The sequence below is a fragment of the Promicromonospora sukumoe genome (assembly GCF_014137995.1).
Taxonomy (GTDB): Bacteria; Actinomycetota; Actinomycetes; order Actinomycetales; family Cellulomonadaceae; genus Promicromonospora; species Promicromonospora sukumoe.
In genome coordinates this window covers 514,560-629,902 of sequence record NZ_JACGWV010000002.1, presented here as the reverse complement: position 1 = coordinate 629,902, position 115,343 = coordinate 514,560, and the positions used below count along the sequence as shown (strand labels likewise).

The 115,343-nt window shown below is 73.3% G+C and carries 86 protein-coding genes and 1 pseudogene (2 of these 87 cut by a window edge); 48 read left to right on the top strand and 39 right to left on the bottom strand.

Going from position 1 to position 115,343, the window contains the following annotated elements; all coding sequences use genetic code 11:
- The 4 genes from FHX71_RS19860 to FHX71_RS19845 all read left to right on the top strand — a co-directional run.
- Window positions 1-131, top strand: the 3' end of a protein-coding gene (locus FHX71_RS19860) for an acyltransferase family protein (protein WP_182619189.1). 1,936 nt of this gene lie to the left of the window's left edge; the window shows 131 of its 2,067 coding nt (coding positions 1,937-2,067); its start codon lies off the left edge, out of view; the stop codon is at window positions 129-131.
- A gap of 99 nt (window positions 132-230) precedes the next feature.
- Window positions 231-2,813 carry a glycosyltransferase family protein gene (locus FHX71_RS19855; protein ID WP_182619188.1) on the top strand — a complete coding sequence of 861 codons (2,583 nt, stop codon included), beginning with the start codon at window positions 231-233 and terminating at the stop codon, window positions 2,811-2,813.
- A gap of 24 nt (window positions 2,814-2,837) precedes the next feature.
- On the top strand, window positions 2,838-4,325 hold the full coding sequence (locus FHX71_RS19850; RefSeq protein ID WP_182619187.1) for a phosphomannomutase/phosphoglucomutase: 1,488 nt from the start codon (window positions 2,838-2,840) through the stop codon (window positions 4,323-4,325).
- The gene (locus FHX71_RS19845) at window positions 4,322-4,510 is read left to right on the top strand and encodes a Trm112 family protein (RefSeq protein ID WP_182619186.1); all 189 of its coding nucleotides are present in this window, start codon (window positions 4,322-4,324) and stop codon (window positions 4,508-4,510) included. The genes FHX71_RS19850 and FHX71_RS19845 overlap by 4 nt, the downstream gene beginning before the upstream one ends.
- A gap of 121 nt (window positions 4,511-4,631) precedes the next feature.
- On the opposite strand, the gene FHX71_RS19840 is transcribed toward FHX71_RS19845, so the two are convergent.
- Entirely contained in the window at window positions 4,632-6,731 is a 2,100-nt protein-coding gene (locus FHX71_RS19840; protein WP_182619185.1) for an acyltransferase family protein, read from the bottom strand.
- Window positions 6,732-6,910: 179 nt separating this feature from the next.
- Between FHX71_RS19840 and FHX71_RS19835 the strand changes: the two genes are divergently transcribed.
- Window positions 6,911-9,292, top strand: a complete 2,382-nt coding sequence (locus FHX71_RS19835; protein ID WP_182619184.1) for a glycosyltransferase family A protein — start codon at window positions 6,911-6,913, stop codon at window positions 9,290-9,292.
- Between the two features lie 102 nt (window positions 9,293-9,394).
- Here FHX71_RS19835 and FHX71_RS19830 read toward each other — a convergent pair whose 3' ends face one another.
- Window positions 9,395-9,832: a hypothetical protein gene (locus FHX71_RS19830; protein WP_182619183.1), complete on the bottom strand. Its 438-nt coding sequence runs from the start codon at window positions 9,830-9,832 to the stop codon at window positions 9,395-9,397.
- 124 nt (window positions 9,833-9,956) lie between these two features.
- Complete coding sequence (locus FHX71_RS19825) at window positions 9,957-11,309, bottom strand: SpoIID/LytB domain-containing protein (RefSeq protein WP_182619182.1); 1,353 nt, start codon at window positions 11,307-11,309, stop codon at window positions 9,957-9,959.
- A gap of 166 nt (window positions 11,310-11,475) precedes the next feature.
- On the opposite strand from FHX71_RS19825, the gene FHX71_RS19820 reads away from it, so the two are divergent.
- The 4 genes from FHX71_RS19820 (at window position 11,476) to FHX71_RS19805 (ending at window position 18,181) form a co-directional block, all read left to right on the top strand.
- Window positions 11,476-13,458 carry an N-acetylmuramoyl-L-alanine amidase gene (locus FHX71_RS19820; protein ID WP_182619181.1) on the top strand — a complete coding sequence of 661 codons (1,983 nt, stop codon included), beginning with the start codon at window positions 11,476-11,478 and terminating at the stop codon, window positions 13,456-13,458.
- Between the two features lie 97 nt (window positions 13,459-13,555).
- Complete coding sequence (locus FHX71_RS29790; protein WP_182619180.1) at window positions 13,556-15,703, top strand: acyltransferase family protein; 2,148 nt, start codon at window positions 13,556-13,558, stop codon at window positions 15,701-15,703.
- 114 nt (window positions 15,704-15,817) lie between these two features.
- A complete protein-coding gene (locus FHX71_RS19810) occupies window positions 15,818-16,780 on the top strand; it encodes a glycosyltransferase (protein ID WP_182619179.1) in 963 nt (320 codons plus the stop codon).
- Window positions 16,781-18,181 (top strand): polysialyltransferase family glycosyltransferase, encoded by a 1,401-nt coding sequence (locus FHX71_RS19805; protein ID WP_182619178.1) that lies wholly within the window; start codon window positions 16,781-16,783, stop codon window positions 18,179-18,181. It abuts the gene before it with no gap.
- Window positions 18,182-18,287: 106 nt separating this feature from the next.
- On the opposite strand, the gene FHX71_RS19800 is transcribed toward FHX71_RS19805, so the two are convergent.
- The 3 genes from FHX71_RS19800 to FHX71_RS19790 form a co-directional block, all read right to left on the bottom strand.
- Window positions 18,288-19,454 carry a nucleotide sugar dehydrogenase gene (locus FHX71_RS19800; RefSeq protein WP_182619177.1) on the bottom strand — a complete coding sequence of 389 codons (1,167 nt, stop codon included), beginning with the start codon at window positions 19,452-19,454 and terminating at the stop codon, window positions 18,288-18,290.
- Window positions 19,455-19,573: 119 nt separating this feature from the next.
- Window positions 19,574-21,637: an acyltransferase family protein gene (locus FHX71_RS19795; RefSeq protein ID WP_182619176.1), complete on the bottom strand. Its 2,064-nt coding sequence runs from the start codon at window positions 21,635-21,637 to the stop codon at window positions 19,574-19,576.
- A 182-nt stretch (window positions 21,638-21,819) separates the two neighbouring features.
- A complete protein-coding gene (locus tag FHX71_RS19790) occupies window positions 21,820-24,096 on the bottom strand; it encodes a polysaccharide pyruvyl transferase family protein (protein WP_182619175.1) in 2,277 nt (758 codons plus the stop codon).
- A gap of 146 nt (window positions 24,097-24,242) precedes the next feature.
- On the opposite strand from FHX71_RS19790, the gene FHX71_RS28860 reads away from it, so the two are divergent.
- The 3 genes from FHX71_RS28860 (at window position 24,243) to FHX71_RS19780 (ending at window position 27,685) form a co-directional block, all read left to right on the top strand.
- On the top strand, window positions 24,243-25,484 hold the full coding sequence (locus FHX71_RS28860) for an acylneuraminate cytidylyltransferase (RefSeq protein WP_220490214.1): 1,242 nt from the start codon (window positions 24,243-24,245) through the stop codon (window positions 25,482-25,484).
- A 57-nt stretch (window positions 25,485-25,541) separates the two neighbouring features.
- On the top strand, window positions 25,542-26,435 hold the full coding sequence (locus FHX71_RS28855; protein ID WP_220490213.1) for an N-acetylneuraminate synthase family protein: 894 nt from the start codon (window positions 25,542-25,544) through the stop codon (window positions 26,433-26,435).
- A gap of 206 nt (window positions 26,436-26,641) precedes the next feature.
- Window positions 26,642-27,685, top strand: a complete 1,044-nt coding sequence (locus FHX71_RS19780) for a glycosyltransferase family 2 protein (RefSeq protein ID WP_312877145.1) — start codon at window positions 26,642-26,644, stop codon at window positions 27,683-27,685.
- Between the two features lie 92 nt (window positions 27,686-27,777).
- Here the strand turns inward: FHX71_RS19780 and FHX71_RS19775 are convergent, their stop codons facing one another.
- The 3 genes from FHX71_RS19775 to FHX71_RS19765 form a co-directional block, all read right to left on the bottom strand.
- Complete coding sequence (locus tag FHX71_RS19775; protein ID WP_182619174.1) at window positions 27,778-28,779, bottom strand: LAVTG motif-containing sortase-dependent surface protein; 1,002 nt, start codon at window positions 28,777-28,779, stop codon at window positions 27,778-27,780.
- A 208-nt stretch (window positions 28,780-28,987) separates the two neighbouring features.
- The gene (locus FHX71_RS19770) at window positions 28,988-30,220 is read right to left on the bottom strand and encodes a DUF6716 putative glycosyltransferase (protein ID WP_182619173.1); all 1,233 of its coding nucleotides are present in this window, start codon (window positions 30,218-30,220) and stop codon (window positions 28,988-28,990) included.
- The gene (locus FHX71_RS19765) at window positions 30,217-31,272 is read right to left on the bottom strand and encodes a hypothetical protein (RefSeq protein ID WP_182619172.1); all 1,056 of its coding nucleotides are present in this window, start codon (window positions 31,270-31,272) and stop codon (window positions 30,217-30,219) included. The genes FHX71_RS19770 and FHX71_RS19765 overlap by 4 nt, the downstream gene beginning before the upstream one ends.
- 155 nt (window positions 31,273-31,427) lie before the next feature.
- Here FHX71_RS19765 and FHX71_RS19760 point away from each other — a divergent pair, with 155 nt between their 5' ends.
- Both FHX71_RS19760 and FHX71_RS19755 read left to right on the top strand, forming a co-directional pair.
- Window positions 31,428-32,432 (top strand): ABC transporter permease, encoded by a 1,005-nt coding sequence (locus FHX71_RS19760; protein ID WP_182619171.1) that lies wholly within the window; start codon window positions 31,428-31,430, stop codon window positions 32,430-32,432.
- Window positions 32,425-33,381 carry an ABC transporter ATP-binding protein gene (locus tag FHX71_RS19755; protein WP_312877144.1) on the top strand — a complete coding sequence of 319 codons (957 nt, stop codon included), beginning with the start codon at window positions 32,425-32,427 and terminating at the stop codon, window positions 33,379-33,381. Before FHX71_RS19760 ends, FHX71_RS19755 begins: the two co-directional genes overlap by 8 nt.
- Window positions 33,382-33,471: 90 nt before the next feature.
- Here FHX71_RS19755 and FHX71_RS19750 read toward each other — a convergent pair whose 3' ends face one another.
- The 3 genes from FHX71_RS19750 to FHX71_RS19740 all read right to left on the bottom strand — a co-directional run bounded on the left by FHX71_RS19750 (window position 33,472) and on the right by FHX71_RS19740 (window position 37,125).
- Window positions 33,472-34,848 (bottom strand): hypothetical protein, encoded by a 1,377-nt coding sequence (locus FHX71_RS19750; RefSeq protein WP_182619170.1) that lies wholly within the window; start codon window positions 34,846-34,848, stop codon window positions 33,472-33,474.
- A 79-nt stretch (window positions 34,849-34,927) separates the two neighbouring features.
- Window positions 34,928-36,178, bottom strand: coding sequence for an adenylyl-sulfate kinase (cysC, locus tag FHX71_RS19745; protein WP_182619169.1), 1,251 nt, complete (start codon window positions 36,176-36,178; stop codon window positions 34,928-34,930).
- Window positions 36,175-37,125: a sulfite exporter TauE/SafE family protein gene (locus FHX71_RS19740; protein ID WP_182619168.1), complete on the bottom strand. Its 951-nt coding sequence runs from the start codon at window positions 37,123-37,125 to the stop codon at window positions 36,175-36,177. The genes cysC and FHX71_RS19740 overlap by 4 nt, the downstream gene beginning before the upstream one ends.
- Before the next feature lie 240 nt (window positions 37,126-37,365).
- Here FHX71_RS19740 and FHX71_RS19735 point away from each other — a divergent pair, with 240 nt between their 5' ends.
- The 4 genes from FHX71_RS19735 to FHX71_RS19720 all read left to right on the top strand — a co-directional run bounded on the left by FHX71_RS19735 (window position 37,366) and on the right by FHX71_RS19720 (window position 42,881).
- The gene (locus tag FHX71_RS19735; RefSeq protein ID WP_182619167.1) at window positions 37,366-38,241 is read left to right on the top strand and encodes a 3'(2'),5'-bisphosphate nucleotidase CysQ; all 876 of its coding nucleotides are present in this window, start codon (window positions 37,366-37,368) and stop codon (window positions 38,239-38,241) included.
- Window positions 38,242-38,244: 3 nt separating this feature from the next.
- Window positions 38,245-39,147 (top strand): sulfate adenylyltransferase subunit CysD, encoded by a 903-nt coding sequence (gene cysD / locus FHX71_RS19730; RefSeq protein WP_182619166.1) that lies wholly within the window; start codon window positions 38,245-38,247, stop codon window positions 39,145-39,147.
- A complete protein-coding gene (gene cysN / locus FHX71_RS19725; protein WP_182619165.1) occupies window positions 39,147-40,460 on the top strand; it encodes a sulfate adenylyltransferase subunit CysN in 1,314 nt (437 codons plus the stop codon). The genes cysD and cysN overlap by 1 nt, the downstream gene beginning before the upstream one ends.
- A gap of 207 nt (window positions 40,461-40,667) precedes the next feature.
- On the top strand, window positions 40,668-42,881 hold the full coding sequence (locus tag FHX71_RS19720; protein WP_182619164.1) for an acyltransferase family protein: 2,214 nt from the start codon (window positions 40,668-40,670) through the stop codon (window positions 42,879-42,881).
- Window positions 42,882-42,909: 28 nt separating this feature from the next.
- On the opposite strand, the gene FHX71_RS19715 is transcribed toward FHX71_RS19720, so the two are convergent.
- Window positions 42,910-44,412, bottom strand: a complete 1,503-nt coding sequence (locus FHX71_RS19715) for a S8 family peptidase (protein ID WP_182619163.1) — start codon at window positions 44,410-44,412, stop codon at window positions 42,910-42,912.
- Between the two features lie 205 nt (window positions 44,413-44,617).
- Between FHX71_RS19715 and FHX71_RS19710 the strand changes: the two genes are divergently transcribed.
- The 3 genes from FHX71_RS19710 to FHX71_RS19700 all read left to right on the top strand — a co-directional run bounded on the left by FHX71_RS19710 (window position 44,618) and on the right by FHX71_RS19700 (window position 50,550).
- On the top strand, window positions 44,618-46,735 hold the full coding sequence (locus tag FHX71_RS19710; protein ID WP_182619162.1) for an acyltransferase family protein: 2,118 nt from the start codon (window positions 44,618-44,620) through the stop codon (window positions 46,733-46,735).
- Between the two features lie 205 nt (window positions 46,736-46,940).
- Window positions 46,941-49,058 (top strand): acyltransferase family protein, encoded by a 2,118-nt coding sequence (locus tag FHX71_RS19705; protein ID WP_182619161.1) that lies wholly within the window; start codon window positions 46,941-46,943, stop codon window positions 49,056-49,058.
- Between the two features lie 64 nt (window positions 49,059-49,122).
- Window positions 49,123-50,550, top strand: a complete 1,428-nt coding sequence (locus FHX71_RS19700) for a capsular polysaccharide synthesis protein (RefSeq protein ID WP_182619160.1) — start codon at window positions 49,123-49,125, stop codon at window positions 50,548-50,550.
- Window positions 50,551-50,559: 9 nt separating this feature from the next.
- On the opposite strand, the gene FHX71_RS19695 is transcribed toward FHX71_RS19700, so the two are convergent.
- From FHX71_RS19695 to FHX71_RS19670, 6 genes are read right to left on the bottom strand one after another with little or no spacing between them, the layout of a single operon-like run.
- Window positions 50,560-52,314: a dipeptide ABC transporter ATP-binding protein gene (locus tag FHX71_RS19695; RefSeq protein ID WP_312877143.1), complete on the bottom strand. Its 1,755-nt coding sequence runs from the start codon at window positions 52,312-52,314 to the stop codon at window positions 50,560-50,562.
- Complete coding sequence (locus FHX71_RS19690) at window positions 52,311-52,883, bottom strand: GbsR/MarR family transcriptional regulator (protein WP_182619159.1); 573 nt, start codon at window positions 52,881-52,883, stop codon at window positions 52,311-52,313. The genes FHX71_RS19695 and FHX71_RS19690 overlap by 4 nt, the downstream gene beginning before the upstream one ends.
- 22 nt (window positions 52,884-52,905) lie before the next feature.
- Entirely contained in the window at window positions 52,906-53,835 is a 930-nt protein-coding gene (locus FHX71_RS19685; protein ID WP_182619158.1) for an ABC transporter permease, read from the bottom strand.
- Window positions 53,828-54,754 carry an ABC transporter permease gene (locus tag FHX71_RS19680; RefSeq protein WP_182619157.1) on the bottom strand — a complete coding sequence of 309 codons (927 nt, stop codon included), beginning with the start codon at window positions 54,752-54,754 and terminating at the stop codon, window positions 53,828-53,830. Before FHX71_RS19680 ends, FHX71_RS19685 begins: the two co-directional genes overlap by 8 nt.
- Entirely contained in the window at window positions 54,751-56,142 is a 1,392-nt protein-coding gene (locus FHX71_RS19675; RefSeq protein ID WP_182619156.1) for a M14 family zinc carboxypeptidase, read from the bottom strand. The genes FHX71_RS19680 and FHX71_RS19675 overlap by 4 nt, the downstream gene beginning before the upstream one ends.
- Entirely contained in the window at window positions 56,139-57,767 is a 1,629-nt protein-coding gene (locus FHX71_RS19670; RefSeq protein WP_182619155.1) for a peptide ABC transporter substrate-binding protein, read from the bottom strand. The genes FHX71_RS19675 and FHX71_RS19670 overlap by 4 nt, the downstream gene beginning before the upstream one ends.
- A 172-nt stretch (window positions 57,768-57,939) precedes the next feature.
- Here FHX71_RS19670 and FHX71_RS19665 point away from each other — a divergent pair, with 172 nt between their 5' ends.
- From FHX71_RS19665 to FHX71_RS19655, 3 genes are all read left to right on the top strand, one after another.
- Window positions 57,940-58,584 carry an FMN-binding negative transcriptional regulator gene (locus FHX71_RS19665; RefSeq protein ID WP_182619154.1) on the top strand — a complete coding sequence of 215 codons (645 nt, stop codon included), beginning with the start codon at window positions 57,940-57,942 and terminating at the stop codon, window positions 58,582-58,584.
- Complete coding sequence (locus FHX71_RS19660; protein ID WP_182619153.1) at window positions 58,581-60,212, top strand: amidohydrolase; 1,632 nt, start codon at window positions 58,581-58,583, stop codon at window positions 60,210-60,212. Before FHX71_RS19665 ends, FHX71_RS19660 begins: the two co-directional genes overlap by 4 nt.
- Before the next feature lie 129 nt (window positions 60,213-60,341).
- Entirely contained in the window at window positions 60,342-60,605 is a 264-nt protein-coding gene (locus tag FHX71_RS19655; protein ID WP_182619152.1) for a ribbon-helix-helix domain-containing protein, read from the top strand.
- Between the two features lie 82 nt (window positions 60,606-60,687).
- Here FHX71_RS19655 and FHX71_RS19650 read toward each other — a convergent pair whose 3' ends face one another.
- Window positions 60,688-61,698, bottom strand: a complete 1,011-nt coding sequence (locus FHX71_RS19650) for a formylglycine-generating enzyme family protein (RefSeq protein WP_182619151.1) — start codon at window positions 61,696-61,698, stop codon at window positions 60,688-60,690.
- Window positions 61,699-61,837: 139 nt separating this feature from the next.
- On the opposite strand from FHX71_RS19650, the gene FHX71_RS19645 reads away from it, so the two are divergent.
- Complete coding sequence (locus FHX71_RS19645) at window positions 61,838-63,727, top strand: glycosyltransferase family 61 protein (protein WP_182619150.1); 1,890 nt, start codon at window positions 61,838-61,840, stop codon at window positions 63,725-63,727.
- Between the two features lie 73 nt (window positions 63,728-63,800).
- Here FHX71_RS19645 and FHX71_RS19640 read toward each other — a convergent pair whose 3' ends face one another.
- Genes FHX71_RS19640 through FHX71_RS19615 form a run of 6 tightly spaced genes read right to left on the bottom strand, consistent with a single transcriptional unit; the run spans window position 63,801 to window position 71,554 of the window.
- Window positions 63,801-64,556, bottom strand: coding sequence for a GntR family transcriptional regulator (locus tag FHX71_RS19640; RefSeq protein WP_312877142.1), 756 nt, complete (start codon window positions 64,554-64,556; stop codon window positions 63,801-63,803).
- Window positions 64,537-66,198: a dipeptide ABC transporter ATP-binding protein gene (locus FHX71_RS19635; RefSeq protein ID WP_182619149.1), complete on the bottom strand. Its 1,662-nt coding sequence runs from the start codon at window positions 66,196-66,198 to the stop codon at window positions 64,537-64,539. Before FHX71_RS19635 ends, FHX71_RS19640 begins: the two co-directional genes overlap by 20 nt.
- On the bottom strand, window positions 66,182-68,047 hold the full coding sequence (locus FHX71_RS19630; protein ID WP_182619988.1) for a gamma-glutamyltransferase family protein: 1,866 nt from the start codon (window positions 68,045-68,047) through the stop codon (window positions 66,182-66,184). The genes FHX71_RS19635 and FHX71_RS19630 overlap by 17 nt, the downstream gene beginning before the upstream one ends.
- Window positions 68,048-68,052: 5 nt before the next feature.
- Window positions 68,053-68,940 carry an ABC transporter permease gene (locus FHX71_RS19625; RefSeq protein ID WP_182619148.1) on the bottom strand — a complete coding sequence of 296 codons (888 nt, stop codon included), beginning with the start codon at window positions 68,938-68,940 and terminating at the stop codon, window positions 68,053-68,055.
- Window positions 68,937-69,890, bottom strand: coding sequence for an ABC transporter permease (locus tag FHX71_RS19620; protein ID WP_182619147.1), 954 nt, complete (start codon window positions 69,888-69,890; stop codon window positions 68,937-68,939). Before FHX71_RS19620 ends, FHX71_RS19625 begins: the two co-directional genes overlap by 4 nt.
- A gap of 11 nt (window positions 69,891-69,901) precedes the next feature.
- On the bottom strand, window positions 69,902-71,554 hold the full coding sequence (locus FHX71_RS19615; RefSeq protein WP_182619146.1) for an ABC transporter substrate-binding protein: 1,653 nt from the start codon (window positions 71,552-71,554) through the stop codon (window positions 69,902-69,904).
- A gap of 162 nt (window positions 71,555-71,716) precedes the next feature.
- On the opposite strand from FHX71_RS19615, the gene FHX71_RS19610 reads away from it, so the two are divergent.
- On the top strand, window positions 71,717-73,030 hold the full coding sequence (locus FHX71_RS19610; RefSeq protein WP_220490211.1) for an Nramp family divalent metal transporter: 1,314 nt from the start codon (window positions 71,717-71,719) through the stop codon (window positions 73,028-73,030).
- A gap of 81 nt (window positions 73,031-73,111) precedes the next feature.
- Here FHX71_RS19610 and FHX71_RS19605 read toward each other — a convergent pair whose 3' ends face one another.
- Window positions 73,112-74,296, bottom strand: a complete 1,185-nt coding sequence (locus tag FHX71_RS19605; RefSeq protein WP_312877141.1) for a glycosyltransferase — start codon at window positions 74,294-74,296, stop codon at window positions 73,112-73,114.
- The gene (locus FHX71_RS19600; RefSeq protein ID WP_182619145.1) at window positions 74,293-75,225 is read right to left on the bottom strand and encodes a DMT family transporter; all 933 of its coding nucleotides are present in this window, start codon (window positions 75,223-75,225) and stop codon (window positions 74,293-74,295) included. Before FHX71_RS19600 ends, FHX71_RS19605 begins: the two co-directional genes overlap by 4 nt.
- A 127-nt stretch (window positions 75,226-75,352) precedes the next feature.
- Between FHX71_RS19600 and FHX71_RS19595 the strand changes: the two genes are divergently transcribed.
- The 3 genes from FHX71_RS19595 to FHX71_RS19585 are packed head-to-tail and all read left to right on the top strand — an operon-like array spanning window position 75,353 to window position 78,685.
- Window positions 75,353-76,393, top strand: coding sequence for an alpha/beta fold hydrolase (locus FHX71_RS19595; RefSeq protein WP_182619144.1), 1,041 nt, complete (start codon window positions 75,353-75,355; stop codon window positions 76,391-76,393).
- Between the two features lie 11 nt (window positions 76,394-76,404).
- The gene (locus FHX71_RS19590; RefSeq protein ID WP_182619143.1) at window positions 76,405-77,454 is read left to right on the top strand and encodes a glycosyltransferase family 4 protein; all 1,050 of its coding nucleotides are present in this window, start codon (window positions 76,405-76,407) and stop codon (window positions 77,452-77,454) included.
- A 40-nt stretch (window positions 77,455-77,494) separates the two neighbouring features.
- Window positions 77,495-78,685 (top strand): acyltransferase family protein, encoded by a 1,191-nt coding sequence (locus FHX71_RS19585; RefSeq protein ID WP_182619142.1) that lies wholly within the window; start codon window positions 77,495-77,497, stop codon window positions 78,683-78,685.
- A 67-nt stretch (window positions 78,686-78,752) separates the two neighbouring features.
- Here FHX71_RS19585 and FHX71_RS19580 read toward each other — a convergent pair whose 3' ends face one another.
- The gene (locus FHX71_RS19580) at window positions 78,753-79,580 is read right to left on the bottom strand and encodes an RDD family protein (RefSeq protein ID WP_182619141.1); all 828 of its coding nucleotides are present in this window, start codon (window positions 79,578-79,580) and stop codon (window positions 78,753-78,755) included.
- Between the two features lie 75 nt (window positions 79,581-79,655).
- Here FHX71_RS19580 and FHX71_RS19575 point away from each other — a divergent pair, with 75 nt between their 5' ends.
- The 6 genes from FHX71_RS19575 (at window position 79,656) to FHX71_RS19550 (ending at window position 86,553) form a co-directional block, all read left to right on the top strand.
- Window positions 79,656-80,645: a stage II sporulation protein M gene (locus tag FHX71_RS19575; protein WP_182619140.1), complete on the top strand. Its 990-nt coding sequence runs from the start codon at window positions 79,656-79,658 to the stop codon at window positions 80,643-80,645.
- A 112-nt stretch (window positions 80,646-80,757) separates the two neighbouring features.
- On the top strand, window positions 80,758-82,023 hold the full coding sequence (locus tag FHX71_RS19570) for a DUF7544 domain-containing protein (RefSeq protein ID WP_182619139.1): 1,266 nt from the start codon (window positions 80,758-80,760) through the stop codon (window positions 82,021-82,023).
- A 1-nt stretch (window position 82,024) separates the two neighbouring features.
- On the top strand, window positions 82,025-82,756 hold the full coding sequence (locus FHX71_RS19565) for a DUF4129 domain-containing protein (RefSeq protein ID WP_182619138.1): 732 nt from the start codon (window positions 82,025-82,027) through the stop codon (window positions 82,754-82,756).
- On the top strand, window positions 82,753-84,054 hold the full coding sequence (locus FHX71_RS19560) for a DUF4350 domain-containing protein (protein ID WP_182619137.1): 1,302 nt from the start codon (window positions 82,753-82,755) through the stop codon (window positions 84,052-84,054). Before FHX71_RS19565 ends, FHX71_RS19560 begins: the two co-directional genes overlap by 4 nt.
- Entirely contained in the window at window positions 84,051-85,193 is a 1,143-nt protein-coding gene (locus tag FHX71_RS19555) for an AAA family ATPase (RefSeq protein ID WP_182619136.1), read from the top strand. The genes FHX71_RS19560 and FHX71_RS19555 overlap by 4 nt, the downstream gene beginning before the upstream one ends.
- Window positions 85,194-85,200: 7 nt before the next feature.
- Complete coding sequence (locus tag FHX71_RS19550) at window positions 85,201-86,553, top strand: DUF58 domain-containing protein (RefSeq protein WP_182619135.1); 1,353 nt, start codon at window positions 85,201-85,203, stop codon at window positions 86,551-86,553.
- 43 nt (window positions 86,554-86,596) lie between these two features.
- Here the strand turns inward: FHX71_RS19550 and FHX71_RS19545 are convergent, their stop codons facing one another.
- Entirely contained in the window at window positions 86,597-87,253 is a 657-nt protein-coding gene (locus FHX71_RS19545) for a response regulator (RefSeq protein WP_182619985.1), read from the bottom strand.
- Window positions 87,254-87,294: 41 nt separating this feature from the next.
- On the bottom strand, window positions 87,295-88,743 hold the full coding sequence (locus FHX71_RS19540) for a sensor histidine kinase (protein WP_246403342.1): 1,449 nt from the start codon (window positions 88,741-88,743) through the stop codon (window positions 87,295-87,297).
- 195 nt (window positions 88,744-88,938) lie between these two features.
- Here FHX71_RS19540 and mtrA point away from each other — a divergent pair, with 195 nt between their 5' ends.
- The 3 genes from mtrA to FHX71_RS19525 are packed head-to-tail and all read left to right on the top strand — an operon-like array spanning window position 88,939 to window position 93,073.
- Window positions 88,939-89,619, top strand: coding sequence for an MtrAB system response regulator MtrA (gene mtrA, locus FHX71_RS19535; RefSeq protein ID WP_182619134.1), 681 nt, complete (start codon window positions 88,939-88,941; stop codon window positions 89,617-89,619).
- Window positions 89,620-89,651: 32 nt separating this feature from the next.
- Window positions 89,652-91,343 (top strand): MtrAB system histidine kinase MtrB, encoded by a 1,692-nt coding sequence (gene mtrB, locus FHX71_RS19530; protein ID WP_312877140.1) that lies wholly within the window; start codon window positions 89,652-89,654, stop codon window positions 91,341-91,343.
- Window positions 91,343-93,073 carry an LpqB family beta-propeller domain-containing protein gene (locus tag FHX71_RS19525; protein ID WP_182619133.1) on the top strand — a complete coding sequence of 577 codons (1,731 nt, stop codon included), beginning with the start codon at window positions 91,343-91,345 and terminating at the stop codon, window positions 93,071-93,073. The genes mtrB and FHX71_RS19525 overlap by 1 nt, the downstream gene beginning before the upstream one ends.
- Before the next feature lie 104 nt (window positions 93,074-93,177).
- Here FHX71_RS19525 and hpf read toward each other — a convergent pair whose 3' ends face one another.
- Both hpf and FHX71_RS19515 read right to left on the bottom strand, forming a co-directional pair.
- On the bottom strand, window positions 93,178-93,846 hold the full coding sequence (gene hpf / locus FHX71_RS19520) for a ribosome hibernation-promoting factor, HPF/YfiA family (RefSeq protein ID WP_182619132.1): 669 nt from the start codon (window positions 93,844-93,846) through the stop codon (window positions 93,178-93,180).
- A gap of 200 nt (window positions 93,847-94,046) precedes the next feature.
- Window positions 94,047-94,877, bottom strand: a complete 831-nt coding sequence (locus FHX71_RS19515; RefSeq protein WP_312877139.1) for a ComF family protein — start codon at window positions 94,875-94,877, stop codon at window positions 94,047-94,049.
- 169 nt (window positions 94,878-95,046) lie between these two features.
- Between FHX71_RS19515 and FHX71_RS19510 the strand changes: the two genes are divergently transcribed.
- The gene (locus FHX71_RS19510; RefSeq protein ID WP_182619131.1) at window positions 95,047-96,309 is read left to right on the top strand and encodes a winged helix-turn-helix domain-containing protein; all 1,263 of its coding nucleotides are present in this window, start codon (window positions 95,047-95,049) and stop codon (window positions 96,307-96,309) included.
- 25 nt (window positions 96,310-96,334) lie between these two features.
- The gene (locus FHX71_RS19505) at window positions 96,335-98,074 is read left to right on the top strand and encodes a cation:proton antiporter domain-containing protein (RefSeq protein WP_246403340.1); all 1,740 of its coding nucleotides are present in this window, start codon (window positions 96,335-96,337) and stop codon (window positions 98,072-98,074) included.
- Window positions 98,075-98,091: 17 nt separating this feature from the next.
- On the opposite strand, the gene mnhG is transcribed toward FHX71_RS19505, so the two are convergent.
- Genes mnhG through FHX71_RS19475 form a run of 6 tightly spaced genes read right to left on the bottom strand, consistent with a single transcriptional unit; the run spans window position 98,092 to window position 104,728 of the window.
- The gene (mnhG, locus tag FHX71_RS19500; RefSeq protein WP_182619130.1) at window positions 98,092-98,439 is read right to left on the bottom strand and encodes a monovalent cation/H(+) antiporter subunit G; all 348 of its coding nucleotides are present in this window, start codon (window positions 98,437-98,439) and stop codon (window positions 98,092-98,094) included.
- A 2-nt stretch (window positions 98,440-98,441) separates the two neighbouring features.
- Entirely contained in the window at window positions 98,442-98,846 is a 405-nt protein-coding gene (locus tag FHX71_RS19495; RefSeq protein ID WP_246403339.1) for an MrpF/PhaF family protein, read from the bottom strand.
- Window positions 98,843-99,487 (bottom strand): Na+/H+ antiporter subunit E, encoded by a 645-nt coding sequence (locus FHX71_RS19490; protein ID WP_312877138.1) that lies wholly within the window; start codon window positions 99,485-99,487, stop codon window positions 98,843-98,845. The genes FHX71_RS19495 and FHX71_RS19490 overlap by 4 nt, the downstream gene beginning before the upstream one ends.
- A 14-nt stretch (window positions 99,488-99,501) precedes the next feature.
- Window positions 99,502-101,166, bottom strand: coding sequence for a Na+/H+ antiporter subunit D (locus tag FHX71_RS19485; protein WP_182619129.1), 1,665 nt, complete (start codon window positions 101,164-101,166; stop codon window positions 99,502-99,504).
- Window positions 101,163-101,681, bottom strand: coding sequence for a Na(+)/H(+) antiporter subunit C (locus FHX71_RS19480; protein ID WP_182619128.1), 519 nt, complete (start codon window positions 101,679-101,681; stop codon window positions 101,163-101,165). Before FHX71_RS19480 ends, FHX71_RS19485 begins: the two co-directional genes overlap by 4 nt.
- The gene (locus FHX71_RS19475; protein ID WP_312877137.1) at window positions 101,678-104,728 is read right to left on the bottom strand and encodes a Na+/H+ antiporter subunit A; all 3,051 of its coding nucleotides are present in this window, start codon (window positions 104,726-104,728) and stop codon (window positions 101,678-101,680) included. Before FHX71_RS19475 ends, FHX71_RS19480 begins: the two co-directional genes overlap by 4 nt.
- Window positions 104,729-105,038: 310 nt before the next feature.
- On the opposite strand from FHX71_RS19475, the pseudogene secA reads away from it, so the two are divergent.
- The 8 genes and pseudogenes from secA to prfA all read left to right on the top strand — a co-directional run.
- Window positions 105,039-107,532: pseudogene (gene secA, locus FHX71_RS19470) on the top strand (preprotein translocase subunit SecA); the annotation flags it as partial.
- A gap of 299 nt (window positions 107,533-107,831) precedes the next feature.
- Complete coding sequence (locus FHX71_RS30345) at window positions 107,832-107,993, top strand: SEC-C metal-binding domain-containing protein (protein WP_425566319.1); 162 nt, start codon at window positions 107,832-107,834, stop codon at window positions 107,991-107,993.
- A 254-nt stretch (window positions 107,994-108,247) separates the two neighbouring features.
- On the top strand, window positions 108,248-109,540 hold the full coding sequence (locus FHX71_RS19465; RefSeq protein WP_182619126.1) for a homoserine dehydrogenase: 1,293 nt from the start codon (window positions 108,248-108,250) through the stop codon (window positions 109,538-109,540).
- A gap of 69 nt (window positions 109,541-109,609) precedes the next feature.
- Entirely contained in the window at window positions 109,610-110,668 is a 1,059-nt protein-coding gene (gene thrC / locus FHX71_RS19460) for a threonine synthase (RefSeq protein ID WP_182619980.1), read from the top strand.
- Window positions 110,668-111,684, top strand: coding sequence for a homoserine kinase (gene thrB, locus FHX71_RS19455; protein ID WP_182619125.1), 1,017 nt, complete (start codon window positions 110,668-110,670; stop codon window positions 111,682-111,684). Before thrC ends, thrB begins: the two co-directional genes overlap by 1 nt.
- A gap of 352 nt (window positions 111,685-112,036) precedes the next feature.
- Window positions 112,037-113,890, top strand: a complete 1,854-nt coding sequence (gene rho, locus FHX71_RS19450; RefSeq protein WP_220490329.1) for a transcription termination factor Rho — start codon at window positions 112,037-112,039, stop codon at window positions 113,888-113,890.
- A gap of 124 nt (window positions 113,891-114,014) precedes the next feature.
- Window positions 114,015-114,233, top strand: a complete 219-nt coding sequence (gene rpmE, locus FHX71_RS19445; RefSeq protein WP_119142620.1) for a 50S ribosomal protein L31 — start codon at window positions 114,015-114,017, stop codon at window positions 114,231-114,233.
- A 199-nt stretch (window positions 114,234-114,432) separates the two neighbouring features.
- Window positions 114,433-115,343: the 5' portion of a peptide chain release factor 1 gene (gene prfA / locus FHX71_RS19440; RefSeq protein WP_182619123.1), read on the top strand. Its footprint extends 178 nt past the window's final position; the window shows 911 of its 1,089 coding nt (coding positions 1-911); it begins with the start codon at window positions 114,433-114,435; the stop codon falls past the right edge of the window.

Here is a 115,343-nt window from a genome sequence, read left to right as displayed (position 1 = left end):
GCCCGGAGACCTGCCCGCCGGTGATCGGGTACCTGCCCGTGTACGCGGACGGCTTCCACGTGTCCCGGCCCTACCTGGTGACCCTGGCGCCGTTCCTGGGCGACCGCATCGCCGCCGCGCTCGGCGACTGACCCGGCCCCGGCCGGAGCCCGCGGAGCCACCCGGCCGTCCCCGCCCGGCGCCCCTGCCGGGCGGTCCTGAGGCGGCCCGGTGATCGCTACGCTGTCGCTGTGGCTCTTGACCCCAGCAAGATCATCAGGGCGCTCGTGGACGGACGCGGCCGGCAGGCCCGGGGCGGGCAGGACGAAGCGACGGAGGTTCCCGGTCCGGCCGCCGAACCGGCGCCGTCGTCCGCCGGGCCCGCCGAGCCCGCCGGGCATGCAGAGCCTGCCAGGCCCGCCGAGCCTGCCGGGCCCGCCGAGCCGGAGGCCGGACCCGCGGAGCCCGACGTGTCGGACGCCGAGCGGGTGCTCGGCTCAGGTGTCTTCGACGTCGAGTGGTACGAGGCCCAGGCGGGCACCACGTTCCCGGACCCCGCGCGCGCCGTCGAGCACTACCTGGCGCGCGGCCGGCGGGCGGGGTGGTCGCCGCACCCGCTCTTCGTCCCGGCGCGCTTCCGGACCCACCGGTGGGAGCGCGAGGAGACGGACCCGCTGATCACCTACCTCGACGGCGTCGAGGACGCCTGGCGGTCGGTCACGTCGCCGCTCTTCGACCCGGCAGGGCTCGACGGACCGTCCGACGCCGGCCGCAGTCCGCTGGTGGCCTTTCTCGAGGAGAACGGGCCGGACGTGGCCCTTCCGCTCGCGCCGGAGTCGGGCTGGCTGCGCGCCGGGCTGACGCTGACCGACGTGCGCGAGGCCCTGCGCGCGGAGCTGCGCGAGGCCGGCGAGCCCGCGACGACGTCCTGGCAGGACCAGCCCCCGGCCGACACCGTGCCGGGCCTGGTGACCGTCGTCGTCGTGGACTGCGGCAGCACGAGCGACGTGACCTCCACCCTCCGCGCGATCGACGGTGCCGCCCGGCCGGAGGACGCCCCGCAGGGCCAGCCCGTCGACGCCGTCCTTCTCGTCCCGGGCGAGCGGCGCCGGGCCGTCGTCGGCCTGACCCTGGCCCGGCTCGCCCGGTGCGCGGTGCGGGTCCTGCCGGTGCCGGCCGACCGGGGGACCTCCTCCGTCGTCGACGAGGCGGCGCACGGGGCCCGGGGCGAGCACGTGCTGCTGATGTCGTCGCGGCAGGGCTTCCGGGAGGGCGCGCTCGCCGACTGGCCGGCGGCCCTCGCGGAGTCCGGCGCCGCCGTCGTGCACCCCCTGGTGCTGGGCGGCACCCTGCTGGTCCGGGACGCCGGCGTCGTCTACCCGCCGCACGGGAAGGACCCGGTGCCGTTCCTCAAGGGCGTGCACCCCGACAGCGTCCCGTGGCCGCGGCCGTGGTTCGCGGTCCCGGGCGCACCGGTGCCGCTGCTCGCGCGCACGGAGTCCGTCCGGGCCGTGCGGGGCCCGTCCCGGCCCCGCGCGCTGTGGGCCGACGTCGACCTCTCGCAGCGGCTGGCCGCGCACGAGGAGCGCCCCGTCGTCGTGGTCCGCGACCTGGTCGTGACCCGTTCCGCGGGCGGAGCGTTCGACGACACCACGGAGCCGGAGCAGGACCTCTCGGCCTTCCGGGCGACCTGGCGGGAGGTGCCGCCGGGCTCCGCGGACCTCTTCGGGACGTTCGGCCTCGCCCCGGTCTTCCAGGGGCTGACGGCGCTCAGCGCGCCCGACAAGGCGAAGTCCTGGACGCGCGCGCTCTGGCTCTCCGCTCCCGAGCCCTCCGCCCCTGAGCCCTCGGCCCCCGGGGCGCCCGGGCGGGCCGAGGTGCGGGAGGCGCCGCCCGCCCTGCGGTGGGCGATCAAGACGGCCATGCCGGCCGCCGACCGCGCGCGCCAGTGGGGCGACTTCCACTTCGCCCACTCGCTGGCGGACGCCCTGCGCGGCCTCGGTCAGCGGGTCGTGGTCGACTACGGGCCCAACGACGCCCGTGAGACGTCGTACCGGGACGACGTCGTGCTGATGCTCCGGGGGCTGCGCCCGGCCCGCGTGCCCGCCCACGTGACGAGCGCCGTGTGGGTGATCAGCCACCCGGAGGACGTCACGGCCCGCGAGCTCGCCACCTACGACCTGCGGTACGCCGCCAGCCTCACCTGGCCGCGCGACGTCTCGGCCCGGTGGGGCCTGCCGGTGCGGCCGCTGCTCCAGTGCACCGACCCGAGCCGGTTCTACGTCGACGACGAGACCGTCGACGAGGTGGTCGGCAAGGCCGTGCTGGTGGGCAACTCCCGGAACCAGGCCCGGCCCGTGGCCGTGCAGTCGGTGCGGTCGGGCACGCCGGTCGCCGTCTACGGCGCGCACTGGGAGAAGTTCCTGCCGCCCGAGGTGATCGCCGGCACGTACGTCCCCAACGAGATCGTGCGCCGCTACTACCGTTCGGCGGCCTGGGCGCTGAACGACCACTGGCCCGACATGCGCGACCTCGGGTTCGTCGCGAACCGCGTCTTCGACATCCTCGCGTCCGGGGGCCGCCTGCTGACCGACGACGTCCACGGCCTCGCGGAGCTGTTCCGCCCGGTGCTCCCGGAGCGGGGCCTCGCGACCTTCACCACGCCCGAGGAGCTGCACGCGCTGCTCGCGGAGGGCAGCGACGCCTGGTACGACGAGGCGGCGCTGCGCACCCTCTCCGAGCACGTCCGGACGGAGCACAGCTTCGCCGCGCGCGCCGCGGTGCTGCTGGAGGACGTGCTCGCCCAGCGCGCCGGAACGGTCGCCGGCACCTGAGCCGGGCTCGCGTACGCTGACGACGTGGCACTCGACCTCAGCAGGATCATCAAGGCGTACGACGTACGGGGACTGGTACCCGAGGAGCTCTCGCCCCAGGTGGCGCGGGCCGTCGGGGCGGCGTTCGCCCGGGTGGTGGTGCTGCCGGAGGCGACGGGTGACACCCGCCCGGCCGCCGTCGTCGGGCGCGACATGCGCGACTCCGGGCCCGAGCTGGTGGACGCCTTCGCCGCCGGCCTGACGGCGGAGGGCGTGGACGTCGTCCGGATCGGCCTCTGCTCGACCGACGGGCTGTACCACGCCTCCGGGTCGCTCGGCCTGCCGGGCGCCATGTTCACCGCCAGCCACAACCCGGCCGCCTACAACGGGATCAAGCTGTGCCGGACGGGCGCCCGCCCGGTCGGCGAGGCCACGGGCCTGGTCGCGATCCGCGAGGCGGCCCAGGCGATCCTGGACGGCGACGACGCCGCGGGCACGCCGGCCGGCGGCGCGGGGGAGGTGACCGACCGGGAGTCGCTGGGCGAGTACGCCGAGTTCCTGCGGGGCCTGGTGGACCTGTCGGGCATCCGGCCGCTCAAGGTCGTGGTGGACGCCGGCAACGGCATGGCGGGCCTGACGGCGCCCGCCGTCCTCGGCACCGCCACGGGCCTGACCGAGCTGCCGCTCGACCTGGTGCCCATGTACTTCGAGCTGGACGGCACGTTCCCGAACCACGAGGCCAACCCGCTGGAGCCGGCCAACCTGATCGACCTGCAGGCGGCGGTCGTCGCGAACGGCGCCGACATCGGGCTCGCGTTCGACGGCGACGCCGACCGCTGCTTCGTGGTCGACGAGAAGGGCGTGCCGGTGTCACCGTCGGCGATCACCGCGCTCGTCGGGCTGCGCGAGGTCGAGAAGGAGAAGGCCGCCGGGCGCGTGCCCACGGTGATCCACAACCTCATCACGTCGCGTGCCGTGCCCGACCTCCTGTCGGCCGCCGGGGCGCGGACGGTGCGCACGCGCGTGGGGCACTCGTTCATCAAGGCCGAGATGGCGCAGCACGAGGCCGTGTTCGGCGGCGAGCACAGCGCCCACTACTACTTCCGCGACTTCTTCTTCGCCGACACCGGGATGCTCGCCGCCCTGCACGTGCTCGCGGCCCTCGGCACCCAGCCGCACCCGCTGTCCGAGGTCGCGGAGATGTACGAGCCCTACGTGGCGTCCGGCGAGATCAACTCGCGGGTGCCGGACGCGGCCGAGGCCACGGCCCGGGTGCTGGACGCCTACCGCGTCGCGTACCCCGGGATCGAGGTCGACACCCTCGACGGCGTCACGGTGTCCTACTGGGACGGCCACCCGCAGTGGTGGTTCAACCTCCGGGCGTCCAACACGGAGCCCCTGCTGCGGCTCAACGTCGAGGCCGCCGACCACGACATCATGGAGAAGGTGCGCGACGACGTGCTGTCGCTCGTGCGTGCCGCGACCGAGGAGCCGGGCGCGTCCGGGCTGCCCGAGACAGGAGAGACGGAATGAGCGCCGAGCTGGAACCGTGGGTGCGCGAGATCCTGCGCTGCCCCGTGACGGGAGCGGTCCTGGTGGACGGGACGGGGCCCGGCGGCGAGCCGGAGCTGCACTCCACCGACCCGGACCGGCCGCTCGCCTATCCGGTGCGCGACGGCATCCCCGTGCTGCTGGAGTCGGACGCGCGGGAGCTCTGAACGACCCAGGACGAACGAGACCGGCCCGGACCCGAGGTGCTCGGGTCCGGGCCGGTCTTCTGGTCGGCGCTCCGGCCGACGACGTGCGGCCGGCGGCGCGCGGCGTGCGGCCGACGGCGCGCTAGCGCGACAGCAGCGGGACCAGCCGGTCGGTCAGCACCGGCACCGCCGAGAGCGCGTACGTGTTCGTGATGTGCGAACCCTGGCGGTACACGAGCACCCCGCCGATCACCGGCGGGCAGACCTGCTCGTCGCAGAAGAGGTCGGTCAGGTCGAGGACGTCGACCGCCGGCACCTTCTCTGCCGCGGCCACGAGCGCGGGCGTGCCGCTCGCGGCGATGCCGTCCGCCCGGCCGAAGGCGCAGTCGGAGAGCTGGTCGAGCCGCTCGGCCACGCACTTGTAGACCTCGCCGTCACCGACCTCGACGTTCGCGGGCGACGGGTTGTCCAGCAGCGCCACGACGTGGATGCCCGCCTGCCCCAGCCGGTCCCAGACCCGCACGAGCCCGTCGGTCATCGCCGCCTCGGTGGTCTCCCCGGTGGTGGGGTCGATCGCGGTGTCGTGACGCTGCGAGACCACCACGACGTCGGGCTTCATCTCGATCAGGGCGTCCGTGAGGGCGCGGTTGTGCTCCAGGCACTCCGTGTAGTCCTGGCCGCCCTCGTTGCGCAGCACGTCGTACAGGCCGCAGGACGACTTGGTCGCGGTGACCAGCCGCCATCCCTCCTGCCGCGCGAGCTCGTCGAACGCGCCCGACCACTGCAGCGCCTTCGAGTCGCCCGCCAGGACCATCGTCCGCTCGCCGTCCGGGTCACCGAACTCGCAGAACTTCGGGGTCGTGGCCTCCTGGTCCGCCTGGCAGTCCTTGCCGTAGGCGGCGGGCACGTCGTCGACGGCGTCGACCGGCCCCGGGACCATCGAGTCGACGGAGTCGGGGTTCTCGATCCCGCTCGCCCGGCCGTCCGTGACGGTCAGGCTCCGTGCGCCCTCGGCGTCCCCGGCTCCGGCCGGCGGCCCCTGCGGCACCGCCAGCATGACGACCAGGCCGGCCAGGATGCCGACGGCGGTGAGGTTGGCACCCACCGAGAGCGTCGTGCGGTTGGACCGGGCGAGGGTCCCCGAGAAGCGGACGGGGTTCTCGACGAGCTTGAGCGAGAGCCACGCGGGGATGAACGACGCCGCCATCAGCAGCGTGCCCTCGAGAGGGCTCGGCGTGCCGTAGAGGTTCTCGTAGCCGATGAGCAGCGGCCAGTGCCACAGGTAGAGCGAGTAGGACAGCCCGCCGATCCATACCGCCGGCTTCGCGGAGAGCAGTCGCTGCACGGTGGAGGGGCTGCTGCCGGCGCCGGCGATGATGATCGCCGCCGTCGCCAGGGTGGGGACCAGGGCCCAGGAGCCCGGCCACGCGTAGGAGCCGTCGAGCAGCAGCGCCGCGCCCACCAGCGTGGCGAGACCCGCCCAGCCGAGGATCCGGGTCGCCACGGCGGGCAGCCGCGGCCACAGGCCGGCACCCACGGCGACGAGCGCGCCGATGCCCAGCTCCCAGAGGCGGGTGGTGGTCACGAAGAAGGCCGTGGCCTGGTTGGAGTTGGTCAGCAGCACCGACCAGACGAAGGACGGGACGACGATGACGGCGAGCCCGATCCCCATGAGCGGACGCACCTTGAAGCCGGTGCGGCGTACCAGGAGCGTGACGAGGACGAGCAGGAGCGGCCAGACGATGTAGAACTGCTCCTCGACCGCGAGCGACCAGAAGTGCTGCACCGGGGACGCCGTCGTGCCCTCGGCCAGGTAGTCGACCGAACGGTCGGCGAGGCGCCAGTTCACGACGTACGCCGCGGCGGCCACGATGTCGCCGCCGAAGGTGCGCCACTCCGTGACGGAGCTCGTGAACCAGACGATGGCCGCCGTGGCCGTCAGGACCAGCGCCGTCGCGGGCAGCAGGCGCTTCGCGCGGCGGGCGTAGAACTGGGTCAGGGACACCCGGCCGGTCCGCTCGACCTCACGGACCAGCAGGCCCGTGATGAGGAAGCCGGAGATCACGAAGAAGATGTCGACGCCGATGAAGCCACCGGGGAGGAAAGGAAGGCCCGCGTGGTAGATCAGTACCGCGCCGATGGCGACCGCACGAAGCCCCTCGATGTCCGGGCGGAACCCGCTCTGGCGGGCCGGCTTGTGCTCCTCGCGCGGTGTTGCGGGTGAAGTTGCAAGTGTCGTCACGTCGCTCCAGGGAAACGTTGGGCACGCTGCCCGGCCGCAAACTTTATCAGCGAGCGGTCGGCCACCCGCGCACGTCGCGCCGCCCGGTTTCACCCGGGAGGTGTTCGTCGCAGGGCCGTCGCTCTGCCACAATCAGGCCGATGCGGCGCGGACGAGCGCCGCCAGAGCCGAGCAGGAACATGACGAACGATCGGTCCGACCTTCCCGTGATCGCCGCCGAGCTCCAGCGCATGCGGGTGAATGCCTTCATCGTCTCGGATATCGCGCGACGCACCGATTCCCAGTCCCACCGGGACCTGATGGCGCTCATGCGTGACGCGACCGAGGGGCTCCAGCAGTCCCGGTGGTCGATGGCGCGCGCCCACGCCATCGGCGTCGCGCCGGGGGACGACGACGAGCTCGACGAAGCGCTCGAGGTGCTGCTCAAGGCCGCTGCCCGCGGATCTCGCAGCGTCGGCCCGCAGCAGGCCTTCCTGCTGGGGCACCTCCTTGTCGAGCGCCGCCGCGTCGACGACCTCAAGCGGGTGCTGCCCAAGCTCTCGCTGCTCCCGCAGCAGGCCGACATGCTGCGGATCGACCTCGCCAACCCGGCGGTCGACCCGACCTCGGACGAGCAGACCTGGACCGACACCTTCAACGAGGTGATCCTCGGTGGTGCCGCCCCGATCCGGCTGACGCCCCCCGAGGGTGAGGCGAGCCCGTTCGACCGGCTGGCGAGCGACGTGCCGGCCGGTACGACGGGCGGCGACCTCGTCACCGTGATCATCAGCTCGTTCCGCCCCGGTGCGGAGCTGCTGACCTCGGTGCGGTCCGTCCTGGCACAGACGTGGCGCGACCTCGAGATCCTCGTCATCGACGACGAGTCGGGTCCTGAGTTCGCACCGGTCTACCGCGAGGTGGAGGCGCTCGACCCGCGCGTCCGGGTGCTGTCCCAGGCCGAGAACGCCGGCACCTACGCGGCGCGCAACCGGGCGATCGACGAGGCCAGGGGCGTCTACGTGACGTTCCAGGACGCCGACGACTGGGCCCACCCGCAACGGATCGAGCTGTCGGTCGCGGCCCTCGCGGCGAACAGCCTCGTCAGCGGCGTGCGCACCAACGCGGTCAAGCTCTCGGACGACCTGGTGCTCGCCCGCCGGCAGAACACGATCCGCCAGGCGGTCGCGCCGACCCTGATGTTCCGCCGCGAGCAGGTGTGGCCGCACTTCGGCTCGTTCGACCCCGTGCGCAAGGCCGCGGACACGGAGTTCCACTTCCGCCTGGACGCCGCCCTGCCCGGCCGGACCATCGACCTCCAGCCGACGCTCCAGTTCATGCGCATGAGCGCCGGCTCCCTGTCGCGGGACGAGTTCCGCAGCGGCTGGCGCCACCCGGCGCGCATGCTCTACCGCTCCGCGATGCTCACCTGGCACGACGAGCTGCGCCGCGGCGCCTCGCCGTACCTCGGGCGCGAGCAGCGCGCGTTCCCCACGCCGCGGCGGTTCGAGATCACGCAGCGGCCGCACCCCGTCTACGACCTGGTGGTGCTCGGCGACTGGCGGTCCGACGAGCCCCGCGAGCGCGACGCCGCGCAGTGGGTCGAGATGCTCGCCGCGGCCGACCCGGCACGACGGATCGCGCTCGTCCACCTCGAGGGCTTCTCGCTCGAGCCGCGCCGCAAGCTGCACTTCATCGAGCCGGTGCGGCGGATGATCGCCGCGGGCGTCGTCGAGGGCCTCGCCTACGACGACGACGTCCAGGCGGAGCGCATCGTGTGCATCGACCCGACGGCGCTGTCCTACCTGCCGAGGCTCCGGTCAGGGCTGCGCGCGCCGGAGGTCGTGGTCGTCGTCGACCGGCCCGAGCAGGTCGCGCGGGCCCCCTTCGCCACCTACGACGCCGACTTCATCGAGCGGACGGCGAAGAGCGCGTTCGGGGGAGCGACCGTCTGGAGCCCGCGCGGCGTCGACGCCGAGCACGTCGTCGCGGTCGACCGGAACATCACCGGCGTGTCCCTGCCCACGGCGTTCGTGCCCGGACCGCGAGCCACGATCGCCTCGCACCCCGGCGTCGTCACGGTCGCCCTCGGGACGCTGGCCGAGGAGCCGCTGCGTGAGGCGTCCGCGATGGTCCGCGCGCTCGCCGGCGCGGGCCTGGACGTCCGGATGCGGACCAACGGCCACGCCCGCCGCGTGATCGACGGCGAGCTCCAGGCGGCGCTCGGCCGGGGCGAGGTCGACGTCACCCACCGGCCGATGCTCTTCTTCCCGCACGAGGTGGCCGACGGCGTGGTCCTGGCCGCGGCCCGCGACCTGGTCGTGGTCGCTCCCGGGTCCCGGACCCTGCTGAGCAGGGTCGTCGCCGAGGGGCTCGCGTCCGGCGCGCGCGTCCACGTGCCCTCCTCCGCATGGTTCGAGGGGCTTCCGGCCGCTCCGTACGAGAGCCCCGAGCAGCTCGCGCGGACTCTCGTCGAGGGCCCGGTGCCGGCGGTGACCGAGGACCTGCACCGTCGTCGGGCGGTGGAGGCCGCCGGCCTCGAGGCCTGGTACGCGGGTCTGCGCCAGCCGGTCGGCGCCGGCTGACGGTACCTGGCGGCCACTACCTGGCGACCACAGAGCCCGAGGGCCCCGGAGCGTTCTGCTCCGGGGCCCTCGGGCTCTGTGCTGCTGCTCTGCTCGTCCGGCTCAGTTGGTCCGGGTCGCCTCGGCACGCGTGCTCGCGGCCTCGAGGCGGGCGGCGTCGACGGAGGCGAGGAGCCGCCGCTCGGCGCTGTCCACCTGACGCCACGACCGCTCCGACGTCTCCGAGAGGCTGTCGCTCAGGGCGGCGGACCGGGTGTTGAGCAGCGCCAGCTCGTCGCTGAAGGCGCCGGACTTCTTGCGGAGCTCGGCCAGGTCGTCGTTGATCGACCCGAAGCTGCTGCGGATCTCACCCAGCACGACGCGGCCGGCCTTGGTCGCTCGACGGTCGGCGAGCAGGTGGACCACGGCGACGAGCGCGAGGGTCACGCCGGTGACGGCGAGGGACGTCGTCGTGTCCCCGGTCAGCGCCAGGGCGGCGGCAGTGCCACCGGCGAGGACCGTGACTGCCGTCGCAACATGGAAAATGGACAACCGCGGCACGGGCGATCTCCGTTCGGTCAGATGGGGCCGGGACGAGTGCTCCGGTCTGTGCTCGCAGGGTACCGGGCGCACGGCACGACGAAGAAGCGGCCCCGCCCGGGAACCGTCGCGCGACACCCGGGTCTCAGCGCGCGACGACCTTCCCGATCCACGCCGCGGGGACGTTCCCGGCGGTCGTGCGTGCCCCGACCACGCTGCGGATGCGGTCGGCCTTGCCGGTGACCCGGCTCGTGGCGCCGCCCGCCGACGTCGCCTCGAGCGTGCGGGCCTGCCCGCTGGACCAGCGCGCGACCACGCGGATCGACCGGACGTTGCCCAGGTCGAAGAGCTTCCGGGCCTGCGACTGGGTGATCACCCGCGTCCACGAGGTCATCGAGTTGCCGGGCGCCCGGGAGCTGTAGGGGTCGGACACGGAGCGCTCGTACGGCAGCACGGTCGACCACACGTCCTCGGAGCGTGCCGTCCGCCCGCCGCTGGAGGAGAAGTAGTGGGCCTCGACGGGCGATCCCTGGTAGGTCAGCACCCGGGCCGAGCGGGCCGAGGTCCGCGTGGCGTGGACGGCGGCCCGCCAGTACGAGCCGTACGTGGGCTCGGCCTCGCGCTTCCACCCGGTGAACTGCTGGTCACGGATGTCGTCCACGAGGTGGCAGCGGCAGCGTGACTTCCAGTCGCGGGCCTTGAGCACGGCGTACGAGCGGGCCACGACGGCCTGTGCGCGCAGGGCCTGGGCGCCGCCGCCCGCACCCCAGGAGGCCGGCATCTCGGCGACGCCGTACAGGTAGTCGGTGTTCAGGCGGAGCTGGTTGACGACGTTCGGCACCCCCGAGACCGCCGCGAGCAGCATCCGGCCGTGCCGGTAGGTGCCCTGGGCGCCGCGGACCGAGACGGTCGCGGACGCGGCCCGGGGCTTGTAGTACTCGGTGCCCGACCACTCCAGCGCCAGGGACCGGCCGCGCATCGTCCGGCCGTCGGCCCTGACCACGACCCGCGAACCCGAGGTGGAAACCCGCAGGGTCCCGGGCGGGCCGGACTCGATCTGCCGGCCGCCGGACAGCAGGCTCCACCAGCCGCCCTTGACCGTGATCCTGGTGCTGCCCCGGCTGTCGCCGTAGCCGGAGTACCCGTACGGGTCCGGGCCGTGCACCTGGACCTGGACCCGGGCCGGGGTCGAGATGTTCCCGGCGCGTGTGCCGGTGTAGTAGTGCCCCAGGATCTGCGCGGCCGACTTGCCCTGGCGCGCCATCTGGTAGGCGCCGTACTGCGACATCCCCACGCCGTGGCCGAAGCCGGAGCCCTTGACGACGAAGGAGTCGGGCACCGCGGCCGCCGCCGGGGCGGCGTGCACCAGCATCGAGCCGATCAGGACCAGCGCCCCGACCGCCGCGCCGACCGCGGTGCCGAGCGGCGTCAGGACGCCCCGTCGGGCCGGGTCTCGTCGGGTCGAGACACGTCGTGCGACCGCTCGTTCGGTACGCATGGTCATCACCTCCACCGGCGCCGTCACCACTTTCACTGTGCAGCACGGGGCGGGAGGCGGCATCCGGGGCCGACGGCGTCGCCGCGGATTTTCGCCCACCGGAAGGTGACTCGCACCGTGAGACCCCCTCCGCGCGGGCCCGGAGACCCGTGGTTACTGTCGACTGATGCGATCGACTGTGCGCTACGTCACAACGCCCGCCCTGGTGCTCGTTCTGACGACGGCGGGGGTGATCGCCACGGTCACCTCGCTGCCCACCCCTCAGGCGGTCGCTGTGCCACCGGAGCTCGACCAGGTGAAGCTGACGGGGATCGATCCGGCGGCGCGGCGCGACCCCTCGGCGCTGGCCGAGACGGCGGGCCACGCCGAGACGGCGGGCCACGCCGAGGCCGACCAGGCCGACGAAGCCGACCAGGCCCGGCCCGGAGGCACGACCAGCACCGACGGTGCGGAAGAGGCCGGCGACGCCGACACGGGGGACGACCACACCGCGCCCGGCCGGCTCGCGGCCCTGAGCCCCCGGACCGAGACGCTCACGTTCCTCGTCGCCGGCGCGACGTGGGACGCCGGCACCGCCGAGCAGGTCCGCGAGGTGGCGCTCCGGGTCCGTGAGGACGGCGCCTGGGGCGCCTGGCAGGACGTGGGCTTCGACGACGCCGACGAGGCGGGCGGCCGGGCCGGTACGGAGCCCTTCGTCTCCACGGGCGCCGACGCCGTCCAGGCGCGGGTGCGCACCGCCAGCGGGAGGCCGCCGTCGGGCCTGCGCGTCGACGTCGTCGACCCCGGCCGGGCCGCCGCCGACGCGACCGCGGGCGTCGCGCCCGGGCCGGCCGCGACGGCGGACGCGGCCACGGGGTACGAGATCCGGCCGGCGACGGTGAGCCGGTCGGCCTGGGGCGCCGACGAGTCGCTGTCGAGCCCGTGGCCCGAGGTCTCCGGCGACCTGGAGGCGATGTACGTGCACCACACCGCCGGGACCAACTCGTACGGCAGGGGCCAGTCGGCCGCGATCGTGCGGGGCATCTACGCGTACCACACTCGCTCCCGCGACTGGCCGGACATCGGCTACCAGTTCCTGGTCGACCGGTTCGGCACCGTCTTCCAGGGCCGCACGGGGGCCGTGTACGACAACCCCGTCGGGGCGCAGGCCGGCGGCTTCAACACCGGCACCATCGGCGTCTCGGCGATGGGGAGCTACGACACCGCTCGGCCGTCGTCGGCCCTGATCACGGGGATCACCCGGGTCCTCGCGTGGAAGGCGTACCAGTACCGCGTCAACCCGTGGGGCACCGCGACGCTGACCGACCGCGGTGTCGCGGGCGACACGTCGCGGACGTCGCCCGGGCAGCAGGTCCGGGTGCCGCGCATCCTCGGGCACCGGCTCACCAACAACACCGCCTGCCCTGGTACGTATCTGAACCAGCGGCTGGACGACATCCGGCGTGCCGTCGACACACGGGTCGACTCCGCGGTGGCCCGGTACGGAAAGCCCACGATGCGGCGCGCGCCGGTGGTGCACGCGCCCACGCGGCTCCAGGCCCCCGTCCAGTGGAGCGCGAAGCAGCGCTACAGCTGGGACCGGGTACCCGGCGCGAACAGGTACCAGATCCTCGCCCGGACGGCGCGCTACTCGTCGGACATGCCGACCAAGCCCTACTGGTACGCAGTGCGCACCGTCACCGGCACGTCGGCCGTGCTGGAGACGGAGCCGGGCCGGTCCGCCTGGTACGCCGTGCGGGCGCTCGACGGCAACCACCACCGGGGCGAGATGCGCACCCTGGTGCGCACGTCGCGGGAGACGACCCCCGCGCAGTGGGAGATCGGCTCCGGCTGGCGCAAGGTCACCGACGCGGGCTATCACGCGGGATACGCCTACCGGACGGCGCGGGACGGGGCCCGGATCAAGGTCGGCGGCGTCCGGCAGGCGTCACAGGTGCGAGTGGTGGCACCCACCGGCCCGGGCTACGGTCGAGTACGGGTGATCCATGCGGGTTCCAGCGTCGGCGTCATCGACCTCTCCGGAGCGTCGAGCGACCACACGGTTTTCACAGTTCACCTGGCGAGTCGTCGCAGTGGGGGTGTTGCACTGGAGACCATCGGATCGGGAGAAGTCCGCGTGAGCGGGATCGCCCTGGTGCGTGACTTCTGACTCGAGCGCGACAGCATCCGCGGTCGCCGGGTCCCTGTAAACTCCGCTGGCTCCGTCTGCGCAGCCCTATGCGATGTCCGTGGTGAAAGGCTTTTCCATGCACGCTTCGACCACGGTCGGTACGGCTGACGCGCCGGCACCACCGGCGCACATGAAGGGGCACGAGGACCAGCGCCGCCGCTTCCTGCCGGAGGTCCAGGCCCTCCGGGCCCTCGCGGTCGCCCTCGTGGTGATCTACCACCTGGAGCCGAACCTGCTGCCCGGCGGGTACATCGGGGTCGACGTCTTCTTCGTGATCTCCGGGTTCCTCATCACCGGGCACATGATCCGCGAGGTGGAGCAGACCGGCCGGCTGTCCCTCGCGAAGTTCTGGGCCGCCCGCGCGCGCCGCATCCTGCCCGCGGGGCTCGTCGTGATCGGCGTGACCGCGGCGCTGGCGCCGCTGGTGGTGCCGGTCACGGAGTGGGCCGACCTGCAGCGGCAGGCGCTCGCCTCCGTCTTCTACGTGCAGAACTGGGTGCTCGCCGCGGACTCGGTCGACTACCTCGCGGCGGACAACGCCCCGACGGCGTTCCAGCACTTCTGGTCCCTCGCCGTCGAGGAGCAGTTCTACCTGTTCTGGCCGCTCGTCGTGGTGGTGGCCGCGTTCCTGGTGCGCCGCGTCACGCGCAACCACGGCCCGGCGCTGCGCGGCGTCCTGCTCGTCCTGTTCGGCCTGATCGTGGCCGCGTCGTTCGTCTGGAGCGTGCTGGAGGTCCGCGCGGGGGACGCGTCGGCGTACTTCGCGACGACCACCCGGCTCTGGGAGCTCGGCGCGGGCGGACTGCTCGCCGTCGTGCTGCGGCACACCCCGCGGCTCGCCGTCGGCCGGTCCCTGCTGGCCCTGGCCGGCGTGGCGACCATCATGGCCGGGGCGTTCGTCCTGACGGCGGCCACACCGTTCCCGGGCTTCGCCGCCCTGGTGCCCGTGCTCGGCGCCGCGGCGGTCGTCGCCGCGGGCCGGACGTCGGGACCCGGCTCGCTGACCTGGCTGGTCGACCGGCCGTGGGTGCAGTGGCTCGGCAACGTCTCGTACTCGGTCTACCTGTGGCACTTCCCGGTGATCATCGGCTTCGAGGCCTGGGCCAACCGCCAGCCGCACGTCCTGGAGTCGCTCGGGCTCCTGGCGGTCTCCCTGATCCTGGCGCAGCTCAGCTACGTCTGGGTGGAACGGCCCGTCCGCCGGGCGCGCTGGGCCGGCCGGGGGAACACCCGGGTGCTGCTGGCCGCCGCGACGGCGATGGCCGTGACCGCCGGCGTGGCCGTGACCCCCATGGTCCGGGCCCAGGTCCAGGAGCAGGAGTGGCAGCAGGAGGCGGAGGGCGTCGTGGTCGGCATGGGGTCCGGCTACGGGGCCGAGGCCGTCGACGGCACGAACGTGCCGGCCTTCGTCGACAAGGCGGGGCCGGTGATCGTGCCCAACCTCCAGGACGTGCACAAGGAGCTGAGCCGGACCTACGCGGCCTGCGCCGCCAAGGCCACCGCCGGCACCACCCCGCGGTGCGAGTTCGGGGACCCGGCGGGGCAGCGCACCCTCGCGCTGGTCGGCGACTCGCACGTGCGGATGTTCGCCTCCCCGGTGGTCGACGCCGCTCGCGAGCGGGGCTGGAAGGTCGTCACCTACCTGCACAACTCGTGCCCGTTCTCGCTCGACGCGCGGAAGATGTCGTTCTCCAAGGCCTGTCTCATGTCCAACCAGGAGACGCTGGACGCGCTCGTCGAGGAGGCACCGGACCTCGTGGTGACCGGCATCTACGCCGACTCGCTGTTCAAGGGCACGGTGCCCGGCTACGAGCCGGGGGTCGGCGGGCTCGTCGAGGCCTGGGACGCGCTGCAGGAGGCGGGCTCCCGGGTGGTCGTGATCAAGGACGCGCCCCGGCCGCGCGCCGACGTGCTGGAGTGCGTCGCGGACCACGAGGAGGAACCCGGGGTCTGCGCGGTGTCGCGTGAGGACGCCTTCGACTACCCGGGCCACGCCACGCTGGAGAAGGCCGCCGGCATCGCGGACGTGCAGGTGATCGACCTGACCGACCGCTACTGCGGCCCGCGGCGGTGCATGCCGGTGGTGGGCAACGTGATGGTCTACCGGGACAACAACCACGTCACCGACACCTTTGCGCGCAGCCTTCAGCCGTATCTCGCGGAGGGTCTCTGGCCAAAGGGTGGAACTGTGGCCGGTCACACCGAAGCGGCACAAGATCGGTGATACTTTACTTGGGCCCAGCAGACTTGCTGGTCGGCTGACGGTGAGTCCCGGGCACGGCCCCCGAACGTGCTCCCGTGCTCCCGAGCCGGCGGCAACTTACCTCAGGATGGAGCCGTGACGACTCTCAGCGTGATCGTGCCGGTCTACAACGCGGCAACATTTCTGCCGAATTGTCTGGCGACTATTCGATCGAACTATCGGGACGATTTTCAGTTCATCCTCATCGACGACCACTCGACCGATGAGACGCCACAGATCCTGGAGCAGGCCGCGGAGAAGATGCCGTGGTTGACGCTGATCCGCAACCCCGAGAACTACGGTGTGGCGAAGTCGCGCAACCTCGCGCTCGAGCGGGCCGACGGTCGCTACCTGACCTACCTGGACGCGGACGACTGGTATCAGGCCGGGCACCTCGTGGAGACGCTCGACGGGCTCCAGCGCCTGGACGTCGACTTCATCCGGACCGACCACGTGCGGGTCGACGCGATGAACCGCAGCGTGAAGCGCGCTCCGGAAGAGGTGCGTGACGTCGCCCTCGACCCGAAGTCGCAGATCGGGCTCAAGGGCAGCCGCACCATGGTCGACTACCCGTACCTCTGGGCCGGCATGTACGACCGGGAGCGCATCGCGCCCGAGCTGTTCGCCTTCGACGAGTCGCTGCGCACCGCGGCCGACCGGCCCTGGTTCTGGCGGCTGCACCTGAACACCGAGTCGACCGCGGTCGTGGGTCTTCAGGGCTACTTCTACCGCAAGGACGCCAACCCGACGGCGCTCACGCAGGCGGGCAACCGGAGCACCCTGCACTTCCTGGACGCGTACGCGGGCATCCGCGACCTCGCGCTGGCGACCGAGAACGAGGACTACATCGAGAAGGCCGCCTACGGCGCGTGCCGGATCGTCGCGTTCCACGTCTCGATGCGGGCCCGGCTCTCGCCCGAGCTGCAGAGCGAGCTCTACCACCGGTCCTCCGCCTTCCTGAACTCGTTCCCGCAGGAAGCGGTCAAGGCCGCGCTCAAGCACTTCGACCTTCCGACGCGGATCGTGTTGAAGAAGATTCTCCGGATCGAGGTTCGCTGAATGGACCAGCTGTTTATCGCCCCGACCTTCATGGCGGCGGCCACCATGGCGGCGGCCATCGACTCCGGGCTCTACCGGGAGACGGGGCAGCGCGTGCTGCTCGTCGTCAACAACGCGAAGATCCCCGAGATCGGCCGGAGCCTCACGGAGCAGCAGGGGTTCGACTCCCTCGCCAGCCGGTTCGACCGCGTGCTGTCGCTCAACGAGCTGATCTTCCCGTACCACCCGCGCGCCTGGAACCCTCCGGCCAGCAAGCTCGACGCCTGGCGGGAGAAGATCCTCGAGGCCGCGGGCATCGAGGGCGAGTTCGGCATCACGCTGCAGTCCCTGCCGGTGCGGCCGTCGACCACGCTGACCCGGCTGTTCAAGGGCGCGCCCGTCGACGTCGTCTCGGACGGGCTGATGAGCTACGGCCCCACGCGCAAGGCCATCCGGCCGAGCGTCGCGGAGAGCCTGCGCCGGCTGCTGTACCTGGACCTCGCCGGCGGGCTGCGCCCGGTGCTGCTCAGCGAGCACAGCATCGAGAACGTGGTGGTCCCCGCCGAGGCGTTCCGGGCGGTCGTCCACGAGTACGGCAAGTCGGCGTTCGAGAGCGACGACGTCGGCGCCATGGCCGACCAGCCGGTCGAGGCGATCATGCTCGGCCAGTACCTCGCCGCGCTGGGCCTGCTCTCGGAGGACGAGGAGGAGGACCTGCACCACGAGCTGCTCCGCGCCGCCGTCGCGCTCGGTTTCACCTCGATCGCGTTCAAGCCGCACCCGAGCGCCCCGCCCGCCTTCACCCACAGCCTCGTCGACCTCGGCCGCTCGCTGGGTGTGGAGCTCAAGGTCCTCGACGAGCCCGTGCCCGTCGAGATCCTCTACGACCGGCTCAAGCCCACCGCGGCGATCGGCTGCTTCTCGACGGGCCTGTCCACGGCCGTGGAGACCTACGGCATGACGGGCTACGCGGTCGACGTGGACAAGGTGCTCTCGCGCCTGCCCCGCTTCAAGGACAGCAACCGCATCCCGCTCGCCATCACCGACGTGCGGCTCAACCGCGTCGAGTGGGACGAGACCGGCGGGTTCTCGGTCCGTCAGGCGCCCGAGGTCGACGTGCAGCTCCTCGTCGACGAGGTCGCGCGCGCGATGCAGCCGGCGCACTTCGAGGGGCAGAGCCAGCCCGTGGGACGTCGTGAGGAGCTGCTCGCCCAGGCGCCCTGGGCCGTGAAGTACTTCGTGGACCCGGAGGGCGACTCGGCCGACGCCGGAGCGGTCGTCGTCGCGCCGTCGGCCGCGGCCTCCTACCGTGCGCGGGTCGAACGGAAGGCCCGGCGGGTCGCCAGCCGGATGATCCGCAAGAACCGGCGGCTGCGCAAGATCGCGGCGGTCGGCAAGGCGATCAGGTTCCAGCCGCACTAGCCGGCGGCCGTCCGGCAGCAGCCGGACCGGCACGAGGAAGGGCCCCACCCTCGGGTGGGGCCCTTCCTCGTGCTCCGGCGTCGCCCGGCCCGACGACGCCGGGCGGTCAGTCCCGTCCGTAGATGTCGCGGGTGTAGACCTTGTCGGCGACGTCGTCCAGGGCCTCGGTACGCCGGTTGGCGATGATCACGTCCGCGCGGGCCTTGAAGACGTCGAGGTCGCGCACGACCTCGGAGCTGTAGAACTCGTCCTCTTCGAGGGTGGGTTCGTGGACGATGACCTCGATGCCCTTGGCCTTGATCCGCTTCATGATGCCCTGAATGGACGAGGCCCGGAAGTTGTCGGACCCGGACTTCATGACCAGCCGGTACACGCCCACGGTCTTCGGCTCGCGGCGCAGGATGTCCGCGGCGACGAAGTCCTTGCGGGTGGTGTTGGCGTCCACGACCGCGTTGATCAGGTTCTGCGGCACGTCGGCGTAGTTCGCCAGGAGCTGCTTGGTGTCCTTGGGCAGGCAGTACCCCCCGTACCCGAAGGACGGGTTGTTGTAGTGCGACCCGATGCGGGGGTCCAGGCCGACGCCCTCGATGATCTGCGCGGTGTCCAGCCCGTGGGTGGCGGCGTAGGTGTCCAGCTCGTTGAAGTACGCGACCCGTAGCGCGAGGTAGGTGTTGGCGAACAGCTTGATCGCCTCCGCCTCGGTCGGGTCCGTCAGCAGGATCGGGACGTCCTTGGACAGGGCGCCCTCCAGCAGCAGGTCGGCGAACTGCTTGCCGCGGGCGGACCGGTCACCCACCACGATCCGGGAGGGGTGCAGGTTGTCGTACAGGGCACGACCCTCACGCAGGAACTCCGGGGAGAACACGATCGCGGCCCCGGGGTGCTCCTGGCGCATCCGCTGCGTGAACCCGACCGGGATCGTCGACTTGATCACGATCGTCGCCTCGGGCGTGGTCGCCAGGACGTCCGTGATCACCGTCTCGACCGACGAGGTGTCGAAGAAGTTGGACTCCTCGTCGTAGTTCGTCGGCGTCGCGATCACCACCACCCCCGCACCCGCGTACGCGGCATCCTTGTCCAGGGTGGCGGTCAGGTTCAGGTCGACCTCGGCGAGGTACTGCTCCAGCTCGGTGTCCACGATCGGCGACTTTCGGTCGTTGACCAGGGCGACCTTGTCCGGGTCCACGTCCAGGGCGACGACCTGATGGTGCTGCGCGAGCAGGACCGCGTTCGACAACCCGACATACCCCGTACCGACAACAGCGATCTTCACAACGAATCCCTTCGAGTTCTGCGACAGGGCACTCCGGTTGCTCCGGGAGGTTTTCCCTGCCGCGATGCTAGGCCTGCGGTGCACCGGATCAAAGTGCGGTGCACCGCGGTCGGTACCGATCAGCCGGCGACCGCTGCGGTGAAGGGGCGCAGCTGCTCCTCCAGCCACGGCTGGAGCGTCCTCGCGAACGTGTCCGTCACGTGGCTGCTCCCGTCCCGGTAGACGAACACGGACCCCACCACGGCGGGGCAGCGCTCCTCGGTGCAGAAATGGTCGCCGAGGTCGACGAGCGTCACGCCCTCCTGGTCGCGCGCGGCCGCGTGGAAGTACTCCGGCAGCTCGAACGCCACGGAGCGGTCCACGCCGCACGAGGCGGGGTCCGACGACGTCGTGACGCACTCACGTGCCTCGTCCGGCATCCGCGGGGTGTCGGCGAGGACCGCGACGGGCAGGCCGGCTGCGGTGAGCTCGGCCCAGCGGTCGCGGAAACCGGCGACCGCGGTGCCCCGGTCCTTCTTCCCGGCGGCGTCGTCGAACGTGTAGCCGGCCCGGGCGGACGTGACGACCGCGTCGAAGCCGCCGGTCAGGATGCGGTCGGTGACCTCGGCGTTCCAGGCGATGCAGGTGGTCTCGTCGAACGTGGAGTCGAGGTTCTCGACCGCCGCCGTGAACGGGCACGCACCCTTGAAGAAGAGGGTGATGCGCCAGCCGTTGGCCTGGGCGATCTCGGACATCGGCGTCGTCCACTGGGCCAGGTGCGAGTCGCCCACCATGGCGATGGACCGGTCCCCGTCGGGGTCGCCGAGCACGCACTCGCGCACGCCCTCGCCCTCGGGCTGGACCCGGCACTCGTCCGTGTAGACGGGCGGTAGGTCGTCCTCGGCCACGGCGGGCTCGGGCACGATCTCGGTGACGTCGGGCGTGCAGAGGGTGCCGTCCGCCTGGATGGCGGCGGCGCCGAAGCAGTCCGTGCCGATCGCCTGCTCGGCGATCTGCTCGCTCTCGCGCTCCTGCGCGTTGATGACCTGGACGCCCGCGATCGGGGCCACCAGGGCCACGACCGTGGCGCCGACCAGCACGGCGTAGGTCACGCGCGGACGCCGCCCGGCCAGGGCCGGCGCCCGGCGGACCGGGTCCTCGACGTACAGCTTGGTCAGCCAGGCCAGGACCAGGGTCGCCGCGAGGATCACGAGCTTGTGGCGCCAGTCGAGCTCGCCGCCGATGATGTACGGCACGAGCACGATCGGCGGCCAGTGCCAGAGGTAGATCGAGTAGGAGTTGTCGCCCAGCCAGCGCACCGACGTCAGGTTGTAGAGCCGGGTCGGCGCCAGCGGGTGGTTCGACTCGCCTGCCACGACGACCAGGAGCACGCCGGCCACGGGCAGCAGCGCCGCCACGCCGGGGAAGGGGGTGCCGCTGCCGTAGGCGAAGGTGGACACGACCAGGGCAGCCATACCGGCCCACGACACGACCGCCGAGAGCCCGCCCCGGTTCGCGAGCGTGGTGCCGACGAAGGCGAGCAGGGCACCGGCCCCGAACTGCCAGGCCCGGGTGGGGGTGATGAAGTAGGCGGCGGCCGGGTCCGTCCAGGTGAGCACGATGCCGTAGATCAGGGACGCGACGGTCACCACGACGAGCACGCCGAAGATCGCCGAACGGCGGGACCGCCCGGTGCGGACGGCGAGCCAGGTGGCGCCGACGATCAGGAGCGGCCAGATCAGGTAGAACTGCTCCTCGACGCTCAGCGACCAGTAGTGCTGGACCGGCGACGCCGCGCTCTCCGCTGCCAGGTAGTCGACCGCCTGCGCGGCGAGCGCCCAGTTCAGCACGTAGACGATGGCGGCGATCGTGTCCTGGAGGAACGTCTGCCACAGCTCGCGCGGCACGACCAGCAGCACGGCGACCGCCGAGACCACGGCCACCAGCATCGACGCGGGCAGCAGCCGCCGGACGCGGCGTGCCCAGAACTGGGGGAGGTCGACCTTCCCGGTCCGGTCCACCTCGCGCAGCAGGTGCGACGTGATGAGGAAACCGGAGATCACGAAGAACGCGTCGACGCCGATGTAGCCGCCGGGTACGTGCATGGGCCAGAGGTGGTAGAGCACCACCGCCATCACTGCGAACGCGCGGAGCGCCTGGATGTCTCCTCGCACGCCTCGGGCGGCCTTCATACGATCGGTCACGTAATACCTTTCGGCGCACGCGGTGCGTGAGCCTTCGACTTCGGCCGTCTGTGAGACCGCCGTTCGGGTCTCGGCGGCTGCGAGCATACCCAACCAGGATGTGCTTCGGTCCCACCTGCATCGTACGGAGCCCGGCGCTTCCCGGCCGCTCCGGAGGGGCCTGCTGGGCTACCTGCTCCGGGTCAGGCGAGGAGGTCGCGCGCGGCGGAGAAGACGGGTTCGACGAGCTGGTCCTGGAGCTTGTGCACCTCGCGACGTACCTCGTCCTCCCGGGCGACGGTGTCCAGCGCGGCCTCGGTCAGCCGCTCGCCGAGGTCCGGCAGGTGCGCGTCGAAGGCCCAGGCGGGGCGGCCGACGTCGTCGAGGAAGTATCTCATCTTGGGGTGCGTGACGATGCTGAGGACCGGCGTCCCCAGGCCGAACGGGATCATCGTCGCGTGGCCGCGCATGCCGATCACCAGGCTCGCGTCGCGGTACACCGCGAGGCTCTCGTCCGGCGGGCCGGCGTAGAGGCGCTCCACGGGCAGCTCCCGGTCGAGGCCCGCGAGGTCGTCGACCAGCCGTTCGTCGCTCGCGAGGTGCGCGGCGAAGGCGATCTCCGCACCGCCCGCCCGCACGCCGTCGACGAGGCGCACCATCTCCTGGAGGAAGTCCTGGTAGCTCCCGCCGAACCGGCGCGAGCTGCGGTCGAACGCCGCGTTGAGCAGCACCCGGCCGGCGCCCGTGGAGCGGGGCGCGTCGACCGGGCGGACCCGTGACATGACCGTCGTCGGGCACGGCACGTAGCGCACCTTGTCCTCGAGGGAGGAGGGAAGGAGCGAGCGCACCTGGTCGATCGAACCGTGGTTGCGCAGCCCGAGGTACCGGGCCTTCTCCGCGAGCCTCGTGATGCTCTCCTGGAAGAGCGTGCCCTTGAAGGTCTGCCCCGGGAAGAGGTTGTAGCCCACGCCGAACAGGGCGAGCGGGGCCGTGATGCGGTCCAGGTGCGCGTCGTCGACGTTCCACTGCCAGCCGGAGCTGCCGTTGGGCGACGTGTCGGGCAGGAAGAGGCCGCCACCGCCCACGACGACCGCGCGGTGCGCGTTGAACTGCGCGACCGTCACGTCGTCGACGACCTGGTGGGCGTGGTACGGGCGCCAGCCGACCGGCGTCGTCGCGGTCTCGACGGCGTCCCGGAGCGCCATGGGCAGGACGACGTCGCCGAAGTTCCCGGACGGCCCCGGGTAGAAGGCGACGTGCGCCACGCTGTCGGCGAGGTCACCGAGGTCGGCGACGTCCCGTCGCTCGGCGGCCGTCCGGATCTGGTCGAGCATCCGGGTCGCCGCGCGTCGCCCGGGGTCGGCCTCGAGCGCGGCCCGCGCCGCGGCCTCGCCGTCCGCGTAGCGGTGCGTGACCCAGGCGGTCCGGGCCCGCTGGAACCGGGCCTGGCCCAGGTCCTCCGACGGGCCGGTCACCAGGCGGAGCACCGCGTCCGCCGCGCCGTACCTGCTGGTCGCCGACAGGAGCCGGGCCCAGGTGAAGAGGAACGGGTTGGCCCGCAGCGCCCCGCGTGCCGTGGAGGACCGCTCGAGCAGGACGGCGGCCGACGGGTAGTCCGCGTCGTCGCTGAGGACCGCCACCTCCTTCAGGGCCCGGCCGAGCCACTCCGGCTCCGGGCGGGGCGCCGAGCGCCGTCCCAGTCCGGCGTAGGCGTCGAAGAGGGCGCCGAGGGCGTCCGTCCGGTCGACGACGGCGGAGTGCACGAGCAGGGCCTCGACGCCGGCCTCGAGCTCGTCGCCGCGGCGCGGACCGCGCGCGGCGGCGCGCACCTGGTCCACCAGGTCTCGTGCGGGGTCGTCGACGCCGTCCGCGTCGATGCCGTCGATGCCGTCCGCCGTCGCGGACCACCGCAGCACGGCCCCGCGGAAGGTGGCGAGAGCCTTCTCCCGGTCGACGCGCGCGGCGACCGCCTTGCGCAGCACCTCGGGGTCGGTCGCGTCACGCCGCGCGGCCAGGCGCCAGTCCTTCCTGGCCGCCGCCCAGTCCCCGGCCGCGGCGTTCAGGGTGCCGCGCAGGTCGTGCGCGCGGGGGCTCTGCGGCCGCTCCGTGACGAGCTGCTCGACGACGCCCGCGGCGTACGGCAGCTCGTTCTCGTCCACGGCCGTCTCGACCAGGGTCAGGGCCTTGCCGAAGGCGCCGGAGGTCCCGGCCCAGCCCGCCCGTCCGGTGGCGAGCGCGAACCGCGTGGTGCCGCCGTCCGCGCGCAGCAGGTGCTCGAGCAGGTTCCGGCGGGCGCGGACCGTCCTGGCTCCCAGGTGCGCGCCGGTGCTCTCGACGGCCCCGAGGAAGGCTCTGTTGGCGTCCGCGCGGCGCACGCCGTCGGCCCTGGCCCCGACCAGCCGGCTGGTCTCGTTCACCACGGTGGCGGCGAGGCCGGACCCGCGTCGGACGAGCGCTCTCCGGATCGAGTCTGGCGACATTCGCTACTCCACGGCGCGGTGGGCTGCTGGGCTGGACGCTACAGTAGTCGAGGTGATCTCCAGCACGAGGAGCCGCTCCGGAAGGACGGCCGGCCTCGTTCGATAGGGTCGTTACTAGTCCCGTCCCTACCACCAGAGATTAGGCCATGCCCGACCAGACATCCCCATCAGCGATCGTCATCATCCCCGCGCGCGGCGGGTCCCAGGGCGTACCGCTGAAGAACCTCGCCCGGGTCGACGGCATCACGCTCGTCGGGCGTGCGGTGCAGGCGTCGCTCGCCGCCCCGTCGGTGGCCGAGGTCATCGTCTCGACCGACCACGACGAGATCGCCGCGGAGGCCCGCCTGCACGGTGCCCGCGTCGTCGCGCGTCCCGCCGAGATCGCGGGCAGCACCGCGTCGTCGGAGTCGGCCCTGCTGCACGTCCTGGACCGCGTCGAGGCGGGGGACGGCGGCCTGCCGCCCCAGGAGATCCCGCCCGTGACCGTCCTGGTGCAGTGCACCTCGCCGTTCATCGACCCGGAGGACCTGGACACCGCGATCCGTCGCGTCACCACGGGGGACAAGGACGTCGTCGTCGCCGTCTCCGAGACCCACGACTTCCAGTGGCGCATCGACGACGGCGTCGCGACCCCTGTGGGACACACCACGGAATACCGGCCGCGCCGCCAGGAGCGGGCGCCGCACTTCCGTGAGACCGGTGCCTTCTATGTGATGAGGACCGACGGGTTCCGTGCAGGCAGCACCCGGTTCTTCGGCGACGTCGGCATCCAGCCGGTCGCCCCGGAGTGGTCCATCGAGATCGACGAGCCGCGCGACCTGTGGCTCGCCCGCCAGCTCGTCGACCAGGAGAGCGACGCGGCCCCGCTGCCGCTCGACGTCGACGCGCTCGTCACCGACTTCGACGGGGTCCACACCGACGACCACGCCTACGTCGACCAGGACGGCACCGAGCAGGTGCGCGTGAGCCGCGGCGACGGCATGGGCGTCTCCCGCCTGCGCCGGACCGGACTGCCGTTCCTCATCCTGTCGACCGAGACCAACAAGGTGGTCGCGTCTCGCGCCGACAAGCTGAAGGTGCAGGTCATGCACGGTGTCGAGGACAAGGCCCGCGCCCTGCGGGCCTGGATCGCCGAGCAGGACCTCGACCCCGCCCGGGTCGCCTACGTCGGGAACGACGTGAACGACCTGGCCGCCATGGCGGTCGTCGGATGGCCCGTCGCGGTCGCCGACGCACGCCCCGAGGTCAAGGCTCAGGCGCGCCTCGTCCTGTCCCGCGAGGGCGGGAACGGTGCGGTTCGTGAGATCTGTGACCGTATACTCGCTGCGCGTCCGGGTGAAGTCACCTCCAGTACGGCAGCTGCCCAGGCCCCCGTCGTCGCCGGTTAGTCCCGGCGACACGTAACAGCACTACCCTGTGCTAGACCCTTTCGGAAGGACCTTCTTATGAGCGCGACGAACGCGCAGCCCGCGCCGGTCACTATCGGCGACCTGCAGGTCGGCGCCGACCAGCCCGTGTACGTGATCGGTGAGATCGGCATCAACCACAACGGTGACGTCGAGATCGCCAAGAAGCTCATCGACGTGGCGGTCGAGGCCGGGTGCCAGGCCGTGAAGTTCCAGAAGCGCACTCCGGAGATCAGCACGCCGAAGGACCAGCGTGACAAGATCCGTCAGACGCCCTGGGGCGAGATGACGTACCTCGAGTACAAGTACAAGGTTGAGTTCGAGGAGCCGGAGTACACGGAGATCGCCGCGTACGCCAAGGACAAGGGCGTGCAGTGGTTCGCGTCCCCGTGGGACGCCCCGTCGGTGGACTTCCTCGAGAAGATGGACGTGCCGACGCACAAGGTCGCCTCGGCCTCCGTGACGGACCACGAGATGCTGCGCGCGCTCGCCGCCACCGGCAAGCCGATCATCCTCTCGACCGGTATGTCGACGCTCGAGCAGATCGACGCCGCGGTGGAGATCCTGGACAAGAGCAAGCTCGTCATCCTGCACTCCACGTCGACGTACCCGCTTCCCCCCGAGGAGGCGAACCTGCGCACCATCACGACGCTGCAGGAGCGCTACGGCGTGCCCGTCGGCTACTCGGGCCACGAGACCGGCCTGCAGATCTCGCTCGCGGCCGTCGCCCTGGGCGCCGTCGCCGTGGAGCGTCACATCACGCTCGACCGCGCCATGTGGGGCTCGGACCACGCGTCCTCGCTCGAGCCCAAGGGCCTCGAGAACCTGGTGCGCGACATCCGCATCCTCGAGAAGGCTCTCGGCGACGGCCAGAAGCGCGTCATGCCCGGCGAGTTCTCGCCGATGTCGCGCCTGCGTCGCGTCGACGCCTGAGCCGAAGGCCCTATGCTCGGGCGCACAACGTCCGAGCGAAGGCACGAAGCGGACCCGGCGGCCGTCAGGCCCTGAGTCCGTGAAGCTGTTCATCGTCGGAGGCGGGCGCCGCGCGTGCGGTGCCCGCCTCTGATGTTCCCGGACTGTGCAGAACTGACGATCACGGGCCGTGCGGCCCGGTCGTGGCGCCCACGAGAGGAGGCCTCGTGCCCGAGCGGGTAGAGGCGGCGAGCATGCCGTTGGTGACGGTGGTCGCCGTCGTACGTGACGAGGAGCCCTACCTCGAGCCCATGGTGCGCTCGGTCCTGGGCCAGGACTACCCGCACCCGCTGCACGTGGTGCTGTCGGTGGGGCCGTCCAAGGACCGGACCCGCGAGATCGCCGACAAGCTCGCGGTCGAGACCGGCCGCGTCACCGTGGTGGACAACCCGACGGGCTCCAAGCCGCTCGGCCTCAACGCGGGCCTGGAGCGCATGCCCGAGGGGCACACGATCTTCGTCCGCGTGGACGGCCACACCGTGGTCGAGCCCACGTACGTGCGCCGCGCCGTGGAGGCCCTCCAGGCCGCGGGCGCGGACGGCGTCGGCGGGCAGATGCTCCCCGTGGGCGACATCCCCGTGCAGAAGGCCGTGGCGCGCGCGATGAGCCACCCCGCGGGGCTGGGCGCCGCCTCGTTCCACACGGGCGGCAGCGCCGGCCCGGCCGAGACCGTCTACCTGGGCACGTTCCGCCGCGAGGCGCTGGAGCGCGTGGGCGGGTACTCGCCCGTGTACGTGCGGGCCCAGGACTGGGAGCTGTGCCTGCGCCTGCGCAACAGCGGCAGCCTGCTCTGGTTCGACCCCTCCCTCGTGGTCGAGTACAAGCCGCGCCGCACGCTGGGCGCCGTCGCCACGCAGTTCTGGCGCACCGGCATGTGGCGCCGCGAGGTGGTGCGCCGCAACCCCGGCACCGCGAACCTGCGCTACCTGGCCCCGCCGACCGCCGTCGTCGTGCTCGGGGTGTCCGTGCTGCTGGCCGTGGCCGGCGCGGTCGCGGGCCTGACGCCGCTGCTCGTCGTCGGCCTCGTGGCCCCCGTCACCTACACGCTGGGCGTGCTCGTCGCCGCCGCGCACGCCGCGACCCGCCCGCCGCGGCTCGACGTGCGCTCGGCCCTCGTGCTGCCGATCACGCTCATGACCATGCACATGGCGTGGGGCGCCGGGTTCCTGCGCGGCCTCACCGAGCGCGTCCGTACGGACGACGGCGTCTGACGCCGAACCTGCCGCCCGGCTCCTGACGCCGGAGACCACCGAGGCGCCCACCCTGTGCGGGGTGGGCGCCTCGGCGCTTCAGCGGGGTCGTCTCAGGCGCGCATGCGACGCCGTGCGACGACGAGCGCCGCACCGGCGGCCACGAGCAGCGCCGCCACGCCGGCGGTGAGCCAGGCGGCCTCGGGGCCCGTCGCGGCGAGCTCCTCGTCGTCGGCGCCGGCCGAGCCGCCGCCGCTCTCGCCGTCGCCGGGGGCGGCGTCGAGGCAGGGGTCGTCGGCCGAGAAGTCGGCCTTGACGATGGCGGCGTGCTTCTCCGGGCCGCCCGTGCTCAGCGAGAAGATCGGGGCGTCGACGTCGGGCAGGTTCACACCGCTCCCGATCGGACCGATCTCGCTCGTCATGCCCGGTGAGCTACCGTCCCACGCGAGGCGGCCGGAAAGCTCGGTGCCCTCGTAGACGATGTGCCCGCGGATCGCCTCGTCCTTGGTGTACGGGTAGATCCGGACCGTGGTGTCCTCGGTGGCCCACCACGCGTCGATGTCGTAGACGAGGTAGCCGAGGCCGTCGACGCACTCGGTGGACAGGTCCACGGTCGTCTCGTCGTCGTGGTTGCAGTTCGGGTAGGCCATGTCGGCCACGGGGATCGCGATCGGCTCGGTGGGGCCCACCTCCGGGATGCGGAACCCCGGGCCGAAGTTGCTGAACGCCGGGTCGACCCACGGGTCGCTGAAGTACCAGTCGACCCACTGGTAGCCCTCGTTCGGCGTGGCGACGAAGACGCCGTCCTCCAGCGTGTACGTCACGCCGTCGGTGTCCGCGGGAAGGGCGAAGTCGTCCGTGGGGTCCGTGTCGCAGGTGTAGGTGGGCACGTCCAGGCCCGTGTACTCCAGCGCGGCGACCTCGTCGTCGGGCTCGCCGCCGGTCTCGGGGTCCGGCTCGCTCACCGACGGCGAGGGCGACGGCGTCGGCGACACGCTCACGCTCGGCGAGGGGCTCGGGGAGGGCGACTCCGCGGCCATCGCGGTGCCGGCGCCTGCGCCGGCGAGCACGAGCGACAGAGCCAGGGAAGTGGTGCTGATCAGAGCACGTCTCATGAAAGTCTTCCGGCCGATAGGGGGTGAGGCCGGGTTCTGGCCTCGCTCACGACGCTATCCGGTACGAGGTACCGAGACAACGAACTACCCGACTTGTCCGGTCAAATCACCCGGTGTGCTGCGGCAGCCGAACCGCCGGGAAACAGCTCAGGCGGCCTCGTCGTCCGAGACCGCCTGAGTCGACCTGTCGCGCCCGCCGGGCGCCGCGCTAGCGGTTCGCGAGCGACGGCGCGGCCTTGCCGAGCACGCGCTTGACCGGGCGCCCGACGACGAGAACGGTGCGGTAGAGCCAGCCCGGCAGCACCGACTGGAGCACCACCCGCACGTGCCGCGGCCACAGCCAGGGGCGCACGTCGGGCAGGGAGCGCAGGGTGCCGTCCGCGCGCTGCGCGGCGAGCGACGCGACGAGGGCGGGCAGCTCGGACTCGGTCTCGTGCAGGTAGTTGTCGTCGAGCCAGGCGGCGTCGGGCACTGGCCCGTTCTCGTGGAACACCTTGCCGGCGTCCGCGAGGGAGACCAGGCAGCCGCTGCCGACGAAGGGCTCGTTGAGCAGCTCCTCCGAGACACCGAAGTCCTCGACCAGGGCGGTCGGCAGGTTCAGGGCCAGCGACTCCAGCGCGGCCGTGGAGCTCACCGTGGCCAGCGCGGTACCGGGCTGCAGCCACTCGGCCATGGGCCCGTCCACGAAGCGCAGGGCGTTCACGGCGTGGCCGAGCCCCGCGTGCTCGGTCTCCCACAGGTCGTCGTAGGGGTGCTCCTCGTTGTGGGTCTGCCGCTCGCCCTTGCGCGCGCGGAGCTTGACGATCACCTCGAGGCCCTCGCCCGCGACCTTGGCCAGGCTGTCCAGCAGCTGCACCCGCTCGGCGCGGCCGGCGGGCACCTTGGCCTGGGCGGCGAACACGACGCGGCCGACGGGCGCCGTCGCCATCGTGGTGTGCCGCTCCAGGAACGGCAGGTGGGTCAGCACGACCTGGGGCGTGACGTCCTGCGTGGCGAACGCCTCCGCATAGGCGGTCCGCTCGCGGCGGCTGTGCACCACGAACGCGTCGCACCAGCGACGCCAGGCCGCGCCCCGCGGGGTGGCGGGCAGGGCCATCCCCGGTAGCCCGGTCACCAGCGCCGGGCGGCGCTTCGGGTCCGCCCGGACCACGGTGCGCGCGACCATCTCGGCGATCGGGCCGGTGGCGGCCACCAGGACGACGTCGGGCCGCGTGCTGCGGACGTGGTCGCGCAGGGCGCCCAGGCTCAGCACCTGCGGGCGCACCACCGTGGAGCCGGCGACGGCCGCGGCGATCTGGCTCGTGGTGGGCACGATGGGGGTGCGCACCAGCACGGCCGCGCGCTCCAGCGGAGCCTCGGGGTCACCCAGGCTGTCGAGCGTGGAGCATGCCCACTTGAGGTAGGAGTCGCTGTCCGCGACGGCGAGCACGCGGATGGTCATCCGTGGTCCTCCGGGTAGGTCGGGTCGGGTCCGGTCCTGGCGGCACGTGCTTCTGCCGCGAGCCGGAGCACGCTCGAGAGGTGCGCGCGCAGGCTCGGTGCCGCGCGGTCGGTCCACCAGCTCTCCGGCACGGCCTGCGGCATGACGGCCACGCCCCGGGGGGCGAGGATCGTCGTCAGCAGCACTGCTGCCGTGGACGGGAGGCTGACGACGCGCTGCGATGCCGCCATGCCGCGCAAGCGTAGCTCTACCGGGGCCCCCGCGGCGTCCAGGAAGAGCCCGTCGGTCGCGGCGAGCCGGGAGAGCACGGCGTCCGTCTCGCGGCGGTGCGGCAGATAGCGCAGCGGGCCGTCCGCGGCGAGCGACCGGACCCACTCCACATAGCTGTCGGTGTCGATCAGCCCGTCGGCGGCGAGGGCCGAGCCGATGACCACCGTCGGCTCGTCCGGGGCACCCGCCGACGGCGCCTGGGCGAGCCAGGCGAACTCGTTGCGCACCAGCTCGAAGCCCTGGGCGGTCAGGTGGTCGGCGACCGCGGGTTCGAGCGGCAGCGCGGTGAACAGGGTGGCGCGCCCGTCGGCGGCCAGGTCGCGCAGCCGGCGCGCGGCGACGGTGCCGAGCCTGCGGCGGGCGGCACCGGCGTCCGCGCGCGGGCGGACCAGCGGCTCGCGCTCCGCCAGCCGGCGGGCCAGGTCCAGGGTCGCGAGGCCGTCGTCGACCAGCACCACGCGGGCCAGGCCGCGTCGCAGGGGCGCCGTCGCCTGGAACAGCCCGGAGAAGGCGTCGCCGACCAGCCAGACCGGCTCGTGGGCGGTGAGCGCCGTCCGCCGTCCGGCCAGGTCGGCCGAGAAACCGTCGGGGAGGCCGAACCGGCGCACCTCGTGCAGGGCGTCGCCCAGCGCGGGCACGTCGTCACGGACGTGCACCCGGGTGGGCGTCCCGCCGAGTCCCGCGGCGTGGGCCTCGATGGTGCACAGGAGCTGCAGCGGGGACTCGACCAGCGCACCCGCGGGCCGCATCGGATGCGGCGGGTTGTGATGGGCGGTCGGCACGATGGGCAGTCTCTCACGGTGGGGAACTGAGAGGGGACGGCAGGCCTCTGACCTGGGGAGTCCGACGGATCTGGTAGGTTTTCGCGGCGACCCGCTAGGCTTTTGATGGTCGGTCGAAACCGGCCTGCCCTCCACAGACAGGTATTTCACACACCGTGAGCACACCCACCACCGATGCGGCCGCAGCCGGTGTCCGCCCCGCGCGTAGCGGTGCGCGGAAGGCACCGCAGCCGCCGCAGCCGCTGGTCCCCGAGACCACCTCGGCCGAGCGGATCGCCCTGGCGGAGCAGTACGGCCTGCGCCGTCTGAACGTCCGTCCGCCGCTCGGGGAGTACATCCGGGACCTGGCCGGGCGCTGGAACTTCATCCGCGTCCTGGCGACGTCGACGGCTTACGCCAAGAACCAGAGCAACTACCTGGGCCAGCTCTGGGCCGTGCTGAACCCGATCCTGAACGCGGCCGTCTACGTGCTGATCTTCGGGGTCCTGCTCGGCGTCAACCGGCACGTCGACAACTCGATCGCGTTCATCGTGGTCGGCGTCTTCATCTTCCGGTTCATCGAGTCGTCGGTGACCGGCGGCGCCAAGTCGATCAGCGGCAAGACCCAGCTGCTGCGCTCCCTGCACTTCCCACGGGCCGTGCTGCCCATGTCCACCGTGCTGTCGCTCCTGGCGACGCTCGTGCCGGCCCTCGCGGTCATGTGCGTCATCGTGCTGCTGAGCGGGTTCATCCCGGGCTACCAGATGATGACGATCACGTGGTGGTGGCTGCTGCTGCCCGCCGCCGTGACGCTGCTCTGGATCTTCAACACGGGGCTCGCGTTCATCATGGCCCGGGTCGTGGCGACCACGCCGGACCTCGACAACATCATCGGCTTCGTCATGCGCGTGGTGATGTACGGGTCGGGCGTGATCTTCCCGCTGGCCCTCTACATCGACCGGATGGAGATCTCCGAGGGTGCCAAGGCGGTGGTCGGCGGGGTCCTGGAGTACCAGCCCGTCGCCGTCTTCCTGTACCTGGTGCGCTCCTGCCTGACGCAGGAGGAGACCATCCCGCAGAGCGGCCTGATGTGGGCGCTCGGCGCCGGCTGGGCCGTGCTGGTATTCGTGATCGGCTTCGTCGTCTTCTGGCGGGGCGAGGAGAGGTACGGACGTGACTGAGGCCGACGCACACATGGACTTCGACCTCGAGCTCGAGCCCGAGGACGTCGGCGAGACGCCGCCCGAGACGCCGATCGGCGACCCCTGCCTCGTGGTGGACGACCTGCACGTCGTCTACCGCGTCATCGGCGGCCGCGGCAAGAAGGAGGCGGCCAAGGGCGCGAACGTCCGCGAGGTGGAGGTCAAGGAGTCGTTCTTCCGCCGCCTCATCAGCTCCAGCCGCCAGCACGTGGGTGCGGTGAGCGAGGTGCACGCCGTGCGCGGCATCTCGTTCACGGTCCGGCACGGCGAGTCGGTCGGGATCGTGGGCGTCAACGGCTCCGGCAAGAGCACGCTGCTGCGCGCGGTCGCCGGCCTGATGCCGCCCAAGTCCGGCAGCGTGCACGTCTCGGGCGAGCCGTCCCTGCTCGGCGTCAACGCGGCCCTCATGCCGCAGCTGACCGGCGAGCGGAACATCATGATCGGCGGTCTGGCCCTGGGCCTGACGCCCAAGCAGGTCGAGGAGCGCTTCGACGACGTCGTGGAGTTCGCCGGGATCGGCGACTTCGTGTACCTCCCGATGAAGACGTACTCCTCGGGCATGGGCGCCCGGCTGCGCTTCGCCATCTCGTCGGCCGCCTCGCCGGACATCCTGATGATCGACGAGGCGCTCGCCACGGGTGACGCCGCCTTCAAGGCGCGCTCCAAGGCCCGGATCGAGGAGGTGCGGGAGAACGCCGGCACCGTGTTCCTCGTGAGCCACTCGATCTCGACGATCGAGGCCATGTGCACCCGGGTGCTGTGGGTGCACGAGGGCAAGCTCGTGATGGACGGCCCCACCATGGAGGTGGCCGAGCGGTACAAGGAGTACGTCCGCGGCCAGCGGCCGCCGGGCCGCAAGGGCGGTCGGCCGGGGGCCAAGAACGGCAACGGCAACGGGAAGGGCGCGCCCCGCAAGGTGGACGCCTGACGACCCGTACGGTCCGCGCCTGACGGCCGGAGCACGAAGGCCCGCCGCCCCTCGGGGCGGCGGGCCTCTCGCGTGCGGGCACGCCGGGGGTCAGTGCGAGCCGACCAGCTCGATCAGGGCGGAGTGGTCCTGCTCGAAACGAGCGGTGTACTCGTCGTACAGGAGCTGGTCCACGCCGTTCGCCTCCCGGAGCCGGCGCACCGCGGCGGACTCCTCGGTGGTCCGCTCGGGCTGGCCCGAGGCGCCCCGGTGCCCCACGCGGTCCGCGATGAGCGCGCCCGTGGAGGCGGCCGCCGCGAGGTGGCTGGCCTCCAGGTGCCGCATCGTGCCGACCAGGTGGAACCGCTCGTCGAGCGTCTCCCGGCACATCCGGAGCAGGTCGTCCTCGCGCAGCCCGGCGGTGGCCTCGAGCCAGAACATCTCCTCCTCGTGCCGGATGGACTCGAACTGGCCGGCGCCCGCGAACCGCTTGCCGTAGGCCACGCGCAGGTCGGGGTGGGTCGTGACGATCTGCCGCGCCAGCATGTTCGTCATCCCGTGCTTGACCGTGTACGCGATGTGGTCGTCGAACGTCGGGGACTCGTCGAGCGTCGGCACGATCCCGGGGGTGGAGATCCGCTTGAAGTAGCCGGACCGGATCTGCGACACCGGGTCGCGCAGGACCGTGAAGTGGCTGAGCTCGCGGCCCGGGATCTGGAGGGGGAACGGGTGGTGCTGGTGCACGAGCATGAGCCGCTCGGCGTCCTCGGCCGGCATCTGCAGGGCGTGCTCGACCTGCAGCAGGCCGTGCCGGCGGTTGATCTGCACCATGCGGCCCCACGGGACGAGGCGCTTGAGCGCCACGATCATGCTGGTGCCGCCCGAGAACGGGAGGTGGAAGAACACGGGCAGCGCCGCGCCGCCCGGTGCCTGCCGCTGCAGGCGCGCGTACTCCTGCGAGAGGTCGTCCTCGCCCCAGACCGTCAGGTGGGCGTTGTCGTCGGCGTCGGGCGGGAACTCCTTGTCGAGCCGCTCGGCGAACGCCCGGGCGAGGTCGCCGCGCCCGGCTCCCGCGAGGGCCGTGACGACGATCAGCCAGTCCTTGTGCTTGGGACCGCCGACCACGAACTCCGGCTCGATGTCGACCACCTCGTCGAACCGGCCGGCGGCGGCGAGCAGCGCGGGCATCCAGTTCTTGGCGCCCTCGTTGCCGAAGGCGGTGGCGAGCGTCGCGACGATCCCGAGGACCATCCCGTCCCAGTCGCTGAACCGCTTGGTCAGGGCGCGGCGGCGCATGGCCGCGACCTCCAGCTTGGGGATCTTCTCGCCGCGGGCGTGCCGGACCATCAGGTGCGAGAACTCCTCGAGCACCTCGTCCCTGCGGTTCCGGCCGACGACCTCGGGGCCGAACGCGCCCCGGAACTTCGCGCCGGTCAGGCGCCCCCTGGAGTATCCCTGTCGCCAGTCCAGCGTTCTCGTCTTGGTCATGCAGTGCTCCAGTTCCATCTGATCTCGTGCCGTGCCCGGACGGTGCCGCGACGGCGGGGCTGCGGTCGGGTGCGCTCCGTCACCCGGCCGCTCTGAGGTGGGCGCGAACCGCGTCCACTGCCGCGTCGACGGACACGACTGACGTATCGATGACGAGCTCGGCGTCGTCGGGCTCCTCGTAGGGCGAGGAGATGCCCGTGAAGTCGGCGATCTCGCCGGCCCGGGCCCGGGCGTAGAAGCCCTTGCGGTCGCGCGCCTCGCACACCTCCAGCGGCGTGCTGACGTGCACCAGGACGAACCGGGCGCCGGCCTCCTCGGCCAGGGCCCGTACCTTCGCCCGGCCGGCCGCGAACGGCGCGATCGGGGCGGCGACGGCGGTCCCGCCGTGCTTGGCGACGAGCGCGGCCACGTACCCGATGCGCTCCACGTTGGTCTCGCGGGACTCGCGGTCGAAGCCGAGGCCCTTCGAGAGGTGGTGGCGCACCTCGTCGCCGTCGAGCAGGGTCGTGCCCAGGCCGTCGTCCTCCAGCTCGGCGGCCAGCGCGCGCGCCACCGTCGACTTGCCGGAGCCCGACAGGCCCGTGAAGAACACGACGGTGCCCTGCCGGTGGCCGCCGCTCGCGGCGCGCACCACCTCGGCGGCCGACGCGGGCGGGTACAGCGCCCGCACGGCCTCGTCCCGCACGTGGGGCAGCGCGGCCACCCGTTCCGCCGTGGCCGGCGTGCGGTGCGCGGCGAGCGTCTCGACGCGCACGGCGCCGTACGACGCCGCGACGTCGTGCAGGTCCGTGCCGGCCGGCCCGGACCACGGCACGACGACGGTGGTCACCCGGGCCCCGGTCCGCTCGGCCAGGGTGCCGGCCAGGGCGAGGGTCGCCCGCACCAGCCCGGGGGCGCCCACGGCGCCGGGCTCCGGGGCCCGGCGCGCGGCCGGAACGAGCAGCAGCACGGCGGCGGACCCCGCGGCGAGTGCCGCGGCCGTGCCGGACTCCTCGGCGGTCGGCACCTCGGTGACGAGCAGGCCGAGGGCGTTCCCGTCGGGCCCGGACGCGAGGTCCGTGCGCACCTCGCGGGCCGGACGGCGGACGGCGGCGTCCCACTGGGGGCCGATCGCCGCCGCGAGCGGCTTGAGCGGTTCGAGCACGACGCCGTCGGCGCCCGTCCGCGTGAGGCGGGCCAGCGGGGTGTTCTCGGCGTCGGTCAGCAGGACGTCGGACGGGAGGCCCGGCAGCGCCGCGAGAAGGGCCGACGGCGGCACCGCGCCGCCGAGGACCAGCTCCAGGAGGTCCAGCTCGGCGTCGGACAGGACGTGGGCGGGGGAGTCGGTCATGTGCGGGTGCTCGATTCTGCGGGGTCTGGACTCGAGTCTGCTACGGGCTGCTGTGGGGCGGCGGAGAAGCGGCGCTTGACCCAGAACCACACCAGGTTGCCGACGACGAGCGCCGCGCCGGCCGCGCCCAGCACGACGGGCAGGCTCGCGCCGAGCAGCTTGAGCGCGGAGGCCAGCAGCAGGATGGCCAGGGCGCGGCGGATGATGCCGCCCGGCGCGCGCGCCGACACGTGCGCGCCGAACCAGGCGCCGGGGATGGCGCCGATGAGCAGGGACGTGGTCAGCCCGAGCGAGAAGTCGCCGTACAGCAGGTGGCCCAGCGACGCCGCTGCCACGAGCGGCACGGCCTGGACCAGGTCGGTGCCGACGAGCTGGGACGCCTTGAGCGCCGGGTAGAGCAGCAGGAGCACGACGATGACCACCGAGCCCGCGCCGACCGACGTCATGCCGACCAGGAGCCCGGCCACGGCGCCGAGGATCACGGTGGGGACGGGGCGCACCACGAGCTCCTCGGGCGCGGAGGGCCGGGCAGGCCCCTCGCCGAGCGCCGAGCGGCTGCGCACCATCTGCAGCACCGCGCGGACCACGAGCCCGCCGGAGGCGATGAGCAGGGCGACGCCGAGCACCGTCTTGAGCGCGGCGTCGAGCGAGTCGCCGAACGGCAGCGCCTGGATGAGCAGCGCTCCGGAGAACGCGGCGGGCACCGAGCCGATGCACAGCCACAGCACGAGCTTGAGGTGCACCGTGCCACGACGGAGGTGGACGATCGCGCCCGCGGGCTTCATGAAGAGGCTGGCGACGACGTCGCTGGAGACCGCGACGAGCGGGTCGACGCGGAACACGAAGATCAGCATCGGCGTCATGAGGGCGCCGCCGCCCATCCCGGTCAGGCCCACGATGAACCCGACGACGAGGCCGCCGAGGACCAGGGGAAGGTCGATGCTCATCGCGCGCGGCTCGCGCGGCGGATACGGGCGATCGTAATTCCGATCAAACCCATCGGGATAGTGTCCATTAGCGCCTCCTGGAGCCGGTAGTGATGCTTATGGGTCCACTGGCGCTGGATCGCATGCCGGAATGGTAGCCTCGGCGCGTTCGCCGGACTGCACCTGTGGCGCCTTGGCCCCTTGTCGAGCGCCGCGCAGCGACGGCCGGACCAGCCGGAACGCCGTCCACCCTGGAGATCGATGAACGCGCCGCCCCCCACGTTCCTGTCGGCGTCGCTCGACGACGACGCCCTCGCCCACGCACTCGCCTCGGGAGCGGCGGAGGTGCTGCTCGCGCTCCGCGCCGAGGTCGACGCCGCCGGCGGCTCCTTCGACGCCAAGGAGCTGAAGGACGCGGGTGACGCCGCGGCCCAGGAGTGGCTCGCGGCGGCCCTGGCCTCCGCCCGGCCCGACGACGCGGTCCTCTCCGAGGAGGCCAAGGACGACGCGTCCCGCACCGGCGCGGACCGGGTGTGGATCATCGACCCGCTCGACGGCACCCGCGAGTTCGCGGAGCGGCACGCCGACGGGCCGCTCGCCGGGCAGTGGCGGGACGACTTCGCCGTCCACGTCGCGCTCTGGGAGCGGGGCGCCGGGCTCACGTCCGGCGCGGTCGCCCTGCCCGCGCGTGCGCAGGTCCTGACCACCGCGGACGGCGTCGTGCCCGACGACGACACCGCCGCCGTGCTGGCCGGGGACCGGCCGCTGCGGATCGCCGCGAGCCGCAGCCGTCCGCCCGCCTTCGTGGCGGCCCTGGCCGAGCGGGACGACGTCGAACTCGTGCCGATGGGCTCCGCCGGGGTCAAGATGATGGCAGTAGCCGACGCTACAGTTGACGCCTACGTCCACGGGGGTGGGCAGTACGAGTGGGACTCCGCGGCCCCCGTCGCCGTGGCCAGGTCCCGCGGACTCGTCTGCACCCGTCTCGACGGATCCGAGCTCGAGTACAACCGGGAGAACCCTTGGCTCCCTGACCTGTTCGTATGCCCCCCGGCACTCGCTCCGCGCCTGCGTGAGCTGCTCGACACCGTAGGTGTCGAGTCCGTGGTCGGGGCAGATAGCAAAGAAGGTGCTTGAGGAGTGAAGAGTCACGTCCTGAGCCAGCTGCGCAGCCTGGAGGCCGAGAGCATCCACATCATGCGCGAGGTGGTCGCCGAGATGCAGCGCCCCTGTCTGCTGTTCTCCGGCGGCAAGGACTCCATCGTCATGCTGCACCTGGCCGTCAAGGCGTTCGCCCCGGCGCGCGTCCCGTTCCCGATCATGCACGTCGACACCGGCCTGAACTTCCAGACCGTGCTCGACTGCCGGGACCGCTGGGTGGAGCGCACGGGCGTCCAGCTCGTCGTCGCCTCCGTCCAGGAGGGGATCGACCGCGGGCTCGTGCAGGAGGAGCCCAACGGCTCCCGCAACCGCATCCAGACGCCGGTGCTGCTGGAGGCCGCCGAGAAGCACGGCTTCGACGCCCTGTTCGGCGGCGGACGTCGCGACGAGGAGAAGGCCCGCGCCAAGGAGCGCGTGTTCTCCTTCCGCGACGACTTCGGCCAGTGGGACCCGAAGAACCAGCGCCCGGAGATCTGGAACCTCTACAACGGCCGCGTCCACCAGGGTGAGTCGATCCGCGTGTTCCCGCTGTCCAACTGGACCGAGCTGGACATCTGGTCCTACATCGAGGCCGAGGACATCGACCTGCCCGACCTCTACCTCGCCAAGGAGCGCGAGGTCGTGGAGCGCAGCGGCATGCTCTACGAGGTCAACGGCTTCACCCCGCTCAAGGACGGCGAGACCGCCGAGGTCCGGTCCACGCGCTACCGCACCGTGGGCGACGCGAACCTCACCGCGTGCGTCGAGTCCGCGGCGGTCACGCTCCGCGACGTCGTCGAGGAGGTGGCGGCGGTCCGGCTGACGGAGCGCGGCGCCACCCGCGGCGACGACAAGGTGAGCGAGGCCGCCATGGAGGATCGCAAGAAGGAAGGCTACTTCTGATGACGACGACTCTTCCCGACGCCGCCGAGGCGCACCCCGAGGTCGCCAGCGGCGACCTGCTGCGGTTCGCCACGGCCGGCTCGGTCGACGACGGCAAGTCCACCCTGATCGGCCGGCTGCTGTTCGACAGCAAGTCGATCTTCGCCGACCAGCTTGAGTCGGTGGAGCAGGTCAGCAAGGACCGCGGCAACGACTACGCGGACCTGTCGCTCCTGACGGACGGGCTGCGCGCCGAGCGCGAGCAGGGCATCACCATCGACGTGGCCTACCGCTACTTCGCGACGCCCAAGCGCAAGTTCATCATCGCGGACACCCCCGGCCACATCCAGTACACGCGGAACATGGTCACGGGCGCCTCGACGGCGGACGTGGCCCTGATCCTCGTGGACGCCCGCAAGGGTGTCGTGGAGCAGTCGCGGCGCCACACGTTCCTGGCCACGCTGCTCGGCGTGCCGCACGTGGTGGTCTGCGTGAACAAGATGGACCTGGTGGACTACGACGAGCAGGTCTTCGAGAAGATCCGCGCGGAGTTCACCGAGTTCGCCTCCCGCCTCCGCGTGCCCGACCTGACCTTCATCCCGGTGTCCGCCCTCGCGGGCGACAACGTGGTGACGCGGTCGGAGAACATGCCCTGGTTCGACGGCTCGCCGCTGCTCAGCCACCTCGAGCGGCTGCACGTCGCCTCCGACCGCAACCTGGTCGACGTCCGGTTCCCCGTGCAGTACGTGATCCGGCCGCAGCAGAACGACACGCGCGACTACCGCGGCTACGCGGGCACGGTCGCGTCCGGCGTCATGAAGCCGGGCGACCGGGTGCTGGCCCTTCCGGCCGGCCTGGAGACCACGATCGCGTCCATCGACACGGCCGACGGCCCCGTCGAGGAGGCGTACCCGCCCATGTCGGTGACGGTGCGGCTGGCCGACGAGATCGACATCTCGCGCGGCGACATGATCTGCCGCCCGAACAACGCCCCCACGGTGACGCAGGACGTCGACGCGCAGATCTGCTGGATGGACGAGTCGGCCTCGCTGGTGCAGGGCAAGAAGTACGCGATCAAGCACACCACCCGGTGGGCACGCGCGATGGTGAAGAACATCAACTACCGCGTCGACGTGAACACGCTGCACCGCGACGAGGACGCCACCGAGATCAAGCTGAACGAGATCGCGCGCATCCGCCTGCGCGTGACCCAGCCGCTGTTCGTGGACTCCTACCAGGCGAACCGCCAGACGGGCGCGTTCATCCTGGTCGACGAAGCGACCAACAAGACCGTCGCCGCGGGCATGATCGGCGGGCCCGCGCACCAGTTCTGACGTCGTCCGACGCCGGGACGAACGTGTCCGGAACGTAATGAATCACGCGGCAGGGCGCTGATACGCTCCGCACCGCTGGAGGGCCGCCGACCCAGGTCGGCGGCCCTCGTGCTCCCCCCCAGAAGTGGTCCCTGGCCAGGACGAGCACCGCGGCGCGTCCGGGCGGTGCGCGGCCACGACCCGCACACCGAACCGGAGGTTCCGCAGGTGACCGTCGTCTCGAGCCCGCCGCCCCCGTCCGGGCCGGCGGTGGGCACCGTGCCGGGCGAGCCGCCCACGCCGGCCACCGACGCCCGCCCGCCGGACGGCGGGACCCCCGCGGGCCGGCCGGCCGCGCACGTGCCCGAGCTGCACGGCCTGCGCGGGCTGGCGCTCGCGCTCGTCGTGGCGTTCCACCTGTTCGGCGACGGCCGGGTGTCGGGCGGCGTCGACGTCTTCCTCGTGCTGTCCGGGTTCCTCGCGACCGGGTCGCTGCTGCGCCGCGCCGAGCGCCGCGAGCTGCGCCTGGGCGAGCACTACGGGCGCACGTTCGCGCGGCTGGTCCCGCCCGCACTGCTGGTGCTCGCCGCCACGGCGGCCCTGGCCTGGTGGGTCATGCCGCGCGGCACCTGGATGCAGACGGGCCGGGAGATCCTGGCCTCGGCCCTGTACTACGTGAACTGGGAGATGATCTCCGGCCAGCTCGCGTACGGCGCCGCCGGGCCGCAGACCAGCCCGCTGCAGCACTTCTGGTCGATGTCGGTGCAGGGGCAGTTCTTCCTGGCCTGGCCCGTGGTCGTGCTGGTCGTCGTCGCGCTCGCCCGCACCGCCCGGATCAGCTCCCGCGGCCTGCTGCTGGTCGTGGCTGGCGGCACGACGGTCGCCTCGTTCGTCTTCGCCCAGGCGCTGCACGGTGCGGACCAGCCGGTCGCGTACTTCCACACCTGGGCCCGGTTCTGGGAGCTCGGCCTGGGCGGCTTCCTCGCGCTCCTGCTGCCGTGGCTCCGGCTGCCGGACGCCCTGCGCCCCCTGCTCGGCTGGGCCGGGCTGGGGCTGGTCGTCTCCAGCGGCTTCGTGCTCGACGGCGGCGCGCTGTTCCCGGGCCCGTGGGCCCTGTGGCCGGTGGCCGGCGCGCTGCTCGTGCTGCTGGGCTCCGGCGGGAGCGCCGGCTGGGGGCCGCGCGGCCTGCTGCGGGTGGCCCCGCTGCGCTTCGTCGCCGACATCTCCTACGCGCTCTACCTGTGGCACTGGCCGCTGCTCATCGCGTACCTGCACCACACGGGCCGGGACCACGTGGACCTGACCGGCGCCGCGCTGATCATGGCGGTGTCCGTCGTGCTGTCGTGGCTCACGACGCAGCTCGTGGGCAACCCCGCGCAACGGTTCCGCGAGCGGTTCGGCGGGGTGCGCGCGCTGGTCGCCGTCACCGTCTGCGTGGGGCTGGTGGCCGGCGGCACGGTCGCCGGGCTGGCCGGGCTGGAGCGCCGGGACGCCGCGCTGCTGGCCGCGGCGGAGGACCTCGCGTCGTCGGCCGCGGAGGACTCCGGGCCGGCCGAGTACCCGGGGGCGCTCGCCCTGGGCGACGCCTACACGGAACCCGTGCCGGACGGCGTGCCGGTGCTGCCCGCGCCCGCGGTCGCGGCCCGGGACCGCCCCGCCGTCGACGGCGACGGCTGCATCGAGGGCAGCTCCCACACGGCGGGGTCGGACCGGCCCCTGATGTGCGTGCTGCACGACGAGCGGGACCCCGAGCGGGTGGTCGTCATGGTGGGCGACTCGCACACCATCCAGTGGACGCCCGCGATGACCGAGGTCGCGAAGGAGGAGGGCTGGCAGGCGCTGCTGCTCGCCCGGCGCGGCTGCCGCCTCGCCGAGCCGGTCGAGCCGCCGGACCCCACCAACATGTGCTGGGCCTGGCGGGCCAACGCGATGGCGGCGCTGGAGCAGATGCGGCCCGACGCCGTGATGGTGGTCGGCAGCCGTACGTCGCCCACGGAACCCGGGGACGTCGTCGACCCGCCCGAGGTGCTCGCCTGGCAGCGCCTGGCGGAGTCCGGCATCCGGGTCGTGACGCTGCGGGACAACCCGCGCTTCGGGTTCGACGTGCCGGCGTGCGTGGAGGAGGCGCCCGACGCCGGGTGCTCCCGGCCCCGGGACGAGGTGTACTCGCCCGTGAACCCGGTCCGGGGCGCCGAGGGGGTCCCGCCGTCGGCCGTGCACCTGGACCTGACGCGGTTCATCTGCGCCGAGCTGCTCTGCGAGGGCGTGGTCGGGAACGTGCTGATCTACCGCGACGACAACCACATGACCGCCACCTACGCCGCGACCCTGGCCCACCCGCTGCACCAGGCGCTGCGGGCGAAGGCCGGGTGGCTGTTCGCGGAACCGGCGGGGGCCCCGCTCGCGGACGTGTCAGACCCTCAGGTCCCTCCCGGGACCTGAGGGTCTGACACGTGCGGTGCGGGTGTCGTCAGCGGTTGACGGCGTCCAGGGCGTCGGCGATGCCGTCACCGTAGAAGCTGTTCTCCGCCGGCGTGCCCACGCAGGCCGGGCCGGCCGTCGTGGTGGTGCACTCGTGGTCGTCGGCCTGGGCGCGGACCGCCGCCTCCAGCTTGGCCGGGCTCCAGCGCGGGTGCGCGGACTTCAGGAGCGCCAGCACGCCCGCGACGTGCGGCGACGCCATCGAGGTGCCGCTCTTGAGGCCCCACGTGCCGTCGAGCTCGGTCGACAGGATCGAGCTGCCCGGGGCCGAGACGTCGATCTTGCCGAGGCCGCGGTTCGAGAACGAGCTGAGGTTGCCCGCCTGGGTCAGCGACGAGACGGACACGACGCCGTCGAGCTCGGTCGGGATGTCCTCGCAGCCGGAGTTGATGGTCCGCTGGACGGCGGCGGAGTCGTTCGGGCTGGAGTTGTCGGTGGTGTTGTTCGCCAGGTCGGTGGACGCGTTGCCCGCGGCGGCGGCGTGCACCACGCCCCGCTTGGTCGAGAACTCCACCGCGCGGCGCACGGCCTCCTTGGCGGCGGCCTGGTCGGGCTGGTCCGAGCACCAGTACATGAACGGGTCCACGTAGTACGAGTTGTTCGTGACGTCCATGCGCTCCAGGCCGGCCCAGACGAAGCCGCAGACCGCGTACTCGGGGTAGATGAAGCCGTCGTCGTTCACGACCTTGACCGAGGCGAGCTTGACGCCCGGGGCCACGCCCACGATGCCGGTGCCGTTCTGCGCCGCGGCGATGGTGCCCGCCACGTGCGTGCCGTGGTCGGACGTCGTCGGCAGCCAGCCGGTCGCCGACAGGTCGGGGCGGCCGCCGTCGGTGCAGTTCACCGACTGGTCGGCGTCGACCTGCGAGGCCAGGTCGGGGTGTGCCGCGTCGATGCCGGAGTCCAGCACGCCCACGGTCACGCGCGACGACCCGGGGTTGATCTCGATGGCCTGGTCGGCCTTGATCATCTCCATGTCCCACTGCGTCACCTCGCCCGGGTCGGGGTCGGCCGCGGTGCTGCGCGACGGCCCGTCGACCGTGCCGCCCACCGAGTCCTTCTGCCCCTTGCCCACGACCGACCGGCTCTCCTTCGCGCCCGCCGGGGCGTCCGCGCCGGGCGTGCCCTCGGTGGGGGAGACGGTCCGGGTCGCGCCCACCGAGTCGATGACGCCGAGCCGGTCCGCGGAGAGCACGTCCTCGCGGAACGTGCCGTTGGCCGAGTGCACCACGACGACGCCGATCTGCGGCCAGCTCTGCACGACGACGCCCTCGGCGCGCTTGACCGCCTTGGTGGCCAGCACCGTCTGGGCCACGCCGGCCCGCTCGGTGTTCACGACGTAGGAGAACAGGGCTCCGTCGGGCGTGACGATCGGGACGGGCGTCGACTCCGGCTCGTCCGCAGCGTTGCCGGCGACGCTGCCGAGCGTCGTGAGCGCGAGCGTCGTCGCCGTGGCGAGGGCGGCTACGCGCCGGGATGCGGAGATGCGCATGGATTTCACTCTCCTTGAGGTGCTCAGGCCCCTGATGGGGATTTCCCGCAACCTACCGTGTGCGGAGAATTTCGCCTCATGTCGGCGGATGTGAAACCTCGGTGCAGGCGCCCGCGGAGCGGCCTTCCCGAGGGGGGTGATCTGTGGCGGTTGTGACATTCTGGGCCGACATCTCTCCCTACAGAGCGAAGAGCCCGACATCTCCATGACGGTAACGACCTCGACCTCCACCCCTGTCGCAGACCAGGGACCGCAGACCGCGTCCAGCTCCACGCCAGCACGGAAGTTCCGCTCCGAGGTCCAGGCGCTCCGCGCCCTCGCGGTGCTGCTCGTGCTCGTCTACCACATCGACCCGGAGGTGCTCCCGGGCGGCTACATCGGTGTGGACGTGTTCTTCGTGATCTCCGGCTTCCTCATCACCGGTCACCTGTGGCGCGAGGCGTCGAGGACCGGCGGGGTCAGCCTCAAGAAGTTCTGGGCCGCCCGGGCGCGGCGCATCCTGCCCGCGTCGATCGTCACGACAGTCGGCACGATCGCCGTCGCGCTGGTGCTGCTCCCGCGGTCGCTGGTCGAGACCTGGTGGCAGCAGGCGCTCGCCTCGGTGCTGTACGTCGAGAACTGGGCGCTCGCCCGGGACGCCGTCGACTACCAGGCGGCCTCCAGCGCGCCCACCGCGTTCCAGCACTTCTGGTCCCTCGGCGTCGAGGAGCAGTTCTACCTGGTGTGGCCGCTGCTCGTGGTGCTCGCCGTCGTGCTGTGGGGCCGGGCGCGGCGCGTGGCGGCGCAGCCGGACCCGCAGGTGCTGCGCGGGCTGCTGCTCGTGCTGTTCTCCCTGGTGGCCGTCGCGTCCTTCGTCTGGGGCGTCCGGCAGTCCATGGCCGGCGACCCGGTGGCCTACTACTCCACGCTCACGCGCATGTGGGAGCTCGCGGCCGGCGGCATCCTGGCGCTGGTGGTCCGCGACACGACCCGGTTCGCCCCGCTGCGCAACACCCTGGCGATCTTCGGCGTCGCGACCATCGTGGTGGCGGCCTGCGTGCTCGACGGCGGGACGCCGTTCCCCGGCACCGCCGCGCTGCTCCCGACGCTGGGCGCCTGCGCGGTCATCGCCGCCGGCCGGACCGTGGGCCCCGGCTCCATGCGGGCGATCTTCGAGACCTGGGCGGTCCAGCGCGTCGGCGACATCTCGTACTCGCTCTACCTCTGGCACTTCCCGGTCATCGTGTTCTTCGGCATCCACACCGGCCGGGACCCGGGGGTGACGGACGTGCTCGCGATCGTGGCCGTGTCGTTCGCGCTCGCCGTCGCCAGCTACACCCTGGTCGAGCAGCCGGTCCGCACGTCGCAGTGGTTCCGCGCCGACGGCCGGATGCTGCTGGCGGCGCTGCTGGCGATGGTCCTCACCGCGGGCATCGCGCTCACCCTCCCGCTCCGGGACCGGGCGACCAACGAGCAGTGGGACCAGAACGCGTCGATGATCTCCGGCCAGGAGGCGGAGCGGGTGCAGGAGGCGCTCCGGACCGGGTACGTCCCGTTCGTCGACGGCGACACCGCGATGAAGCCCAACCCCCTCAAGGCGGGGTTCGACAAGGGCGACACGCTGGGCAGCTGCCTCGGTTCCGCGGCGGGCGCCTACGCCGAACCCTGCGAGTACGGCGAGACGGAGAACCCGAAGGCCACCGTCGCCGTCGTCGGGGACTCGCACGCCGGCGTGCTGGCCGGGCCGGTCGTGACCGTGGCCAAGGAGCGCGGGTGGCGCGTCGTCACCTACCTGCACGGGTCCTGCCCGTACACCGCCGACCGCCGGGACAGCGGCGACCAGGGGCTCATCGACGGCTGCTACGAGTCCAACCAGCGGACCCGCGAGGACCTGCGCGAGCTCGACCCGGACCTCGTCGTCACCACGTACCTCGAGCGCACCACGTTCGAGGGGCGTCCCGAGGAGCAGGAGCCGGGAGCGGCGGGCCTGGCCGAGGTGTGGAACGAGCTCACCGACCGCGGCACCCGCGTCGTGGTGGTCCGGGACAACCCGCTCGCCCGGTCCGACGTGATGGAGTGCGTCAGCGACAACTACGAGAACCCGGAGAAGTGCGGCAGGCCGCGCGCGGAGGCGCTCGCCGGCCGCGACGTGGTGCCCGCCGCCGCGGAGCTCGCCCCGCAGGCCGAGGTCGTCGACCTGTCGGAGAGGTTCTGTGACGACACGGTGTGTCCGGCGGTCATCGGCAACGTGCTCGTCTACCGCGACGACCACCACGTGACGCGCACCTACATGGCCCAGCTCGCGGACGACATGCGCGAGATCCTGCCCAAACAGGCGAGGTAGCCGCCCGCGCCCCGGGCGCCGTCGTCGTCCCCGGGCGACGGCGGACGCCCGGGTCCCGGCCTCGCGCCAGGGGCCGGGACCCCGCCGTGTCCGGCGCCGAGTATCCGATATACCCGATAGGGTAACGGTCGCGTCCGCAGGGGGTGGCAAGGCGTCGCGCCCGGACGCTCCACCGTCCCCGAGACAGCGAAGAGCGCGCATCAGCATGACGGCAACGACGACCGCACCGACCGCACCGTCCGCTCCGCCCGGCTCGACCGCCGCCGGGCCGACGGCTCCGCCGCGCAAGTTCCGGCCCGAGGTCCAGGCCCTGCGCGCCCTCGCGGTCCTGCTCGTCATCGTCTACCACGTGGACCCGGCGCTCCTGCCCGGCGGCTACATCGGTGTGGACGTCTTCTTCGTGATCTCCGGCTTCCTCATCACGGGCCACCTGTGGCGCGAGGCGTCGACCACCGGCACGGTCAGCCTCAAGAAGTTCTGGGCCGCGCGGGCCCGCCGCATCCTGCCCGCCTCGCTCGTCGCGACGGTCGGCACCCTCGCCGTCGCGCTGGTCCTGCTCCCGCTCGACCTGCTGCAGCTCTGGTGGCGGCACGCGCTCGCCTCGGTGTTCTACGTGGAGAACTGGGCGCTCGCCGCCGACGCGGTGGACTACCAGGCGGCCGGCAACGAGCCGACGGCGTTCCAGCACTTCTGGTCGCTCGGCGTCGAGGAGCAGTTCTACCTCTTCTGGCCGATCCTGGTGGTCCTCGCGCTGCGGCTGTGGTCGTTGCGCTCCGGACGCGCCGCCGGGGAGGCCCGCGACACCGCCGGGCTGCGCCGCACGCTGCTGGTGATCTTCGGCGTGGTCGTGGCGGCCTCCCTCGTGTGGAGCGTGCTCGAGGTCCGCGCAGACAACCCCGAGGCCTACTACTCGACGCTCACCCGCGTCTGGGAGCTCGGTGCCGGCGGCGTGCTGGCGCTGCTGATGCGGGACACCGAGCGGTTCCGGGCGCTGCGCAGCACGCTCGCGGTGGGCGGCGTCGCCCTGATCGTCGCGGCCGCCTGCTTCTACTCCGACGCGACGCCGTTCCCCGGCGTCGCCGCGCTCGTCCCCGTCCTGGGCACGAGCGCGGTCATCGTGGCGGGCCGGACCTCCGGGCCGGGCTCGCTGCGCCGGATCGCCGAGTCCTGGGTGGTGCAGCGGATCGGCGACGTCTCGTACTCCCTGTACCTGTGGCACTTCCCCGTCGTCGTCTTCTTCGCCGTCCGCACCGAGCGGACGCCCACCCTGCCCGACGTCGTCGCGCTGCTCGTGGTCTCCTTCGCGCTCGCCATCGGCAGCTACGTGCTGGTGGAGCGGCCCGTCCGCACCCTGGAGTGGTTCCGCTCGGACGGCCGCATGCTCGTCTCGGCCCTGGTCGCGATGGTGGTCGTCGCGGGCCTCACGTTCGCGCTGCCGCTCCGGGCGCAGAGCGTCATGGGGGAGTGGGACCAGCGCGCGGAGTCCGTCTCCGCGGACACCGACGCACGCGTGGCCGAGAGCCTCGCGAACGGCCTGGTGCCGTTCCTCGGCGACGAGCCGGCGATGACGCCCAACCCGCTGCGTGCCGCCGCCGACGAGTGGCCCGAGGCCGACCGCTGCCTGGCCCCGCAGGAGGACGAGACCACCCCGGTCTGCGAGTTCGGCGAGACGGAGAACCCCGTCGCGACGGTCGCCGTCGTCGGCGACTCGCACGCCGAGATGTTCACCGAGCCGATCATCGCGGTCGCGGCCGAGCGGAGCTGGAAGGTCGTGACGTACCTGCACTCGGGCTGCCCGTACAACGCCGAGCGCCGGATCAGCAACGGCCTGGTCGAGGGGTGCTTCGACGCGAACGAGAGGACGCGGGCCGACCTGGCGGAGCTCCGGCCCGACCTCGTGGTGACCACGTCGTACGAGCACCTGCGCTTCGAGCGCCGGGGTGGCGAGGAGGAGGCCGGCGCCGCCGGCTTCGCCGAGGTGTGGAACGAGCTCACCGCGGCCGGGTCCCAGGTGGTCGTCATCCGGGACACCCCCAAGCCGTCCGACCGCCTCGTGACGTGCGTGACCGAGAACTACGACGACCCCGAGGGCTGCGCGAAGCCCGCCGACAAGGCGTTCGACGGCCGGGACGTGGTGCCCGCGGCTCTCGACCAGGCGCCCGGCGTGCGGTCGGTCGAGTTCGGGGACAGCTTCTGCGACGACACGACCTGCCCCGCGGTGATCGGCAACACGCTGGTCTACCGCGACGGCCACCACGTCACCGCCACCTACATGCGCACCCTGGTGGACGACCTGCGCGAGGCGCTGCCGAAGGCGCTGTAAAGTCACCCGCCGCTCACCCGCCGGCTGCCGGGCGACTCCCGGGGACCGGGGCGATCATGACGAGATGGACGAGGTCGAGGTCGGCGGCACGGTCGTCCGCATCCCCGACGCGATGGTCCGCGGGGCCGGCGGGCAGTCGGGCCGGCGCCCGGGCACGCGGCCGGAGGCGACGGCCGTGCACCTGCTCCGGGACGGCGCGCTCACCGAGGCCGACGAGCTCCTGCAGGAGGTCGTCGCGACCCCGGCGGCGACCGCGGAGTCATGGTTCGTGTCGGCGGAGACGGCCAGCGCCCTGGGGGCGACGGACCGCGCCGTGGCCGCGTACGAGGCCGCGCTGGCGCACCGCCCCGACGCACCGGGCCTCTGGTGGGCCAGGCTCGGCTCAGCGGCCCTGGCGGCCGACCGGCCGGCGCGCGCGGCCGAGGCGTACGAGCGCGCCGTCCGGGTCCGGGAGAACAGCCCGGCCGGCTGGCAGCGGGACCTGGCCCGGGCCTACGCCGCGGACGGGCGGCCCGCAGACGCCGCCGCGGTCTGGGCGGAGGTCGTGGACCGCCAGGCGCGCCCCTCCGAGCGGGCGGTCGCCGAGCTCGTCCGGTACCTCGTCCGGGCGGGCCGGCGGAAGGAGGCGACCCGGCGGCTGCACGCCATGCTGGACCGGGACCCGGGCACGCGCCCGCTCGACCGCGTGATGGCCGCGAACAACCCGGAGCTCTTCGGCAGGCGCCGGGACGTGCTGCACTTCGTGCAGGACCACCTGACGCAGATCCGCGGCGCGGCCGAGGAGAGCCTGCGGGGCGACACCGACCGCCGGTCGACGATCTGGACGTACTGGGCCCAGGGCTGGGACGCCGCACCCGCCGTCGTCGCCATGTGCCACCGCAGGCTCCGCGCCCTCGCGGGCCCCGACGTCGCCGCCCTCGACCACGACGGCGCGGCGCGGCTGGTGCGCGTCCCGCCCGACCTCGACGCGATGGGCCTGGGGCACGCGGCGCGCTCGGACCTGTTGCGGCTCGAGCTGCTGGGGCGGTACGGCGGCACGTGGATCGACGCCACCTGTTTCGTCACCGAGGACCCGCGCCCGCACCTCACCCGGCTCTCGGCCGGCGGCTTCTTCGCGTTCGAGAAGGCCCAAAGCACGCTCGCGAGCTGGCTGATCGTCAGCGAGGCGGACAACTACCTGGTGCGGATGGCGCGCTCCGCGCTGCACGCGTACCTGCGCGAGTACGGGGAGTGGCGCTACTACTTCCTGTTCCACTACGTCTTCGAGTCGCTCGTGCTGTGCGACGACGAGGCCAACCGGCTGTGGGCGCGCTCGCCGCGCGGCTACGGGCGTCCGACGGCGTTCAAGAAGCACCGCGCCGAGCAGGCCGACGCGCTCGACCTGGACGCGCTGTTCGCCGAGTCGTTCGTGCAGAAGCTGAGCCACCGCCACAGCGACGAGGCGCTGGCGACGCCGGGCTCGCTCCTGAACCACCTGCTCGCGAGCTACTGAGCGGCGGCCCTACCGAGCGGCCCCCGCCCTGCGCGCCGCTTGCTCGACAGGGTCCGGGACCGGGGCCGCCGCCAGCAGGCGCCGCGTGTAGTCCTGCTCCGGCCGACCCAGCACGGCGGCCCGCGGCCCCGACTCCACCAGCTTGCCCTGGTGCAGGACGGCGACGCGGTCGGCGAGCTCGTCCACGACGGCCAGGTCGTGGCTGATGAACAGGCAGGCGAAGCCGAGGTCCCGCTGCACCTGGCGGAACACGTCGAGCACGGTGGCCTGCACGGACACGTCCAGGGCCGACGTCGGCTCGTCGGCGATCAGCAGGTCCGGGCCCAGCGAGATGGCCCGGGCGATGGAGACGCGCTGGAGCTGGCCGCCGGACAGCTCGTGCGGGTACCGGGACACCCACGCCGCGGGCAGCTCCACGCTCTCCAGCAGCTCGGCGGTGCGCCGCTCCAGCTCGGGCCCGCGCAGGCCGGCGTGCACCCGCAGCGGCTCGGCGACGGACTCGCCGATCGAGTAGCGCGGGTTCAGCGACGCCGCGGGGTTCTGGAACACGACCCCGATCCGGGCCCGGGCGGCGCGGACCGCGCGCGGGGTGTCCTGGCCGGGGCGGGTGCCGACCACCTCGACCGTGCCGGACGTGACGGGCGCCAGGCCGAGCGCGCAGCGGCCCATCGACGACTTGCCCGACCCGGACTCGCCGACCAGGGCGACGATCTCGCCGGGCTGCACGCTCAGGGTCACGCCGTCGACGGCGCGCACCGCGCGGCCCCGCCGGTCGCGGTACTCCACCACCAGGTCGTCGAACGCGAGGGCCGGCCGCTCGGCGCCGTCGGCCCCGCTCGGCCGGTCCGGGGTGCCGACGCGGGGCACGGCCGCCAGCAGCTCCCGCGTGTACGCGGCGCGGGGCGCCTCGAAGAGCTCCCGCACGACGGCGGTCTCGACCACCTCGCCGCCCCGCATCACGACCACGCGGTCCGCGAGGTCCGCCACCACGCCCATGTCGTGCGTGATCAGCACGATCGCCGTGGCGACCCGCTCCCGCAGGCGGCGCAGCACGTCCAGCACCTCGCGCTGCACGGTGACGTCGAGGGCCGTCGTCGGCTCGTCCGCGAGCAGCACCTCCGGGTCGCAGGCGAGCGCCATCGCGATCATCACGCGCTGGGCCTGGCCGCCGGAGAACTGGTGCGGGTAGAACTTCAGGCGCTCGGCCGGGTCGGGCAGCTCGACCATGCGCAGCAGCTCCACGGACCGCTCCCGGCGCTGGGCGCGCGTGAGGTCCGGCGCGTGCCGCCTGAGCATCTCGTCGAGCTGGTAGCCCACGGTGAACACGGGGTCCAGCGCGCCCGACGAGTCCTGGAAGACCATCGCGACGCGGCGCCCGCGCACGTCCTGCAGCGCGCGGCGCTCCAGCCCGATCAGCTCGACCCGGTCCTGCCCGGACCCGCCGAGGCGGGCGCTGCCGCCCACGGTCGCGTGCCTGCCGAGCAGCCCGAGCAGGGCGAGCGACGTGACGCTCTTGCCGGACCCGGACTCCCCGACGACGGCGAGCACCTCGCCCGGCAGCACGTCGAACGACACGCCCCGCACGGCGTGCACGTCGGGGGCGTGCCCGTCGTCGACGCGGAACGTGACGGTCAGGTCGCGCACCTCCAGCACGGGGGCGCGGTCGGCGGCAGAGCCGGACGCCGGGCCGGGCGTGGTGCCGGGCCCGGTCTCGGGCGCGGGTGTCTCGGGCGTGGTGCCGGAAGCGGTGGCGACGTCGGTCACGGTTCTCCTGTTCCGTCCGCCGGCTGGGCGTCGCGGTACGCCTCCCAGTCGGCGAGCATCTTGCGGTGGTACCCGGCAAGCCATTCCATGTAGTTGCGTGCGTTGACGAGGCGCCGGTGCGGGCCGTCGGCGTCGCCGGCGAGCGCGAGCCCGTCGTCGATCACGTTCCGCAGGTGGCCCAGGTAGTTGCGTTCGCCCGCGAGGAAGCTGCCCCAGATGTCGTCCTCGACGCGGAAGTAGTGCTGGCGGTCGCCGAGCACGGCGTGCCGCTTGACGAAGCCGGTCTCGACCAGCCGCCGGGTGCCCGTGGACACGGCCCCGGCGCTGGCCTTGAGCAGGCGCGCGATCTGCTGCGAGGACAGGTAGGGGCGGTCCACGATCATGAGCAGGCCGACGATCCGGCCCTCCATGCGCGGGCTGTGCGACGCGCCCCACGTCAGGGCGAACTGCTCCACGAAGTGCTCGGCCGCGGCGTCGAGCACGGGGTCGTCGGTGCCGTCGGCGGTGGTGCCGGCGTTCGGGCCGGTGTTCTGGTCGCCGGGCTGGTCAGCGGGGGTGTGGCTGCTCATGCGCCCACCCTAGGAGCCGGGCTCACGAGCGCCCCCTCGGGTCGAGCACGTCTCGCAGCACGTCGCCGAGCGTGATCATGGCCAGCACGGTGATCGTCAGCACGACGGCGGGCGCCACGAGCATGTGCGGCGACGTCTGGAAGTACGACTGCGCGCTGGAGAGCTGCAGCCCCCAGGAGATCGACGGCGCGTTCAGGCCGAGCCCGAGGAACGTCAGGGTGGACTCCGCCACGATGACGCTGCCCACCATGATCGTGGCGACGGCCAGCACGGGGCCCAGCGCGTTGGGCAGCACGTAGCGCGCGATGATGCGCCGGTCGGGCAGGCCCATGGCGCGCGCCGCCTCCACGTAGGGCGCGTCGCGCACCGTGCGCACCGACCCCCGCACGAGCCGCGCCATGGTGGGCCACGAGAACAGCGCCAGCACCAGGGCCACGGACACGGCGGACCGCGACCCTACCGACGTCAGCACGACGACGGCGCCGAGCAGGAACGGGAAGCCGAGGAACACGTCGGTCAGCCGGGCCACGACGCGGTCGAGCCAGCCGCCGTAGTAGCCGGCGAGCGTGCCGACCACCAGGGCGACGGCCAGCGCGACGGCGGTGCACAGCAGCCCCACGGTCAGGGACGCGCGCGTGCCGAACACGACGTTGGCCCACACGTCGCAGCCCTGCACGTCGGTGCCCAGCACGTGCCCGCCGCCGGGCGGCAGGGCGCTGGAGGCCAGGTCGCAGGCCCGCGGGTCGGGGTGGCCGAACCAGCCGGCGAACGCCGACGGTACGAGCGCGACCAGGCCGAGCACGGCGAGCACGGCCGCGGACACCCAGAACAGCGCACGACGGCGCAGGGTGCGCCAGACGCCACGGCGGGCGACGGCCGGTGCGGTGCCGGGGGCCGGGCTTCCCGCGGCGGGCCCCGTCGTGACGGGGGCGGCGGGCAGGGGTTCACTCATGGCGGATCCTCGGGTCGAGGACGGAGGCGAGCAGGTCGACGAGCAGGTTGGTCAGCAGGAACACGAGGATGAGCGCGGTGGACACGCCCACGATCGTGGGTCCCTCGTGCGCGCGGATCGCCTGGAACAGGAGCTGCCCGACGCCGGGCAGGTTGAACACGCCCTCGACCACGACGGTCCCGCCGAGCAGGTACCCGAGGTCGATGGCCAGGTAGGTCAGCACCGGGATCGCGGAGCTGCGCATGACGTGCACGCCCACCACCTGGCGCTCGCGCAGGCCCTTGGCCCGCAGGGTCCGCACGAAGTCGGTGCGCAGCGTGTCCACCACGGAGCCGCGCATCAGGCGCGCCACGGAGGCGAGCCCGAAGACGGCGATGACCGCGGCGGGCAGCAGGTACGCCGTCGGCCACCCCGCGCCCGTGCCGGCCACGGGGAACCAGGCCAGCTCCACGCCCAGCCAGAGCTGGGCGGAGACGGCGAGCACGAACACCGGGATCGACGTGGCGACCACGGTGCCGGCCAGGACCAGGCGGTCGCTGACGGCGCCGGCGCGCAGGCCGGCCACCAGGCCGAGCAGCACCCCGAGCAGCACCTCGATGCCCCAGGCGGTCAGGGCCAGGGTGATGGTCACCGGCCAGCGCAGGGCCATCCGGTCGGCCACGGACTGGCCCTGGAACGTGGTGCCGAGGTCGCCCTGCAGCAGCCCGCCGAGGTAGCGCAGGTACTGCTGGAGCACGGGCTCGTCCAGGTGGTAGCGCTCGCGCAGCTCGGCCACCACGTTCGGGGCCAGGGGCCGGTCGCCGCCGAGGGAGGCGATCGGGTCCCCGGGCAGTGCGAACACCATGAGGTAGATGATCAGCGTGACGCCGAGGAAGACCACGACCAGGTCGACCAGGCGCCGGGTGACGCGCCGGGTCATCGGCGCGCCGCCAGCACGTGCGACATGGCGAGCGTGGCGCCGTATTGCACGCCCACCAGCCGCTCGATCGGCAGCACCTCCAGGCCGGTCACGGCCTGGGCGTCGGCCAGCCAGCCGTCGTACAGGGTCCGGGCCTGCGCGTGCACGCGGTGCAGCCGGGCCGTGGCGAGCCCGGCCGTGGCCTCGGCGGCCAGCGCGCGGACCAGCATGCCGCCGAAGCGCAGCCGGAACATCCGCACGACCTCCTGGTTGCTGAACACCTCGGCGCCCGTGGCGGGCCGGGACGCCAGCCGCCCGGCCCGCACGAGCTCGCTGGTGCCGGCCTCCGTCATCATCGGCACGAAGGACTCGCTGGCCCGCAGGAACGGGCTGCGCAGCGTGAGGTCGGGCCGGGCTTCGTCGAGCAGGGCGGTCAGGGTGCTGCCGAGCTCGACGAGCGACTCCGCCTTGGCGCGGACGACGTCCACGTAGTCGGCGTCGGTCTCGCCCGCGTCGTCGGCCGCCGGGTGCGACCAGTACGGCAGCTCGGCGATCAGGGTCACCGTGCCGTGCCGCCGGGCGTACGCCGCCGACCCCTCGCCGCCGACCAGGGACGCGGCATCGAGCCCGAGGGACGCCAGGTAGTCGTACTCGTCCCGGGTGGACCCGGCCCGGTAGACCGCGGGCGCCAGCCGCTCCAGGGCGGGGGACTCGGGCTCGCCCGTGTCGAGCGGCAGGCCCAGCGCGGCGGGCACGGCGTGCAGCGGCCCGACGGCGTCCGGCAGGTCCTCGCTGAGGTAGTAGTACACGCCGCCCAGCTCGGCGTTGTGCAGGCTGACCATCAGCTCGGGCCGCAGCTCGTCGATCAGGCGCATGAGCGCCTGCGTCTCCGGGATCACGTCGTCGAAGTAGGCGTCCTTGTACGCGAACGGGAACGTCCACTCCACCTGCTCGGACGGCGCCGGCCGGTAGAAGCCCCGGGCGTACGCGGCCCGGTCGGACGGGTCGCCGAACCAGCTCTCGTTGAGCCGGGTCCCGTCGGGGTCGATGCACGGCACGAGGTGCCAGGTGGCATTCGTCGAGGCGCGCAGCCCGGCGTCGGCCACCAGCTCGGCGGCCAGGTGCTGGAGCGTGCGGAACCCGATGGGCTCGTTGGGGTGCACGCCCGCGAAGAGCAGGTGCGGCCGCGGCCCGTCGCCCACCGAGAACATCTCGATGGGCTCCCCGAGCCGCGACGTCCCCACGCGCCGGCGCCGCACGAGCCCCGGGTGGTCCTCGGCCAGGGCCGCGAACCAGTCCAGCAGTGCGTCGACCGTGGGGAAGTCGCTGGTAGGGGGGACGGCGCGGGCCCGTTCGAGGACGTCGTCGAGCAGGCCCGCGTCGAGCGCCCCGGTGGCGGTGCCGCTCATGCGCCCTCGGCGAGCACGACGGCGCTGAACGTCGGGTTGCCGACCGCGGAGGTGGGCAGCTCGGCCACGCGCTCCGAGGTCACGTAGGAGTAGGTCTCGAAGAACAGCGGCGGGGCCGGGAAGTCCTCCAGGAGGAGCTCCTGCACCGCGGCGTACGCCGCGCCGGCCGCGTCGGGGTCGGCCTCGGCGTCGGCCGCCGCGATCAGGTCGGCGACGTCGTCCTCGTAGTAGGGGATGCAGTTGGGGCAGCCGCCGTTCTCGACGAAGAACGAGCGCAGCGTGTTCTGCTGGCTGGGGTAGAGGGCGCCCCACCGGGAGAAGAACGGCCCGTCGATGTCCCCGGCCGAGCGCTTCTCGGAGAACTCGGCCCAGTCGGCGCTCGGCGTGGCGACGGCCTCGACGCCCAGGTTCTGCCGGAGCTGGTTGGCGATCGCCTTGTACAGCTCGTCCAGCCCGATGCCGCCCGGGAAGTAGATGTCGATGGTGCCGTCGAACCCGCCGGCCTCGTCCAGCAGGGCCTTGGCGGCGGTCGGGTCGTACGCGCAGAAGTCGCCGCAGATGCCCTCGGGCGTGCCCGCCTCGACGGCCGGGGTGAACGCGGTGGCCGGCGTGTAGAGGCCGCCGTAGACGACGTCGGAGATGGTCTCGCGGTCGATCGCCATCGAGATGGCCTGACGCACCCGCACGTCCTCGTAGCGCTCGTCCCACAGCGGCAGCCCGAGGAACGAGATGCCGGGGGCCTCGAACGTGTAGAGGCGCTCGCCGAAGTCGCCGGAGGCCTGCGGCAGCCGGGCCGCCGGCACGCTCGCGACGTCGATGTTCCCGGCCTGCACGTCGGTGTAGGCGGTGGTGGCGTCGGCGTACGGCACGAACGTGATGGCGTCGACCGTGGGGGCGGTGCCCTGGTAGTCGGGGTACGCCTCGGTCTCGATGGGCTCGTTCTCGACGTAGTCGCCGACCACCTGGAACGGGCCGTTGCCCACGGGGTGGGTGTTGTACGCGTCCATGTCCTCCAGGGCGGAGGCGGGCATCGGGTACATCGCGGTCTGCGCCTGGCTGACCTGCATCGGGAACTGGCCGTCGGGGCCGTCCAGCGTCACGGTGAACGTCAGGTCGTCCGTGACCGCCAGGCCCGACATCTCGGTGGTCTCCGGGTCGCCCTCGGCGGGGTTCAGGTCGTCGTACCCGGCGATGCCCGCGAGCTGGCCGGAGTTCTCGAACGCGTCCGGACCGTAGGCGACGGCGTTCCACGAGTCGACGTACGACTGCGCGGTCACGGGGGTGCCGTCGTGGAAGGTCCAGCCGTCCCGCAGCGTGACGGTCCAGGTGGTGGCGTCGTCCGACTCGATCGACTCGGCGGCCACGTAGGTGAGCTCGCCCTCGGCGTCGACCCAGGTCAGCGGCGACCACACGGCCATGTTCAGGTCGTAGGCCACGGTCTGCCGGGCGGGGATCGTCTGGATCGGGTCGGTCACGGCCACGCTGATGGAGCCGCCGCCGGTAGCCCCGGCGTCGTCCCCGCCGTCGGCGCCCGCCGAGCCGCAGGCGGACAGGGAGAGGGTCAGCACGACGGCTGTCACCGCGGTACCGGCGCGGTAGGGGAGCGGCCGTTGTCTCGAAATCATGGTTCCTCCACGAGTAGCGCGCTCTCGCGCACCGGGTCCTGCTCGGGTGGCGAACAGTTGAGCGCACACCGGTGAGCAGGGTCAATGAAGTTTCAGAAGGAAATGAAAGTTTTACGCGGCGGTCACACGCGACGGGTGCCGTGCGGGCCCTCGCTGGTGGTTCGATGACCCTGTGATCCACACGAGCGACTACGAGATCCAGGACGAGGCCCGCGTGCGCGACCTGGTCCGCACCCACGGCTGGGCCACCCTCGTCTCGGTGGCCGACGACGGCGCCCCGGTCGCCTCCCACCTGCCCGTCCTTCTGGAGGAGACGCCGGCGGGGGAGCCGATGAGCCTGCTCAGCCACGTCGGCCGGCCCGACGAGGTGCTGCACGCGCTCGACAGCGGCCGCGTGTCGCTGCTGATCGTGCAGGGCCCGCACGGCTACGTCTCGCCCGGCTGGTACGACATCACGCCCGCCGTGCCCACCTGGAACTACCTCGCCGTCCACCTGTGGTGCACCGTCGAGCTGCTCGGGCCCGAGGAGTCCTACGCGATCCTGTCCGACACCGTCGACCGGTACGAGTCGGTCATGCCCTCGCCCGCACGGCTGCCGAGCGTCGAGGAGTACGCGCACCGCATCGCCCGCGGGGCTGCCGGGTTCCGCCTGCGCGTCAACCGCTGGCAGGGCAAGGCCAAGCTCAGCCAGGACAAGCCGCGCGAGGTGGTGGAACGCGTGGTGACGGCGCTGGAGTCGGACCCGCACTACGCGCAGCCGGCGCTCGCGGCCGAGGTGCGCGCCGAGCTGGACCGTCGCCCGGACGACGCGGCATGACGGCCGCTGCTGAGCCCGTGCTGCTGTCGAACGCCCGCCTGGTGGGGTCGTCGAACGTAGGGTCCGTCGGCGGATCGGGGGGTGTGGGGCCGACGGGCGCTACGTTCGGCGGATCCGACGGCGCGCCGTCGGACGGGCTGGTGGGCGGGCTCGTCGACGTGCTGGTGCGGGACGGGGTGGTCGTCGCCGTCGGGGCGGCCGGGCGGGTCGGCGACGGCGGCGTCGAGCGGGTCGACCTGGACGGGCGGTTCGTCATGCCCGGGCTCTGGGACGCGCACGTGCACCTCACGCAGTGGGCGCTGGTGCGGCGCCGGCTCGACCTGTCGGGCGCGCGGTCGGCCGCCGAGGCCGTCGCGCTCGTGCGCGACCGGCTCGCCGACGGGCCGCCCGAGCCCGGCACCGCGCTGGTCGGCTACGGGTTCCGGGACGGCCTGTGGCCCGACGCGCCCACGGCGGACCTGCTCGACGCCGTCGCGGGCGAGGTCCCCGTGGTCCTCGTGTCCGGCGACCTGCACTGCGCCTGGCTCAGCACCGCCGGCCTGCGGTTCGCCGGCGTCGGCGCGCATCCCACGGGGCTGCTGCGGGAGGGCGAGTGGCTGCCGCTGGCCGCCGTCGTCGACCGGGCGCCGGACCACCTCGCCGACGCCTGGGTGGCCGACGCCGCCGCGGCCGCCGCGGCGCGGGGCGTCGTCGGCGTCGTCGACCTGGAGATCACGGACAACCTCACGGCCTGGCGGCGCCGGTTCGCCACCGGGTTCGACGCGCTGCGGGTGCGCTCGGGCGTGTGGACCCCCTGGCTGGACGATGTGCTCGCCGAAGGCCTGAGCAGCGGCGACGTGCTGCCCGGCACGGGCGGGCTGATGGAGCAGGGTCCGTTCAAGGTGGTCACGGACGGCTCGCTCAACACGCGCACCGCGTACTGCCACGACCCGTACCCGGGCCTGACCGGGTCCGAGGCCCACGGCATCCTGTCGGTGCCGCCGGCCGAGCTGGTCCCGCTCATGGCGCGCGCCGTCGCCGGGGGCCTGCGGTGCGCGATCCACGCGATCGGCGACCACGCCAACACGCTCGCGCTGGACGCGTTCGCCGCGACCGGCGCCCGCGGCTCGGTCGAGCACGCGCAGCTCCTCGACCCGGCCGACCTGGCCCGCTTCGCGGAGCTCGGCGTCGTCGCGTCCGTCCAGCCCGAGCACGCCATGGACGACCGCGACATCGCCGACCGGCACTGGGCCGGCCGCACGGGCCGCGCCTTCGCCTTCGGCGCGCTGGACGACGCCGGTGCGGTGCTCGCCCTGGGCTCGGACGCCCCGGTCGCGCCGCTCGACCCCTGGTTCGCGGTGGCCGCGGCGGTCAGCCGGTCCCGCGACGGCCGCGCGCCGTGGCACCCGGAGCAGCGGATCGGCCTGCGCACGGCCCTGGAGGCCTCGACGGACGGCCGCGGCCTGGTCCCGACGGCGGGCGCGCCGGCCGACCTGGTGGTCCTGGACGCCGACCCGCTGGCGCCGGGCGCAGACGCCGGCGACGCGGATGCCGCGGCCGCTGACCTGGCCGCCGCGGCGAAGTCGCTCCGCGACATGCCGGTGGCGGCGACCCTCCTGGCGGGCCGCTGGACCCACCACAAGTTCTGACCCGACCCCGGATCAGGTGAGTGCGGATGCAGTAGCGGAAAGCCCCCCTCGTTCCGCCACTACCTCCGCACTCACCTGATCGGCGGGGCCCACCGTTGACCGGTACGCATTTACGTATACGATATTCACATGAGCGACAGGAAGATCCGCGGGCAGGCGGTGAGCGAAGAACAGATCCAGGCCTGGGCCGATGAGGCGGAGGCCGGCTACGACGTGACCAAGCTGCGTCGCCGCGGTCGTCCGCCTGCGGGCGACGGGCCGGGCGAGGTGGTTCCGACCCGGCTGGACGCCGCGACGCTCGCCGCGCTGGACCGGCAGGCCAAGGCGGAGGGGCTGGCGAACCGGTCCGAAGCCATCCGGGCCGCGGTGCGCGCCTGGGCGCACGTCGCGTGAGGCTGCACGCCAGAATCGAACGTAGGGGTGGTCGCCGCATAACCGGTCATGCGGCGACCACCCCTACGTTCGACTCCGGGACTCAGGTCTCAGGGGCGAGCGCCACCGTGCGGAAGCCCGCGTTGCCCATCGACGAGTCCGGCGTGTTCGACGAGCGCGCCGAGTTGCGGTAGCGGTTGCAGTACGAGATGTGGCACAGGTAGCTGCCGCCCCGCAGGATGCGCATGCCGCCCTGGTCCGGGCCCGTCGGGTTCGCCGCCGGGGAGCGGTCGTAGAAGCCCGGGTCGAACCAGTCCTGGCACCACTCCCAGACGTTGCCGACCGGCTGCCACAGGCCGTACCCGTTGGGCTCGAACGTCCGCACCGGCGCGGTGGTGAGCCAGCCGTCGTCCAGGGTGTTGTCCCGCGGGAAGGCGCCCTGCCAGATGTTCGCGCGCCAGCCGCCGTCGTCGACCTCGGCGTCGCCCCAGGGGTACTTCGCGCCGTCGACGCCGCCCCGGGCCGCGTACTCCCACTCGGCCTCCGTGGGCAGGCGGCGGCCGGCCCACGCGCAGTAGGCGACGGCGTCGTTCCAGCTCACGTGGGTCGCGGGGTGGTCGTCGCGACCCTCGACGTCGGAGCGCGGCCCGCCCGGGTGCGCCCAGTCCGCGCCGCGGACGCCGAACCACCACGGGGTGGCCTCGGCCTGGCCCATGATGTCGGCGGGGTCGGCCTCGACGGCGAGGTGGAAGACGGCGGAGAAGCCGAACGTCTCCGCCTCGGTGCGGTAGCCGGTCTCGTCGACGAACCGCGCGAAGTCGGCGTTCGTCACCGTGGTCGCGTCGATCTCGAAGGCGTCGAGCGACACCTCGTGCCGGGGCGTCTCGCCGTCGCCGGGGTTCCGGTCGCCCGACGAGTCGCCCATCGTGAACCGCCCCGCGGGGACGTGCGCCTGCTCGACGTCGTGCCGGCCCCCGGCCGGCGCCGCGGCGGCGTCGGGCGGGCGGGAACCGAGCGGGACGAACGCGTCCCGCCCCGGGGTGCCGCAGCCGCACCCGCATCCCTCGTGCCCCGTTCCGGCCCGCTCGTCCCCGGTCTGCTCGTCGCTCGTCACGCTCCCACGGTAGCGGCGTCGTCCCCGGCGCTGTGACGTGGGACGACACGCCCCGACGACACCCCGCGCGTGCCCGGTTCACCCGGCCGGCCCGGCTACTTACGAGGCGATGCCGAAAGAACTGGAGTGAAATGGCGCTATGACGCGCTCTTGGTCCGGACAGCTCAGGTCCCTCGTCTCACGGGCGCGGGCACGAGCACGCGGGGCCACCGCCGCCGCCACGCCCGCGCCGCCGGAGGGCCCTCGGCGCCCCCCGGCGGGAACCCGGCAGCCCCTGGAGACCGTCCGTCAGGCCGTCGACCCCGCCGGCGTCCGCGACCTGGTGGTGATCTGCAGGGACCGGCCGGTCCTCCTAGGCCGCCGGTTCCAGGAGTGGTACCCCGACGCCCGGCTCACCGTCCTGTACGACGGTCCCCAGGTCCCGGCGGCGGAGCACGGGTTCGGCCTGACCCGGTTCGCCCACGAGCGGGGCATCCTGCGGGCGCTGGCGTCCGTGCCCCCGGCCGACCTGATCGTGGACACGCGGCGGGCGCGACCCGCCGCCGTGCGCAGCACCTTCCGCCGGGCCTTCCTCGCGCTGGCCGACGGCGGCCGGTACGTCGCCCGCCTGGAACCCGCCCCCGACGGCGCGGCGCCGGCCCCCGGTGACAGCGCGCCCAACGGCGACAGTGCCGGCGACATCGCCGACGACGTCCGGGAGCTCGTCCGGCGCCAGGGCCTGCCGACGTCCGAGCGGCGCAAGCTCAGCAGCGCGCTGGAGCTGGGCCTGGCTCGCGCCCTGGCCGGCGTGACCACCGAGGGCGACCTCCTCGTGCTGCGCAAGAAGGGCGAGCACGTCCTCAAGCTCGGCGTGGAGGACACCCGTACCGCGCTCGCGGCCCGCGGCGTCGAGCCCCGGGTGATCGCCCGCGTGCCCGCGGAGCGGCACGTCTCGGCGTCGTCGATCTGGTCCAGCGACGCGGCGCTGGCGGCCGAGCGCCTGCCCGACGCCGTCGACGTGGGCGAGCTGACCTGCACGGTCTACGCGGACGTGCTGGTCGCGCCCCGTCAGGTGGCCGTGCTCGAACGGCTCCTGCTGCCGACGTCGTACTTCCTGCCGGGCCGGTCCAGTCGCAGGACGCGCGGCATGCACTACTACGGCAGCGACTACTCCGGGCTGCTGCAGGAGGGCGTCGAGCCCGAGGCGCTGCCCGGCACGTTCTACCACCTGGACAACCAGATCCCCGGCCACTACGGGCACGTCATCACGCACGACCTGTCGAAGCTGTGGGCGTGGGACGCGGCGCTCGCCGAGCACCCCGGCCTGCGGCTGCTGATCAGCCCGCCCGAGGGCGCCGACGACCTCCCCGCCTATACGTATGAGCTGCTCGGCGCCTACGGGATCGGCCGCGAGCGGGTGCGCCTGATCACCGGTCCCGTCCGGGTGGAGCGCTTGATCACCGCGACGCAGGCCTTCCAGCAGCCGAACTTCCTCAGCCCCGCCGCGCGGGACGTGTGGGCACGGGTGACGGCGGGGCTGCTCCCGCGGGCCGGGCAGGACCCGCTGCCCGAGCGGGTGTTCGTCTCGCGCCGGGTCGCGACCCGAAGGCGCTGCCTCAACGGCGACGAGGTGGAGCGCCGGTTCGAGGACGCCGGGTTCGTCGTCGTCTATCCCGAGGACCTCTCGCTGCCGGACCAGGTGCGGCTCTTCTCCGCCGTGCCGGTGGTCGCGGGCTACGCGGGGTCGGGGCTGATCAACACCGTGTTCTCGGCGGGCCCGGCCACCCGGATCGTGCTGGCGTCCAAGAGCTACTGGGCCACGAACGAGTACCACATCGCCGCGATGTACGGCGGGGACCTGCACTACTTCTGGTGCGACCCGGTCTTCCCCGGCGGGCCCGGCGGTTCGCCCGACGACGCGGGGACGGGCCGGTTCCACGCGGACTACGTGTTCGACGTCGGCCGGGACGGCCCGGCGCTCGACGCGCTCCTGGCGTCGCTCGGCGCGGCCGTCCGGCAGCCCGAGCAACCCCGGCCGACCGGCCGCTGACGGCCCGTTCGTCGCGCGGACCGTCGCCCTGTGCGACCGTCGCGCGACGGGCTGCCGCTCGACCCGCCGCCGCTCAGCGGGCCGCCGACCGCGCGGCGACGGCCGCGGCGACCTCGGGGTCGGAGCTGGGTCGCGTGACGCCGTAGCGCGCCAGGTAGCCGATCCGCGACTCCCGGACGTGCGCCGCCATCAGGGCGGCGGCCCGCTCGCCGTCGCCGGCGTCGATCGCCCCGACGATCACGCGGTGGTCGGGCCAGAGCCGCTTGCCGCGCGACTGCATGTCGGCGGCGTAGAGCCACTCGATCTTCCAGGAGAGCTGGCGCAGCAGCCGGGTCAGGGTCGCGCTGCCGCTGAGCTCGGCGACCGCGATGTGGATCTCGTCGTTGATGCCGACCAGGGGGTCCAGGTCGCCCGCGGCGACGTGCGCGTCCCCGGCGTCGAGCAGGGCGGCGATGTGCCGCCGCAGGCGCCACCAGTCCTCGGGGCTCTCGTCGCCCGAGTAGAGCGCCGCCGCCCGCCGGGCGGCGCTGCGCGCCGTGGACACCTCCAGGGCCTCCCGCACCGCGAACAGGTCGTCGGCGTCGTGCACCGGGATCGCTGCGACCCGCGAGCCCACGTGCGGCCGGGAGTCGATGAACCCCTCGCTCTCCAGGCCGCGCAGCGCCTCCCGGACCGGCACCCGCGAGACGTCGTACCGCTGGGCCAGCGAGGCCTCGGTCACGCGGGCGCCGGGCGTCAGGACGCCGGCGATGATGTCGCGCCGGATCGCGTCCTGCACGGTGGGCCGGACCAGGGCGGGGAGCACGGGCTCATCGGGCGAAAGCGGCACCGGGGATGGCTCCTAGCAGGTCTCGGGTGTAGTCGGCCCGCGGGGAGTGGAACACGTCGTCGACGGCCCCCTGCTCCTCGACGCGGCCTTGCCGCAGCACCACCACATTATCCGCTATGCCGCGGACCACCGCGAGGTCGTGGCTGATGAACAGGTACGACACCCCGAGTCGTTCCTGCAGGTCAGCGAGCAGGGCCAGGATCTGCTCCTGGACCAGCACGTCGAGCGCCGAGACCGCCTCGTCGAGCACCAGCAGCTCCGGCCCGGGGGCCAGCGCCCGCGCGATAGCGACCCGCTGCCGCTGCCCGCCGGACAGCGCGCCCGGATGCCGCTGGGCGACGTCGCGGGGGAGCGCCACCTGGTCCAGCAGCTCCGCGACCCGCGCCCGGCGCGACTCCCGGTCGCCGATGCCGAAGATCCGCAGCGGCTCGTCGATCACCCGCTCCACCGTGTGGGTCGGGTCGAGGGACGCGTACGGGTCCTGGAACACCGGCTGCACGCGGCGGCGCAGGGCGCGCCGCTCGGCCCGGCCCGCCCCGGCGATGGCCTTCCCGTCCACCAGCGCCTCGCCCGACGTCGGCGTCTCCAGGCCCAGCAGGATGCGGGAGACCGTCGTCTTGCCCGAGCCGGACTCGCCCACCAGCGCGGTCGTGCCGCCGCGCGGCACGGAGAAGGACACGTCGTCCACCGCGCGCAGCAGCCCGCCGCGCCCGCGCACGCGGTACTCCTTGACGAGGTTCCGGACCGTGACGACGTCGCCGCCGGCTGCGCCGTCGTCCGCCGGCCCGCCGGGCGCGCCGACGACGGCGCCCCGGCCCGCCGACACCCCCGCCTCGCCCTGCGCGACGACGGCCGCCGGCGCCGCCGCGACCAGCCGCCGCGTGTACTCGTGCTGCGGGGACCGCAGCACCTGCTCGGGCGTGCCCTGTTCCACGATCCGGCCGTCGAGCATCACGATCACGCGGTCGGCGCGGTCGGCGGCCAGGCCCAGGTCGTGCGTCACCAGGATCATCGCGGTCCCGTGCGCCTCGGCGAGCGCGACGAGGTGGTCCAGGATGCGCCGCTGCACGGTCACGTCCAGGGCCGACGTCGGCTCGTCGGCGAGCAGCAGCTCCGGCTCGCGCGCCAGGGCCATGGCGATGAGCACCCGCTGACGCATGCCGCCGGAGAACTCGTGCGGGAACTGCTTGGCGCGCCGCTCCGGCTCGGGCACGCCGGCCTCGGCCAGCAGCTCCAGCACACGCTGCCGCACCGCGGGGCCGCGCAGGCCGTCGGCGCGCAGGGCGTCGGCGACCTGGTCGCCCAGCCGCATGGCCGGGTTGAGGTTGGTGCCCGGGTCCTGCGGCACCAGCGCGATGCGGCCGCCCCGGACGGCGCGCATCCGCGCCTCGCCCGCGGCGGCGAGGTCCTCGCCGTCGAGCTCGACGGTGCCGCCCGTGATCCGGCCCGCGCCCGGCAGCAGCCGCAGGAGCGCGGCCACCACCGTCGACTTGCCGGAGCCGGACTGGCCCACGATCGCCACCCGCTCCCCGCGCGCGACGTCGAGGTCGACGCCGCGCACGACGGGGGTGTCGCCGTACGCGACGTCGAGCCCGCGCACGCGCAGCAGCGGTGCGGCGGTGGTGTCAGCGTCCTGCGGCATAACCCTGCGCTCCTCTCGGGTTGGCGGCCGCGCCCAGCAGGCCCGTGGCCGGGTCGCGGGTCACGGCGGACAGGCGCCCCAGCGCCCAGTCGCCGGCCCGGGTCACGACGTGGCCGCGGCCGACCAGCCCCGCGATGACGTCGTCGCCCAGCCGGTCCTCGACCACGGCCCCGCCCGGCGTCCAGGTGCGCGGCCAGAACGACCCGGGGAACGACGTCGTGTGCAGGGCCGGCGCGTCGATCGCCTGCTGCGGCGTGTACCCGCCCACGAGCACGCGCAGCAGGAACAGGAGCTGCCACTGGTCCTGCTGGTCGCCGCCCGGCGAGCCGAGCGCGATCACGGGCTCGCCGTCGCGCAGCACGAGCGTGGGCGTGAGCGTGGTCCGGGGGCGCCGTCCCGGCGTCAGGGCCGACGGCGACGCCTCGTCCAGCCACGTCATCTGCAGCCGCGTGCCCAGGCAGAAGCCCAGGCCGGGCACCGTGGGGGAGGACTGGAGCCAGCCGCCCGACGGCGTGGCCGAGACCATGTTGCCCCAGCGGTCCACGACGTCGATGTGGCAGGTGTCGCCGCGGGTGGCACCGGTGTGCTCGGGGGAGTCGGGGGAGGGGACCTCCACCGTCGGCTCGCCCACGCCCGCCGCCGCCCCGCCCCCGGGAGCGCCCGGCAGCGACCCCGCGGGCGCGCTGGTCGCGTACTCGGTGCGCAGCACCGGCAGGGCCGGCGTCGTCCGCCCGGGCACGTCGCCCGGCCGCAGCTCGTGGCTCGCGGAGTCCCCGATCAGCGCCCGCCGCGCGGCCGCGTACTCCTCGCTCAGCAGGTACGTCAGCGGCACGTCGTCGGACGCCGGGTCGCCGTACCAGACGTCCCGGTCGGCCAGCGCGAGCTTCTGCGCCTCGATGACCGTGTGCGCGCCGAGCTCGGTGGACGGGTCCAGCGCGGCGTCGTCGAGCCCCTCCAGGATCTTGAGGGTGGCCAGCAGCGCCGGGCCCTGGCCCCACGCGCCGGTCTTGGCGACCGTGTACCCGCGGAAGGTGACGGTCGTGGCGTCCTCGTACGACGCCGAGAAGGCCGCGATGTCGGCCGCCGTGATGACGCCGGCGTGGTCGCCGCCGTCGGCGTGCCGGTGGGGTGTGGCGACGAACGCCTCGACCGCGGCGCCCACGCGCTCGCGCCACGCGGCGCGGGCCAGGTCGATCGCCTCCGCCCGGTTCGCCGCCCCGGAACCGGCGGCGACGACGGCGTCCAGCAGGTCGGCGTACTCCGGGTTGGTGACGACCGTGCCGGGGGCGGGCGCCTCGCCGTCGGGCAGCCAGTGCGCCGCCGAGGTAGGCCAGTGCTCGCGGAACAGGCCCGCGACCGTGGACAGGGTGCCCGCGACGCGCTCCAGCAGCGGGTGCCCGTCGCGGGCGTACCCGACCGCGAAGGCGAGCACGTCGGCCAGGTCCCACGTGCCGTGGTCGCGCAGGAGCAGCAGCCAGGCGTCGACGCTGCCCGGCACCGCCGCCGCCAGCGCCCCCGAGCCCGGGACCAGGTCCAGGTCCTCGGAGCGGTAGTGCTCGATCGTCGCGCCCGCGGGCGCCGGGCCCTGGCCCACCAGGACGCGCGGCGCACCGGGCTCCTCGGCGGTCACGAAGACGCCGGTCATGTCGCCGCCGGGCCCGTTCAGGTGGGGCTCCACGACGTGCAGCACGAACGCGCCCGCGACCGCCGCGTCGAAGGCGTTGCCGCCCCGCTCGAGCACGGCCTGGGCGCTCGCGGTGGCGATCCAGTGGGTGGAGCCGACCATCCCGAACGTGCCCCTCAGGTCGGGGCGGGTGGCGTGGGCTGCGGGCGGGGTGAAGGACGTCATGGTGCTCACTTACGGTCGGTGGACGGGTCGAGGGCGTCGCGCAGGGCGTCCCCGAGAAGATTGAACCCGAGGCAGATCGCCACGATGGCCAGGCCGGGGAACAGCGCGGCGGTGGGCGCGCGGCCCAGGTACTGCTGCGCGTCCGAGAGCATGATGCCCAGGGACGGCGTCGGCGGCTGGATGCCGAGCCCCAGGAACGAGAGCACCGCCTCGCCCAGCACGGCCGCCGGCATGATCACCGTGGCCTGCACGATGATCGCGGAGAGGCAGTTGGGCAGGATGTGCTGCCCGAGGATGCGGGGCCCGGACGCGTCCATCGCGGTGGCCGCGAGAACGAAGGGACTCTCCTTGAGCCGCATCGTCTCGGCGCGCACCACGCGCACCATGGTCGGCACCTGCGCGATGCCGAGCGAGATCGCGGCGCCCGCCAGGCTGGGCCCGTTGATGGCGGCCAGGCCGACCGCGAGGATGAGGAACGGGAACGCGAGCGTCACGTCGGTCAGGCGCGAGACGGGCGCGTCCAGCCACCGCCAGTAGCCGGCGGCCAGCCCGAGCGGCGTCCCGACGACGACGGCGAGGCCCACCGCCACGATCCCCACCATGAGCGAGGCCCGGATGCCGTACATCATCCGGGACAGGACGTCGCGGCCCAGGTCGTCGGTGCCGAGCGCGAAGCCGACGGTGCCGGGAAGCTGGAACGGGGCGTCGAAGTGCACCTCGGCGGGCCCGTGGGGCGCCAGCAGCGGCGCGAGCAGCCCGGCCAGGACGACGACGGCGAGCATCACGCCGCCGGTGATCGCCTGGCCGGTGCGCAGCCGGGACAGCAGCCGGCGGGGGCCGACGGCGGCGGGCGCCGGGCCGGGAACGAGATCGCTGTGCTCGATGACGGTCATGAGCGGCCTCCCACCCGGATACGGGGGTCGATGACGGAGTACAGGACGTCCACGGCGAGGTTGACCAGCACGTACCCCACGGTGGTCAGCACCACGACGGCCTGGATCACCGGGTAGTCGCGCTGGAAGACGGCGTCGAGCGTGAGCTTGCCGAAGCCCGGCAGGGCGAAGATCTGCTCGGTCACGACGGCGCCCGAGATGAGGCCGCCGAGCTGCAGCCCGGCGATCGTGACCACGACGATCAGGGAGTTGCGCAGCCCGTAGCGCAGCAGCACGCGGGTGCGGCCGAGGCCCTTGGCGCGGGCCGTGCGCACGTAGTCGGTGCGCATGGCCTCGATCATCGAGGCCCGGGTCTGCCGCATGATGACGGCGGCCAGGCCGGTGCCGAGGATCAGCGCGGGCAGGGTCAGGTGCACCACCCAGCCCACGGGGTCGTCGGTGAGCGGTACGTAGCCCGACGCCGGGAACAGGCCCAGGCCGATGCACAGGTACAGGATCGCGAGCATGCCGAGCCAGAAGTTCGGCACGGACAGGCTGGTCAGCGCGGCCGCGTTGGCGACCCACTCCGGCCAGCGCCCGCGGTAGCGCTCGGCGAGCAGGCCGAGCGCCACCCCGGTCACGACGGCGACGACGATCGCGTAGAGCGACAGCCAGAGCGTCACGGGCAGCGTGGCGCCGATCATGCTCGCGACGGACGCCCCGGTGCGGGTGGACTCGCCGAGGTCGCCCGAGGCGACCTCGGCGACGAACCGCCCGTACTGCACCCAGACCGGCTGGTCCAGGCCGAGGTCGGCGCGGATCATGGCGAGCCGCTCCGGCGTGGCCTCCTCGCCCGCCATGGCGAGCGCGGGGTCACCGGGCAGCATGCGCACGCCCAGGAAGATCACCATCGACGCGAGCACGAGCGTGATCGCGGACTGCCCGAGGCGGACGAGGAGGTAGCGACTCATCGGAGGTGCTCTCAGCCCTCGGCCGGGTCGACGAACGCGGCGTTGCTCAGGCGCACCACGCCGTCGGCGTAGGTGGAGATGCCCGCGACCTCGTCGGCGTAGCCGGTCAGGCTGCGCGTCCGGTAGAGGTAGATGATCGGGTTGTCCTGCTGCACCTGCGTGACGACCTGGCCGTACAGCTCGGCGCGCTCCGCCGGGTCGATGACGGTCGCGGCCTGTGTGAGCAGGTCGTCGACCTCGGGGTTGCTGTACCCGGAGTAGTTGTTGCCGGCGCCCGTGGACAGGAAGTTGAACATGTTGCCGTGCGGGTCCACGCGGCCCGACCAGCCGAGCTGCAGCAGGTCGAAGTCGCCCTGCTCCTGGACCTCCAGCAGCGAGGAGTACTCGACGGGCACGATGGTGAGGTCGAAGCCGCCGTCGGCCACCGAGGCCTGGACCGCCTGCGCCAGGCGCAGGGTGTCGGGCGTGTTGGTCACCTTGATCTCGATCTCGTACGGCACGTCCGCGCCGGCCTCCTCCAGGAGCGCCTTGGCGCCCTCGGGGTCGTACTCGGGGCAGGCCTCGCTCGCCTCGCTGGTGAACGGGGACGCGGGGGAGACCGGGGAGCAGGCCGGGTCGAACCGGTCGTTGAAGACGGACTTCACGAGCTGCTCGCGGTCCACGGCCATGGACAGGGCCTGGCGGATGCGCGGGTCCTGCGCGATGGGGGTGTCGATCTCGCCGGGCGGGTTGCCGACGCCGTCGGTGTTGCCCACGTTGACCGTCATGGCCTGGTAGCCCAGGGAGCCGACCTCCAGGAGCCCGACGTTCTCGTCGTCCTCCAGCTCGGCGAGGTCCTGCGTCGAGATCGTGTCGGCGACCTGGACGTCGCCGGAGCGCAGGTTGGCGGCGCGGATGCTGGCGTCGGTGATGATGCGGTAGGTGATCGAGTCCAGGTGCACGTTCTCGGCGTCGTAGTACAGCGGGTCGCGCTCGACCGTGATCGACGTCTGCGGCACGCGCTCGACGAACTTGAAGGCGCCCACGCACACGGGGTGCTCGCCGAAGCCGTCGCCCGCCTTCTCGAGCTCGGTCGGCGACATGATCATGCCCGCGCGGTCGGCGAGCACCGCGGTGAGCGGTGCGAACGGCGTCTCATAGGTGATCTCGACCGTGCTGTCGTCCAGCGCGGTGACCTCCTCGATGGGGCCCAGCTCGCTGCGGCGCGACGAGTCCTCCTTGGTGAGGTGGCGCTCGATCGACGTCTTGACGGCCTCGGCGTCGAACGGGGTGCCGTCCGCGAACTGCACGCCCTCCATCACCGGGAAGGTGACCGTGAGCCCGTCGTCGGACACCTCGGGCAGCTCCGTGGCCAGCATCGGGACGATCTCGCCCGCCTCGTCGACGTCGTAGAGCTTCTCGCACATCGTCTCCATGACGTAGCGCGTGTAGAGGGACGACGAGGTGGTGGGGTCGAGCACGTCGGGCTCCGCGGACAGGGCCATGACGAGGTCGCCGCCCTCGGCGATCGTCCGGCCGTCCAGGGTGACGGTGGTGACGTCGGCGGTCTCCTCGGCCGGGGCGGAGGTCTGCACCTCCTGACAGCCGGACAGGACGAGCGCCGCGGCGAGAAGGCCGGCGGCGGGGGCGAGCGGGCCGCGCGGCCGCGGCAGTGATGTGCGCACTGGAGAATCCAATCCGGATCTGAGAAGGACGATTGCATACAATCACTCGAATCGAGACGAGTGTGTATGCAATGGATTGCAGTCCTGTTAAACCTCTGTGTCGCCGGCCGGGCAAGGGCGCGTCCCTTTTGGGCGGGTGAAACCCGTGGGTACAGTCACGCCATGGAAAAGGACAATGAGGTCACTTCGCAGGGGGTTCCAGGAGACCGGCTGACCGAGGAGCCGCAGGCCTCCCTGGAGAAGCCGCGCTGGCGGATCATCGGCCCGGGCCTCGTGGTCGCGGCCACCGGCATCGGCGCCGGCGACCTGGTCGCCACGATGGTCGCGGGCAGCAACTACGGCTACGCGCTGCTGTGGGCGGTGATCCTCGGCGTCGTCGTGAAGATCGCGCTGGTCGAGGGCGCGGGCCGCTGGACGCTCGCGACCGGCCGCACCATCTTCGACGGCTGGAAGTCGCTCGGCCTGTGGGCCGTCGTCTACTTCGGCGTCTACGTGATGATCTGGGGCTTCAGCTACGGGGCCGCGGCGATGTCCGGCGTCGGCCTCGCGCTGAACGGCCTGTTCCCGGTGCTGGACATCCGGTACTGGGCGATGATCTCCGGCGTGGCCGGCCTGCTGCTGGTCTGGTTCGGCAAGTACAAGCCGTTCGAGAACGTCATGGCCGTGCTGATCGGCGTCATGTTCGTGACCGTCGTGGGCTCGGCGGCGCTGACGACGCCCAACCTCGGCGAGATCCTGGCGGGCCTCGTGCCGATCATCCCCGAGGGCGCGGTGCTGAACACGCTCGGCCTCGCGGGCGGCGTCGGCGGCACCATCACGCTGGCCGCCTACGGGTACTGGCTCACCGAGAAGGGCTGGGACACGCCCCGCTGGATGCGCGTCATGCGGATCGACAACGCCTGGGCGTACTTCATGTCCGGCGTCTTCGTGATCGCGATGCTCATCGTGGGCTCGGAGCTGCTGTACTCCGCGGGCCTGGCGGTGGCCGACGGCGAGCAGGGGCTGGTCGACGTGGCCGACGTGCTCGCCCAGCGGTACGGGACGTTCATGGCCCCGCTGTTCCTGGTCGGGTTCTTCGCCGCGACGTTCTCGTCGGTGATCGGCGTCTGGCACGGGGTGTCGCTCATGTTCGCCGACTTCGTGGCGACCATGCGCAACCTGCCGGCCGACGACCGCCGCCGCGGCGCCGGCGGCACCTACTACCGTTGGTACATCCTCTGGCTGACGTTCCCGCCGATGGCGCTGCTGTTCCTCGACAAGCCGATCCTGCTGGTCGTGGTCTACGGCGCGCTGGGCTCGCTGTTCATGCCGTTCCTGGCGCTGACGCTGCTGTTCCTGATGAACAGCAAGGCGGTGCCGCGGCAGTGGCGCAACACGTGGTGGGTCAACGTGATCCTGGTGCTGGTGGCCGCGATGTTCCTGGTGCTGGGCGGCAGCGAGCTGGTCAAGGCGGTGGCGCCGGTCTTCGGCGGCTAGCCCTTCCCACCGCAACGTGTCAGACCCTCAGGTCCCTCGGGGGACCTGAGGGTCTGACACGTGCGGAAGGTGGTGGCGGGGTCAGGCGGCCGCCGTGGCGCCGCGCATCGCGTGGACCTTCTCGTAGATCTCCGCGAACGCGTCGAGGGTGCCGTCCACGGCGTGCGCCGCGACGAGCTCGCGGCCCGCCGCCCCCATGCGGTGCCGCAGGCCGGCGTCCGCCAGGAGGTCGCCGAGCCGGTTCGCCAGCTCGCGCACGTCGCCCGGGGTGTAGAGCCAGCCGTTGACGCCGGGGCGCACCAGGTGGGGCAGCGCCATGGCGTCGGCGGCGACCACCGGCAGGCCCGAGGCCATGGCCTCCAGCGTGACCAGGCTCTGCAGCTCGGCCACCCCGGGCATGCAGAACACGTCGGCGTCGGCGTAGGCGGTGAGCAGCTCGTCGTCGGGCACGTACCCGCGGAAGCGGACGCGCCCCGCGACGCCGGACTCGGCGGCGAGCGCCGCCCAGTCGTCGGCCTTCGTGCCCGTGCCGACGATCTCCAGCTTGCCGGGGAGGCCCTCGGGGAGCAGGGCGAAGGCGCGGATGATCTCGTCGACCCGCTTCTCCTGGTCCAGGCGCCCGACGAACAGGACCGTCGGCTCGGTGCGGCCGTCGCGGACCGTGGTGGTCCAGCGGTCGGTGTCGATGCCGTTGGACACGGGGACGGCGTGGCTGAGCCCGGCGTGCTGCGCGAGCAGGTCCACGGCGCGCGGGGTGGGGGCGGTGACGACGTCGGCCTTGGCGTAGACGCGGCCGATGTCCTGCCAGAGCCAGCGCCCCACGGTGCGGTGCATCGAGCCGGGCACCAGCAGGTAGCCGACGAGGTTCTCGGGCATGAGGTGGTTCGTGGCCACGATGGGGAGGTTCGTGCGGTGCGCGGCGTCGACCAGGGCGCGGCCGACGATGAAGCTGCCGTTGGTGTGCACGACGTCGGGCCGGACCTCCTGCAGGATCTCGGTGATCCCCCGGCGGGTCTCCCAGGGCAGGGAGATCTGCAGGTTGTGGTGCGTCGGGTACCGGCTGGAACGGAGCCCGTGCAGCACGACGCCGTCGCGGACCTCACGGACCGGGCGGCCCGTCGGGGACGGGGCGACGACGTGCACGTCGTACCCGCGGCGGGCCAGGCCGGTGGCCAGGCTGCCGGCGAACCGGGCGGCGCCGTTCACGGCGGGCGGGTAGGTGTCGGCGCCGATCAGGATCGTGCGGGGAGTGCCAGGCAGGGTCACTGTGCTGTACCTCTCGATGGTCCGGGAAGTCTCGAAGGGTCGGTACGCGCCGCGCGGGCCGCGACGGCGTCGGGGTGGAGCCGAGCAAGGACGAGCACCCCGGCGGACGCGGCGAGCGCCGCGCCCCCGAGGAGGAACCAGGTGCCGACGGGCGTGCCGGCGCCTTCACCGAGGAGCACGGCGCCGAGCAGCACGGCCACGATCGGGTCGACGACGGTGAGGCACGCGACCACGACCTCGGGCGGGCCGGCCGGGTAGGCCTGCTGCACGAGCCAGCCGCCCAGCACCAGGGCGAGGAGGGCGGCCGCCCCCGTGCCCAGCACCTGGGGGTCGGTCCAGCGGGTGCCGTGGGCGAGCTCCTGGAAGATCACGCGCATCAGCGCGGAGAGCAGGCCGAACGCGGCGGCTCCCGCCGTCGCGCAGGCGACGCAGCGCAGCCAGCCGCCGATCGGCAGGCCGCCGGCCCCGAGGGCGACGACGACGCCGCCCACGACGAGGATCGTCGGCAGGGTGGATCCGGGCGGCGGCGCGGTGCCCGAGCCGGCGCTCACCGACGCGGCGACGAAGACGGCCACCCCCGCCATGGTCAGGGCGACGCCCAGGAGCACGCTCCGGCCGGGCGCCCGCCGGAGGAGGAGCGAGGAGAGCAGCACCGCCACGGGGACGGCGAGCACGCCGATCGGCTGGACCAGGCGCAGCGGTGCGAGGGCGAGCGCGACGGCGTGCACGATCGTGCCGGCCGCCGCGAGCCCGAACCCGGCCAGCCAGCCGGGCCGGCGCACGATCCGGCTGAGCCGGCGCAGGGACAGGACACGCTCGCGGGCCAGGGGCTGCCCGTAGAGGTCGGCCACCTCGCGGTGCTGCAGGACTGCTGCCCCGGCGAACAGGGCGGCGCCGAGCACGGCGAGGGCGACCGCTGTGGCTTGCATGGGACAACGGTGACGTAAGGATGCACTTCTCCGCCACCAGGTTTCCCCCCGTAATGACATGGGGGTTTACCCCCATCTTTCTCCGCCCTCTCCCGTGACCGTCCCCGGAGTGCTTAGGGTCAGCGCGATGAACACCGAAACCCATCCGCGCGACCGGGCCGCGTCACCGCTCGAGGGGCCGCGCGGGGCCGCGCGGGCAGCGGCCTCCGAGGAACCGTACGCGGGACTCGTCGCGGCCACACCCGCACGCGACGCCGACCTCCTGATTCGTGGCACGCGCGCCCACGTGCGCGTCTACGGCGACCCTGCGGCACCGGGCCGGCTCGTGTTCCTGCACGGGCTGCGCGGTGACCACCACGGGCTGGAGCCGATCGTCGCCCATCTCGTGAAAGAGTGCCCTGACCTGCAGGTATGGGTCCCCGACCTGCCCGGCTTCGGCGCGTCGGCACCCCTCGCGGACGGCGTGCACGACGTCGCCGGCTACGCCGCGTGGACCGCCGAGCTGCTGTCCGCCGTCGCGCCGGAGGGGGACGCCGTGCTGGCGGGCCACTCCTTCGGGTCGATCGTCGCCTCGGCCACCGTGGCGGCGCCGGCCGGGCCCGCCGAACCCACCGCGGAGGGGCGTCGGGCGCCGCTCGTGCGGGGTCTCGTGCTGGTCAACCCCATCGCGACGGCCGCGCTGGACGGTCCGCGGCGGGCGATGAGCGCCGTCACCGTGGGGGTGCACCGGCTGGCCGCAGCGCTGCCGGAGCGGGTGGGTACCGGACTGCTGCGTCACCCGCTGTTCACCCGGGTGGCGAGCGTCGCGATGGTCACCTCGGACGACCGGACCCTGCGCCGCTGGATCCACGCGGAGCACGACCGGTACTTCTCCGGGTTCGCCGACCGGCGCACCCTGCTGGAGGCCTTCCACGCCTCGGTGGGGACCGACGTCTCGGCCTACGCGGGGCGCATCGGCGTGCCGACGCTGCTGGTCGCCTCCGAGAACGACGACGTCGCGCCGCTGCCCTCGCAGCGGGTGCTGGAGGGCCTGCTCGCCGACGCGCGGCTCGCCGTCGTCCCGCGGATCGGGCACCTGGCGCACTACGAGGCGCCGGACGTCGTGGCCCGGGAGACGGCCGCATTTCTCGCCGGTCTCCAGGCCACCGGAGAGCGGGATGAACAGTGAGGGAAGATCGGATGAAGATCGTCGTCGACTGCCGCTACCTGCGGGTCGGCCGGCACGACGGCATCAGCCGGTACACGGCGGGGATCGTCACCGCGCTGGCCCGGCTGCACCCCGTCGAGGTGCTGGTGAACGACGAGCGCCAGCTCGACCACCTGCCGGCCGGGCTGCCGTGGCACCTCGTGAGCGCGCCGACGAGCTGGCGCGAGCCGTTCGTGGCGCGGCAGGTGCGCCGTACGGGGGCCGACGTCGTGTTCAGCCCGATGCAGACCATGGGCACCTGGGGGCGGGACTACCGGGTGGTCCTGACCCTGCACGACCTCATCTACTACCGGCACCCCACGCCGCCGCGGGACCTGCCGGCGCCCGTGCGCCTGCTGTGGCGGGCCTTCCACCTCGCGTGGTGGCCGCAGCGCGTGCTGCTGAACCGGGCCGACGCCGTCGTCACCGTCTCGGAGACCACGCGCGACCTGATCGCCCGGCACCGGCTGACCCGGCGCCCGGTGACCGTGGTGCCGAACGCGCCGGACCCCGTGCCGGACCTGCCCCGCGGCGCGCGGACCCGGTCGCTCGTCTACATGGGCTCGTTCATGCCCTACAAGAACGTCGAGCTGCCGGTCCGGGCCATGGCGCAGCTCCCGGGCTGGGAGCTGCACCTCATGAGCCCGGTCAGGGCCGAGCACCGCGCCCGGCTCCAGGCGCTCGCCGGCGAGGGCACGCTCGTGTTCCACGACGGCGCGTCGGACGAGACCTACCGCGACGTGCTGCGCCGCGCGACGGCCCTCGTCTCCGGCTCCCGCGACGAGGGCTTCGGGCTGCCGCTCGTGGAGGCGATGGCGCTCGGCACGCCCCTGGTGGTCAGCGACATCCCGGTGTTCCGCGAGGTCGGCGGGGCGGCGGGGGCGTACGTCGACCCGGACGACGTGGACGGCTACGTCGCGGCGGTCCGCGCGCTCGACGACCCAGGCACCTGGGCGGAACGGTCGGCCGCCGCACGGCTGCGCTCCGCCGGGTACGACTGGGACACCTCGGCCAAGACGCTGCTGGCGCTCCTGCTAGGGTGATCTTTGACCGTTATCGTTCCGTGATCTAAGGTCGGCGGCGATGACCCGTCCTGACGAGAGCCTGAGCGCACCCCTTCCCGAGGCGAGCCCTGAGGCCACGGGCGCCCCACGCCGCAAGGTGACCGGCCGGCTCGTGGCCATGGACGGCCTGCGCTTCGGCGCCGCGGCGGCCGTGCTGCTCTACCACTTCACGGCGACCTCGACGGTGACCAGCTACTGGGGCGCCGACCCCGAACGGGCGTTCCCGCTGCTCAACGAGGTCACGCGGTACGGCTGGCTGGGCGTCGAGCTGTTCTTCATGATCTCCGGGTTCGTCATCCTGCTCAGCGCCGACGGCCGGGGGATCGCGGGCTTCATCGCCTCCCGGGTGGGCCGCCTCTTCCCCGCCTACTGGGCGTGCATCGTGCTGACGGTGGGCCTGCAGCAGTTCTGGTCGGGCGGGCGGCAGACCAGCATGACCGAGACCCTGGTCAACCTCACGATGGTGCAGGACCTCTTCGACGTCACCGGCGTCCAGGTCGTGTTCTGGACCCTGCTGGTCGAGCTCAAGTTCTACCTGCTGGTGCTCGCGGTGCTGGCGCTGGGCCCGCTCACGCGCAACCGCGTGCTGACCTTCGCCACGCTCTGGCCCCTCGCCGGCTGGGCCGCGCAGGAGTTCGGCGCCCACTGGCTCGCCGAGTGGCTCGTGCCCGTCTACGCCCCGTACTTCGCCGTCGGCATGCTGCTCTTCCTCGCCTACCGCGACGGCTTCGACCTGGTCACCGGCACGCTGCTCGTGGGCGGCCTGGTCCTGTGCGCCATGCGGGTGCTGGAGGCCGCCGGCCGTGCGTCCGACCTGCAGGGGGTCACGGTCAACCCGGTCATCGCCGTGATGATCATGCTGGCCAGCGTCGCGGCCGTCTGGGCGACGACGCTCCGCGGGCGCACCGCGCCACCCCGCCGCGTGGCGGCCGCGCTCGGCACCGTCGGCGCGCTCACCTATCCCGTGTACCTGGTGCACACGCAGTTCGGGTACGCCGTCATCGACGTGCTCGCCCACGAGACCACCCGCACCGTCGCCCTCTTCGCGGCCGGCGCGCTGAGCCTGGTCCTGGCGCTGGTGATCCACTACGGCGTCGAGCGCCCGACGTCGGCCCGGCTGCGCCGGGCGGTGCAGGCCGGCCTGCTGCGCTGCTCGGCGGCGCTGCGCTCGCGCGGGCTGATGCGCGCCTGGGACGACGTCCGGACCTGATCCCGGGGATCGGCGCGGGCCCGGCGCAGGCCTGGCCCGGGCCCGACGGCGGAGCGTGCGGCGCGGCTCAGCGCGGCGGGTCGGCCACCGCGAACGGGAGCCGGTGCAGCAGCTCCGCCTGCTCCTCCGCGCGCCTGCGCTCCCGCTGCCCGGCGCCGAGCTCGCGCTCGCGGCGCTCGGCGAGCACCGCGTGCAGGAACGCCTCGGGGTGCGTGCCCGGCGGCGGGCCGGGAGCCACGTACGGCTCGATGCGGCCCGCGAGGTCGTCGGCGAGCCGCGCCCGGGACTCGGGCGCCAGCCGCGCGGCCCGGCCCAGCATCTGCCGCGCGGCCAGCGCCAGCCCGTCCGGGAGCCGGCGCATGTCCGCCGTGCGCGCCCACGCGGCGAGCGACTGCGGCATCACGATCGGGGCGGACAGCGGCTTGCCGCCCCGCACCCGCACCGCGTACGTGCCCGCAGCGAGGTCGCCGAGGCGCTTGCCCTTCGCGTTCGACAGCGAGGCGATGGCGGCGATGCCGCCGAACGTCATCCACAGCTCGAACACGCCGATCAGCGCACGCACGAGCGCGTGCCGGAACCGGACCGGCCCGCCGTCGTCGCGCACCACGCGGATGCCGCAGGCGAGCTTGCCCACCGAGCGGCCGCGCGACAGCGTCTCGACCGTGACCGGGACGCCCACCACGACGGCGGCGCTCGCCACGGCGATGACGATCACCGCGACGTCCTCGCTCAGGGTGGCGGTCTCCAGGAACCACACCGCGCTCGCGACCAGGATCGCGGTGACGACCACGCCGATCACGATGAAGTCGAGCATCGCGCCCATGGCGCGGGTGATGAACGATGCCGGGCGGGCGTCGAGCACCACGCCCTCGCCGATGACGATGCCGTCCTGCACGATTCCTCCGGTCGGGGCTGTCGGATGGTGCGAGCCTCGGGACGTGCCGCTGCCCCTGTGCGGCAGACTACCGTCGTGGACATCGACGCCTTCACCGCCGTGCACGCCGCAGAGTGGGACCGCCTCAAGGAGCTCGCCTCGCGGCGCCGTCTGGACGGCGCCGAGTCCGACGAGCTGGTCCGCCTGTACCAGTCGGTGGCCACGCACCTGTCCACGGTCCGGTCCGCGGCGCCCGATCCCGCGCTGGTGACCCGCCTGTCCGACGTGCTGAACCGGGCGCGCACCCGCATCGCCGGCACGCACGAGCCCGCGTGGCGCGAGGTGGTGCGGTTCGCCGTGGTGTCGCTCCCCGCCGCGTTCTACCGCATCCGGTGGTGGTCGCACGCGGTGACGGCGGCCTGCCTGCTGGTCGGCATCGTGGCGGGCGCCTACGTCGCCTCCGACGAGCAGGCGCTGAACGCCCTGATGCCGCCGTCGGCCCAGGAGGAGTACGTCAACAACGCCTTCGCCTCCTACTACGACCCGGGCATCGAGTTCGCCGGCGTGGTGTGGACCAACAACGCGCGGATCGCGGCGCTCGCCGTGGCCGGCGGGATCACCGGGTTCTTCACCCTGAACGTGCTCTGGCAGAACGCGGTCCAGATCGGCGCCACCGGCGGCATGATGGCCGCCCACGACGAGCTCGACCTGTTCCTCACGCTCATCGCTCCCCACGGCCTGCTGGAGCTGACCTGCATCTTCGTCGCCGGCGCGGCGGGCCTGCGGCTGTTCTGGACGCTCATCGACCCGGGCCACCGCAAGCGGTCCGTCGCGATGGCGGCCGAGGGCCGCGCCCTGATCACCACGGTCATCGGCCTCGCGGTGGCCCTCGCGGTCTCCGGCCTCGTGGAGGGCTTCGTGACCGGCTCCGAGATGTACTGGTGGCTCAAGATCGTGATCGGCGCGATCGTGCTCGCCGCGTTCTGGGCCTACGTCTACGTGCTGGGCGGACGCGCGACCCGGGCCGGCGCGACGGGCGACCTCGCCGAGCACGAGGCCGGGGCTACGGTGGTGACAGCCGGGTGACGGTTGGGCGACGACCCGCCCGGCGGCCCGAATTACGCCACCCTGTGTCGGTGCCCCGTACTAGGGTTGCGGCGCACGGCACGACCTCAGACGACACCCGGAGCACGCCCCCATGACGACGCCCGAGAGCGCACCCGACCAGCCGGCGCAGCCCACGCCCCCGCAGTCCGGAGGGTCCCAGCCCGCCGGCTGGGGCGAGCCGCCGCGCTACGGGCAGTACGCGCCCGGGTACGACCCGTCCGCCGAGCAGGCGCCGGCGCAGCCGCAGTACGGCACGCCGCCGGCCGGGCCGGCCGGGCCCGCGGGCCCGCCCGTGCAGCAGGGCCAGTACGGCGGGGGCCAGTACGGCCAGAACCAGTACGGGCAGACGCAGTACGGCCAGTACGGCCCGTACACGCAGGGCGGCCCCGTCCCGGGCTACCGCCCCGCCGCCGACAAGCCCGGCATCGTCCCGCTGCGCCCCCTGACGCTCGGCGAGCTGTACGACGGCGCGTTCGGCGCCGTCCGGCACAACCCGGCCGTCACCCTCGGGCTCACGGCGATCATCGTCGTGGTGGCCGTCGCCATCGGCACCCTGATCAGCATCCCGCTGACCACCTGGTTCACCGACCTGTTCGGCAGCGTGCTCGCCACCGCCGGGAACGACCCGGTGCTTGACGAGATGGGCTTCACGCAGGAGATCATGGGCGTGACCTACGGCTCCATGCTCGGCACCGGGCTGCTGCTCACCCTCGCGACGCCGCTGGCCATGGGCGTCATGGCCGTCTCCGTCAGCGACTCCGTCATCGGGCGCAAGATCTCGGTGTCCGACGCCTGGCACCGCGTCGCCAAGCGGGCCTGGTTCCTGATCGGCTTCTCGCTGCTGACCGCCCTCGTCGTCATCGTGGCCTACACGCTCGCCGTCGGCATCGTCGCCGGGCTGTTCCTCGTGGACCCCACGCTCGGCGTCATCGGCCTCTTCCTCGTGCTCGCCGCGCTCCTCGTGGCCGGCGTCTGGGCGTTCACCCGGGTCATCCTCGTGGCGCCGGCGCTCGCGGTCGAGGGCGGCGGCTTCTGGGCCACGACCCGGCGTGCGTGGAAGCTGACCCGCGGCACGTTTTGGCGGGTGCTCGGCATCTACCTGCTGACCTCGATCATCCTCAGCGTCATCGGCCAGGTCGTCGCGTTCCCGATCGGCGCGCTCATGGGCGTCGCGATGATGACCGCGAGCGACATCGGCGTGGCCATCAGCTACGGCATCACCTACGTCATCACGGGCGGCATGAGCGTGCTGTTCCTCGGCGGCGTCGTCGCCCTGCTCTACATCGACACCCGGATGCGTCGCGAGGGACTGGACGTGCAGCTGCAGGCCGCGGCAGCGGCCGCGGCGGACAAGTGACATGAGGGCCGATCTACCCGTCGTCCCGGACCGGGACACGGCACGCGAGTGGCTCACGAGCGAGCTGCAGCGTCCCGAGTACGCCGAGCGGGAGTCGCTGCTGTCGCGCCTGGTCAACTGGGTCCTGGACTGGCTCAACGGCATCCAGTGGCCGGGCACGGGCATGTCGGGGGCGCAGCTCGGGCTGCTGATCGCCGGCGTCGCCGCGATCGTCCTGCTCATCGCCTGGCTCGTCGCCGGGCCGGTGCAGCTCGGCCGCGCCCGGAAGGGCTCCGCCGAGGTGCTCGACACCGACGACGCGCGCACGGCCGCGCAGATGCGCACGGCGGCCGACGCCGCGGCGGCGTCGGGCGACTGGCGGACGGCGGCCGCGGAACGCTTCCGCGCCGTCGTCCGGTCCCTGGAGGAACGAGTGATCATCGAGCCGCGACCCGGCCGCACGGCGCAGGAGGCCGCGGGCGACGCGGGCGAGCGCCTGCCCGCGCAGGCCGCCGGCCTGCGCTCCGGCGCCGACCTGTTCGACGGCGTCGAGTACGGCGACCGCGTCGCCACGGCGGCGGACGACGCCGCGCTGCGCGAGCTCGACGCCGCGGTCGCCGCGGCGCGGCCCGTCGCGACCGGCTCCGGTACTGGAACCGGCGCGACCGGCTCCGGCAGCTCTTCTGGTGCGGCGGCCGCCGCCGCCGCCGCCAGCGCGGACGAGAACGCCGACAAGCCGGGGGTGTCCGCATGACCTCCCCGCACCCCGCCCCGATGTCGCTCGCGGCCCCGCCGCCCGCCCCGACGCCGCCCTCGGCGGTGACCGTCGCGCCCACGGGTCCCGTCGACGAGCCGCCGGTGGTCATCGGCGACGACACCACGGGCCGCTCGCGGGCCGCGAGCCGGTGGCGGCGCCTGCGCTGGCCACTGACGGTCTTCGGGGCGGTGGCCCTGTTCGTCCTGTTCCTCGCGGTGGTCCGCCCGCCGACGTCGGCCGACCCCAACGCGCCGGACAACCCGGAGCCGGGCGGAGCCATGGCCGTGGCCGAGGTGCTGAAGGACCAGGGCGTGCGGATCACGCACGTCACCTCCGTGGCCGACGCCGTGGCGGCGGCCGGGCCGGACAGCACGCTGCTGGTCACGCCCAACCCGTCGTTCTTCGCGGACGACCAGATCTCCGCGCTGAACCGCACGGGCGCCGACCTCGTCGTGATCGACCCGGACTACAGCATGGTCGCGGGCGTGAGCCGCGACCTGCTCGACATCACGTACGGGGTGTCGCCCGAGCCGGTCGAGCCGCAGTGCGACGACCCCGCGGCGCAGGCGGCGGGCACCGTCACCCTGGCGCCCGGCCTGTACGACGCGTCCCGCGCGGGCGACCCCGTGCGGCCGGTCCTGTGCTGGCCCGACGGCAACGGCGCGTACGCCTACGCCCGCCTGGACTTCCCGGACCGCTCGGTCACCGTGGTCAGCGACCCTTCGGTGCTCCGCAACGGCACGATCCTGGACGAGGGCAGCTCCGCCCTCGCGCTGTGGATGCTCGGGCAGAACGAGGACCTCGTCTGGCTGGTGCCGAACCCGATGGACGTCACCACCGGCGGCGACGAGCCCACGCCCGCCGACCGCGGCCAGGTCAACGCCGTCATGCCGCCCGGCTCCGCGCCGGTCGCCCTCGTGGTGGTGCTCGCCGCGGTGCTCCTCGCCTTCTGGCGCGTGCGCCGCCTGGGCCCGCTGGTCGTCGAGGACCTGCCGGTCCTCGTCCGCTCCGCGGAGGCCACGCGCGGTCGCGCCCGTCTGTACCGGGCCGCCCGTGCCCGCGGGCACGCCGCGGCCGGGCTGCGGGCGTCGTCCGCCGACCGGGTCGCCACGCGTCTCGGCCTGGCCCGCTCGTCCGACGCCAACACCGTGGTCGACGCCGTCGTGGCCGCCACGAACCGCCCGTCGCAGCAGGTGGCAGACCTGCTCTACGGCCCACCGCCCGCTGACGACGCCGCGCTCGCCGAGCTCGTGCGCCGACTCGACATCCTGGAGAGCGAGGTCCACCGACCGTGACCGAACCAGCCTTCCCCCACCAGAGCGCGGCCCAGCCCGCCGAGCCGACGTCCGCCCCGCAGGACGGGCAGCCCGCGGCCCCCGCCGCACCGGCTGACCGGACCGTGCAGACCGCGCCGTCGGACGCCGCCGCCGACGCGGCGCAGCCGCCCGCTGCGGCCGAACCCGCCGCCGAGCCGCCCGCCCCGTCGCAGGAGCTGCGCTCCGCCCTGGCCGCGGTCCGCACGGAGGTGGGCAAGGCCGTCGTCGGGCAGGACGCGGCCGTGACCAGCCTGCTCATCGCGCTGCTGTGCCAGGGCCACGTGCTCCTGGAGGGTGTGCCGGGCGTCGCCAAGACGCTCCTGGTGCGCACCCTCGCCGCGGCCCTGAAGCTGGACACCAAGCGCGTCCAGTTCACGCCCGACCTGATGCCGGGCGACGTGACGGGCTCGCTCGTCTACGACGCGCGCACGGCCGAGTTCTCGTTCCGCGAGGGCCCCGTGTTCACCAACCTGGTGCTGGCGGACGAGATCAACCGGACGCCCCCGAAGACCCAGGCCTCCCTGCTGGAGGCGATGGAGGAGCGGCAGGTGTCGGTGGACGGCACGCCGCGTCCGCTGCCGGACCCGTTCCTGGTGATCGCCACCCAGAATCCCGTCGAGTACGAGGGCACCTACTCGCTGCCCGAGGCCCAGCTCGACCGGTTCCTGCTCAAGCTCGTCCTGCCGCTGCCCGAGCGGGAGCAGGAGGTCGAGGTCCTGGCCCGGCACGCCGCCGGCTTCGACCCGCGCGACCTGGCCGCGGCCGGGGTCACGCCCGTGGCCGACGCGACCGTGCTGGAGCGTGCCCGGGCCGAGGTGGCCCGGGTCCAGGTGTCGCGCGAGGTGCTCGGCTACGCCGTCGACGTCTGCCGCGCCACGCGGTTCTCGCCGTCGCTCTCGCTCGGTGTCTCGCCGCGTGGCGCCACCGCGCTGCTGCGCACCGCGCGGGCCTGGGCGTGGCTGTCGGGCCGCTCGTTCGTGACCCCCGACGACATCAAGGCGCTGGCGCACCCGACGCTGCGGCACCGCGTGCAGCTGCGCGCCGAGGCCGAGCTCGAGGGTGTCACCGCCGAGGGCGTGCTGGACACGGTGCTGGCCTCCGTGCCCGTGCCGCGCTGAGGGCGGCATGGTCGTGACGTGGCGGGCCGCCGCCCTGATGGGGCTCGGCGTGGTGCCCGTGCTGATCTGGCCGACCGACGGGACGGTGCTGGTCTGGGCCACGGTCGTGGTCCTGGCGTGCGTGGCCGACGTCGCCCTGGCGGCGTCGCCGCGCCGCGTGGCGGTGCAGCGGCGCGTGCCGGCGTCGGTCCGGCTGCGGTCCGAGGCCACCAGCGAGCTCGTGGTCCGCAACGCCTCCGGGCGGCGCCTGCGGGCCGTGGTCCGGGACGCATGGGGCCCGTCGGCCGGCGCGGGACCGGGCCGGGGCAGGTCCGAGCGCGTGCGTCCGGCGCCGGGCGGGCCGGGGCGCCACCACGTGGACCTGCCCGACGGCGAGGCCGCGCGCCTGCCGACCGTCCTCGTGCCGACGCGGCGCGGTGACCGGGCGGCGGGCGGCGTGACCGTGCGCAGCCTGGGGCCGCTCGGCCTGGCGGGCCGCCAGGTGACGCTGCCCGTGCCGGGCCGGCTGCGCGTGCTGCCGGAGTTCGCCAGCCGCAAGCACCTGCCGTCGCGCCTCGCGCGGCTGCGCGAGATGGACGGCCGCGCCGCGGTGCAGATCCGCGGCGAGGGCACGGAGTTCGACTCGCTGCGGGAGTACGTGGTGGGCGACGACGTGCGCTCGATCGACTGGCGCGCGACCGCCCGGCGGCGCGAGGTCGTGGTGCGCACCTGGCGTCCCGAGCGGGACCGGCGCGTGCTGATCGTCCTGGACACCGGGCGCACGGCGGCGGCCCGCGTGGGCGCCGCCGACTCGACGGGCGCCCCGCGCCTGGACGCCAGCATCGAGGCGGCGCTGCTGCTCTCGGCCCTGGCCGGGCACGCGGGCGACCGCGTGGAGCTCGTGGCCTTCGACCGCACCGTGCGGGCGCGGGTGGCGGGCGCCGCCGGGCCGCGGCTCATGCCCGCCCTGGCCGAGTCCCTGGCGACCGTCGACCCCGTGCTGCTGGAGACGGACTGGCCCGGCGTCGTCGCGCAGGTGCGCACCCGGATGACGCAGCGGGCCCTCGTCGTGCTGCTCACCACGCTCGACCCGGCGGCCGTGGAGAACGGCCTGCTGCCCGTGGTCGACCAGCTCGCCCGCGACCACACCGTGGTCGTCGCGTCCGTCGCGGACGAGGAGGTGGCGGCCCTGCGCGCCGGCCGCGAGACCGTGGCCGAGGTGTACGACGCCGCGGCCGCGGCCCGCGGCGACCTGGAGCGCACCGCGGTCACGACGATGCTGCGCCGGTACGGGGCCGACGTCGTCGAGGCGCTGCCCGACGACCTGGCGCCGCGCCTGGCGGACGAGTACCTGGCGCTCAAGGCGGCGGGCCGGCTCTGACGCCGGGCGCCGGGCCCGGGACGTCGCCCCGGGCCCGGCGGGCTCAGACCCCGAGGTGGCGGAGCACGGCCAGCACCCGGCGGTGGTCCGCGGCGTCCTGCGGCAGGTCCAGCTTGGTGAAGATGCCCGCGACGTTCTTCTCGACCGCACCGTAGGACAGGTGCAGCAGGTCGGCGATGGCCTTGTTGGAGCGGCCCTGCGCCATCAGGCCCAGCACCTCCCGCTCCCGGGCGGACAACCGCTCCAGGGCGACGTCCTGGCGCGCCGAGCCCATGAGCTGCGTGACCACCTCGGGGTCCAGCACGGTCTCGCCGCGCGCCACGCGCCCGAGCGCGTCGACGAAGTCGCGCACGTCGGCCACCCGGTCCTTGAGCAGGTAGCCCACGCCCCGGGCGTCGCCGGCCAGCAGCCGGCTCGCGTACCGCGTCTCCACGTACTGCGAGAACAGCAGCACCGGCAGGGCGGGGTGCCGTGCCCGCAGGCCCAGCACCGCCCGCAGGCCCTCGTCGGTGAAGCTCGGCGGCATGCGGATGTCCGCGACGACGACGTCGGGCAGCGACTCCTCGCGCGCGACGCGGGCGACCTCACGCTCCAGCGCGGCCCCGTCGCCGACGGCGGTCACGGTGTGGCCCCGCCGCGTCAGGAGCGCGGCGAGGCCGTCCCGCAGGATCGCCGAGTCCTCGGCGATCAGCACGCGCAGGCCGTCGCCCGACGGCGGGGCGGTGGGCCCGGTCACGGCGGTCACGCAGGTCCGGACGGGCTGGTGGTCGGCAGGGTCACGGTGACCACCGTAGGCCCGCCGACGGGGCTGGACAGGTCGAACGTGCCGTCGACGGACCGGACGCGCTCGGCCAGTCCGGCCAGGCCCGACCGCAGCCCCGAGCCGTCGGGCGCCACGACCCGCGCGCCGCCGCGGCCGTCGTCGCGCACCCGGATGCGGAGCGCGCCGCCGGACCTTGACCCGGGCCCGGAGCCGGACCCCGAGCCGGACGCGTCCCCGCCCGTGGCCTCGACCAGCACGTACACCCCGGAGGCGCGGGCGTGCTTGGCCGCGTTGGTGACGAGCTCGGCCACGGTGAAGTACGCGATCGACTCCAGCGCCGGGGTCAGGCGGCCGTCCGCCTCCACCCCGGGGTCGACGTCGACGGTGACCGGCAGCGCGGACCGCGCGGCGAGCGTCTCCAGGGCCACGCCGAGGCCGTTGTCGAGCGCCGGCGGGTGGATGCCGCGGGCCAGCTCGCGCAGCTCGGTGAGCGCCTCCTTGGTCGACGAGTGCGCCGTGTCGACCAGCTCGGTGGCCTGCGCGACGTCGCCGCCCTCGGCCAGGTGCTCGCGCGCCTCGCCGAGCTGCATGGCGACGGCGACCAGGCGGGCCTGCGTGCCGTCGTGCAGGTCGCGCTCGATGCGGCGCAGGCGCGCGTCGGCGTCCTCCACGGTGCCGGTGCGGGAGCGCTCCAGCTCGGCGACCCGCAGGCTGGCCCGGGTGGGGCTGAGCAGGGCGGTGGTGAGCACCCGGAAGAGCAGCACGAAAATCCGGGTGACCCACGGCCAGCAGAGGAGCAGCAGCAGCCCGACGAGCGCGGCGAGGGCCATCCGCGGGGGAGTGTCCAGGAAGTAGGCGTCGCCGAACTGCGCGCCGCGGTGCATCGCGCCGTCGGCGCCGACCTGCTCCGGCAGGTACCGGTACCAGAACCAGTACGTGAGGCCGCCCAGGCCGGTGCCCAGGAACGTGATGCTCGTGACGAAGGCCGCGATCGCCAGGGGGAACGTGACGAACATGAACAGCAGGGCGCGCCAGCCGGTGGCGTCGCCGATCAGGGAGCCGATCGTGTGCCAGAAGCCGCGGGGCCGCACGTAGGGCGCGGGCACGGCGACGTCAAGGTCGAGCAGGTCGCGGGCGAGGCCGCGGTACACCCCGCCCCAGCCGCGCCCGCCGGCCACGACGGCGCCGGCCACGAACAGCCCGACCACGGTGACGGCGATGCCTGCGGTGAAGCTCACGGCGAAGACCGCGTACGTGAAGGCGAACGGGGCCAGCAGGAGCACCAGGGTCAGGTAGCCCTGCTCCCGCCAGGTGCGCGCGGCGAAGGGCGCGGTCAGGAAGTTCTGGCCGGGGCGGGCGGCACCACCGGGGACGGCACCGCCCGGGACGGCGGCGGCCGCGGGCCGGTCGGCAGTCATGGTTGTCATGGTGCCAGGTTCGCCCCCGGCGCCGCCCCGGCGACATGGTGTCGTCCGCCAGGTTCCGCGGGGGCTGTCCCCCCTGTCCGGGGGCGGTCCACCCGCGGCCGGAGGGATACCCCCACCGGGTGAACCTGGGCGGAACACGCCAGGTCGAGGGGCACGAGGACAGGTTTGCTGGACCAGGCTGGCACACTGGAGGGCATGAAGGTACGAGTTCTTGTCGTCGACGACGACACAGCACTGGCGGAGATGATCGGCATCGTCCTCAAGGGCGAGGGCATCGAGGCGATCTTCTGCGCCGACGGGGACTCCGCGCTGGGCATGTTCCGGACCCATCAGCCCGACCTCGTGCTGCTCGACCTCATGCTGCCCGGCAAGGACGGCGTCCAGGTCTGCCGCGAGATCCGCGCCGAGTCCGGTGTGCCGATCATCATGCTGACGGCCAAGTCGGACACGCTCGACGTGGTGGTGGGCCTCGAGTCCGGCGCGGACGACTACGTCTCCAAGCCGTTCAAGCCCAAGGAGCTCGTGGCCCGCATCAAGGCCCGCCTGCGCCGCAGCGAGGACCCGGGCCCGGAGCGCCTGGTGGTGGGTGACGTCGAGATCGACGTCACCGGACACACCGTCACGCGCGACGGCGAGCGCATCGCGTTGACCCCGCTCGAGTTCGACCTGCTCGTGGCGCTGGCCCGCAAGCCGTGGCAGGTGTTCACGCGCGAGGTGCTGCTGGAGCGTGTCTGGGGCTACCGGCACAGCGCGGACACGCGGCTGGTCAACGTCCACGTGCAGCGCCTGCGCTCCAAGATCGAGCGTGACCCGGAGAACCCGGAGATCGTCCTGACGGTGCGCGGCGTCGGCTACAAGGCGGGCGCGACACGCTGATGCCGTCCGGCCTGGTCACACGGCTCCGCCGGGTGGTCTCACGGGCCCGGGTGGTCACGGTCCGGGCCACCCGTCGTGGCGTGGCGCAGTGGCGCTCCTCCCTGCAGCTCCGTGTCGTCACCACCGCGCTCGCGATCGGGCTCGCGGCGATCGCGGTCCTGGGGCTGTACCTGTCGACGTCGGTCCGTGACGGGATCTACGAGCAGCGCCTCGCGGCGATCGACCGCGAGGCCGCCGCGCTGACGGCCCAGGTCTCGGAGAACTTCTCGAGCGCCGCGACGACGTCGGACGGCGAGCTGCAGAGCCTCCTGAACGACACCATCGCGACGCTCGGCGCCACGAGCGGCTCCACCGCGCAGGACTACTTCCTGCTGCAGGAGCCCGGCGGCACCGCGCAGGTGGCCGACGTCGCCTCGCGGGGCGACCTGACGGAGGTCGTGGTCACCGACGAGCTGCGGCAGGCGAACATCGCGTCCGAGGACGACCAGGTGCTGCAGGCCGTGGGTATCCCGGCGGCCGACGACCCGGGCGTGGTCCGGCCGGGCGTCATCGTGGGCTCGACCGTGCAGGCCGCGCCGGACTCGCGCTTCGAGATCTACTACCTGTACTCGCTGGAGCCGGAGCAGGAGACGCTGTCGTTCGTGCACCGCGTGCTGCTCGCGGGCGGGTTCGGCATGCTGGCGCTGCTCGGCGTCGTCACCTGGACCATGGCCCGGCAGACGGTGACGCCCGTGACGCGGGCCGCGACCGTGGCCGAGCGGCTCGCCGAGGGGCACCTCTCGGAGCGCATGCCGGGCGCGCGCGGCACCGACGAGATGGCGAGCCTGGCGCGGTCCTTCAACGAGATGGCCGAGAGCCTGCAGGACCAGATCCGGCGCATGGAGGAGCTCTCGGCCATGCAGCGCCGGTTCGTCTCCGACGTGTCGCACGAGCTGCGCACGCCGCTGACGACCATCCGGATGGCGAGCGAGATCATCCACGAGTCGCGCGACCAGATGGACGCGGACGCCAGCCGCTCCGCCGAGCTGCTCCTGGGCCAGATCGACCGGTTCGAGTCGCTCCTGGCGGACCTGCTAGAGATCAGCCGGTTCGACGCCGGTGCCGCCGTGCTCGACGCCGAGCGCCGCGACCTGAGCGACCTCGTCATGTCCGTCGTCGAGCAGGCCGCCCCGCTCGCGGAGACCAAGGACGTGCGGGTCTCGGTCCGCCTGCCCGACGCCGACGCCGCGGCCGACTTCGACCCCCGCCGGATCGAGCGCATCCTGCGCAACCTCGTGGTCAACGCGATCGAGCACGCGGAGGAGCGTCCCGTCGAGGTGACCGTGGCCGAGGACGACCGCGCGGTGGCGGTCGTGGTGCGGGACTACGGCGTCGGCATGACCAAGCAGGAGGTCGAGCACGTCTTCGACCGGTTCTGGCGGGCCGACCCGGCGCGTGCGCGCACCACGGGCGGCTCGGGCCTGGGCCTGGCGATCGCGCTGGAGGACGCGCACCTGCACGCCGGGCGCCTCGACGCGTGGGGCCGGCCCGGTCAGGGCGCGAGCTTCCGCCTCACGCTGCCGCGCAGCGCCGGCGTGGAGGTGGGGGAGCCGCCCGTGACCATGGCGCCCGCGTCCCACGAGCCCGGCGTCCGGACCGGGCAGATCCCCGTGGTGCACCCGTCCGCGGGCCCGACGCCGACGCAGATCCCCGATCTCGCCGCGAACGACCTGGAGGTGCACTGATGCGCAGGGCAGCGAACGCAGCGGCCGCCGTCGTCATCGCGCTCCTGGGCGCCGTCGGGCTCGGGGCCTGCGCCCAGATCCCGACGTCGGGCCCCGTCCGGGTGGGCAACGCGCCCGTCGAGACGCAGGTCGACATCGCGATGCTGCCGCAGGGCCCGACGCCCGGCGCCGCCCCGCAGGTGATCGTGTCCGGGTTCCTGGGCGCGGCGGTCGCCGCGGCGACGTCGCCCAAGGAGTTCCAGACGGCCCGGGAGTACCTGACGAGCGACGTCGCGGCCACGTGGGACCCGGACGAGGCGGTGCGCGTCGTGCGCGAGGCGCCGATGCCGGAGCCGTTCGAGGAGGCGGTGGAGCTCGGGACCACCGACACCATCGAGATCGTCGTGCGGGCCACGACCATCGCGACCCTGGACAGCGCCGGCGCGTACACCGAGGTGGGCAGCCCGCGGGAGGTCGGCTACCGGTTCACCGTCGTCAAGGTGGGCAGCGAGTGGCGCATCTCGGCCCTGGACAACGGGGTGCTCGTGCCCGCCAACCTGTTCGCCAACCAGTACCGGGCCACGCGGCTGTTCTTCCCGAGCGCCGACGACGACAACAGCCTGGTGCCCGACCTGCGCTGGTTCCCGCGCCGCTCCTGGCAGACCGTGGCCGTGCAGCAGACCCTCGCCGGGCCGCCCGAGTGGCTCCAGGGCGCCACGCAGTCGCTCGTGCCGGAGGGTACGCAGCTCGCCGTGCAGGCCGTCCAGGGCCGGGACGAGGCCGACGTGGTCGCCATCCGGCTCAGCGAGCAGATCAGCGCCGTCCCCGCCGGCCAGCGCGCAGTGATCGCGGCACAGCTCTCCGCGACCCTCTCCGAGGGCGCGGGCCGGGTCATCCCCGTCGAGCTGTTCAGCGACCAGAACCGGCTGTCGGTCGAGGCCGCCGACGTCGACCTGCCGGCGACGATCGCGCAGGCGATCGTGCTCAAGGACGACCGCCTGTACCGCGTGGACGACGGGCGGCTCGTCGAGCACGACATGACCATCGACCTGTCGGGCACCGACCCGACCGCGCTCGCCGTCAGCCCCGGGACCACGCCCATCGTGGTGCGCAACGGCGACGACCAGATCGTGAACGTCTCCCTCGACGAGGGCGACGGCCCGGTGCCGCTCCTGGAGGGCCCGGACCTGGCGGCGCCGTCCGTGGACAAGTTCGGCAACGTGTGGACCAGCGGCGGCTCGGGCGAGCTGCGGGTCTCCACGAGCACGCTCGACGAGGTGACGATCGAGCCCGAGTGGCTCAAGGGACGCAAGGTGACCAGCGTGTCCGTGTCGCCCGAGGGCGCGCGCATCGCGGTCGTCAGCGAGACGCCGTCGGGCCGCCAGGTGCAGGTGGCCGGCATCGTGCGGGACGCCGAGGACACCCCGGTCAGCCTCGCCGCGGCCATCTCGGTGGCCGCGCCCGTCGCCGACGTTGTCGAGGCCCGCTGGACGGGGCTCACCGCGCTCGCGCTGCTCACCCGGAACAGCGAGGGGGCGTCCTCCGTGTGGACCGCGGGCGTGGGCGGCCTCGCCGGCACCGGCGGCCAGTCGCGCCAGCTGCCGGGCCTGACCGACGTCGAGCAGATCGCTGCGGGCGTGACCGACCAGGGCATCCTCGTGGTCACGGAGGACGGCGACCTGGAGCACGAGGAGACCGGCGTCTGGCAGCCGATCGCCGAGGACGTGGACCTCGTCGCCTACCCGGGCTGACCCGGGCTCGCGACGACTCGCGACGACGAGGCGGGACCCCGAGGTGCTTCGGGGTCCCGCCTCGTCGCTGTTGTCACCGGGCCGGCGGCCCGGTCAGGCCTCGGCTACGCCAGGTCGGTGACCGGGGCGCCGCCGCACGGGTTGTCGAGCTGGATCACACCGAACGACCAGCCCTTGCGCTTGTAGAGCACCGACGGACGCGACGTCTCCTTGTCGATGAAGAGGTAGAAGTCGTGGCCCACCATCTCCATCTCGTAGACCGCGTCGTCGAGGGTCATCGGGTCGGCGTGGTGCAGCTTCTGCCGGATCACGACCGGCGAGTCGCCGATCGTCGTCTCCACGGAGTCACCCGGCTCGGCCAGCGCCGCCGGGGTCGAGATCTGGGGCTCGGGTCCGCTGGTGGAGCCGCCGTCGGTCAGGATCTCGTCGAGCGGGCGGACGTCCACAGGTGCGAGCACCTTGTTGTTCCGGTGGTCCTTGCGACGGTCCCGGGCTCGGCGCAGTCGTTCGTTCAGCTTGTCGATGGCGAGGTCCAGGGCGCCGAAGCGGTCGTCCGCCGCAGCCTCGGCGCGGATCACCGGACCCTTCGCGCGCAGTGTGAGCTCGACGCGCTCGCGGCTCTCCGAGAGCCGCGGGTTGTTCTCGTGCGTGACCTCCACATCCACCCGGCGTACGTAGGGGGACAGCAGCTCCACCTTGGCGAGCTTGTCCTCCACGTGCTGGCGAAATCGATCTGCCACGTCCGTGTGCCTGCCGACAACGACAATTTCCATGTGCGTATCTCCGCTCCGGGAACACTGGGCCACGCCGTCCCTTGCCGGCGGCGTGCGCCCGTCTCTACTGGGTCTGGCACCCCCTGCTGGTGCCGGGCACGAACCACCTCCCGTCGCGTGCGGCCGGCAGCTTCGTCGGCCCTCTGATCCTGCGTGGGACGTTCAGGCTAACTCTGTCGCCTGAGTAACGACAGTCCCAATCAACGGTGAACAGGACGACACAGATCTGTCACACTTTCAGGTTCAGATCCGTACGTCGCTTTCACCCCTTCTGCCATCGCGCGGCGCTCGGCGGCCCGTGCGCCGGGGGCCGGGGTCGCTGCCAGCACGGTTGCTCCGAGCACGTCGTGCCCGCACCCTTCGAGGGCCCGTTCGACGGCGGCCAGGGTCGCACCCGTCGTGAGGACGTCGTCGACAAGAATGCACACGGATCTTTTCCCGAGTGCTCGGGCGCCGCGTCTCGTCATGCGGACGGAACCCGCCAGGTTGCGGCCGCGGGCCCGCGCGCCGAGGCCCACCTGGTCCCGTCCAGGACCGGTGCGGGTGAGGGCGGGCACCAGGTGTGCCGGCACCCCGGCGTCGCGCAGGCCGCCCGTCACGGCCCGGGCCAGGACGGCCACCGGCTCCCGGCCGCGCGCCCGGCGTGCCGCGCCCGTGGAGGGCACGGGCACGACGGCGAGCGGGCCGTGGGCCGCGGAGACGGGCGCGGGGGACTGCACCGGACCCAGCGCGGGCCCGAGGCGCCTGACGGCCCGCCGCAGCGCCGGCGCGAGGAGGCGGTCCAGGTCGGCCCGCCCGCGGTCCTTCCAGTGCACGACGACGTCGCGCACCGGCCCCGCGTAGGGCGTCAGGGCCCACACCGGCACGGGCGGGACGCCGTCGAGCCGGTCGAGCCGTGGCGCGCCCCGCTCGACCCGGCTGAACGGGCCCGCCAGGAGGGCCGCGCAGCGGGCGCACCAGCGCACGTCGGGCTCACCGCACGGACAGGCGACGGGCAGCAGCAGGTGAGTGAGCTCGCGGACGGGATGCACCCGCCCACCCTGCCCCGGGCCGCGCGGAGGCGCCGGTTGTCCACAGCCCCGCCCACCCCCACCCACCCCACCCACCCGTGTCAGACGTACAGGTCCCCCGGGGGACCTGTACGTCTGACACGTGGGGGTCCGGGAGGGCAGTGTCAGTGGTGCGCGGCAGGATGGGCCCGTGCAACCGATCTCGCTGTCCCTCGACCAGGCCCGCCGCGTCGCCGTCGCCGCCCAGGGCCTGCATCGCCCGCGCACCGACGGGCCGCGCACCATGCGGCACGTCCAGGGGGTGATCGACCGGCTCGGCCTGCTCCAGATCGACTCGGTGAACGTGCTCGCCCGGGCGCACCTGCTGCCGCTGTTCTCGCGGCTCGGCCCGTACGACACCGACCTGCTGGACCGGGCGACGACGTCGGGCAGGCACGCGCGCCGGACGTCGGCCGCGGCCGTGGCCGGCCGCCGGCTCGTGGAGAGCTGGGCGCACGTCGCGGCGTACGTGCCCCCGCACGCCTGGCCGCTGCTGGCGTTCCGGCGGCGCTGGTTCGCCGAGGAGTACGACTGGAAGGAGCTGGACGGCGTGCGGCTGCCCGACGCGCCCCAGGTCCGCGAGGTGCACGACCTCGTGGCCTCCGAGGGGCCGCTGTCGGCCTCCCAGATCCACGACCGGTTCGTCTCCGAGGGGCGCTCGGTGCGGCGCAAGCGGGGCACCTGGTGGGACTGGAGCACCGAGAAGCGCGTGGTCGAGCACCTGTTCTTCACCGGTGAGGTGGTCTCGGCGGGGCGCAACGCGCAGTTCGAGCGGCTCTACGACCTGCCGGAACGCGTGCTGCCGGCGTCGGCCCTGGTGGAGGTGCCCGAGGCCGAGGCCAAGAAGGCCCTGCTGGAGCTCGGCGCGCGGGCGCAGGGGATCGGCGACGCGCGCAGCATCAAGGACTACTACCGGCTCAAGGGGCCGGTCGCGGACCGGGCGCTGGCCGAGCTCGTCGAGGAGGGCGTGCTGGTGCCCGCGCGCGTGGCCGGCGGGCCGGAGAAGTGGTTCCTGCACCGCGAGGCCGCCCGGCCGCGGCGCGCGGCGGGGCAGGCCCTGCTCGCCCCGTTCGACCCGCTGGTCTGGGAGCGCACCCGGCTGGAGCGCCTGTTCGGCATGCGGTACCGCATCGGCATCTACACCCCGGCCGCCCAGCGCACCGACGGGTACTACGTGCTTCCGTTCCTGGAGGACTCGCAGCTCACGGCGCGCGTGGACCTCAAGGCAGACCGCGCCGCGGGCGTGCTGCGGGTGCAGTCGGCGCACGCCGAGCCGGTGCTGACGGACGCGACCCCGGCCCGCCTCGCGCACGAGCTGCACGCCATGGCGCGGTGGCTCGGGCTGGCGGGCGTGACCGTCGAGGACAAAGGCACCCTTTCACCCGCACTGCGAGCCGCCGCAGCCGTTTCGTGAAACACGCGCCAACTAAACTCGGGGCATGGCGACCGCTGCGATCTTCCTGGTAGCCACGGTCGCGGCCGGGCTCGGGGCGGTGCTGCTCCGGCTGCCGCCGCTGGTCGGCTTCCTGGTGGCCGGGTTCGCGCTGCACGCGGCGGGCGTCCAGGAGCCGGCCTACCTGGAGACCGTCGCCGACCTCGGCGTGACCCTCCTGCTGTTCGGCATCGGCCTCAAGCTCGACGTCAAGACGCTGCTGCGCCGGGACGTCTGGTTCACCACCGTCGCGCACCTGCTGGTGAGCGTCGCCATCGCAGTCGGGTTCCTCGGCCTGCTCGGCGTCGTCGGGTTCTCGATGCTCAAGGGCGAGGGACTGGGCGTGCTCGCCCTGCTCGGGCTCGCCCTCTCGTTCTCCTCCACGGTGTTCGTGGTCAAGGTGCTCGACGGCCGCTCCGACCAGTCGGCCCTCTACGGCCGCATCGCCATCGGCGTGCTGGTCATGCAGGACATCATCGCCGTCGTCTTCCTGTCCGTCTCCTCCGACCACCCGCCGAGCCCGTGGGCCTTCGCCCTCGTGCTGCTGTTCCCGGCCGCCTGGCTGCTGCGCAAGGTCTGGTCGAAGGTGGGCCACGGCGAGCTGCAGGCGCTGTTCGGCGTGGCCGTCGCGCTCGGCCCCGGCTACGCGCTGTTCGACGCCGTCGGGCTCAAGGGCGACCTCGGCGCGCTCGTCATGGGCATGCTGCTGGCCGGGCACCCCGCCGCCACCGAGCTGTCCCGCAACCTGTTCACCGTCAAGGAGCTGCTGCTCGTCGGCTTCTTCGTCTCGATCGGGTTCTCCGGCGAGCTCACGTGGCAGGCCGCCGCGGTCGGGCTGCTCCTGCTCCTCATGCTCCCGCTGCAGGCCGTTGTCACGGCCGTGCTGCTGCGCCTCATGCGGCTGCGCAAACGCACGGCCATCCTGTCCGGGCTGGTGCTGGCCAACTACTCCGAGTTCGGCCTCATCGTGGTCGCCGTCGGCTCCCAGACCGGCCTGCTGCACGACGAGTGGCTCGTGGTGCTGGCCGTCGCCGTCGCCGCCAGCTTCGTGCTGTCCTCCGCGATCAACACCCGCGGCAACGAGTTCGCGATGTCGCTCGCCAGGCGCTTCCCGTCCAAGCCCAACGAGTGGCTGCACCGGGAGGAACGGCTCATCGACGTGTCCGGGGCCGAGGCGCTCGTGCTCGGCATGGGCCGGGTCGGCCGCGGTGCCGTCCGCCAGCTCCGCGACGACTACGGCATGGACGTCGTGGGCGTCGAGCACGACCCGACCCGGGTCATCACCCTGCGCGCCGAGGGCTTCACCGTGGTGCAGGCCGACGCGACGGACATCGAGTTCTGGGGCCGGGTGCGCAGCGCCGGCGCCGTCCGCCTCGCGATCCTCGCCATGCCGTTCCACGCCGCCAACCTCATCGCGCTGTCCCAGCTCCGCGCGAGCGGCTTCGAGGGCACCGTCGCCGCCGTCGCGCGATACGACGACGACGCGGCCGAGCTCGAGCGGCACGGCGCCGACGCCGTGTTCCACCTGTACGGCACGGCCGGCCTGGCCCTCGCCGACGAGGCGGCCGAGGCGGCGCTCGGGTACGACGCCGCCGAGCGGCTGCGCGACGCTCAGGCCGAGCGGCGGTCCGCGGCGTCGTCCGACGGCGAGCCGGGTGTCAGCGAGCCGAGTGACAGCGAGCCGGACGTGACCGAGCCGGACGCGAGCGGGTCGCCGACGAGCGGCGAGCCCGTCACGCGCGGCTGAGCCGCCTGAGCCTGAGCTCAGCGGCCGCCCTTCCCGGCGGGGAAGGCGTCCTCCTCGGTGTTCATGAGCGCCGGGTCCACGCAGCGCGTGCGCAGCCCGGCCCGGCCCACCATGTACGCGGCGACCGGGGACGTCATGAGCTGGAAGATCGCGACCAGCAGGAGCATGGTCGCCGAGCCCCGGTCCTGGAGCCGCAGCGCGACGCCGGCCAGCAGGAGCAGCAGGCCCAGGACCTGCGGCTTGGCCACGACGTGCATCCGGGAGAGCAGGTTGTCGAAGCGCACCACGCCCACGCCGGCGGAGAACGAGAAGAAGGCGCCGAGCAGCAGGCAGACGGCGGCGGCGATGTCGGTCACGGCGGTCATGGTCATGACTCCTTCCCTCCGGTGGCGTTCGCGGTACCGGTGCCCGGCGCCGGCTCGGACTCCGAGCCGGCCACCCCGGAGCCGTTGGGCCCTGGGCCGACCGAGGTCGGCCGCGGCCCGGACCGCTGGGTCGCGCTGCCGTTCTTGTCCGGCTCGACGGCGGCAAAGCGCGCGATCGTCACCGACCCGATGAACCCGACCAGCGAGAGCACCACGAGGATGGGCACGGACTCGGTGCGGCGCGAGATGGCGGCCTCGACCGCGATGGCGCCCACGAGGACGGTGGTGAGCACGTCGAACGCCACCGTCCGGTCCAGCATGGTGGGCCCTCGTTCGATCCGGACCACCGCGAGCAGCGCGCCCACGGCGAGAAGGGCGGTCGCGACCACCCCGACGGCGACCATCATCGGCGTTCCTCCTTCTGCGGTGCGGACTCGTGCGGTGCGGAGGTCTTCGACGCGTACGGGGCCAGCCCCACCCGGGTGAGCTCGGCGCCGGGCGCGAAGGCGCGCAGCACCCGCGCCTCCAGGTCTTGCGTGGCGTCGCGGACGCCCTCGGGCCCGCCGGACGCCGCGATGTCGAGCACGTGCAGCCGCAGCGTCCGGGACGGCCGGTCCAGGTCGATCACGAGCGTGCCCGGGACCAGGGAGGACAGGCCGGCGGTCGTGGCGATGAACAGGTCGGAGTCGGAGCGCAGCCGTACCGAGACCAGCGCGCCGTGCGGCGTCGAGCCCCCGCGGGCCTGCCGCCTCGGGACCACCGCCGTCCAGGCCACCTGGAACGACGCGAGCACCAGGTCGCCCACGAACCGGCCGAGCAGGTGCAGCAGCGGCCCGGGCCGCACGGTCGCGCCGGTGCCGATGGGCGGCAGCGGGAAGGCCAGCGCCACGAGCGCGCCGAGCACCGCCCCGGACAGCACGTTCCCGAACGACAGGTCGCCCCACAGGAGCACCCAGAGCAGCGCGCCCACCACCATCGTGGGCCACAGCGTCACGAGCCGGCGCAGCCGGCGGCGGCGCGGCTTCCCGGCCTGGTCGGTCTGTCTCACGGCAGTGTCGGTGTTCACGGCCCGACCTCCACGGTGTCGTCGTCGGTGACCTTGTTCGACTCGCCGGTACCCCGCGGCGCGCCGTCGGGGAACACGGCCTCGATGTAGGTGTGCCCGTCCATCACGGACTCGGCCGCCCGGTCGGCGTAGTCGTAGAGCGGGCCGGCGACCACGGTCAGCCCGACGCTGATCGCGACGAGCGCCGCCGTCGGGCCGACCATGCCCCAGGGCAGGGGCGTCGGCTCGGGCAGCTTCTCGGGGCACGGCTGCCAGAACGCCTTGTTCCAGGCCCGGACCACCGCGTAGAGCGTCAGCAGCGAGGTGACCACCGAGCCGACGACGAGCACCCAGGCCAGCGCGGAGCCGTCCACGACACCGGCCTCCAGCAGGCCCACCTTGCCCAGGAACCCGGACAACGGCGGGATACCCGCCAGGTTCATCGCCGGGACGAAGAACAGGATGGCCAGCCCGGGGGCCAGGGTGGCGAGGCCGCCCAGCCGGTCCAGCGACGTGGTCCCGGTGCGGCGTTCGATGAGCCCCACCACCAGGAACAGCGCCGTCTGCACGGTGATGTGGTGCACCACGTAGAAGATGGCCGCCGCGGTGCTCGCCTGGGTGGCGAGCGCGACGCCGAAGATCATGTAGCCGATGTGGCTGACCAGGGTGAACGACAGCAGACGTTTCACGTCGTCCTGCGCGACCGCGCCCAGGATGCCGACGATCATCGTGGCGAGCGCCAGCACGAGCAGCACAGTCTCCAGCGCCTCGTTCCGCGGGAAGAGCAGCGTCTGGGTGCGCAGGATCGCGTACACGCCGACCTTGGTGAGCAGGCCCGCGAACACGGCGGTGACCGGTGCGGGCGCCGTCGGGTAGGAGTCCGGCAGCCACGCGGACAGCGGGAAGATGGCGGCCTTGATGCCGAACGCGAGCAGCAGCAGCGCCTGGATGCCGAGCCGGACGCCGGGGTCGACGTCGGGCAGGCGCTCGGCGAGCTGCGCCATGTTCACCGTGCCGGTGGCGGCGTAGACCAGGCCGACGGCGACGAGGAACACGATCGAGCTGAGCAGCGCGACGACCACGTAGACGCTGCCCGCCCGGATGCGCTCGACGGTGCCGCCGAGGGTGAGCAGCACGTACGAGGCGGCGAGCAGGATCTCGAAGCCGACGTACAGGTTGAACAGGTCGCCGGCGAGGAAGGCGTCGGCCACGCCCGCGGCCAGGATGAGGAACGTCGGGTGGAAGATCGCCACGGGCAGCACGTCGCGGCGCGTGTCCTCGTCGGCGTCGGGGTCCTGCGCCTCCAGGGCCTCGCGCAGGATCTTGGTGTCCTTCGTGGCGGGCGCCGTCCGGTCGTTGCCGTCGGCGATGCCCTGCGCCATCGAGTAGAGCAGCACGCAGAGCAGGACGACGCCGCTGACCAGCAGCATCAGCGCCGAGAGGGGGTCGGCCACGAGGTTGACCCCGACGGGCGCGGCCCACCCGCCGACGTCGACCACGACGGGCCCGTCCTTGGCGGCGACCACGAGTCCCGCCGCGGCGGCCACCACGACCGACAGGGCGACGACGGAGATGATGCGCTGCGCGCGGTCGAACTTGTGCAGCGCCAGGGCGAGGCCCGCGGCGAACAGCGGGACCAGCACGGGCAGGGGGACGAGGGTCTCGACGGTCCACAGGTTCATGCGCCGTCACCCCCGCGTGCCCCGGGGCCGGGCGGTGTGGCGGGGTCCGGGAGAGCGACCTCGTCCCGCACGGCCACGGCCTCCTCGTCCAGCGTTGAGCCGGACTCCTCGGCGTCGCTGTCGGCGTACGACGGCGCGTCCGCGTCGGCGAGCCGCGCGATACGGGTGTCCTCCAGGTCGTCCTGCACCTCGTCGTGCCCGTGCAGCTGCCACGAGCGGTAGGCCATGGCCAGCACGAACGCGACCAGGGCGAGCGTGATGACGATGGACGTCAGGACCATGGCCTGGGCCAGCGGGTCGCTCATGGGCTCCGCGGTCTCCGCGCCGGTGATGGGCGGCGCTCCCGCCCGGCCGCCGGCCACCAGGATCGCGAGGTTGGCCCCGTTGCCCATCAGCACGAAGCCGAGCAGCACCCGGGTCAGCGAGCGTTCCAGCAGCAGGTACACGCCTGAGGCGAACAGCACGCCGACGGTCAGGAGCAGCGCCCCGGAGGGCACGGTGTCGAGCACGATCATGCGCCGTCACCTCCCTGGCGGACCTCGACGCGCCGGCGTTGGCCGATCGACCAGGCGAAGGGTTCCGCCTGCCGGTCGAGCTCGGCGCCGAAGGTGCGCAGGATGTCGATGACCAGGCCGATGACCACGAGGAACACTCCGACGTCGAAGAACAGGCTGGTGACGAGGTGGACGTCGCCGATCAGCGGCACGTGCAGGTCGAGGATGGTGCTCTCGAGCGCCTCCTGCCCGGCGAGCAGCGCCACGAGACCCACGCCCGCCGACAGGAACAGCCCGGTGCCGAGCACGAGGCCGGGGTGCACCGGCGCCGCCTCGCCCAGCTCGAACCGGCCGCCGGCCAGGTAGCGGACGGTGAGGGCGAGGCCGGCCACGAGGCCCGCCGCGAACCCGCCGCCCGGCGCGTTGTGCCCGCTGAACAGCAGGAACAACGCGAACAGGATCATGGGGTAGAAGATGACGCGGGTCAGCACCTCGAACAGCATCGAGCGCTGCCCGGGGTCGAGCGTGGGCCCGGCGAGCAGCCACCTGCCCTGGCGGGCGGGCTGGGCGGCCGCGCTGTCGCCGGGCTGGACGGCCTGCGGGTTGGCCGCGCGGTCGAGGCGCAGGACGTCGCCGCTGCGCTGGCGCAGGAAGACGAGCGACGCGACGCCGGTCGCGGCCACCAGGAGCACCGAGATCTCGCCCACGGTGTCCCAGGCGCGGATGTCGACGAGCGTCACGTTGACGATGTTGTGCCCGCCGCCGAACGTCTCGGCCTCCACGGGGAAGTCGACCGAGACCGGGACGTGCACGCGGATCAGCGGCGCGGCGGCGACGAACGCCATCACGACCAGGCCCGTCATCACGCCGATCGCGAGCCGCACCCAGCGGCTCGCCGCCAGCGGCCGGTCGGAGAAGTACGGGGGCAGGCGGCGCAGCACCAGGACCATGACCACCAGGGTCAGCGTCTCGCAGAGCACCTGGGTCAGGGCTAGGTCCGGCGCGCCGTGCAGCAGGAACAGGGCCGCGTTGCCGTAGCCGGCCACGCCCGCCAGGATCACGGCCTTGAGCCTGCGGCGGGCCCGCGCCGTCAGGATCGCGGCCAGCACGACCACGGCGACGATAACGAGCTGGGCGGGCCGGTCCCACGGCACCAGGGCGAACGGGCCGAGGTGGAGCACGCCGTCGCGCCCCACGGCGTCGGCCGCGACGGGCAGGCCGCCCGGGTTGCCGACCAGGCCGAAGGCGAGCGCGAGCCCGGGGCCGACGGCGAGCGTCACGAGGATCACGCCCAGGTAGAAGGGCAGGGAACCGCGCTGCGTGCCGGCCGTGACGTCGCTGGCCAGGCGGTCCAGCTTGCGCATGAAGCGGCGGTAGAGCACGTCGGCGCCGTCAGGCGACCACAGGGACTCCTGCAGCCGCTCGATCCGGGCCCGCTGCCAGAAGGCGAGGCCACCGGCCAGGAACACGGCGACGGTGATCGCGAGGGCGGGCGTGAAGCCCTCCCAGAGCGCGAGGTGACCCGGGTCGCCGGCGGGGTAGGTGTTGGCGTACGGGGCGAGCAGCTCCTGGCCGACCTGGGGCACGAGGGCCACGACGAGGCCGAGCACCGCCAGGACCAGCGGCGGCGCGACCATCCAGAACGGCTGCGGGTGGATGGTGCCGGGTGCGACCTCGGGCGCGGCGGCGGGCGGCGTCGTCGTCGGCGTCGTGCCGGGGGCCGCGCCGTGCGCCGTCGCGACCTCTCGTTCCGGGAGCCCCGCCGAGGCGGGCAGGCGCGGCTTGAACGCGCCCCAGAGGAAGCGCAGCCCGTACGCGACGGTGAGCGCCGAGCCCACCGCGACCACGACCGTCATGACCCGGCCGAGCACGTCGCCGTCGTGCTCCCAGGCCACCAGGGCGGCCTCCTTGGCGACGTATCCGGCGAACGGTGGCAGCCCGATCATCGAGGCCGTCGCGAGGGTGGCGGCCAGGGCGGTGACCGGCAGCCGTCGTCCGACGCCGGCGAGCTTGCGCAGGTCACGGGTGCCGGTCGCGGCGTCGACCACGCCGACCACGAGGAACAGCGACGCCTTGAACATGGCGTGCGCGCCGAGCAGCGCCAGGCCCGCCAGCGCGGTGGCCCGCGTGCCGTAGCCCAGCAGCAGCGTGAGCAGCCCGAGCTGGGAGACCGTGCCGAATGCGAGGACCAGCTTGAGGTCGTGCTGCTTGAGCGCGCGGTACCCGCCCAGCAGCAGCGTGGTGCCGCCGAGCACGAGCACGACCGTGCGCCAGGCCGTGAGGTCCGAGAACGCGGGGGCGAACCGCGCCACCAGGTAGATGCCCGCCTTCACCATGGCGGCGGCGTGCAGGTAGGCGGACACGGGCGTGGGCGCGGCCATCGCGGCGGGCAGCCAGAAGTGCGTGGGCACAAGGGCGGACTTGGTGGCCGCCCCGGCCAGCAGGCAGACGACGGCGACGGTCACGGCCGGCCCGGTCGGCGGGTCGGCGATGACGGCCGACACGCTCCAGGTGTCGGCGGCGACCCCGAGGATGACGACGCCGACCAGCATCGCGAGCCCGCCCGCGGTGGTCACGACCAGCGCCTGCATGGCGGCCCGCCGCGACGACGTGCGGTCCGCGTAGTGGCCGATCAGCAGGTAGGAGAACACCGTGGTGAGCTCCCAGAACACGAACAGCAGGAGCATGTCGTCGGCGGTGACGAGGCCGGCCATCGAGCCCGCGAACGCGACGAGGAACCCGCCGAACCGGCCCAGGCCGCGCGCGTCCTTGGCGAAGTAGGAGCTGCAGTACAGCAGCACGAGGGTGCCGACCGCGCCGACGATCAGCAGCATGAGCCACGACAGCGAGTCGAGCCTCAGGTCGACGGCGAGGCCCAGCGCGGGGATCCACTCCAGGCGTTCCGTGGGTGTCTCGCCGGCGTACACGGCCGACGTCTGGGACAGGGCATACGCAGCGGCCCCTGCCGGGCCGAGGGCGAGCACCCAGAAGGCGCGTCGTCCGAGGCGGTCGACGAGGGCAGGCGCGAGAAGAGCAAGGATCCCGTGAGCGAGGAGTACCAGAAGCACGTCCGCTCCGTCCTGTCAGGGCTCGTGGACAGGACGTCGTGCCAGGGGTACCGGGAGCGAACCCGGGGTCGAGCACTGGACGGCTGGCCGCGTGAGCGCGGGCGGGTGGGCGATGTGACCACTCTATCCGGTGTCGGTCTCCGGTTCGTCACGAGAAGCCCAAGGTGGGCGCAGGAACCGCAGGCTTCCCGTAATCGTTACCCCGAGAGCGAACCCCGACGGTCCGTCGTCGGCCCTGGGACCCCTGCCCAGGTTTACGGCCTACGATGGGCGACGGCGAAAAACTCGACGACGACCTGGGAGAACCCGCGTGTCCATCCTCGACAAGGTCCTTCGCATCGGCGAAGGACGTGTCCTGAAGAAGCTGCACTCCGTGGCTGAGCAGGTCAACCGCTTGGAACCCAGCTTCGCCGAGCTCAGCGACACCGAGCTGCGCGAGGAGACGGCCCGCTTCCGCGAGCGTCTCGAGCACGGGGCGAGCCTCGACGAGCTCATGCCGGAGGCGTTCGCGGCGATCCGCGAGGCGGCCCGCCGCACGCTCGGCCAGCGGCACTTCGACGTGCAGATCATGGGTGGTGCGGCGCTGCACCTCGGGAACATCGCCGAGATGCGCACCGGTGAGGGCAAGACGCTGGTGGCGACGACCGCCGCGTACCTCAACGGGCTCTCGGGCGACGGCGTGCACGTCATCACCACCAACGACTACCTGGCCAAGTACCAGGGCGAGCTGATGGGCCGCGTCTTCCGGTTCATGGGGATGACCACCGGTGTCATCCTGTCGGGCCAGACGCCGGCGCAGCGCCGCGAGATGTACGCCGCGGACATCACCTACGGCACGAACAACGAGTTCGGCTTCGACTACCTGCGCGACAACATGGCGTGGTCGACCGACGACCTGGTGCAGCGCGGCCACAACTTCGCGATCGTCGACGAGGTCGACTCGATCCTCATCGACGAGGCGCGGACCCCGCTGATCATCTCCGGCCCCGCGGCCGGCGACGCGAACCGCTGGTACACCGAGTTCGCCAAGGTGGTGGTGCGGCTGGTGCCGACCGTCGACTACGAGGTCGACGAGAAGAAGCGCACCGTCGGCGTGCTCGAGCCGGGTATCGCGAAGATCGAGGACTACCTCGGCATCGACAACCTGTACGAGTCGCTGAACACGCCGCTGATCGGCTTCCTGAACAACGCCATCAAGGCGAAGGAGCTGTTCAAGCGCGACAAGGACTACGTCGTGCTGAACGGCGAGGTCATGATCGTCGACGAGCACACGGGCCGTATCCTCGCGGGCCGCCGCTACAACGAGGGCATGCACCAGGCCATCGAGGCCAAGGAGGGGGTGGAGATCAAGGCGGAGAACCAGACGCTCGCCACGATCACCCTCCAGAACTACTTCCGCCTGTACGGCAAGCTCTCGGGCATGACCGGTACGGCCGAGACCGAGGCCGCCGAGTTCCAGGGCACCTACAAGCTCGGCGTCGTCCCCATCCCGACGAACAACTCGCCGCAGCGCCTCGACCAGCCCGACCTCGTCTACAAGAACGAGGACGGCAAGTTCAACGCGGTGGTCACCGACATCGTGGAGCGGCACGCCTACGGGCAGCCGGTCCTGGTGGGCACCACCAGCGTCGAGAAGTCGGAGCTCCTGAGCGCCAAGCTGAAGAAGGCCGGCGTGCCGCACAACGTGCTCAACGCCAAGGAGCACGAGCGTGAGGCCGCCGTCGTCGCGATGGCGGGCCGCAAGGGCGCCGTCACGGTCGCCACGAACATGGCCGGCCGCGGTACCGACATCATGCTCGGCGGCAACGCCGAGTACCTCGCGGTCGCCGAGCTCGCCGAGCGCGGCCTCGACCCGGTCGAGACGCCCGAGGAGTACGAGGCCGCCTGGCCGGAGTCGCTGGAGAAGGCGAAGGCGCGCGTCGCCGCCGAGCACGACGAGGTCAAGGAAGCCGGCGGCCTGTACGTGCTGGGCACCGAGCGCCACGAGTCCCGCCGCATCGACAACCAGCTCCGCGGCCGTTCCGGCCGGCAGGGCGACCCGGGCGAGTCCCGGTTCTACCTGTCGATGCAGGACGACCTGATGCGCCTGTTCAACTCCGGCCTCGCCGAGTCGATGATGAACCGCGCCGGGTTCCCGGACGACATGCCGCTGGAGTCCAAGATGGTCACGCGCGGCATCATGTCCGCGCAGGGCCAGGTGGAGTCCCGCAACTTCGAGATCCGCAAGAACGTCCTCAAGTACGACGACGTCCTGTCCCGCCAGCGCACCGTCATCTACGCCGAGCGCCTGCGCGTGCTCGAGGGCGAGGACCTCGGTGACCAGGTGCAGCACTTCCTCACGGACACCATCACGGAGTACGTGACCAACGCGACCGCCGACGGCACGCCCGAGCAGTGGGACCTGGACGCCCTGTGGACGGCGCTCAAGGCCGTCTACCCGGTGTCCCTGACCCCGGAGGAGATCGCCGACGAGGCGGGCGGCATCGACCGGCTCACCGGCGACATGCTGCTGGAGGAGATCCTGTCCGACGCGCGGGTGGCCTACCAGGCGCGCGAGGACGAGCTCTCCGCCCCGGCCATGCGCCAGCTCGAGCGCCGCGTGGTGCTCTCGGTGCTGGACCGCAAGTGGCGCGAGCACCTCTACGAGATGGACTACCTCAAGGAGGGCATCGGGCTGCGCGCCATGGCGCAGCGCGACCCGCTGGTCGAGTACCAGCGCGAGGGCTTCCAGCTCTTCCAGGCCATGACCGACGCCATCAAGGAGGAGTCGGTCGGGTTCCTGTTCAACCTCGAGGTCACGGTGCAGCAGCCGGGCGCGGAGCAGGTCGAGGACGGCGGCCCCGAGCTGCCGGCCGCCGGTCCGGTCCCGCCGCGCGGCCGCCTGGGCACGGGTCAGCCGGACGCCCCGCCCACCACGCAGATCCCGGTGGTCCAGCCCGCCGCCGCCCCGCGGCAGGGGCAGCAGCCGCCGCCCCCGCGCCAGCGCCGTGCGGCGGGTGCGGCCACCGAGCCGATCCTGCTCGCGAAGGGCCTGGACGCCCCGGCCCAGCAGCAGCCGCTGACGTACTCGGCCCCGAGCGAGGACGGCTCGGGCTCGGCGTTCATGCAGTCGTCGGACGGCGCGCGCCGCCGGGCGTCCCTGCACGGCGAGGCCACGGCCGCCACGAGCGACGGCCGCACGTTCCCGGGCACGCCGCGCAACGCGCAGTGCCCGTGCGGCTCGGGCAAGAAGTACAAGGTCTGCCACGGGGTCAACGAGGCCTGACCGCCCCTGCCGGCCCCGGCCCCGCGCCGAGGTAGAACCGCAGCGAAGTAGAACTGCAGCGAGATAGAACCGCAGCGAGGTAGAACGCCGGCCGGCGTCCTACCTCGCTGCGGTTCTATCTCGGTGAGACGAGCGCGGGCGTGAGACAGGGCGCCCGCATGTCGGACGCTCCGGTTACCCTGGTCGCAACGTCCCGACCCGTGCGGAACCGCACCGGGAGCGGACTGTTCCCCGAAGACGAAAGCAGGATCGCTGTGCCTGTCCCCGAGCCCGCCCGCGGGCTGCGTGTCGCACTGCTGGGCTGTGGCGTCGTGGGCACCGAGGTGGCCCGGATGCTGCTGGAGCAGGGCACCGATCTCGCCGCCCGCGCGGGCGCCCCGCTGGAGCTCGCCGGCATCGCGGTGCGCGACGCGAGCCGCCCCCGCGACGCCGCCATCCCGCCCGCCCTCCTGACCGAGGACGCCGAGTCGCTCGTCGACGGCGCGGACATCGTCGTCGAGGTGATGGGCGGCACCGAGCCGGCGCGCGCCCTGCTGCTGCGGGCGATCGAGGGCGGCGCCGCCGTCGTCACCGCCAACAAGGCGCTGCTCGCGGCCGACGGCCCCACGCTCTACAAGGCGGCCGACTCCGCGGGCGTCGACATCTACTACGAGGCCGCCGTCGCGGGCGCCATCCCCATCGTGCGGCCGGTCCGGGAGTCCCTGGCGGGCGACCACGTGCGCCGCGTCCTGGGCATCGTCAACGGCACCACCAACTACGTGCTGGACCAGATGGCCACCACGGGGCTCGACCTCGACGAGGCCGTCAAGCAGGCGCAGGACCTCGGCTACGCCGAGGCCGACCCCACGGCCGACGTCGAGGGCTACGACGCCGCGGCCAAGGCCGCGATCCTGGCCAGCCTTGCCTTCCACACCCGCGTCTCCGCGGACGACGTCGCCCGCGAGGGCATCACGGGCGTCACGTCCGCCGACGTCGCCTGGGCCGCCCGCACCGGCCACGCCGTGAAGCTCCTGGCCATCGCCGAGCAGACCGGCGAGGGCGTGTCGGTGCGCGTGCACCCGGCCCTCGTGCCGCTGGAGCACCCGCTGGCGGGCGTGAAGGGCGCGTTCAACGCGATCTTCGTCGAGGCCGACGCCGCGGGCCCGCTCATGTTCTACGGCCAGGGCGCCGGCGGCCGGCCGACGGCGTCCGCGGTGCTCGGCGACGTCGTCTCGGCGGCGCGCCACCGCGTGCTCGGCGGCAAGGGCCCGCAGGAGTCCATCTACGCGGCCCGTCCGCTGCTCCCGGCGGACGCCGCCGTGACGCGCTACCAGGTACGCCTGCTGGTCGCCGACCTGCCGGGCGTGCTCGCCCAGGTCGCGGGGGTCGTGGGCGACCACGGCGTCTCCATCGACACCGTGCGCCAGACCGGGCCCTCCGAGGGCACCGCCGAGCTGCTGCTGACCACCCACGCCGCCCGTGAGGCGTCGCTGGCCGCGACCATCGCGGCCGTGCGCACGCTCGAACCGGTCCGTGAGATCACGTCCGTCCTGAGAGTCGAAGGCTGAACCGTGCCCGTGCTGCCCGCTGAACCGAACGTCCCCTCCGCCGGCTCCGGCGCCCGGCCCACCTCGCGCCTGTGGCGCGGCGTGGTCACCGAGTACGCGGACCGCCTGCCCGCCCACCTCCAGCAGAAGATCGTGACGCTGGGCGAGGGCGGCACGCCGCTGGTGCCCGCACCGGCGCTGTCCGAGCGCACGGGCGCCGACGTCTGGGTCAAGGTCGAGGGCATGAACCCGACCGGCTCGTTCAAGGACCGCGGCATGACGGCGGCCATCTCCGCCGCCGCCGGGCGCGGTGCGCGGGCCGTGGTCTGCGCGTCGACGGGCAACACCTCGGCGTCGGCCGCGGCGTACGCGACGCGCGCCGGGATGGTCTGCGCGGTGCTCGTGCCGGAGGGCAAGATCGCGATGGGCAAGCTGAGCCAGGCGGTCGCGCACGGCGCACGCCTGCTGCAGGTGGACGGCAACTTCGACGACTGCCTCGTGGCGGCCCGCAAGCTCGCCGACACGCACCCCGTCGAGCTCGTCAACTCGGTGAACCCGGACCGGATCGAGGGTCAGAAGACCGCCGCCTTCGAGATCGTGGACGCCCTGGGCGACGCCCCGGACATCCACCTGCTGCCGGTCGGCAACGCCGGGAACATCACGGCGTACTGGAAGGGCTTCACCGAGTACGCCGAGGCGGGGATCGCGACGCGGACCCCGGCCATGTGGGGCTTCCAGGCCGCGGGCGCCGCGCCCATCGTCAATGGCCACCCGATCGACGACCCGGACACCATCGCCACCGCCATCCGCATCGGCAACCCCGCCTCGTGGGAGCTGGCCGAGCAGGCCAGGGACACGTCGGGCGGCGTCATCGAGGCCGTGACGGACGAGCAGATCCTCGCCGCGCACCGCATCCTGTCCGCCGAGGTCGGCGTGTTCGTCGAGCCGGCGTCCGCCGCCGGTGTCGCGGGCCTGCTGGCCCGGCACGAGCGCGGCCTGGTGCCCGAGGGCGCGCGCATCACCATCACGGTGACCGGCCACGGGCTCAAGGACCCGGGCTGGGCGCTGCGCACGCCCGACGGCGGAGAGGTGGAGCCCGTGCGGGTGTCCGCCGACGTCGTCTCGATCGCCGACGCGCTGTCACTCTGATGCAGCTCGGCGCCGACCACGTGCGGGTCCGGGTGCCCGCGACGAGCGCGAACCTCGGTCCCGGCTTCGACTCGCTCGGCCTCGCGCTCGCCCTGTACGACGAGGTCGAGGTGCGCCTCGTGGCGAGCCCCGACGTGGTCGTGGAGGTCGAGGGCGAGGGCGCCGGGGAGGTGCCCCTGGGGGAGGACCACCTGGTGGTGCGCGCCCTGCGCCGCACCATGGACCTGGCCGGCGCCGTGCCGACCGGCATCCACATGACGTGCCACAACGTCATCCCGCACGGCCGCGGCCTCGGCTCGTCGTCGGCCGCCGTCGTCGCCGGGATCGTCGCCGCGCGCGCCCTCCTGGCCGACCCGCGAGCCATCGACGCCGCCACCGTCCTGGGGCTGGCCACCGAGTTCGAGGGGCACCCGGACAACGCGGCGCCCGCGATCCAGGGCGGCGCCACGGTCGCGTGGACCACCGACGACGGCCCGCGCGCCGTCGGGCTGGACATCGACCCGGCGATCGAGGCCACCGTGCTGGTGCCCGACGCCCGGCTCGCGACCGCTCGCGCCCGCGCCGCCCTTCCGGCGCGGGTGTCGCACGGCGACGCCGCCTTCACGGCGGGCCGTGCCGCCCTCCTGGTGGAGGCCCTGGCCCGGCGTCCGGAGCTGCTGTTCGACGCCACCGAGGACCGCCTGCACCAGTCGTACCGCGCGGGTGTGCTCGGGGCCTCCAGCGAGCTGCTCCGCGCGCTGCGCGACGTGGGCGTCCCGGCCACCGTCTCGGGCGCCGGGCCGACCGTCCTGGTGCTCGCCGGGCCGGAGCACCGGGCGGCCCGCGACGCCGTCCTGCGGGACCTCGTCGACGACACAGCGGGCTGGCGGCGGCTGAGCCCCGGGATCGATCTGACGGGGGCGCGCGCCCGGAGGATTACCGGTAACACGGGTGCGCTATCGTCCGGCTCGTCGGGGGCGAACAGAAGTCATGTCGGACCAGGATCACCAGCAGTACGGGGTGGTAGTATGCAGTGAACCTTCGGGATAGCACGTCCTGAGCCAGGTGGCGGGAACTCGGATACAGCATCGGTTCCCCACCGCCTACCAAGTGACAGTCTCAGCCGCTCAGCCGTGCCCGTAGCAGGCCGTGATCTACGGCCACCGCATCTCGCGAGAAGGCAGACAACGCCCCCGTCAGCCGTCTTCGTCGTACCACTGATGCGAGGTTTTCCGCGTTCCGGCCGTTCGGCGCCGGGCGCCCACTATCCCGCGGCCCGCGACAGGCGACCAGCCGCAGTTCGAGGGGGAAGGGTCCTTCGTGACAGACACCACTGAAAACGCTCAGTCAGCCACCGGCCGTGCGGCCGGGACCGGAGCGCTGAGCAGCATGCGCCTCGCCGAGCTCCAGGCACTGGCCGGCGACCTGGGCGTGAAGGGCACCTCCAGGATGCGCAAGAGCGACCTCGTGGACTCGATCCGCGAGAAGACGGGTGGCGCGACGAAGCGCCCGGCCCGTGCCGCTTCGGTCCAGGAGCAGCCCGTGATCGACAAGCCTGCCCGTAGCGAGGCGCCGGTCGCCGCCGCCGAGGTCACCGCCTCGGGTGTGCGCGCCGACGCGAGCACGGACGCCGAGAAGGCCGCCCGTCTCGCCCAGCTGGCCGACGCCGTCGCCGCGCCGCGGGAGCAGAACGGCCGCCGTCGTGGCGCCGGACAGGGTGCCGCCGACGGCACCGCCGACAAGTCCGCCGAGGACAAGGGCCGCAACGGCCAGTCCGCCAACGGCCGGAGCGCCCGCGGCAACGAGCGTGCCGCCGACCGCGGCGCCGAGCGGTCCGAGCGTGCCGCCGCCGCCCGGACCGCCGAGCGCACCGCCGACCGCGGCGCGGACCGCACCGCCGACCGGGCCGCCGCCGGCGGCGAGCTCGACGACGACCGCAACTCGCGCCGCCGCCGGGGCCGTGACCGGGGCCGGGACCGCAAGCGCGGCCGCGGCCGCACGGGTCCGGACGTCGCGGGTCTCGAGAACGTCGAGGTGCGCGAGGACGACGTGCTGCTGCCCGTCGCCGGCATCCTCGACATCCTCGACAACTACGCGTTCGTGCGGACCTCGGGCTACCTGCCGGGCAACAACGACGTCTACGTGTCGCTGAACCAGGTCAAGAAGGCCGGCCTGCGCCGCGGTGACGCCGTTGTCGGCGCCGTCCGCCAGCCGCGCGAGGGCGAGGAGCCGCCGGCGCAGCCGACCGGGCGCAACGCCAAGGTCAACAAGTTCAACGCGCTGGTCCGCCTGGACTCCGTGAACGGGATGACCCCGGACGAGGCCCGCGAGCGGCCCGAGTTCACCAAGCTGACGCCGCTGTACCCGCAGGAGCGTCTGCGCCTGGAGAACCCCGAGGCCACCAAGCTCACGCCGCGCGTGATCGACATCGTCGCCCCGATCGGCAAGGGCCAGCGCGGCCTCATCGTCGCGCCGCCCAAGGCCGGCAAGACGCTGATGATGCAGCAGATCGCCAACGCGATCTCGCTCAACAACCCTGAGGTCCACCTCATGGTCGTGCTGGTCGACGAGCGCCCGGAAGAGGTCACCGACTTCGAGCGCTCGGTCAAGGGCGAGGTCATCTCCTCGACCTTCGACCGGCACGCGTCCGACCACACGCTGGTCGCCGAGCTCGCCATCGAGCGCGCCAAGCGCCTCGTCGAGCTGGGCCAGGACGTCGTGGTGCTGCTCGACGGCATCACCCGCCTGTCGCGCGCCTACAACCTGGCCGCCCCGGCGTCGGGCCGCATCCTGTCCGGTGGTGTGGACGCCGCGGCGCTCTACCCGCCCAAGAAGTTCTTCGGCGCCGCGCGCAACATCGAGGACGGCGGCTCGCTGACCATCCTCGCGACGGCTCTCGTCGAGACCGGCTCGAAGATGGACGAGGTGATCTTCGAGGAGTTCAAGGGCACCGGCAACATGGAGCTGCGGCTCTCGCGGTCCCTGGCCGAGAAGCGCATCTTCCCGGCGATCGACGTCAACGGCTCGAGCACGCGGCGCGAGGAGATCCTCATGTCGAAGGACGAGCTCGCGATCGTCTACAAGCTGCGCCGCGTCATGGGCGCGCTCGACCAGACGCAGGCCGCCGAGCTGTTGCTCGGACAGCTCAAGAAGACCAAGACCAACGTCGAGTTCCTGCTGCACGTGCAGAAGACGACGCCGGGTGGTCTGACGGAGAACGAGAACGTCGGCGAGACCGTCTGACCCACGTCACACCCCACTGCCTCGCCGATCAGGGCGAGGTAGTGGCACAATTACTGGCTGGCTCGCTGGTTCACGTCCTCGCGGTTCTGCAGGGCGACCCAGTGGCATCTCACCAAGGAGCAACATGAGGGCTGGAATCCACCCCGAGTACGTCGTCACCCAGGTCACCTGCACCTGTGGCAACACCTTCACGACGCGTAGCACCGAGACGTCCGGCAAGATCAGCGCCGACGTCTGCAGCGCCTGCCACCCGTTCTACACGGGCAAGCAGAAGATCATGGACACCGGTGGCCGCGTGGCCCGGTTCCAGGCGCGCTACGGCAAGAAGGCCGCCGACAAGTAGCGACTCCGCAGCGCCGGTGGTCCGGTCCGACAACCTCTCCAGGGGCAGTCGGGCGCCGGACCACCGGCGCTGTTGCTTTGCCCGGACCCCCCAACCCGCCCCGCTGAGTGCGGGATATTTGCCCTCCTGAGGCTCTGAAAAGGGCGAATACCCAGCACTCAACGCCGCTGTATCGACGCCGTTGTACCGAGGAGAGATCGTGACCCAAGCGTTCGCCGCCGTCGGGCCGCTGCTCAGCGAGCACGCCGAGATCGAGACGGCGCTGGCGGACCCCGCCGTGCACGCCGACCCCGGTCGCGCCCGCACGCTGGGCCGCCGCTACGCGGAGCTCAACCAGGTGGTGGGCGCCTACAAGGCGTGGGAGCAGGCGCACGACGACGCCGAGGCCGCCGCCGAGCTCGCGGCCGAGGACGCCTCCTTCGCCGAGGAGCTGCCCGCCCTGCGGGACGTCGAGGCGAGCGCGGAGGAGAAGCTGCGCCGGGTGCTCGTGCCGCGCGACCCCGACGACGGCCGCGACGTGATCCTCGAGATCAAGGCGGGCGAGGGCGGCGAGGAGTCCGCGCTGTTCGCGGGCGACCTGCTGCGCATGTACCTGCGGTACGCGGAGCAGCGCGGCTGGTCCACACAGCTCCTGGAGGCCACGGCCTCCGACCTGGGCGGCTACAAGGACGTGCAGGTCGCTATCAAGGCCAAGAGCGCGCAGGGCCCCGAGGACGGCGTCTGGCACAGCCTCAAGTACGAGGGCGGCGTGCACCGCGTGCAGCGCGTGCCGGTCACCGAGTCGCAGGGCCGCATCCACACGTCGGCGGCGGGCGTGCTCGTCTTCCCCGAGGTCGACGACCCGGGCGAGCTCGAGATCGACCAGAACGACCTGCGCATCGACGTCTACCGGTCCTCCGGCCCGGGCGGGCAGTCCGTGAACACCACCGACTCCGCGGTGCGCATCACCCACGTGCCCACGGGCATCGTCGTCTCGATGCAGAACGAGAAGTCGCAGCTCCAGAACCGGGAGCAGGCCATGCGCGTGCTGCGGGCGCGGCTGCTCGCCGCGCAGCAGGAGGCCGCGGCCGCCGAGTCCGCCGAGCTGCGCCGCTCGCAGGTGCGCACCGT

Excerpts from the sequence above, each read along its gene's own strand:
- FHX71_RS19845 (WP_182619186.1), top strand. The coding sequence starts at position 4,322 with ATGAGCGCCGAGCTGGAACCGTGGGTGCGCGAGATCCTGCGCTGCCCC.
- FHX71_RS19835 (WP_182619184.1), top strand. The coding sequence starts at position 6,911 with ATGACGAACGATCGGTCCGACCTTCCCGTGATCGCCGCCGAGCTCCAG.
- FHX71_RS19825 (WP_182619182.1), bottom strand. The coding sequence starts at position 11,309 with ATGCGTACCGAACGAGCGGTCGCACGACGTGTCTCGACCCGACGAGAC.
- FHX71_RS19820 (WP_182619181.1), top strand. The coding sequence starts at position 11,476 with ATGCGATCGACTGTGCGCTACGTCACAACGCCCGCCCTGGTGCTCGTT.
- FHX71_RS29790 (WP_182619180.1), top strand. The coding sequence starts at position 13,556 with ATGCACGCTTCGACCACGGTCGGTACGGCTGACGCGCCGGCACCACCG.
- FHX71_RS19805 (WP_182619178.1), top strand. The coding sequence starts at position 16,781 with ATGGACCAGCTGTTTATCGCCCCGACCTTCATGGCGGCGGCCACCATG.
- FHX71_RS19790 (WP_182619175.1), bottom strand. The coding sequence starts at position 24,096 with ATGTCGCCAGACTCGATCCGGAGAGCGCTCGTCCGACGCGGGTCCGGC.
- FHX71_RS28860 (WP_220490214.1), top strand. The coding sequence starts at position 24,243 with ATGCCCGACCAGACATCCCCATCAGCGATCGTCATCATCCCCGCGCGC.
- FHX71_RS28855 (WP_220490213.1), top strand. The coding sequence starts at position 25,542 with ATGAGCGCGACGAACGCGCAGCCCGCGCCGGTCACTATCGGCGACCTG.
- FHX71_RS19775 (WP_182619174.1), bottom strand. The coding sequence starts at position 28,779 with ATGAGACGTGCTCTGATCAGCACCACTTCCCTGGCTCTGTCGCTCGTG.
- FHX71_RS19770 (WP_182619173.1), bottom strand. The coding sequence starts at position 30,220 with ATGACCATCCGCGTGCTCGCCGTCGCGGACAGCGACTCCTACCTCAAG.
- FHX71_RS19750 (WP_182619170.1), bottom strand. The coding sequence starts at position 34,848 with ATGACCAAGACGAGAACGCTGGACTGGCGACAGGGATACTCCAGGGGG.
- cysC (WP_182619169.1), bottom strand. The coding sequence starts at position 36,178 with ATGACCGACTCCCCCGCCCACGTCCTGTCCGACGCCGAGCTGGACCTC.
- FHX71_RS19740 (WP_182619168.1), bottom strand. The coding sequence starts at position 37,125 with ATGAGCATCGACCTTCCCCTGGTCCTCGGCGGCCTCGTCGTCGGGTTC.
- FHX71_RS19735 (WP_182619167.1), top strand. The coding sequence starts at position 37,366 with ATGAACGCGCCGCCCCCCACGTTCCTGTCGGCGTCGCTCGACGACGAC.
- cysN (WP_182619165.1), top strand. The coding sequence starts at position 39,147 with ATGACGACGACTCTTCCCGACGCCGCCGAGGCGCACCCCGAGGTCGCC.
- FHX71_RS19715 (WP_182619163.1), bottom strand. The coding sequence starts at position 44,412 with ATGCGCATCTCCGCATCCCGGCGCGTAGCCGCCCTCGCCACGGCGACG.
- FHX71_RS19710 (WP_182619162.1), top strand. The coding sequence starts at position 44,618 with ATGACGGTAACGACCTCGACCTCCACCCCTGTCGCAGACCAGGGACCG.
- FHX71_RS19705 (WP_182619161.1), top strand. The coding sequence starts at position 46,941 with ATGACGGCAACGACGACCGCACCGACCGCACCGTCCGCTCCGCCCGGC.
- FHX71_RS19700 (WP_182619160.1), top strand. The coding sequence starts at position 49,123 with ATGGACGAGGTCGAGGTCGGCGGCACGGTCGTCCGCATCCCCGACGCG.
- FHX71_RS19690 (WP_182619159.1), bottom strand. The coding sequence starts at position 52,883 with ATGAGCAGCCACACCCCCGCTGACCAGCCCGGCGACCAGAACACCGGC.
- FHX71_RS19685 (WP_182619158.1), bottom strand. The coding sequence starts at position 53,835 with ATGAGTGAACCCCTGCCCGCCGCCCCCGTCACGACGGGGCCCGCCGCG.
- FHX71_RS19680 (WP_182619157.1), bottom strand. The coding sequence starts at position 54,754 with ATGACCCGGCGCGTCACCCGGCGCCTGGTCGACCTGGTCGTGGTCTTC.
- FHX71_RS19675 (WP_182619156.1), bottom strand. The coding sequence starts at position 56,142 with ATGAGCGGCACCGCCACCGGGGCGCTCGACGCGGGCCTGCTCGACGAC.
- FHX71_RS19670 (WP_182619155.1), bottom strand. The coding sequence starts at position 57,767 with ATGATTTCGAGACAACGGCCGCTCCCCTACCGCGCCGGTACCGCGGTG.
- FHX71_RS19660 (WP_182619153.1), top strand. The coding sequence starts at position 58,581 with ATGACGGCCGCTGCTGAGCCCGTGCTGCTGTCGAACGCCCGCCTGGTG.
- FHX71_RS19655 (WP_182619152.1), top strand. The coding sequence starts at position 60,342 with ATGAGCGACAGGAAGATCCGCGGGCAGGCGGTGAGCGAAGAACAGATC.
- FHX71_RS19645 (WP_182619150.1), top strand. The coding sequence starts at position 61,838 with ATGACGCGCTCTTGGTCCGGACAGCTCAGGTCCCTCGTCTCACGGGCG.
- FHX71_RS19635 (WP_182619149.1), bottom strand. The coding sequence starts at position 66,198 with ATGCCGCAGGACGCTGACACCACCGCCGCACCGCTGCTGCGCGTGCGC.
- FHX71_RS19630 (WP_182619988.1), bottom strand. The coding sequence starts at position 68,047 with ATGACGTCCTTCACCCCGCCCGCAGCCCACGCCACCCGCCCCGACCTG.
- FHX71_RS19625 (WP_182619148.1), bottom strand. The coding sequence starts at position 68,940 with ATGACCGTCATCGAGCACAGCGATCTCGTTCCCGGCCCGGCGCCCGCC.
- FHX71_RS19620 (WP_182619147.1), bottom strand. The coding sequence starts at position 69,890 with ATGAGTCGCTACCTCCTCGTCCGCCTCGGGCAGTCCGCGATCACGCTC.
- FHX71_RS19610 (WP_220490211.1), top strand. The coding sequence starts at position 71,717 with ATGGAAAAGGACAATGAGGTCACTTCGCAGGGGGTTCCAGGAGACCGG.
- FHX71_RS19600 (WP_182619145.1), bottom strand. The coding sequence starts at position 75,225 with ATGCAAGCCACAGCGGTCGCCCTCGCCGTGCTCGGCGCCGCCCTGTTC.
- FHX71_RS19595 (WP_182619144.1), top strand. The coding sequence starts at position 75,353 with ATGAACACCGAAACCCATCCGCGCGACCGGGCCGCGTCACCGCTCGAG.
- FHX71_RS19590 (WP_182619143.1), top strand. The coding sequence starts at position 76,405 with ATGAAGATCGTCGTCGACTGCCGCTACCTGCGGGTCGGCCGGCACGAC.
- FHX71_RS19585 (WP_182619142.1), top strand. The coding sequence starts at position 77,495 with ATGACCCGTCCTGACGAGAGCCTGAGCGCACCCCTTCCCGAGGCGAGC.
- FHX71_RS19570 (WP_182619139.1), top strand. The coding sequence starts at position 80,758 with ATGACGACGCCCGAGAGCGCACCCGACCAGCCGGCGCAGCCCACGCCC.
- FHX71_RS19565 (WP_182619138.1), top strand. The coding sequence starts at position 82,025 with ATGAGGGCCGATCTACCCGTCGTCCCGGACCGGGACACGGCACGCGAG.
- FHX71_RS19560 (WP_182619137.1), top strand. The coding sequence starts at position 82,753 with ATGACCTCCCCGCACCCCGCCCCGATGTCGCTCGCGGCCCCGCCGCCC.
- FHX71_RS19550 (WP_182619135.1), top strand. The coding sequence starts at position 85,201 with ATGGTCGTGACGTGGCGGGCCGCCGCCCTGATGGGGCTCGGCGTGGTG.
- FHX71_RS19540 (WP_246403342.1), bottom strand. The coding sequence starts at position 88,743 with ATGACAACCATGACTGCCGACCGGCCCGCGGCCGCCGCCGTCCCGGGC.
- mtrA (WP_182619134.1), top strand. The coding sequence starts at position 88,939 with ATGAAGGTACGAGTTCTTGTCGTCGACGACGACACAGCACTGGCGGAG.
- FHX71_RS19525 (WP_182619133.1), top strand. The coding sequence starts at position 91,343 with ATGCGCAGGGCAGCGAACGCAGCGGCCGCCGTCGTCATCGCGCTCCTG.
- hpf (WP_182619132.1), bottom strand. The coding sequence starts at position 93,846 with ATGGAAATTGTCGTTGTCGGCAGGCACACGGACGTGGCAGATCGATTT.
- FHX71_RS19505 (WP_246403340.1), top strand. The coding sequence starts at position 96,335 with ATGGCGACCGCTGCGATCTTCCTGGTAGCCACGGTCGCGGCCGGGCTC.
- mnhG (WP_182619130.1), bottom strand. The coding sequence starts at position 98,439 with ATGACCGCCGTGACCGACATCGCCGCCGCCGTCTGCCTGCTGCTCGGC.
- FHX71_RS19495 (WP_246403339.1), bottom strand. The coding sequence starts at position 98,846 with ATGATGGTCGCCGTCGGGGTGGTCGCGACCGCCCTTCTCGCCGTGGGC.
- FHX71_RS19485 (WP_182619129.1), bottom strand. The coding sequence starts at position 101,166 with ATGAACCTGTGGACCGTCGAGACCCTCGTCCCCCTGCCCGTGCTGGTC.
- FHX71_RS19480 (WP_182619128.1), bottom strand. The coding sequence starts at position 101,681 with ATGATCGTGCTCGACACCGTGCCCTCCGGGGCGCTGCTCCTGACCGTC.
- FHX71_RS30345 (WP_425566319.1), top strand. The coding sequence starts at position 107,832 with ATGCAGTCGTCGGACGGCGCGCGCCGCCGGGCGTCCCTGCACGGCGAG.
- thrB (WP_182619125.1), top strand. The coding sequence starts at position 110,668 with ATGCAGCTCGGCGCCGACCACGTGCGGGTCCGGGTGCCCGCGACGAGC.
- rho (WP_220490329.1), top strand. The coding sequence starts at position 112,037 with ATGCGCCTCGCCGAGCTCCAGGCACTGGCCGGCGACCTGGGCGTGAAG.
- rpmE (WP_119142620.1), top strand. The coding sequence starts at position 114,015 with ATGAGGGCTGGAATCCACCCCGAGTACGTCGTCACCCAGGTCACCTGC.